This window comes from Pseudoalteromonas sp. UBA6610 (genome assembly GCF_002433295.1).
Taxonomy (GTDB): Bacteria; Pseudomonadota; Gammaproteobacteria; order Enterobacterales; family Alteromonadaceae; genus Pseudoalteromonas; species Pseudoalteromonas atlantica.
Genome location: NZ_DJHW01000066.1, coordinates 54,103 through 151,958 on the forward strand (window position 1 = coordinate 54,103; position 97,856 = coordinate 151,958).

The 97,856-nt window shown below is 44.3% G+C and carries 87 protein-coding genes and 1 pseudogene; 46 read left to right on the forward strand and 42 right to left on the reverse strand.

The genetic code is table 11. The annotated features are described in order from the left end of the window. A pseudogene (locus tag B4F91_RS09065) lies at nt 1-180 on the forward strand (erythrose-4-phosphate dehydrogenase); the annotation flags it as partial. Between the two features lie 69 nt (nt 181-249). On the opposite strand, the gene B4F91_RS09070 reads toward B4F91_RS09065, so the two are convergent. The 3 genes from B4F91_RS09070 to B4F91_RS09080 all read right to left on the reverse strand — a co-directional run bounded on the left by B4F91_RS09070 (nt 250) and on the right by B4F91_RS09080 (nt 4,208). Beyond that, nucleotides 250-1,545 carry a leucine-rich repeat-containing protein kinase family protein gene (locus B4F91_RS09070; RefSeq protein WP_286939185.1) on the reverse strand — a complete coding sequence of 432 codons (1,296 nt, stop codon included), beginning with the start codon at nt 1,543-1,545 and terminating at the stop codon, nt 250-252. Between the two features lie 73 nt (nt 1,546-1,618). Beyond that, on the reverse strand, nt 1,619-2,332 hold the full coding sequence (locus B4F91_RS09075) for a YebC/PmpR family DNA-binding transcriptional regulator (protein WP_004587809.1): 714 nt from the start codon (nt 2,330-2,332) through the stop codon (nt 1,619-1,621). Nucleotides 2,333-2,426: 94 nt separating this feature from the next. After that, on the reverse strand, nt 2,427-4,208 hold the full coding sequence (locus B4F91_RS09080) for an ABCB family ABC transporter ATP-binding protein/permease (RefSeq protein ID WP_286939188.1): 1,782 nt from the start codon (nt 4,206-4,208) through the stop codon (nt 2,427-2,429). 98 nt (nt 4,209-4,306) lie between these two features. Between B4F91_RS09080 and B4F91_RS09085 the strand changes: the two genes are divergently transcribed. The 6 genes from B4F91_RS09085 to B4F91_RS09110 all read left to right on the forward strand — a co-directional run bounded on the left by B4F91_RS09085 (nt 4,307) and on the right by B4F91_RS09110 (nt 9,352). Then, nucleotides 4,307-4,768, forward strand: a complete 462-nt coding sequence (locus B4F91_RS09085) for a hypothetical protein (RefSeq protein WP_286939189.1) — start codon at nt 4,307-4,309, stop codon at nt 4,766-4,768. A gap of 105 nt (nt 4,769-4,873) precedes the next feature. Further along, on the forward strand, nt 4,874-6,712 hold the full coding sequence (secD, locus tag B4F91_RS09090) for a protein translocase subunit SecD (RefSeq protein WP_288635589.1): 1,839 nt from the start codon (nt 4,874-4,876) through the stop codon (nt 6,710-6,712). Continuing rightward, on the forward strand, nt 6,705-7,637 hold the full coding sequence (gene secF / locus B4F91_RS09095; protein ID WP_286936473.1) for a protein translocase subunit SecF: 933 nt from the start codon (nt 6,705-6,707) through the stop codon (nt 7,635-7,637). Before secD ends, secF begins: the two co-directional genes overlap by 8 nt. Nucleotides 7,638-7,754: 117 nt before the next feature. Then, nucleotides 7,755-8,231, forward strand: coding sequence for a GreA/GreB family elongation factor (locus B4F91_RS09100; protein ID WP_286936475.1), 477 nt, complete (start codon nt 7,755-7,757; stop codon nt 8,229-8,231). 148 nt (nt 8,232-8,379) lie between these two features. Then, nucleotides 8,380-8,826: a hypothetical protein gene (locus B4F91_RS09105; protein ID WP_006794571.1), complete on the forward strand. Its 447-nt coding sequence runs from the start codon at nt 8,380-8,382 to the stop codon at nt 8,824-8,826. Nucleotides 8,827-8,980: 154 nt separating this feature from the next. Then, nucleotides 8,981-9,352 carry a hypothetical protein gene (locus tag B4F91_RS09110; protein ID WP_286936479.1) on the forward strand — a complete coding sequence of 124 codons (372 nt, stop codon included), beginning with the start codon at nt 8,981-8,983 and terminating at the stop codon, nt 9,350-9,352. 60 nt (nt 9,353-9,412) lie between these two features. Here B4F91_RS09110 and B4F91_RS09115 read toward each other — a convergent pair whose 3' ends face one another. After that, complete coding sequence (locus B4F91_RS09115) at nt 9,413-9,754, reverse strand: zinc ribbon domain-containing protein YjdM (protein ID WP_286936476.1); 342 nt, start codon at nt 9,752-9,754, stop codon at nt 9,413-9,415. A 305-nt stretch (nt 9,755-10,059) separates the two neighbouring features. Here B4F91_RS09115 and B4F91_RS09120 point away from each other — a divergent pair, with 305 nt between their 5' ends. Genes B4F91_RS09120 through B4F91_RS09130 form a run of 3 tightly spaced genes read left to right on the forward strand, consistent with a single transcriptional unit; the run spans nt 10,060 to nt 13,098 of the window. Next, on the forward strand, nt 10,060-11,454 hold the full coding sequence (locus B4F91_RS09120; RefSeq protein ID WP_288635592.1) for a RimK family protein: 1,395 nt from the start codon (nt 10,060-10,062) through the stop codon (nt 11,452-11,454). Between the two features lie 4 nt (nt 11,455-11,458). Then, nucleotides 11,459-12,568, forward strand: coding sequence for a GNAT family N-acetyltransferase/peptidase C39 family protein (locus B4F91_RS09125; protein ID WP_288635594.1), 1,110 nt, complete (start codon nt 11,459-11,461; stop codon nt 12,566-12,568). 17 nt (nt 12,569-12,585) lie between these two features. Next, nucleotides 12,586-13,098, forward strand: coding sequence for an MgtC/SapB family protein (locus B4F91_RS09130; protein ID WP_024034059.1), 513 nt, complete (start codon nt 12,586-12,588; stop codon nt 13,096-13,098). 44 nt (nt 13,099-13,142) lie between these two features. Here the strand turns inward: B4F91_RS09130 and B4F91_RS09135 are convergent, their stop codons facing one another. Together B4F91_RS09135 and B4F91_RS09140 are read right to left on the reverse strand one after the other, a co-directional pair. After that, a complete protein-coding gene (locus B4F91_RS09135; RefSeq protein WP_288635596.1) occupies nt 13,143-14,369 on the reverse strand; it encodes a sensor domain-containing phosphodiesterase in 1,227 nt (408 codons plus the stop codon). A gap of 75 nt (nt 14,370-14,444) precedes the next feature. After that, nucleotides 14,445-15,455, reverse strand: a complete 1,011-nt coding sequence (locus tag B4F91_RS09140; RefSeq protein WP_288635598.1) for a GlxA family transcriptional regulator — start codon at nt 15,453-15,455, stop codon at nt 14,445-14,447. A gap of 124 nt (nt 15,456-15,579) precedes the next feature. Between B4F91_RS09140 and B4F91_RS09145 the strand changes: the two genes are divergently transcribed. Both B4F91_RS09145 and B4F91_RS09150 read left to right on the forward strand, forming a co-directional pair. Beyond that, nucleotides 15,580-17,487: a beta-ketoacyl synthase gene (locus B4F91_RS09145; RefSeq protein WP_288635600.1), complete on the forward strand. Its 1,908-nt coding sequence runs from the start codon at nt 15,580-15,582 to the stop codon at nt 17,485-17,487. Nucleotides 17,488-17,790: 303 nt separating this feature from the next. Then, on the forward strand, nt 17,791-18,225 hold the full coding sequence (locus B4F91_RS09150; RefSeq protein ID WP_288635606.1) for a thermonuclease family protein: 435 nt from the start codon (nt 17,791-17,793) through the stop codon (nt 18,223-18,225). Nucleotides 18,226-18,329: 104 nt separating this feature from the next. Here the strand turns inward: B4F91_RS09150 and B4F91_RS09155 are convergent, their stop codons facing one another. Beyond that, complete coding sequence (locus B4F91_RS09155) at nt 18,330-20,846, reverse strand: putative bifunctional diguanylate cyclase/phosphodiesterase (protein WP_288635608.1); 2,517 nt, start codon at nt 20,844-20,846, stop codon at nt 18,330-18,332. A 213-nt stretch (nt 20,847-21,059) separates the two neighbouring features. Here B4F91_RS09155 and B4F91_RS09160 point away from each other — a divergent pair, with 213 nt between their 5' ends. Both B4F91_RS09160 and B4F91_RS09165 read left to right on the forward strand, forming a co-directional pair. Further along, nucleotides 21,060-22,682, forward strand: a complete 1,623-nt coding sequence (locus tag B4F91_RS09160) for a methyl-accepting chemotaxis protein (RefSeq protein WP_288635609.1) — start codon at nt 21,060-21,062, stop codon at nt 22,680-22,682. A 155-nt stretch (nt 22,683-22,837) separates the two neighbouring features. Then, complete coding sequence (locus B4F91_RS09165; RefSeq protein WP_288635610.1) at nt 22,838-23,203, forward strand: LexA family protein; 366 nt, start codon at nt 22,838-22,840, stop codon at nt 23,201-23,203. Between the two features lie 116 nt (nt 23,204-23,319). Here the strand turns inward: B4F91_RS09165 and B4F91_RS09170 are convergent, their stop codons facing one another. The 28 genes from B4F91_RS09170 to B4F91_RS09305 all read right to left on the reverse strand — a co-directional run bounded on the left by B4F91_RS09170 (nt 23,320) and on the right by B4F91_RS09305 (nt 48,680). Continuing rightward, entirely contained in the window at nt 23,320-24,612 is a 1,293-nt protein-coding gene (locus tag B4F91_RS09170) for an HNH endonuclease (RefSeq protein ID WP_288635611.1), read from the reverse strand. A 74-nt stretch (nt 24,613-24,686) separates the two neighbouring features. Next, nucleotides 24,687-25,613 (reverse strand): DNA cytosine methyltransferase, encoded by a 927-nt coding sequence (locus B4F91_RS09175; RefSeq protein ID WP_288635612.1) that lies wholly within the window; start codon nt 25,611-25,613, stop codon nt 24,687-24,689. Nucleotides 25,614-25,616: 3 nt separating this feature from the next. Then, nucleotides 25,617-26,594: a DNA cytosine methyltransferase gene (locus tag B4F91_RS09180; RefSeq protein ID WP_288635613.1), complete on the reverse strand. Its 978-nt coding sequence runs from the start codon at nt 26,592-26,594 to the stop codon at nt 25,617-25,619. Between the two features lie 143 nt (nt 26,595-26,737). Further along, entirely contained in the window at nt 26,738-27,616 is an 879-nt protein-coding gene (locus B4F91_RS09185) for an FAD-dependent thymidylate synthase (protein WP_288635614.1), read from the reverse strand. 11 nt (nt 27,617-27,627) lie between these two features. Next, a complete protein-coding gene (locus B4F91_RS09190; protein WP_055253325.1) occupies nt 27,628-27,810 on the reverse strand; it encodes a hypothetical protein in 183 nt (60 codons plus the stop codon). 1 nt (nt 27,811) lies between these two features. Then, nucleotides 27,812-28,222, reverse strand: a complete 411-nt coding sequence (locus B4F91_RS09195; RefSeq protein WP_055253327.1) for a DUF3310 domain-containing protein — start codon at nt 28,220-28,222, stop codon at nt 27,812-27,814. A 28-nt stretch (nt 28,223-28,250) separates the two neighbouring features. Beyond that, complete coding sequence (locus tag B4F91_RS09200; protein ID WP_055253329.1) at nt 28,251-28,853, reverse strand: helix-turn-helix domain-containing protein; 603 nt, start codon at nt 28,851-28,853, stop codon at nt 28,251-28,253. Nucleotides 28,854-28,987: 134 nt separating this feature from the next. Next, nucleotides 28,988-29,443: a hypothetical protein gene (locus tag B4F91_RS09205; RefSeq protein ID WP_282337478.1), complete on the reverse strand. Its 456-nt coding sequence runs from the start codon at nt 29,441-29,443 to the stop codon at nt 28,988-28,990. After that, complete coding sequence (locus B4F91_RS09210) at nt 29,443-29,991, reverse strand: 3'-5' exonuclease (protein WP_288635616.1); 549 nt, start codon at nt 29,989-29,991, stop codon at nt 29,443-29,445. The genes B4F91_RS09205 and B4F91_RS09210 overlap by 1 nt, the downstream gene beginning before the upstream one ends. Nucleotides 29,992-30,230: 239 nt before the next feature. Continuing rightward, the gene (locus B4F91_RS09215; protein WP_055253336.1) at nt 30,231-30,935 is read right to left on the reverse strand and encodes a hypothetical protein; all 705 of its coding nucleotides are present in this window, start codon (nt 30,933-30,935) and stop codon (nt 30,231-30,233) included. 190 nt (nt 30,936-31,125) lie between these two features. Beyond that, nucleotides 31,126-31,554 (reverse strand): hypothetical protein, encoded by a 429-nt coding sequence (locus B4F91_RS09220; protein ID WP_288635619.1) that lies wholly within the window; start codon nt 31,552-31,554, stop codon nt 31,126-31,128. 1 nt (nt 31,555) lies between these two features. Further along, nucleotides 31,556-31,927 carry a hypothetical protein gene (locus tag B4F91_RS09225; protein ID WP_055253339.1) on the reverse strand — a complete coding sequence of 124 codons (372 nt, stop codon included), beginning with the start codon at nt 31,925-31,927 and terminating at the stop codon, nt 31,556-31,558. Between the two features lie 31 nt (nt 31,928-31,958). Continuing rightward, the gene (locus tag B4F91_RS09230) at nt 31,959-33,344 is read right to left on the reverse strand and encodes a DEAD/DEAH box helicase (RefSeq protein ID WP_288635621.1); all 1,386 of its coding nucleotides are present in this window, start codon (nt 33,342-33,344) and stop codon (nt 31,959-31,961) included. Continuing rightward, nucleotides 33,334-34,368, reverse strand: a complete 1,035-nt coding sequence (locus B4F91_RS09235; RefSeq protein ID WP_288635622.1) for a PD-(D/E)XK nuclease family protein — start codon at nt 34,366-34,368, stop codon at nt 33,334-33,336. The genes B4F91_RS09230 and B4F91_RS09235 overlap by 11 nt, the downstream gene beginning before the upstream one ends. A gap of 217 nt (nt 34,369-34,585) precedes the next feature. After that, a complete protein-coding gene (locus B4F91_RS09240; RefSeq protein ID WP_055253347.1) occupies nt 34,586-37,243 on the reverse strand; it encodes a primase-helicase family protein in 2,658 nt (885 codons plus the stop codon). 333 nt (nt 37,244-37,576) lie between these two features. Next, nucleotides 37,577-37,966, reverse strand: a complete 390-nt coding sequence (locus tag B4F91_RS09245; protein WP_288635624.1) for a hypothetical protein — start codon at nt 37,964-37,966, stop codon at nt 37,577-37,579. 2 nt (nt 37,967-37,968) lie between these two features. Beyond that, entirely contained in the window at nt 37,969-38,328 is a 360-nt protein-coding gene (locus B4F91_RS09250; protein WP_282337485.1) for a hypothetical protein, read from the reverse strand. Nucleotides 38,329-38,330: 2 nt separating this feature from the next. Then, nucleotides 38,331-39,059: a hypothetical protein gene (locus B4F91_RS09255; protein WP_288635625.1), complete on the reverse strand. Its 729-nt coding sequence runs from the start codon at nt 39,057-39,059 to the stop codon at nt 38,331-38,333. A gap of 81 nt (nt 39,060-39,140) precedes the next feature. Then, complete coding sequence (locus B4F91_RS09260; RefSeq protein WP_288635627.1) at nt 39,141-41,192, reverse strand: DNA polymerase; 2,052 nt, start codon at nt 41,190-41,192, stop codon at nt 39,141-39,143. After that, complete coding sequence (locus tag B4F91_RS09265) at nt 41,189-41,767, reverse strand: hypothetical protein (RefSeq protein ID WP_055253354.1); 579 nt, start codon at nt 41,765-41,767, stop codon at nt 41,189-41,191. Before B4F91_RS09265 ends, B4F91_RS09260 begins: the two co-directional genes overlap by 4 nt. A 74-nt stretch (nt 41,768-41,841) precedes the next feature. Then, nucleotides 41,842-42,315 (reverse strand): hypothetical protein, encoded by a 474-nt coding sequence (locus B4F91_RS09270; RefSeq protein ID WP_288635630.1) that lies wholly within the window; start codon nt 42,313-42,315, stop codon nt 41,842-41,844. Then, complete coding sequence (locus B4F91_RS09275; RefSeq protein WP_288635632.1) at nt 42,315-42,698, reverse strand: hypothetical protein; 384 nt, start codon at nt 42,696-42,698, stop codon at nt 42,315-42,317. The genes B4F91_RS09270 and B4F91_RS09275 overlap by 1 nt, the downstream gene beginning before the upstream one ends. Before the next feature lie 65 nt (nt 42,699-42,763). Next, entirely contained in the window at nt 42,764-43,045 is a 282-nt protein-coding gene (locus B4F91_RS09280; protein ID WP_055253361.1) for a hypothetical protein, read from the reverse strand. 24 nt (nt 43,046-43,069) lie between these two features. Next, nucleotides 43,070-43,573: a hypothetical protein gene (locus B4F91_RS09285; RefSeq protein ID WP_288635635.1), complete on the reverse strand. Its 504-nt coding sequence runs from the start codon at nt 43,571-43,573 to the stop codon at nt 43,070-43,072. A gap of 241 nt (nt 43,574-43,814) precedes the next feature. Further along, nucleotides 43,815-44,216, reverse strand: a complete 402-nt coding sequence (locus tag B4F91_RS09290; RefSeq protein ID WP_288635636.1) for a hypothetical protein — start codon at nt 44,214-44,216, stop codon at nt 43,815-43,817. Beyond that, nucleotides 44,213-44,788, reverse strand: coding sequence for a pentapeptide repeat-containing protein (locus B4F91_RS09295; protein WP_345774510.1), 576 nt, complete (start codon nt 44,786-44,788; stop codon nt 44,213-44,215). The genes B4F91_RS09290 and B4F91_RS09295 overlap by 4 nt, the downstream gene beginning before the upstream one ends. Nucleotides 44,789-46,688: 1,900 nt before the next feature. Continuing rightward, nucleotides 46,689-47,126, reverse strand: a complete 438-nt coding sequence (locus B4F91_RS09300; RefSeq protein WP_055253376.1) for a hypothetical protein — start codon at nt 47,124-47,126, stop codon at nt 46,689-46,691. 78 nt (nt 47,127-47,204) lie between these two features. Then, a complete protein-coding gene (locus tag B4F91_RS09305; protein ID WP_288635638.1) occupies nt 47,205-48,680 on the reverse strand; it encodes a hypothetical protein in 1,476 nt (491 codons plus the stop codon). 268 nt (nt 48,681-48,948) lie between these two features. Between B4F91_RS09305 and B4F91_RS09310 the strand changes: the two genes are divergently transcribed. The 5 genes from B4F91_RS09310 (at nt 48,949) to B4F91_RS09330 (ending at nt 54,976) form a co-directional block, all read left to right on the forward strand. Beyond that, a complete protein-coding gene (locus tag B4F91_RS09310) occupies nt 48,949-49,287 on the forward strand; it encodes a hypothetical protein (RefSeq protein WP_288635640.1) in 339 nt (112 codons plus the stop codon). Next, on the forward strand, nt 49,288-49,794 hold the full coding sequence (locus B4F91_RS09315; protein ID WP_288635642.1) for a hypothetical protein: 507 nt from the start codon (nt 49,288-49,290) through the stop codon (nt 49,792-49,794). 115 nt (nt 49,795-49,909) lie between these two features. Further along, nucleotides 49,910-51,508, forward strand: a complete 1,599-nt coding sequence (terL, locus tag B4F91_RS09320) for a phage terminase large subunit (protein WP_157686030.1) — start codon at nt 49,910-49,912, stop codon at nt 51,506-51,508. Nucleotides 51,509-51,803: 295 nt separating this feature from the next. Further along, nucleotides 51,804-53,933, forward strand: a complete 2,130-nt coding sequence (locus tag B4F91_RS09325; RefSeq protein WP_288635648.1) for a hypothetical protein — start codon at nt 51,804-51,806, stop codon at nt 53,931-53,933. Nucleotides 53,934-53,935: 2 nt separating this feature from the next. Continuing rightward, nucleotides 53,936-54,976, forward strand: a complete 1,041-nt coding sequence (locus B4F91_RS09330; protein WP_288635649.1) for a hypothetical protein — start codon at nt 53,936-53,938, stop codon at nt 54,974-54,976. Between the two features lie 698 nt (nt 54,977-55,674). Here B4F91_RS09330 and B4F91_RS09335 read toward each other — a convergent pair. Beyond that, nucleotides 55,675-56,085: a hypothetical protein gene (locus tag B4F91_RS09335; protein WP_288635650.1), complete on the reverse strand. Its 411-nt coding sequence runs from the start codon at nt 56,083-56,085 to the stop codon at nt 55,675-55,677. Nucleotides 56,086-56,391: 306 nt separating this feature from the next. On the opposite strand from B4F91_RS09335, the gene B4F91_RS09340 reads away from it, so the two are divergent. The 19 genes from B4F91_RS09340 (at nt 56,392) to B4F91_RS09430 (ending at nt 83,231) form a co-directional block, all read left to right on the forward strand. After that, a complete protein-coding gene (locus B4F91_RS09340) occupies nt 56,392-57,531 on the forward strand; it encodes a N4-gp56 family major capsid protein (RefSeq protein WP_288635651.1) in 1,140 nt (379 codons plus the stop codon). Between the two features lie 54 nt (nt 57,532-57,585). After that, nucleotides 57,586-57,933 (forward strand): hypothetical protein, encoded by a 348-nt coding sequence (locus tag B4F91_RS09345; protein ID WP_288635652.1) that lies wholly within the window; start codon nt 57,586-57,588, stop codon nt 57,931-57,933. Between the two features lie 15 nt (nt 57,934-57,948). Next, nucleotides 57,949-58,611, forward strand: a complete 663-nt coding sequence (locus B4F91_RS09350) for a DUF6682 family protein (RefSeq protein ID WP_055253395.1) — start codon at nt 57,949-57,951, stop codon at nt 58,609-58,611. Between the two features lies 1 nt (nt 58,612). Beyond that, on the forward strand, nt 58,613-59,227 hold the full coding sequence (locus B4F91_RS09355) for a hypothetical protein (RefSeq protein WP_055253397.1): 615 nt from the start codon (nt 58,613-58,615) through the stop codon (nt 59,225-59,227). Then, entirely contained in the window at nt 59,221-59,610 is a 390-nt protein-coding gene (locus B4F91_RS09360; protein ID WP_282337509.1) for a hypothetical protein, read from the forward strand. Before B4F91_RS09355 ends, B4F91_RS09360 begins: the two co-directional genes overlap by 7 nt. Beyond that, nucleotides 59,610-60,173, forward strand: a complete 564-nt coding sequence (locus B4F91_RS09365) for a hypothetical protein (protein WP_288635654.1) — start codon at nt 59,610-59,612, stop codon at nt 60,171-60,173. Before B4F91_RS09360 ends, B4F91_RS09365 begins: the two co-directional genes overlap by 1 nt. Then, on the forward strand, nt 60,173-60,871 hold the full coding sequence (locus B4F91_RS09370) for a hypothetical protein (protein WP_288635655.1): 699 nt from the start codon (nt 60,173-60,175) through the stop codon (nt 60,869-60,871). Before B4F91_RS09365 ends, B4F91_RS09370 begins: the two co-directional genes overlap by 1 nt. Nucleotide 60,872: 1 nt before the next feature. Beyond that, nucleotides 60,873-62,666 (forward strand): hypothetical protein, encoded by a 1,794-nt coding sequence (locus B4F91_RS09375; RefSeq protein ID WP_288635656.1) that lies wholly within the window; start codon nt 60,873-60,875, stop codon nt 62,664-62,666. A gap of 77 nt (nt 62,667-62,743) precedes the next feature. Then, a complete protein-coding gene (locus B4F91_RS09380; RefSeq protein WP_288635658.1) occupies nt 62,744-69,127 on the forward strand; it encodes a hypothetical protein in 6,384 nt (2,127 codons plus the stop codon). A 57-nt stretch (nt 69,128-69,184) separates the two neighbouring features. Beyond that, nucleotides 69,185-69,559, forward strand: a complete 375-nt coding sequence (locus tag B4F91_RS09385; RefSeq protein WP_282337514.1) for a D-Ala-D-Ala carboxypeptidase family metallohydrolase — start codon at nt 69,185-69,187, stop codon at nt 69,557-69,559. Further along, nucleotides 69,559-71,349, forward strand: coding sequence for a hypothetical protein (locus B4F91_RS09390; protein WP_288635659.1), 1,791 nt, complete (start codon nt 69,559-69,561; stop codon nt 71,347-71,349). The genes B4F91_RS09385 and B4F91_RS09390 overlap by 1 nt, the downstream gene beginning before the upstream one ends. Continuing rightward, the gene (locus B4F91_RS09395; protein ID WP_288635661.1) at nt 71,346-73,277 is read left to right on the forward strand and encodes a phage tail tip fiber protein; all 1,932 of its coding nucleotides are present in this window, start codon (nt 71,346-71,348) and stop codon (nt 73,275-73,277) included. Before B4F91_RS09390 ends, B4F91_RS09395 begins: the two co-directional genes overlap by 4 nt. Nucleotides 73,278-73,289: 12 nt before the next feature. Continuing rightward, a complete protein-coding gene (locus B4F91_RS09400; protein WP_288635662.1) occupies nt 73,290-73,667 on the forward strand; it encodes a hypothetical protein in 378 nt (125 codons plus the stop codon). A 12-nt stretch (nt 73,668-73,679) separates the two neighbouring features. Then, a complete protein-coding gene (locus tag B4F91_RS09405; protein ID WP_288635663.1) occupies nt 73,680-78,506 on the forward strand; it encodes a tail fiber domain-containing protein in 4,827 nt (1,608 codons plus the stop codon). Between the two features lie 746 nt (nt 78,507-79,252). Beyond that, nucleotides 79,253-79,738, forward strand: coding sequence for a hypothetical protein (locus B4F91_RS09410; protein ID WP_288635664.1), 486 nt, complete (start codon nt 79,253-79,255; stop codon nt 79,736-79,738). A 138-nt stretch (nt 79,739-79,876) separates the two neighbouring features. Next, the gene (locus tag B4F91_RS09415; RefSeq protein ID WP_288635666.1) at nt 79,877-80,179 is read left to right on the forward strand and encodes a hypothetical protein; all 303 of its coding nucleotides are present in this window, start codon (nt 79,877-79,879) and stop codon (nt 80,177-80,179) included. Beyond that, entirely contained in the window at nt 80,179-80,379 is a 201-nt protein-coding gene (locus tag B4F91_RS09420; RefSeq protein WP_288635667.1) for a hypothetical protein, read from the forward strand. The genes B4F91_RS09415 and B4F91_RS09420 overlap by 1 nt, the downstream gene beginning before the upstream one ends. Nucleotides 80,380-80,661: 282 nt before the next feature. Beyond that, nucleotides 80,662-81,843 (forward strand): Arm DNA-binding domain-containing protein, encoded by a 1,182-nt coding sequence (locus tag B4F91_RS09425; RefSeq protein WP_288635668.1) that lies wholly within the window; start codon nt 80,662-80,664, stop codon nt 81,841-81,843. Between the two features lie 362 nt (nt 81,844-82,205). Continuing rightward, the gene (locus B4F91_RS09430) at nt 82,206-83,231 is read left to right on the forward strand and encodes an energy transducer TonB (protein WP_288635670.1); all 1,026 of its coding nucleotides are present in this window, start codon (nt 82,206-82,208) and stop codon (nt 83,229-83,231) included. Nucleotides 83,232-83,292: 61 nt separating this feature from the next. Here the strand turns inward: B4F91_RS09430 and B4F91_RS09435 are convergent, their stop codons facing one another. Beyond that, nucleotides 83,293-84,477, reverse strand: a complete 1,185-nt coding sequence (locus tag B4F91_RS09435) for a DUF1624 domain-containing protein (protein WP_288635677.1) — start codon at nt 84,475-84,477, stop codon at nt 83,293-83,295. A gap of 169 nt (nt 84,478-84,646) precedes the next feature. Further along, entirely contained in the window at nt 84,647-85,063 is a 417-nt protein-coding gene (locus B4F91_RS09440; RefSeq protein WP_004587826.1) for an MgtC/SapB family protein, read from the reverse strand. Nucleotides 85,064-85,291: 228 nt separating this feature from the next. Between B4F91_RS09440 and B4F91_RS09445 the strand changes: the two genes are divergently transcribed. Next, a complete protein-coding gene (locus B4F91_RS09445; RefSeq protein ID WP_288635671.1) occupies nt 85,292-86,785 on the forward strand; it encodes a BCCT family transporter in 1,494 nt (497 codons plus the stop codon). A gap of 158 nt (nt 86,786-86,943) precedes the next feature. Next, the gene (locus B4F91_RS09450) at nt 86,944-87,318 is read left to right on the forward strand and encodes a hypothetical protein (protein ID WP_288635672.1); all 375 of its coding nucleotides are present in this window, start codon (nt 86,944-86,946) and stop codon (nt 87,316-87,318) included. Here B4F91_RS09450 and fghA read toward each other — a convergent pair. After that, entirely contained in the window at nt 87,272-88,114 is an 843-nt protein-coding gene (gene fghA, locus B4F91_RS09455; RefSeq protein ID WP_055253436.1) for an S-formylglutathione hydrolase, read from the reverse strand. The two genes, B4F91_RS09450 and fghA, sit on opposite strands and share 47 nt — an antisense overlap. A 68-nt stretch (nt 88,115-88,182) precedes the next feature. Beyond that, nucleotides 88,183-89,304 carry an S-(hydroxymethyl)glutathione dehydrogenase/class III alcohol dehydrogenase gene (locus B4F91_RS09460; RefSeq protein WP_004587830.1) on the reverse strand — a complete coding sequence of 374 codons (1,122 nt, stop codon included), beginning with the start codon at nt 89,302-89,304 and terminating at the stop codon, nt 88,183-88,185. 131 nt (nt 89,305-89,435) lie between these two features. Between B4F91_RS09460 and B4F91_RS09465 the strand changes: the two genes are divergently transcribed. From B4F91_RS09465 to B4F91_RS09485, 5 genes are all read left to right on the forward strand, one after another. Then, complete coding sequence (locus B4F91_RS09465) at nt 89,436-90,305, forward strand: LysR family transcriptional regulator (protein WP_029774426.1); 870 nt, start codon at nt 89,436-89,438, stop codon at nt 90,303-90,305. A 125-nt stretch (nt 90,306-90,430) separates the two neighbouring features. Then, the gene (locus tag B4F91_RS09470) at nt 90,431-91,648 is read left to right on the forward strand and encodes a lipoprotein-releasing ABC transporter permease subunit (protein ID WP_286936250.1); all 1,218 of its coding nucleotides are present in this window, start codon (nt 90,431-90,433) and stop codon (nt 91,646-91,648) included. Further along, on the forward strand, nt 91,641-92,339 hold the full coding sequence (lolD, locus tag B4F91_RS09475) for a lipoprotein-releasing ABC transporter ATP-binding protein LolD (protein ID WP_286936252.1): 699 nt from the start codon (nt 91,641-91,643) through the stop codon (nt 92,337-92,339). The genes B4F91_RS09470 and lolD overlap by 8 nt, the downstream gene beginning before the upstream one ends. Beyond that, nucleotides 92,329-93,573 carry a lipoprotein-releasing ABC transporter permease subunit gene (locus B4F91_RS09480; RefSeq protein WP_286936255.1) on the forward strand — a complete coding sequence of 415 codons (1,245 nt, stop codon included), beginning with the start codon at nt 92,329-92,331 and terminating at the stop codon, nt 93,571-93,573. The genes lolD and B4F91_RS09480 overlap by 11 nt, the downstream gene beginning before the upstream one ends. Before the next feature lie 113 nt (nt 93,574-93,686). Continuing rightward, complete coding sequence (locus tag B4F91_RS09485; RefSeq protein WP_055253445.1) at nt 93,687-94,151, forward strand: DUF1456 family protein; 465 nt, start codon at nt 93,687-93,689, stop codon at nt 94,149-94,151. 62 nt (nt 94,152-94,213) lie between these two features. Here the strand turns inward: B4F91_RS09485 and B4F91_RS09490 are convergent, their stop codons facing one another. Both B4F91_RS09490 and B4F91_RS09495 read right to left on the reverse strand, forming a co-directional pair. Then, nucleotides 94,214-95,947: an AMP-binding protein gene (locus B4F91_RS09490; RefSeq protein WP_286936257.1), complete on the reverse strand. Its 1,734-nt coding sequence runs from the start codon at nt 95,945-95,947 to the stop codon at nt 94,214-94,216. 305 nt (nt 95,948-96,252) lie between these two features. Beyond that, the gene (locus B4F91_RS09495; RefSeq protein WP_004587837.1) at nt 96,253-96,699 is read right to left on the reverse strand and encodes a DUF3010 family protein; all 447 of its coding nucleotides are present in this window, start codon (nt 96,697-96,699) and stop codon (nt 96,253-96,255) included. 383 nt (nt 96,700-97,082) lie between these two features. Between B4F91_RS09495 and B4F91_RS09500 the strand changes: the two genes are divergently transcribed. Continuing rightward, the coding region (locus B4F91_RS09500; RefSeq protein WP_288635675.1) for a threonine--tRNA ligase at nt 97,083-97,856 on the forward strand (774 nt) is incomplete at its 3' end.

Here is a 97,856-nt window from a genome sequence, read left to right on the forward strand (position 1 = left end):
TACAACGAGCTTCCGCTTGTTTCTATTGATTTTAATCACAACCCTGCGTCATCAATTTTTGATGCAACGCAAACTAAAGCTGATGGCAAACTAGTTAAAGTAATGGCTTGGTACGACAACGAGTGGGGTTTCTCAAACCGCATGTTAGACCAAGTTAAAGCATTAGGTCAGTACTTATAATTGACCGCGTAAAAGTTTAGCTTTATCCAACCAAGCCTGCATTATGCAGGCTTTTTTATTTTGATTGATTTATACCCGCTCGTTTAATAAAGCGCTTAGCTCTTTAAATCTAGGCCGCGATGCAATATCAGTATTTATAGCACGCGCTGCTATTTCGGACATTTTATTAAACAGTTCGCTTTGCTTATCTGCAGTGCTAACAGTGCTTAGCAAGTCCTCAATTAAGCAACCAAAAGCGCGGACTTCTATTAACTGTATTTGCTGTTGCTGATATTCGCTAAGCATGGCTAAATTTGTTGCTGCACCAAAATCACCAAATAAAACGTCATATTGTTCATTTATCATGGTGTTATGGGCGTAAATATCGCCATGACTTACGTTGTTAGCATGTAAGTGGGCAAGGGTGCTTATCATTTGCTGGGCAACTTTATAAATTGCTTCAGGCGAATAGTGACAGTATGTATTAAAGGTATCGCGCGTACAGGTTTCTAAACTTGGCGGCAAACCTAAATTAGTAAAGCGTGTATCTATTAGCTCCATCACTAAACCAAGCTGTGTGCTTTGCTCTATGTAGCTTAATACGTTAATTAAGTTTTTATGATAGCCTGCTTGTAAACAGCAGTTTACTTCATCAAGTGGGTAGCCATCGCTTGTTATTGCACCTTTAAATAATTTTACCGCCACATCGTGCTGCGCTGTTTTAGCTAAATGAATAACGCCCGATGCACCTTGGCCAATTACTTTTTTAAGCTCAAAATTTTCAAGTGGCGTGTTTTGTAAACGACTGTTAGTTAAGCACTGAGCTTTATTAAATGCATTACCCGCAAAGGCAAGCCAAGCAAGTTTGGGGAGTTCTAATAGCCAATTATCAAGTTTTGTTAGGTTATTAGCAGAGAGTCTAACTAGCTCTAAATTAGTACAAGAGGCCATACTCGCGGGTAGTTGTTTTAGGTTATTTCCTGCAAGGGCGAGCTTTTTAAGCTGTGTGTAATTACCAAAGTCACTTGGCAATGCGCTTAATTTGTTATCGGTCAGTATTAACCATTCAATATTTTTAGGTAAGCTGTTTAGTGCAAACTCTGTTATTTGATTACCTTTAAATGCAACCATAATTAAAGCAGGGCACTTAGCGAGTACTTCAGGTATATGTTTAAATTGGTTAAACGATAAAAACACCCGCTTAAGCTTTGTTAAGCATGCAAACTCATCTGGCAGTGTAGTGAGATTATTGTTTGATAAATCGAGTACTTCTAAGGTATCTGCAAGGGTTAAAATTTCTAAAGGAAACTGTGTTAAGCCTTCTACGAGTTGTAAGCGAGTAACACCATTCAACCTACCAGACTTAAGCTCTGCAAGGGTATTCATAAATTTTCACAAGCCTTTTAAAATAAAAAAGCCAACATTGCTGTTGGCTTAAAATAAATACGTTTAGTAAAGTTTAAAATTGCGCGTTATGGTAAACGTTTTGCACGTCGTCACAATCTTCAAGCATGGCTAAAAAGCGCTCCATTACTTCTACGTCTTCACCTTCAATAGGGGCTTCAACTTGTGGTACAAACGAAATTAAATCTACGTCAAAATCTGTAATACCCATTTCTTCAAGCGCTGTACGGGTGTTGTTGTATTCTGTATGTGGTGCAAAAACCGTCACTTTACCGTTTTCTACTTCTACATCTGTTACATCAACATCGGCCATCATAAGGGCTTCTAGTACAGCTTCATCGTCATCGCCATCAAAAACAAAAATAGCGAGGTGATCAAATAAATGTGATACCGAATTTTGTGCGCCTATTTTAGCGTTTGCTTTGGTAAAACAAATACGTACATCAGCAAACGTACGTTTGTTGTTGTCGGTTAAACAGTCAACAATAATCATACAGTTACCAGGGCCGTAACCCTCATAACGTGTAGCTGCGTAATCCTCTCCGCCGCCGCCTTTGGCTTTGTCTATTGCGCGCTCAATAACGTGTGCGGGTACCTGGTCTTTTTTAGCGCGCTCGATTAAACGACGCAGCGCAAGGTTACCATCTGGATCTACGCCACCATTTTTAGCGCAAATGTATATTTCTTTACCGTACTTAGAATAAACTTTAGTTTTAGCACCCGCAGTTTTAGCCATTGAATCTTTTTTGTTTTGGTAAGCTCTTCCCATCTGCGTTTCGCCTTAATATATGTAAATTATTGAATAAAATTGCAAGCCCGTATTCTAAAGGTAAAGCCGCAGTATCGCCAGTAAATGGCGTTAATTAATCATCTTGCTGTTGTAATTGCCACATTTGAGCGTATTGACCATTTTGTAATAAAAGCGCTGAATGTCTGCCTTGCTCAACCAGTTCGCCCTTTTTAAATACTAATATGTTATCGGCATCAACTATAGTTGATAGCCGGTGTGCAATCACAATACTGGTGTGGTTTTGAGTTACATCGCGCATTGCCTTTAAAATGGCTTGCTCCGCGTGCGAGTCGAGCGCCGAGGTTGCCTCATCAAAAATTAAAATAGGAGATTGCTTTAAAATTGCACGTGCAATTGCAATACGTTGTTTTTCGCCGCCAGATACTTTTAAACCGCGTTCGCCCACTAACGTTTTATCGCCTTGCGCTAAAGTTGAAATAAAGTCTTTTAAATGGGCCATTTCTATTGCTTTATCTATTTCACTATCGCTTGCTGTGGGTCTGCCATAGGCAATGTTTTCGCGTATGCTGGTGTTAAATAGCACGGTGTCTTGTGGCACTATAGCAATGGCTTTACGCAGGCTATCGAGGGTGACGGAGTCTATAGCTTGGTTATCTATGGTTATACTGCCCGCGCTAATATCGTAAAAGCGATAAAGTAACCGCGCCAACGAGCTTTTACCTGCACCACTTGCACCTACAACGGCAACCTTACTGCCTGCTTTAACTTTAAAGCTAATATTACTAAGAATAGGGCGGTTGGCATCGTAACTAAAACTGACATTATTAAAGGCTATATTGCCTTTGCTAACACAAAGGTGTTGAGCATGGGGTCGCTGCGTTACCTGTGGTTTTTTATTAAGTAAGCCCAGCATGTTTTCTAAATCGGTTAGGGCGCGTCTTATTTCTCGATAAACAAATCCTAAAAAGTTAAGCGGTAAAAATAATTGGATCATGTAGGCGTTTATCATTACAAGTTCGCCAATTGTTAGAGCGCCCGTTACCACTTCTTTGGCACCTAACCACATTAGCGCTGTAATAGCGCTTGCAATTATTAACGCTTGGCCTGAATTAAGCGCAAGCAATGACATTCTATTTTTTAAACGGGCGGTTTCCCAATTTGCTAAAAAAGAGTCGTATGTTTTGGCTTCAAATTCTTCGTTATTAAAATATTTTACAGTTTCGTAGTTAAGCAGGCTGTCTATGGCGCGCGTATTACTAAGGTTATCGGCGGCGTTTGCCTCACGTATAAAACGGTTTCGCCACTGCGTTACTGTTACAGTAAAGGTAATATAAATAGCAACCGCTAATAAAGTTATTAACGCAAACCAAATAGAAAATAGCGAGCCAAAAATAATAGCAACGGTCAGTATTTCAAAAAGGGTGGGGACAATATTAAACATTAAAAAACGCATTAAAAAGCTCAGCCCACTAGTACCACGCTCTATATCACGGCTTATTCCACCTGTTTGCCTATCGAGATGAAAAGCAAGCTCTAGCGAGTGTAAATGTTTAAATACTTTTAACCCAATATCACGCATCGCGTGCTCTGTCACACGAGAGAACACCGCATCTCTTACTTCGCCTAAAAACACGCTGGCAAACCTAAGCCCACCATACAAAAGCAATAGTAATGCAGGGATAACTAAAACTGGATTGATTGATTTATCAACCGAGTCGATAATTTCTTTTAATGCCCAAGGCATTAAAAGAGTTGCGCCTTTAGCTCCTATAAGGGCTAAAAGTGCAATAAATACGCGCCCTTTAAATTTAGTAATGTATGGCCACAGCGTTTTAATGCTTTGTTTTAAGGTCATTGCATCGGTGCGTTTTATAGTACTGTGTTTAGAGCGCATTACGGATCTCAGTCAAATAAATACTTAATTAATATGCATTGTATTTTAAATACTTGCCCATATATACTACGCATCCCTTATTTTAGTTTGACGCAACCATGTTTAACGTTCGTGTGTTTATAACTGCTTTTTTACTGTTTTGTGCGCTTTTTAGTGTTCAAAGTAGTGCGCAGTGCGTTACACATAAATTAAACACTGTAACCACCTCATTGAGTGTGTTTGCTGATAGCGTTGAATTAGCTAAAACGCTGCCTATATCAAAATCAGTAAAGGGAAGTGAGCACAAAAAAACACATCAAACTGGGTTTGACGCTCATCAACCTAGGTTAACGGCTAGTAATTCTTCGCTATTTTTACATGTCGCGCAAAGTGAGCCTGAATACGATGTTGTATTTGAGTTTTTTGCACACACCCATTTTAGAGAAATATACCTAAGCCCTAACGCGTTTATTGCCCAACAGCCATGGTATACACTTGTAACGCATAGCAAAAAGTCGCGACTCAGCGGCTGGAAAGACGCTAATTTACTTTATACCGCCGTAAGTACCTACCACGCTTAATTTTCTTATTTAATTTTTATTAGGTTTTAACGTTTTACGTTTAAGCCTTGAGATTAATTGTGCTTTTAAAAAGTACGTTACCGGTTCTGGTAATAAGGAAACACCATGTTAAGTGTAAAAAAAGATCACAAGCCGTTTATGGCTAAATTTAAATTAAGCTATATAGCCATGCTTATTGTGCTGGTTTTATTAGCCATTAGCGCATTACCCAACTTATACCCTAATAAATCGTGGTTACATGTAAGCAATGCACCTCATATCGAAACACAAGCTGTGCCAAGCACTAATGCATTAGTAACTTTTTTAAATAACCAAGGTTTAAAAGTTGAGCAAGGGCTAAATAATCAAACATCTATAAATATTTTGTTAAACGAGCCAACTAAAAGCGCACAAGCGCAAGCGGCTATAAAGGCGCAGTACCCACACACGCAAGTTAAAATTGTAGAACATGCAACGAGCCCACTTTGGCTGCAAGAGTTTGGTTTATCGCCAATAAAATTGGGACTAGATTTAAACGGCGGTGTGTTATTTGTACTCGACGTAGATTTAGATAAAGCAATTGATGAGCAATTAGTCAGTGCGTATCAACAAGCAAAATCAATTATTATTAAGCAAAAAGCGTACGGCCTTAAAGTGCTGCAAACAGGGCACGGCTTTGAAATAAATGCACACCCAAATGGAGCGAAAAAGCTTACCCCGGTAATCAATGAGCTACAAAGTCGATTTGCTAATTTAGCAGTTTCAACAACCAGTAATGGTGATATTAAAAATGCAAAATTCACCTATTCAGAGCAAGGGCGAAGCAACTTTGATAAAGAAGTAATGAGTCAAACGCTCACAACGCTTCGCTCACGCATAGAAGAATTAGGCATTACCGAAGCCGTCACTCAGCGCCAAGGTAAAAACCGTATACGCATAGAGCTACCTGGCGTGCAAGACCCAACAGAGGCAAAGCGCATTATAGGCGCAACTGCATCACTTGGGTTTTATCAGTTAAAAGAAATCGGTGGGCAAACATTTGATATGCAATCAGGCGGGACCATCAAACTTGACCCAGTGCCAATTTTTACCGGTGATCATATTAATAACGCCACCATAGGGCGTGATGACTGGGGTAAACCCCTTGTGCAACTTAGCCTTGATGGGCAAGGCGGCGATGCCATGTCAGCGTTTTCAAAAGCAAATATTGGTAAGCCTATGGCCACGGTTTACTCTGAGTACTCTCAAAACGCTAAAGGTGAAACGGTTAAAAAAAGCGAAGTTATAAATGTAGCGAATATTGCGCAGCATTTAAGTTCACGTTTTAGTATTACTAATATGAAAAGCCAACAAGCAGCGGCCGATTTAGCACTATTATTACGCGCAGGCTCGCTAACTGCACCGGTTACTATTGTGCACGAGCAAACAATTGGCCCAAGCCTAGGTCAAGAAAATATAACTAACGGCTTGGCCGCATTGATGCTGGGCATGGGTATTACACTTGCCTTTATGGCAATGTGGTATCGCCGTTTAGGGCTTATTGCAAACGTAGCGCTGTTATTAAATTTAACGTCGCTTGTGGGGCTAATGTCGTTATTACCAGGGGTTGTGTTAACACTTCCGGGCATTGCCGGGCTGGTACTCACCATTGGTATGGCGGTAGATACCAACGTTATTATATTTGAGCGAATAAAAGAAGAGCGTAGAAAAGGCCGCTCTGCTTATCAAGCTATTCAAGAAGGTTACAAGCAAGCCGCTAACACCATATTTGATGCCAATATAACCACCATGATCACCGCGCTTATATTATATGGAATAGGTTACGGCCCGGTTAAAGGCTTTGCCATAACATTGGCACTTGGCTTAATAACCTCGGTATTTACTGGCGTGTACGTATCAAAAGTACTAAGCCAAACGGTATATTTAAAAATGGCTAAAAAAGCAGGAGTAAATGCACATGCTTAACATTTTTTTAAAGGGCGAGGCGGGTACACGTATGCGTTTTTCGGGCATGCTTTTAAGCGCCATACTTGTACTGCTATCGGTATTTACGCTTAGTCAAAAAGGGCTTAATTTTGGACTCGATTTTACCGGTGGTTACCTAACAGAATTTACCAGCAGCCAAGATGTTGAGCTAAAACAACTTGAGCAATTTATTACTAAAAATCACAATGGCGAGTTTGAACTAACCGCACAAGGGAATAATCACTTTCAACTACGCGAAGCGCCCAGCGGTTCAACAGCAAATAGTAGTGATTGGCAAAGCGCCATTACACAAAATGCAGACATTAACGCCGAGGTTTTATCATCAGCGTATATTGGCTCGCAAGTGGGTGATGAACTGTTTGAACAAGGTTGTTTAGCGCTATTTTCAGCCATGGTTGCAGTAATGCTTTATTTAGCAGTGCGGTTTGAATGGCGTTTAGCCGTAGGCTCTGTGGTTGCACTAGTGCATGATTTATTACTGGTACTGGGGCTATTTTCGCTATTAAGTATTGAGTTTAATTTAACCGTACTTGCCAGTTTGCTGGCCATTATAGGTTACTCACTTAACGACTCTATAATAGTGGGTGATAGAGTACGCGAGCTTTTACGTGTTAAATCTAATAATGCGCTTAGCCCCGCAAGTATTATTAACAACGCCATAAAAAGTACCTTAACGCGCACACTTATTACATCGGGTACCACACTTGCTACAGTTGCAAGTGTTTGGCTCCTCGCGGGTGCGCCATTACAAGGCTTTGCCATCGCGCTATTTACCGGCATTGTAGTAGGTACGTTCTCATCTATTTGTATTGCCGCCACGTTACCCGAACTATTAGGGTTAAGTGCTAAAAATTACGAAGAAAAACAAGATGCAGAAACGCAAGCGTTGCTCGATATGCCCTAGCAATAAATGCTTTTAAAAATCTGCATTAAAACACAGGCGCTTAAAATAATGGTTTTAAGCGCTTTATAACGGTAAAATTAATCACATAGTTTACCGTATTGGTTATTAGCGCCTTACATGAATAAATCCCACGTAATAGAACACCTTAAATTTGCACTCGAAGCACAATTAAACAGTGCAAAACAAGCAGCAAAAGCCGCGCACGACGCCGCCACTCACGAAGAAAGCGTTGCAGAAACGCAGTACGATACCCTAGGGCTCGAAGCCGCTTATTTAGCACAAGGCCAAGCCGAGCGTGTAAACGATTGCTACAAAAGCATTAAACAGTTTGAAGCCATTTTTAAAGAGCCCACTCACAAAAAAGTGATTATAAGCTCACTCGTTTGCTTAGAAGATGAAAGCGCCTTACAAAAATGGTTTTATTTAGGCCCAGCCGCAGGCGGCTTAACGGTTGAAGTTAAAGGGCTAAATATTCAAGTTGTTACACCAGAAGCACCGCTAGGTAAACAACTTTTAGGCAAACAGCTTGATGATGAAGTAATCCTAACCATTGCAGGCAAAAACCATGAATATGAAGTGGTAGAAATTTTATAAAACATTGGTTTTTATGTAGGTCGGATAAGCGAAGCGCCATCCGACAAAGGTAACTTGTTCTACAACATTATTAACAGTCGTTTTGGTGTGTCATAAGCCTTCAAAGTGGTGTTTAATAAGTTTCTATATTTTCATTATAGGATAATTTATGCAGCGAATACCTGATATACGTATTTGGAGAACAGCAAATGAGTATCAAGAATCTTCAGTGATCTTATTAGAAGCTGGGAAAGGCTGGTCTGCCTCAATTTTGGCTGCACTTGCAATTGAGATTTATTTGAAATCTTTCCTTTCAACAGAGGTTAAAATTGAACTTGATGAAGATATTTACCAAAGTTTCAAGAAAACAAAGCGTGGGCATAGCTTAACTGAGCTTTTCTATCGTATCCCTAAAAAATACCAAGACGAGCTAGTTTCTGGGTATGAAAAAACAGTCTGCGAACGTACTCTCATACAGCGCTTGGAAAGGTATAATAACCTTTTTTTTGATGCTCGCTATATTCATGAGCAAAATCCAACAGTGTATGTGGACAATTTAATAGTGAGGCTTGCTGAAGATATAAGAAATGTAGTTGCTAACATTTCGACTCAATGAGTACTGTAAAAATATAAGGCGCATAAATGGAACATACCAGTGGGTTTTACTCGTAGGTAGCTAATTTAAAAAACTATTTTATTGCCTCTGTTTTGGGGGGGGCCTAGGTAAACAAGGAAGTATTTTGATTCATAGAGTTTTATCAATATCCGCAATGCTCTTTTTATTATCAGCTTGCACAACAGGAAAACTTTACTACACGAAGGCTTCTGGCGAACGCGTTTTAGGGTGTGATGTGGAGTTTGTTGGCTTACCAAGTGTAGACAAGTTTGCGGTTGAGTATGCATTTAGCCTTTGCGCAAAAAGCTCTGTGAAAAAAGGGCATTCAATAGATAAAGAAATGGAATACCTAATTACCCTAAACCTTCAAATTCCAGAGTCAAAATGCGGTGAATCATGGAACCATAAGTCAGCAAAAGAGCAGTACAAAACTGGCAAACTGTCAAAGAAGGAATATGGCTATATTGTCGCTCACATAGAATTGGGTTTAGCGGTTGTTAACGAATGTTCACCAATAACTAAATAAAAATCAATCATTTCGATCGTTTTGGCGAGGCATGCAGGATGCCTTCGCCCTTTATCCGACCTACGAGTTAGCCTTTTTCACAAACTTTGCTGTTACCATCATTTCGCCAATACCATCTACTTTGCAATCTAGCTCGTGATCTTTTTTATCAAGCACACGTCTAACGACCGCTTTGGTGCCAATTTTAATAACTTGTGAGCTGCCTTTTATTTTTAAATCTTTGGCTACGGTTACTTTATCGCCATCAGTAAGTAAAGTGCCGTTGGCATCTTTAACTAAAATTGCGTCTTCATCACTTGTACTATTTGGATTCCATTCATAGGCGCATTCAGGGCAAATAAGCAGTTGTTGGTCTTCGTAAACATATTCAGATTGGCATTGTGGGCAGGTAGGATGTGACATTTATAACGCTCATAAAATAGTAATTTTGCGTATTTTAATCTGCATTAATAGGAAAATATAGTTAATCAATATTTTTTATCTTCACGCTAAAAATATCTCGTTTGTGTGGTTTTTAAAAAGGGCATATAAAGCAGATGTCGCTTAAGCAATTTAAGCGCTAACACTTACAGTAGGTATTTGTTAAAGCACCCATCGTATTAAGTGATACGCGCAATGCCCACTTAGTACGCTGGGTGTTTCTATTTATAGTGCTGAGTATTTTATTAGGCATGCTTTTTATATTTTTGACTTAACTAGGAAAAGTCGTGTTTAAAACCTTAATAGTGGTTGATAACAACGAGCAAACACTTGCTCAATCGTTCGAAAATGTAATTACGTTTAATAGTTACTTACGTGATTACCCAAAACATAATGAACCTAAAACCCGCATTATTAATTTATGCGACTCAAGCCAATACTTGAGTAAAGGTTACTATTGCTCATTACTTGCAGAGGCCCGTAAACACCAAGTATTACCCAGCGTTAAAACAATAAACGCGCTTCGAAGCGGTCAAGCTCCTATGTTAAATATTGGCTCTATTGATGGCGAAATTTACTTTGGTAATGCCTTAAACGAATTACAAAGCAAAGCGGCTAAATCTGTATTTAAGCAATACCCAGCGCCTATTTTATATGTAGATGAGCAAGGCTTGTTACAGCAAGGTTCGCTTAGCACTTTAAACGATGAACAATTCAGCAATTTTGTAGCAAAACTAAATACGTTTACTCAAACCCAGTGGCGCATTGGTACTGTGCAGCGCCGTTTTAGATGGGACATGGCAATCCTTGTTGATCATAACGAAAAAGTACCACCGAGCGATAAAGACGCCATAGCCCGCTTTATAAAAGCAGCGGCTAAGCATGGTATTAATGCTCAAGCATTAAGCTTTGAAGAAATAGACAACATTGCCCAGTTTGATGCGTTATTTATTCGCCAAACTACAGCAATTGACCACCCAACGTATCGCCTTGCTAGTAAAGCGCAAAGCCTTGGTTTAGTGGTTATTGACGACGCTGAGTCTATTTTACGCTGTTGTAATAAAGTGTATTTACACGATGCGTTTAATTATCAAAAAGTGCCCAGTTTAAAAACGGTGGTAGTGGCTGATCAATCAGCGCAAACGCTTGAGCAATTAGAAGAGGCGTTTACCTATCCGCTGGTTTTAAAAATGCCTGAAGGGTCGTTTTCTAAAGGGGTGTTTAAAGTTGCAAACCGCAGTGAGCTTGAAGCTAAACTAACCGAGCTGTTTGAATATAGCGCATTGGTACTTGCACAAGAATACATGTACACAGAATACGATTGGCGAGTAGGGGTATTAAATGGCCGCGCTATTTATGCGTGCCGCTACTTAATGGCTCGTAATCATTGGCAAATTTATAATCATGATGCTAAACGGTTTTTCTCGGGTGGCTTTGAAACGCTACCTACCTTTGAGTTACCAAAAGCCGTGTTAGATGCCGCTTTAAAAGCATGTAAAACTGTGGGCAAAGGCTTATATGGCGTAGATGTTAAAGAGCATCAAGGTAAAGCATATGTGCTTGAAGTAAATGATAACCCAAGTATTGATCATAAAGTAGAAGATGGCTATTTAGGCGATGAGCTATACATGATTATTATGGACGAATTTAAACAACGTTTAGAAGCGCGAGGCCGTGGGTAATAACATGCGTAACCTTGTTATTCGACAGGCACTTAGCAGTGATTTAAACGCATTGATTGACGTTGAAAATACGTGCTTTAATAACGATAAATTGAGCCCGCGTAGCTTAAAACGCTGGTTAAATGCTAAGCACGGTATTTTGCTCGTTGCCGATAATGGCGAGCAAGTATGCGGCTATGGGCTGGTGTGGTGCCATAAAGGCACGCGTTTAGCGCGTTTATATTCGCTTGCTGTAATACCCACAATGCAAGGTAAAGGCATTGCCAAAATGTTATTAGCTGCGCTTGAAAAACAAACCAGCGAGCGTGGCCGGCTTTACTTACGTTTAGAAGTGGCGGTAAATAACGAAAGTGCGATAGGGCTCTACAAAAGCTTGGGTTACAGAGTGTTTGGTCAATATAGTGATTATTATGACGATCATAGTGATGCACTGCGAATGCAAAAAAATATTCGCCAAACGCGTGAGCTAAAAGTAGAGCGGTTAACGCCGTGGTATCAGCAAACTACCGAGTTTACCTGTGGGCCTGCTGCGTTATTAATGGCAATGGGGGCACTTAAGCCAAAAACTGAGCTTAGCCAATCACATGAGCTGGCACTTTGGCGCGAAGGCACCACCATTTTTATGACATCGGGCCATGGTGGTTGCCATCCGTTTGGTTTAGCGTTGGCGGCTAATAAACGCGGCTTTAAAAGCGAGGTAATGGTAAATACCACAGAGCCTTTGTTTTTAGATGGCGTACGCAATGAAAATAAAAAAGTGGTGCTTGCTACTGTGCATAAGCAATTTGTTGATGGTATTGCACACGCAAATATACCACTTAGCTATAAAGATGTAGAGCTTGAGCATATTGAACAGTGGTTAAGCCAAGGCTTTAGTGTGCTGTTACTAATTAGCACATACCGGTTTGATGGTAAAAAATCACCTCATTGGGTGTGCGTTACCCACCTTGATGAGCACTGCGTGTATGTTCATGACCCATTTTGCGAACCAGGCAGCGATAAACAACTCGCTATTGATTGCCAGTATGTGCCTATAGCGCGCAGTGATTTTAGTAAAATGTCAGCATTTGGTAGCCAACGTTTAAGAACCGCAGTGGCCATTGCTAATAATTAATAGGTTTTAAGTAAAGAGTGACTTTTTTAGATTTAATTGATGTAGCGCCTTATTCGTGGGCAGCCATTGGCACCGCCGCTTTTTGCGGTGCCATAATTGGCTTAGAACGGCAATTGCGCGGTAAACCTGTGGGTATTCGTACCTCTGCGCTCATAACGCTGGGCACGTATTTGTTTTTATCAACCGCGTTTAACTTACAAGGGGATGTAATTGATCATTCGCGTGTAGTGGGGCAAATAATTACAGGCATTGGCTTTTTAGGTGCAGGGGTCATGCTTGCAAAAGACGGCGCTGTAGTAGGGGTGACATCTGCTGCAACCATTTGGGTGCTTGCCTCAATTGGCGTAATGATAGCCACCGACAATTTAGGTGCTGCCATTAAACTTTCGGTGCTGGTGGTTGGTATTTTATACGGTGTAGATGTACTGGAGGCAAAATTTAAAAGCCTAAGCAAAGGCGTACACACTAAAGTAAAAAATTATCAAAAACGTTACTACCGAAAAGACTTTAACGACACAGAACGCCACTGATTTAACGCCACTAATTTAGTGGCGTTTTTATATGAGTGTATTAACTAAAGCGTGACTGCTTGGTACTCTATTGCCTCGTTAATAGGCGCAGGGCGACCAATAAAGTAGCCTTGGACGTTATCTACTTTTAGCTGCCTCAATGTGAGAAGCTCTTCTTTATTTTCGATACCTTCAGCTACAATCGTACAATTAATTGCTTTTGCAAAACCACATAATGCTTTTGCGAGTAAAAACTTTCTTTGGTCGTTATTTATATTTTCAGTCAGGCTTATATCAAGTTTTATAATATCGGCTTCTAACTCCAATATGTGCTGAAAAGACGAAAACCCAGCGCCTACATCGTCAATTGCTAGTTTTACGCCTTTATTTCTCAATGGCTCAAGTGCCGCGCGCATAGCTTGGTAATCTAAAATAGGCGAGTGCTCTGTGACTTCTAATATAATGCGGGTGCAATCAACATTTTGTAATACATTATTAATTGAGCCCGATAATATATGTGCAGGAGATGTATTTATAGTCACGTAGGCATGTGGGGCAAGTTCATCCATACAATGTAGGGTGTTTTGTATAGCAAGAATTTCCAGTGCTTCACCTAGCCCTAAGTTGTCGGCATCTTTAAACCATACATCGGGGGTTTTGTAAGGTTGAGTAAAAAAGCGTGAAAGCGATTCATAACCCGATAGCCGATTCGTCGCTAGGTTAAAAATGGGCTGAAAATAAATAGTGATGGCATTTGTTTTTATAATATTTTCAATCAGTATTTTTGTCTCATTACTTATGATCTCTGATTGTGATCTTTGTTCAATGAGCTCGGTAGCAAGCTCTGAAATTAGTTTTAAAAAAGCCAGATCTCTATCATTTAAGTCGTCATCAAATGTGGTTTTATAACAGCAAAAGGTACCATACGTTTTGCCTGATGCTAAAACAATCGGTACACCTATGTAAGCGCCTATATTTAATTTTTTGGTGACCGGCATAGCCTTAGTAATAGGGTGTTTATGTGTGTTAGGAATTATTGGTTCAAGGTCGTTGTCTGAAATTTTTTTACAGTAAGTCTCACAAATAGGATCTGAATTACCTACTGATACGCAGTGGTTATCGGTATGATTATCAACCACCTTAAAAACCCGATCTGTTTGTGTAAATTCTGATATAAACGCCACATCCATTTTAAGATGTTTGCGAACAAGCGAAAGTAACCTTAATAACTTTTCGTCCACTGAGCCATTATTTTGATGTTCAAAAAGGTGCTGTTTTATTTCATCTCTCATACAATAACCTAGCTAGGATTTTAGCTAATAGTGTAATTTATATAAGGAAAAAAGCCACTTAATTGCAGCTTTGTATTAGCCAAATAGTTTTCTTCGTACTACTTTTCTGTACTCGCTTGGCGTTTGGCTAAGCACTTTTTTAAATACCCGGGTTAAATGGCCTTGGTCGTTATAGCCGACCTCAAGTGCCACTTCTTGAATCGTTAAATTAGATGAAGCTAATAACTCTTTAGCGCCTTCTACCCGTAATTGTTGCCAATACTCTATAGGGCTTTGATTAGTCGCAAGCTTAAAGCGGCGGGTAAATGTACGATAACTCAAACTAAATTGGGCGGCTACTTCTTGTAAGTTTAACTCGCTGGCTAAATTAGTTTTAAGCCAAAACTGAATTTGCGCAATGAGTTCATCTGGATGGCGGTCAACCGCGCCTTCAAGGTAGCGCTGATCTTCGTATGGTTTACGTACTTCGTGCGAAAAGTTACGCTCTACATGTTGCGCAGCTGCTTTGCCATAGTATTGGCTAATAATATGAACGATCACATCGGCAAGGGCATTTAAGCTTGCCACCGTATACATGCGCTCAGATTGGGTGATAAAAAAGTCGGGCTTTAGGCGCACTAACGGGTAGTCGTTGCTAAATTGTTTGGCGTAATGCCAATGGGTTGTTGCAGGGTGCCCATCCAGTAAGCCCGCCTCTGCAACTAGGCAATTACCCGTGCCTACACCAATTATATGACTGCCGGTTTCAAAGCTTTCTTGTAGCCATTCAACCACTTCTTTATTAGTACGTACTACAGGGCGAGGGTTTCGCCAAATCCCAGGCACAATAATTAAGTCGTTGTAGGGCGCGTTATGTGTGCTGCAGTCAGGAACTATGGCAAGCCCAGTACGGTTTTGTATTGGCTCATTATTTTTAGCAATTAAATTTATACTAAGCGGTCTAAAGTCCGTGTGGCTTAAATGGCCTTTTGCATAAGCCTCACCGGCTCTTAGCATTTCAATAGGCAGTGTTAAACTGGTAATAAGTAAATGCGGGTACACTGCTATGGCAATATTTAACGCTGGGTTTACTGATTTTTTATGCATGTGAATGCTCCGACCAGTACTTTTTGGCCTTTAATGCTGAATATTTGGCTATTTAAGCACAAAGTGTTGTGGTTAATCCAATTAAACTGTTGGCTTCTCCTATAACACGTTTTAAAGGTTAATTATGACAGCATTACCCGTAATAGTAGGCATGGGTGGTATTAACGCCGCTGGCCGTACTTCTTTTCATCAAGGTTACCGCCGTATCGTGTTAGACGCATTAAACGCACAAGCTCGTAGTGAAACATTTTTAGGCCTCGCCACATTAATGAACTTAGTACGCGTTGTTGATGGTCAATTACAAGACACAAACGGTAATAATGTTGAGCAAAGCGACATAGAAGCACGCTTTGGTGAGCAAATTATTGCTGGCACACTTATTCGTAAAATTGAAAAAGAACATTTTGACGCAGATGCCACGCCTTGGCAGCAAAAGATGACGTTAAAGTCCTCTGATGAAAACGCAATTGTGTTTGAAACGCGCGCACGCGATTTACCAACCCCAGTGCCTGCCAGTTGGAAAGTTCAAGAGCTTGAAGGCAAAAAAGTAAAAGTGACTATAGCGGCAGAGCTAGATGTAAAATTAGATTCTACCCGTGATAACCCAATTAAATCGGCAGGACAGTTTCCTACCGGGTTTGATCCATCAATAATGTATAACAGCCGTTACCAGCCACGTGGTTTGCAAGCCACTATATTTGCAGCAAACGATGCTATTAAGTCAACTGGTCTTGATTGGCAACGCATAATGAATAGCGTAGAGCCAGATAAAATTGGTACTTATTCAGCCTCGGTTATTGGCCAAATGGACGACAAAGGATTAGGCGGTTTAGTTAAAGCACGCCAGCAGGGCGATCGTGTTAGTACAAAGCAATTAGCACTTGGCTTAAACACGATGTCGACTGATTTTATAAACGCCTACGTTACAGGTAATGTAGGTACTACGTTTTCTACCTCGGGTGCATGTGCCACATTTTTATATAACTTACGCGCTGCAGTAAACGATATTCAAGCAGGGCGCACACGTGTTGCGGTGGTAGCAAGTGTTGAATGCGCTATTACGCCTGAAGTAGTAGAAGGCTTTGGTAATATGAGCGCCCTTGCTAATGTTGAAGGTCTGCGCCGTTTAGATAATTTAAGCAGTGAACAAGAGCCAAATTACCGTAAAAGCAGCCGTCCATTTGGCGAAAACTGTGGCTTTACATTAGGTGAAGGCGCACAAGTGGCCATTTTAATGGACGATGCGTTAGCACTTGAACTAGGTGCAGACATTATGGGCTCAGTGCCTGATGTATTTGTAAATGCCGATGGTATAAAAAAATCAATCACCTCACCGGGCCCTGGTAACTACATTACAATGGCCAAATCTGCAGCGCTTGCAACAAGTTTATTAGGTAAAGAGGCGTTACAAAAGCGCAGCTTTATTTTAGCGCATGGTTCTAGCACGCCGCAAAATAGAGTAACAGAGTCACTTATTTATCATAAAGTGGCACAAACGTTTGCCATTGATAGCTGGAAAGTGACGGCGCCAAAAGCTTATGTAGGGCATACAATTGCCCCCGCCAGTGGCGATCAGCTCGCTATTGCGCTGGGTGTATTTAGTCATAATATTATGCCGGGTATTACTACCATAGATAAAGTTGCCGACGATGTTTATGCAGAACACTTAGATATACGTAACAGTCATTACGATTGTGGCGACATGGACATAGCTTTTATAAACTCAAAAGGTTTTGGCGGTAATAACGCCACAGCGACTGTACTTAGCGCTAAAGTAACACTACAAATGCTTGCTAAGCGCCATGGCGAAAAAGCGATGAGTGATTACGCTGATAAAAACACATCCGTTGTTGCTGCGCAAAACACCTATAAAGCGCAAGCTGACCTTGGTAAGTACGAATTAGTATATCGTTTTGGTGATGGCGCCATTGACGATAACGACATTGTAATTGGCGAGGACGGCATAGAGCTTCCTGGTTTTGATAAAGCAATTTCGTTTAATACAACCAACTCCTATCAAGATATGTTTTAGAAGATGAGTTTTACATAGGTTAGCATAATTTAATACCCCCCCGTTTTTTCTGGGCTGTAGCGTAGGCATAAGTTATCAAAGCTTATAATCGGTACAGACCCAGCACGGACCCATCCCCAAAAATAGACCCGAAATGGACCCACAGTGGACCCACTTTTTCTACCTTCGAAACTCTAAAAACGCCGAGCTTTTAACATTTGATCTTAAGTATTTGTAATGATCACCACACGACAAAAGTTGCAAGTTTTAAGCTCTTAACTTAAATTAATACAAAATACTAAGTTAATATCATTAAGAGGTCGCGTGAGATTATTCGCTTTATTATTTTTGCTGTCCTTCACAGCTAACGCTGAAAGTATAAGAAACAAGAATCATGGCACTTTGATAGTCTCAGAAGTAACCTCAATCTATGACGGAGATACCTTCAGAGCTAATATTAAAGGACTTCACTCTTTGATAGGGGAGCGAATCGGTATTCGAGTTGCGGGTGTCGATACGCCAGAGATGCGAGGCAAGTGTAAGCAAGAAAAAGATCTTGCTCGCCAAGCAAAGCAAGTAACCGTTAAAGCATTGCGTTCGGCGAAGGTTATTGAACTTAGGAATACGAAACGAGGTAAGTATTTTAGAATTGTAGCCGACGTATACGTGGATAACAAAAGCCTGACTGACATTCTAATCAAGTCAGGCTTGGGAGTTGCTTACGATGGTGGCACTAAAGCTCGTAGCTGGTGCGTTTAAGCAACGAGCCTGTTGGTTGCTTCGGCCCAAAAATAGGTGATAAAAGCTCCTGTTCCATGGTATTAGGGGTATGAATACATTGAGTTATTTTCATACTTGATAAACTACTCGGATATTGTGGCCCTAATATATTCAGCAACCTGATCAACTGGGAGCGGTTTTGAAAAAAAGTATCCTTGGATTCTAATATCTTTGTACCTAGATAAATGGTTAATTAGCTTTTCATCCTCAACCCCTTCAACCACTACTTTCTTGCCTAAGTCGTAACAAATAGTGATTATAGTATCTAAAAGCTTTTGTTCTTTAGTATTTTTATCGGCTCCTAAAGTGAACTCCCTGTCTATTTTAATAATGTTTGCTGGCTGGTTAGCTAGGTAAGATAAGCTTGAAAAACCAGTTCCAAAGTCGTCGATAGCAACATTAAGGCCCGAGGCGATTAGTTGAGTCAATGTTTTTTCTATCGTGGTTTTCTCTTGAAAGGCAGACTCAGTAACCTCTATTGTAAATTTACGGTAATCGATATTGTTTTGTGTAAGCTGGTATTGTAAATCAATAGCAAAATTTTCTTTAATGAGTTGTTTGGTTGAAAAGTTAACAGCCACGCTTATTTTTTGTAACTCAGGGTAATGACCGATGTCACGAATAACTTGATTTAAAACGTATTTACCTACTTGTACTATTTGACCTGTAGTTTCAGCTATGGGTATAAACTTCGCTGGGGAAATCCATCCATCTTGGTGGGGCCACCTAACTAGCGCTTCAACCGCTACAACTTGTTTCCCACTTAAGTTATGTATAGGTTGATAAAATACTTGTAATTCGTTGTTCTTGAGCGCTGAATCTAGCTTATTACGGATGGTAGTCTTTTCATTAAATTTATCATCCATAGATTGTTTATAAATTTGTATTTGATTACCTCCAAGTTCCATAGACCTTTCAAGTGCGATGTTGGCTTGTTGTAAGTTTAGTTTAAAATTAAATGATTTAGGGCTGTCGTAATAAACAACTCCAGCGCTTGATGTTAGATTGAGCTCAAATTTGTCAATGCAATAAAATTTCGATAATTCAAGTAGTATAGCTTCAACTTTGTGTATAAGAAAAACTTCTGAAGTATTGATATAATATAAAACAAAACTATCATTAAATCCTTTTGATATGAGCACTTGATTGCCACTATTAGCCTTTATTTTTTCAGCAGTTTGTTTTGTTATTTGATCACTAATTTCATAGCCTAAAGAGTTTTGTATCTCATCAAAAAAGTCTATTTTGATTATAACTACTGCAAAATTATTGCATTTCTTTATTGAACAATACTCTGAAAACTTATCTTTTAAAGTTTTTAATCTTAAAAAACCAGTTAATTCATCATGTTTTGCATTAAACTCTAAGATTCTTGAAGAGTCAGCAACTAGTGTAAAGATAAATGCGAATAGGAAAGTGAGCCATAGTATTGATTGGTCGATTATTGTGCTTATGTGTATTGCTTTATAATCACTTAGAAAGTTATAAACTTTATGTACTAAATCCATTACGTTTATCTTTTCCATAATAAAGTTATTATAACGACTAGTTAGCTCGCTCAATTCAACTTGAGTTTTATTTTTATAATCGACTGAAAAGTAAGTGCCTGGTGTTAATTCTAAAAATGCATCAAATTGACCAAGATATTTTAAATAATTTTTCTCTATCAGTAAGTTCATATCTAATAAATTTAATACATAGTAACGATTTTGATCAGCGAGTGTAACGCGAGCCAGAAACATTAAAATTGGTGTATCCGAGTCCAAGCTGAGAGAGTTGGCTGCGAATCGAACTTCCTCTGAATCGCCTTTTATCCATGATCTTATCGTAGGTTTATTAATCATTCCTTCTGTGAAAAAATTTGTGGAGAAACTATCAGTTGCGATATGTTGGAGCTCATCATCAAGTACTAGAACCCCTTTAATTACATCATAATCCGCTTTATAGTTAATTGCATCTATGCTAATTAGACGTCTGAAATCTTCGAAATTAACTTTTTCTACCCTGTTTTTTAGTCTAGCTAGAGCTTTTTTCTGTGTGAGTAAAGAGTTGTTCAACATAGATTCGACTAGGTGCACTTTTTCTCTTGCACTGGCATCTTGAGATTTGACTAGTTTTAAAGATACCTGATGCCACACTACTGAACCAGTTAATATAATTATTAATATGATGAAATTTAAGTTGTTGTTTTTTATTGCTTTTACATTTCCGTGAAAAGCTTTGATAGTAAATGCAGAAAGTATAGTGAACGTAAAAATAGCTGATAACGATAATGTAAATGGGCTATCATCGATGCCCCATAGGTCATAGTTAATCTGCATGTGAAATAAAAAAGAAAATTGTACAAATAGAAGGCACAATGCACTTGCAGAAGCTATAGCGGCGCAAAACTTCTTAGTACTTAGGTCAATTTTCTTCATTATTGATAGTACGGCCGCAATTATTAATGAGTTTACCGCCACTGTTGGGCTAATTACCTCCATTAACTCATACCCAAGAAAAGTAGACTCAGCCATTCCCAAGGCAAAAACAATACAGTGGAAATACAGAATTGCACTATACAGTATGCTAGACGCACTTTTTGAAACATTAAATCTCATAAATATCCATTAAATTCATTAGCATGCTCCACTTAGTTTAGAAGGCATATATCCACAATTCAATTAAACATAAAGTAAAAATAATAATTAAAGTCACTATGTTAATAGGTACTTAATGTGTATTATGTACTACTTAATGGTTGTTGTATTTATATTGTATAGGAATAAATTATTACATGGAAACTATTAAAAATACTATTAATAGGAATTGTAATGATTAGAAATTTACGAATAGGCTTTAGAACTCTATCCACTTTCGCCGTAACAGCAATAATTACCGTGCTTGTCGCCGCAGGTGCTTTTGCACAGCTATCGAAACTTAACCAAACTACCGAAGTGATAGCCTCCCATAGGTTGCCCGCTATAATTACTCTAAGTGAGCTTCGAAGAGACGTACTTCTGATGCAGGTTATAATCAATGAATTATCTGATGTCAGCACAACAGAAAAAATCTCATATCTTAAAAATAGAATGAGGAAAATCAATCTGCATTACACCGAGTATGAAGAAGAGATGTCTCATTACTCAAAAACACCTGAATCAAATATAATATTAAAAAAAGTAAAGGCTTTACATAATGAGATGTTATCTCAGCTCCCAGATCTATATTCACTAGTAGACAACAAAAAAATAGAAAATTTTGTATCACTTCGGGAAGAGTCATTCATGCCTATAGCGAGAGAGTTGCGCCTTGCTTTAGATGAATTTTCAGATTTTCAAAGAGCTAGAGCAAATGAAAACGGTCTAGAGGCAAAAAGTACTTTTGTCTCATCCAAAAGACTTGTCGTCTTCAGTCTATTTTTGTCAGTTTTGGCTACGTTGGTTTTGGCATACATTTATACAAAAAGTTTAGTTCTACCCCTTCGTAGGGCCGTTGCCATAGCTGAAAAAATTGCAAGTGGTGATTTGACCCAGGAAATTATCGATCCTGCTAGGGACGAGGCCGCTGACTTAGTAAGAGCTCTTGCTGAAATGCAAAATAAGCTTAGAGATGCTCTATCGCGCATCGGAACTTCTTCGGAGCAATTAGCATCTACCTCTGAAGAGCTAAACGTTGTAACTGCTCACTCCTCAGATACAGTTGATAAGCAAAGCGACCAAATAAATATGGCTGCTAGTGCTGTTAGTCAACTTAGATCTGCAATTGAAGAGGTAGCTAAAACTGCATCATATACTAGTAACAGTGTCGAAGTAGCAAACAAGAAAACTGTAGCTGGAAAAGAAAAGATATTAGATACAATAAACTCAATTAAATTATTGCGGTCTGACATCAAAATATCTGGGCAAAGTGTACGCCAGTTAGTCAATAACATAAAAGATATATCAACCGTTTTAGAAGTAATACGTAGCATAGCTGAACAGACTAATTTATTGGCATTAAATGCAGCTATTGAGGCAGCAAGAGCTGGTGAAAATGGGCGTGGTTTCGCCGTGGTAGCTGATGAAGTCCGTGCACTTGCTTATAGAACCCAAGAGTCAACAAAAGACATAGAAAAGATGCTTAAGTCAGTGGATGAGGTTACAGTTAAAACTGAGAGCAGCATGAATAAAAGCAGCGAACTTAGCACGTCTAGCCTTAGAGTCGCGGAAGATGCCGGGGCTGCTTTTGAAGAGATTTTATTACTCGTAAATGACATTAATAGTCAAAGTGCAACGATTGCAAGTGCTGCGGAAGAGCAAGCCACTGTCGCTAAAGAAGTAGACACAAACTTAAATCTCATTAAAGTATTATCTTCGGAAACTTCAGAGGGCGCGGACCAGACATCTGCATCGAGTACTGAACTTGCAAAATTGGCGGATCGTTTAAACGAGCTTATACTCAGGTTTAAGCTTTAGAGGCTTATTATTGTTTGAGTACTGTATTTACTTTTAGCTCGTAAGTTAAGAACCTACATTTATATTAAAATGCTAAAATTATGAAATGAAGTACCAAAAGAATGGTTATACATTCATACTGTGTATATATACAGTATAAATTTAGTGCTTAGACAATGCTAATAGAAAACGCCAAAGTTGGCCCCCAAATCACAGACTTAGAAAATACGCTTGATTCTACTTTCATCAAAGACTCCACGTTCATTGGCCGCGCCTGTGGTCGAAGTATGGAGGGTGTAGGAATATATGACGGTGATATATTAATTATCGATAGGTCTCAGGACGTTAAGCATTATGATGTAATTGTTGCGTGCTACAATGGTCTATTTATATGTAAGATCGCAGATATGAAAAATAATCAGCTTGTGTCCGCTAGCCCAGATTATGAGCCAGTTAAAATAAAGGCAACCGACGAGTATTGTGTTGAAGGAGTTGTAACACAGTCGATAAGGATGCACAGGGGGAGTTCTAGGTTGGAGTGACGTACTTAAAACTGTATAACTACCTTAGCCATTAATGCAGGTTTACTTAATGTTTTTGAAGTACATAATAAGGGGAGCCACTCTAAGACTCCACTTTAAGTGCTTTAATAAATTACTTACATCCTATACTCATTTCTAAGCCTTATTGCTTCAAGGCTAATATAGTCAGGGATTAAAATCTTTGTAGGTAAATTTTTGCTATAATAAGGATCTTTTTGTAAGTATTCAGAGATTAAGACGAAGCCATCTTCATAAATTTTAATATCGCCTTTATCATATAGTGTATGTAAGTCGGCTCTTAGTAATATACCATTTGATTTTTCATCTGAACCATTATTCTTAACTGGAATTATATGACAGGCTTGTATTGCCTCAACTATTTCTACTCCGGAAAGTAGACACTTATATTCACCTCCTGATAAAACGTCTTTCCTAAATTTTGCCTGGTTTGGCCTCGCTAAAATTTCTATTTGTTTTCTTTCTCTGGCTACATCAGAAAAAGTAGTAACGCTTAGTTTTTTAGCGAGAGTAGGAATGTCTCGAGTGTTATTAATGGAAGTTGTTAATTCGGATGAGTCTAATTCTAGGAGTGCTTTAATTGCCTCTAATTGTTCAGCTATTAAGTAGAACTCTTGTTTATGATTGCTCGTATTCCCAACGTCCGAAGTAGAATCCCTAATTAGTAAAAAATCGTAATAATACAAAAATAATAAGAATTCTCTTGCTATTCTGTCGTCATTATCTCCATCGTTCGCAGTCCAAGTTTTACTAAATAAGCTGCTATTATGTCTGTAGTCAATTATTCCTTGAACTATCTCTATTAATGTACACTGGTTTCCAGATAAGGGGATGACAACATTAATTAGCTCTTCAGATGTAATGAACCCAAAAGTAGGATCATGCTCGAAGAGCAGTACAACGATAGATAAAATAAGTTCTAGCGGACGAATAGTTAGCTTTTTAGATTCCCACTTTCGCACATGTTCCACACTGTCAGTGTGTACATTGGGTAAGCTTAAGGTTTTTACGGTAAATGATGCAAATTCACTTTTCGTAATTTCCCCTGAGGCGTATTGCTTACCGAGCTCTGATAATTCAATTGAGGGTGTTGTATTTATAAGTAAGCCGGATAATTTCCAATATTGACTTGAATTTCTGAATAGATTCCTCTTTTTACCTCTTGCTAGTCGAAGTGGTCTTGAGGAATTTATGAGGCCCTTCAGGTCTAGCTCAACTTTAAGAAGCGCGTCTTCAACTTCTTGAGAGTTTGTTCTTTCGCCCTGATGCTCATAAAGAACCTTTAGACAGCCTAGATATACTTCAGGTATGTTTAAACTTTCAGTTAACGTTAAAGGCCCCCATTTCCAACGATACTCTGGGAATGGCTTTTGAAATCCACTATAGTCCATTTGTACTCCTCGTAATCTTCTAATTACGAGGATAGTACCAACCAGAATCAGATTTGTATATTAGTCAAATGCCGTCAGGTGCTTTTAGCATTTAGTAGCATTAAACCTAAAGCTTTACCTAGAAGAGGAGGGACTGCGTTTGCAATTTGGCGATATCCAGATGTTTTTGTTCCTAAAAACTCAAAGTCATCTGGGAATGATTGAACTGCGGCCGTTTCTCTTACAGTCATCCGACGGTGATTATTCGGGTGGTGCAGTACAACTACTCCACCTTTTTCATCACCTCTTCCAGTTATTGTAGGTGATGGTTTATTTGCGTCTATTTTCCTATGGCCTAAATGCCCATTAAATCGCAACTTATATTCGGAACAAACATGATTTAAGAGATTATTTTCTTCATCTGGCTCAGGATAATGGCTCAATGCTTCACCAATAGTAATCCATTTAGGTAATGTTTTCCCAACTTTGTCATGTGTTGGTTTCGGTGGGAACTCTACTTCAATGTTTAAATCACTTCTGACACCTAAAATGATTACCCTCATTCTTGTCTGGGGCACTCCATAATCAGCACAATTAAACAGTTTGTATTCTACTTTATAACCAATATCCTCAAAGTCTTTAGAAATTTGCTCTATGACTCGCCCTTTGTCTAAAGACAGAATCCCTTTTACATTTTCAGCTAAAAAAAACTTTGGTTTTTTATCTCTAATCACCCTAACCATTTCTAAATAAAGTTTATTCCTTGGATCAGATGAATTTCTCGACATATTTGCAACAGAAAAACCTTGGCAAGGAAACCCTCCAATAACTAAGTCAGCATCCGGAATTTCATTCGATGGGATATTACAAATATCATCTAATACTATATGATCTCCTAAGTTTTTTTTGTATGTATGAACTGCATCTTTATAAAGATCGTTGGCCCAAATTACTTCTAATCCGGCTAAAGTCAGGCCTAAATCTAGACCTCCAGCTCCTGAAAAAAGAGAAACTACTTTCATGTTTTACTTATAATCTTTTAGTTGATTTGCTATTAAATATGCGAATTTTGCTGGTACAGCATTGCCTACTTGCCTATAACAGGAAGTCATGCTCCCATAAAATTCGTGATGTAAAGGGAATGATTGTATAATTGCGGACTCCCTGATAGACATTCTTCTGTGATTTTTCGGATGCTGAATAGCACACACACCGCCTTTTCCATTACCTCTTGCAAGTATAGTAGGTGATGGTTTATCAGGGTCGGTTTGTCGGTGTCCTGTAAAGTTCCTATTAGTGACTTTATACTGGGAATAGATATGATTTACCAAATTATGCTCTTCGTCTGGCTCAGGGATTTTAGAAAGTGCTTCACCGATTGTTACCCACTTCTCTAGGCCGTTTTTTTCTGCTTTTTTTGGAGAAGAGTGAGATTCATCAGGGTATTGATAGTCAAAGGCTATATCATTGCGAGTACCGACTAGAATAACGCGCCATCGAGCTTGCGGAACTCCATAATCCGCAGTATTGAATAGTTTTTTTTGCATCTTATAGCCAGCTGAAGCAAAATCCTTCTCAATTTTATCGATAGCTTCTCCGCCTCCTAGACTTAGAATGCCTCTAACATTTTCTGCAAAGAAAAACTTAGGTTGTTTATCTCGCACTACTCGAAGAAACTCTAGATAAAGTTTGTTTCTATCATCATCCTCGAATCTTAACCTGTTTGCTTGAGAAAAACCTTGGCAAGGAAAACCGCCAATTACAACATCGCAATCGGGTATACTACTAGTGGGAATATCTTCGATTTTCCCATAAACAATGTGATCACCAATATTATTTTGGTAAGTTTTGACAGCATCTTTGTCAAAGTCATTAGCCCATACAATATTAAATCCTGCGTCAATAAAGCCTAGATCGAGCCCACCGGCCCCGGAAAATAGAGAAACAACATCCATAAAATTTAAAATTCTCAAAGCACTGTATATATAGACATATGCTAACATAAATATCCAAGATTATAACTTCTTTATTAGTGTATTAGAATTGCGTTTTACTAACTCACCTCTATCAGAAGGACAACAGTATCCATTAATATTTAATGGATATATTATAAGGCCACAGCTTTTAAATGAGCTATGGCCATTATTTAAGTCTTATGTAAGTTTACCACCGCGTGCCCCTTAATCAGCTGCCTATGCTGAATCCAACCACGGAAGTTACCTGACCAACGACCACCATCTACGTCAAAGTGTGTAACGCCAATACGTTTAGCTTTGGCCTTCGTTAGCTTATGGTAATTAGGAATAGGTGTAGCTTGATGCTCGAAAGGGGAGGCATGAACACGGTCGCCTGATGTTAATGACTCAAAGATACGCAATGCCTTCTCGAATGACATGTCGAGCGTACGGTAGCTAACCTGCGCGCAGCACGAGACAGAAAGAATTAGTAGCTCTTGTAGCTCGTAGCACTCACGCATGTCGTCAGTTATGTAAGGTAAGTGCCACTCCTTATAGCCTAGTTCATTAGGAACACTGTTATTTAAGGCCGTGCTTATTTGACGTGCGAGTTCACGTATCTCTGGTTGTGCGTCTTCGTGGTTGCGTAACCATAAGAAATTCGCCCACTCCGTCGATGTAACCACTACCTTCATTGTTTGGAAGGTTTCTAATATACGATTCGAGACTTGCTTGTGTAGCTTTACCTTTTCCATCCCCCAATGAAACATGCATGCCGCTTTCGATGCAACTTTCCACAAAGCGCGCGCTAAGGAGGACGGGAGGGTCTTTAAAGTCGTCTGGGCTTGCATACCACTCTGGTTCGCGCCCCAGTGTATTGGCAACTCTGGCGTATTCCATACTTGTTGTCTCATTTTCTTTGTTGGTATAGCGCGCGAGCTTGCACTGTTACGTGAAAAGACACGATGAGTCATAAGCTCCGCGTGAATGAATCTAGGGTACTCTAGTTCTGCTGTTGTAATACGTACGCCATTGGCGATTGAATCTGCAATAATTTTTACTGTTATCATATTTATTAGTGTTACTGCTTAAGCCAGTCGTTAAAATTTTCTACATGTATGAGTAAACGCCCGTCCTGCGCTCTGCGCCAGTGCTTTTCCTCAAATAATTGTCCACGCTTAATTTTGCTACGTAGGGCGGCAACGGTGTAACCCGTTGCCTTAGCCATAGCGTTAAGCGTTACCCACTCAACGTTAAAAGCCATATTAACCCCCGTTAAGCAGTAAGTGTTCTGCGGCGATAGGGAACAGCTCAAGCTGCCTAGCACGCGCGATTAACATTTCGTAGTCACCCATAGAGGCAGATATAAGGGCAACTAAAAGCTCGAATTGTTCTCTTTCAAATTCTTCAGCCATTGCTGATAACATGCGAATCATGCAGTGACCAACGTCCTCAGATACAAAGTTGGGTCTGTATATAAGGGCGTTCTTAATGTAGTAATTTCTCTTTCCGCGTTCCAAGTCGGTTGTGTCTTTCAGGCCGTAGCGCCAAATATATTTAAACGCATTACCTGTCGCAAAATCCATATGCCTAATAAAGTGAATAGCCTCCACCGAACGGGTATTGTAGTGGGGCGATTTTTCTATTATGTCGTGTTGTTGTGCTGAGTCAGGCATTTAAATTCCTTTAGTACACACTCGTACTCTATCTAAATTTTCTCCCCCTAGCTTGCGGATTATATACAGACACGACTCTAAAAACGTCGTCTTTAGGGTCAACTAAATAGCGTCTTCCACCTTGCCAGAGTTGTTCCAAGATCTCCCAGCCTTCTTCGGTTTCTGATAGCTCACCAAACACAATTGGTTGTCCCTTCTTACGAAGGTAAACCACTCTGTCGCCATCCCGTACGTTACCCTTTGGGTTAACGAGCAGCATTGACCCTTTTCTTAGGCCGAAGTCGTCGTAATCCACTTCTATGAAATACGACTCGTCGCATTCGAGTATGGTTTGTACAAGCACTGACGGGTTCGTTGGTTTGCGACCCGACAGTGTTGCTAATACTCGTAACGGCTTCTCGGGAACAGTGTCCGAGGAAGCACCGAAGTCAGATAGTTCTAGCCCTGTAAAAGCAGTGAACTTAGTCAAAAAGTCAGTGTTAAGCGGAATCGTCCCTCTCAGATATTGACTGAAAGCCGACTGGTTCATGCCCATAGCCTTTGCTGCTCTGGCCTGACTTAGCGCCGTAGCATCTTTATGGGATGACCATGCAAGCTGTACTTTCTTTAGTACATCATTACTGTATTCCATCTTAAAAATCCCCGTTGTGGTTGTGTTGCTTATACATAATTTAACAGTAGCACTGTTACATGTCAACGCATATGTTAACGTTTGCTAAGACATGAACACCACATTCGGAGTGGCCTCCAGCCGATCTAGCCTCCTTATAATCGATGGTCTGAAAGCCCCCCCTCTAATGTAGTTTCCTCAATAAATGCTGCTATAGCTGTGTAGTTTAATTTTTCTGCACGATTGGCAAATTCTTCGGCGGTTATGCCGTTAACCCATTCGCTAGGGTCAGTTAGGACAACACCACAAACTTGTCGTTGATGTTTTATGGCTTCGCAGCCGATGATCACTACTGCAAGCTCATTGGCCTCTACAGCTTCATTAAGCCACAATAGCTGCTGTGCAGATAAGTCGGGCTTAACGACCGTCGTAGGCCGCTTGGGTAGTGTCTTTATGAATTTGTACTCAGCCCATAACGGGCGTTTTCCATTGCGGTGCCGATAAAATGCGTCAGGTACGCCACCCGCGAAATTATCGTTGATTTTCCACGTACGCATTATGTCAGAACTCAGCTTTTTGCCGACGTTCGCTGTGTACTGTGACTCAATCATTACAGGCCTAACGCCTCTAGTCGTTTGAATAGAGTATGCGCTTGTGCCTTCGCATCGAATAATGCGTGATGGGCAACAGTTGGCTCAACTCGTTCAATTTGCGGGGTTAGGTTCTTAATAGTGCGGTAACACATATCGCCTCTGTATGACCAAGGGCGGGGGAGGCCACAAATCTTGAAAGCTTCGGCTATCAGAGCATTGTCCATTGCTACACCATCACCCCATAGACGTATCTCATCTGCTGGTACACCTTTCGATTGTTCAGCGATAAACTCGCTTAGCTCGATTAGTGCGTCTTTAACTGGCTTATGTGCGTAGTTACCCTTGAACTCGTCACGCGCTGCTTGCTCTTGCTGTAGCCACCATAGGACGGTACTCGCGTCGATGTTGAAACCCGCTTTTTGGCTATCTTCGAGGCTAATACGAGTGTAGTAGCCTTTGTGTATCTTTTTGTTTTTTAAATCCATTGGAACAATGCCGATTGACAGAATCGCGTCACCTGCGTTCGCGCCCATAGACTCGATGTCCACCATGTAATCGCTGACCATTATATTCTCCTGTTACCATTGGCCACCAAAAATTTAAGGCGCTAATGTAAAGTATTGTAAAGGTGTTTTGAAGTGTTAATTTTATGAAATTTAATAAAAAATTAATTGTTAACTAAAGATTCAAAAAATAGTAAATTTTTATGATCAAACTTTAAACATTCATTCATTTTGCTTTAATATTTTACACAAAAAAGCCGACCCAAAAACGAGTCGGCCAATGCCCTAAAGTGGTAGGGCTATTATGCTGCTTCGGTCTTTGAAGCAAATAAAGCGCTATACATTTCAACAGCTTGATCGTATAACTCGTCAGGAGCATGAGCTACAAGTGATACGTCGTAGTTGAAGAAATTACCTGAGCTATTAGACTCAGACACAACGCCTAATTGCCACACACAACCAAAGCGAGGGTTGCCTTGTTTTTCTTCGTCATTAATCAGGGTATTCCAGATTCGTGACTTTTTGACTTTAACCCCCGGCATATCAAGTAGTGCAACAGATTTCGGATTACCTTCGTCGTCTAGCAGTAATACTAGGTGAGTAGGGTTCTCAGAAATATCATGGTCTTTAACCGCTAGACCTTGTTCTTCTAGTGCGTCTAGGGCTTCTTGTTCTGTGTCGTATGAACCAACCATACCGCCGCCTAATTTACGCTTACGCCATACAACGATTTTCTTTGTAAAGCTTAAGTTGATTAGGAAAAGCGATGTGTACAGTTCTTCTGTAACGCTGTTCATGATCATACCAGCTTGCGCACCTTCAACTTGTTTAGGGTTGCCAGGCTCTACTTCTGGGTTGATCATTTGTAACAATTTCAAGCGAGGAATGGCTAAATCGTCTGTGGTTACATTCTCTGAGCCACGGCCAACGTAATCGCCACGTTCTTCGATAGTTGCTACACCGCCGAATTTTTCCGCTTGAACAGCTACGTTAGTGTTATTCGCCATGATGGTATTCCTTATGTTCGTTATTCGTTAATCGTTAATGAGTCATTGGATCAAATAGTTTGATCGAAAAACCCCCAACAACTGACTAGGAAGTAGGGGGTTAGCAAGCAACCACAACAAGTACATAGAGAGAACCAGTTGAGGCTGCAATATTAGTATCACTGTTAATGCAAGTCAACAGTGTTACTAATTAATTTTTACGCACCGATAGTTTTCGCACTTGAACAGGTTTTACACCTGCTAGTGAGTCACCCATCGAAATAAGCTCTCTGAACGGCGCTGCATTGACTTTACGTTGTAGAAGGTAAAATGCATCATTGTCTTTAATGTGCTCGTACAATGCGTCCCAATCAGTAACAGAGGGCTGTGTTTCTTCACTCATAGATACAGCGCCTATGCCAACGTAAGCCACTTTTTCGCCTACTTCTAAGGTTGCCTTTAAGTAGTTCTCAAGCTCGGTTTTACGCTCTTTCAGGGCTTTTAATTGCTCAGCTTCTATTAGAGCTATCTCGCGACGTACGCGAAATAACTCGGTAACTACAGCCTTACGGTCTGGTAGCTCGCTAGCGGGGATATCTGATATGTCAAATTCTTCTTTTAACTTCTCTGCTGCTGACATTTTATGCTGCCTCTTGTTCTGTGTTTTCAGCTAATTCCTTTGGGACACGGCAACCAGCCTCGAAGAAAGCGTGTAACTTGTCCATCGCTTCGTCGAATGCTTGCACTTTGGTTACTGGCGTAGTTTGCAACTTGGCTTTTAGTCGTTTGCACTCGGCGGTTAGCTTCGTTATCTCGTCAAGGTTCAAGTCGGCCATAGCGCTTTTTAAACCTTCTTCAGCTTCAACTAACTTCTCGCGTGTTTCTTCGAAGTCGCTACCGAACTCAACAACTTGCTTGCGCGTGTGGCGAACGTCTTTTACGGCCTCGTTGAACGCTTCAAGGTCAAAGTCTGCTGCTGTGATTTGGAATTTGTTTAAAGGTAAGTTGCTCATAATGGTTCTCTCTATAATGTAAAAGTTGTGGTTAGGCTGCTTGCGACAGTCCTGCGATAGTGTTTAGTAAGTCAATCATGTTCATCTGCTTGTTGAGCATCTTCTGGTAGACTTCTTCTTCTACCGTTTCCTCAGCCGCAATATGAATAATCTCGGTCTTACGTTTTTGGCCTGTTCGTACGATACGGTGGTTAAACTGCTCGTATAGGTCGGCACGATAAGTAGGGCTTGCCCAAATAACACGATTCGCCATAGTCAATGTCAAACCGTGCCCCGCTGATTGTGGGTGAGCGAAAATCACTTGAATGTTGCCCTGCTGAAATTGATGAACGATTCGGTTACGCTCCAATGATGGCGTGTCACCATCTATTACCGCGTAAGTAATCTTTCGTTTTTTGGCCTCGGCTATTAGGCCGTCACGTTGATGTGTCCAGTTGAACGCAACAAGCGTGTGGTCTGTCTCTTCAACCAAATCAAGCACCAGCTCATAACGTTCTTTGTGTACGTTAATGACTGATCCATCTTCGTTGTACACGCCACCCGACAGCGTTTGCAGTAGCTTCTGCATACGTGAACCCGCGTGGACGGCATTCAGCATTTCGCCGCTCTCCAACGCTAAAACTGACTCGCGTTTTAGGAACTCGTAGTCACGGCGTATCTTCTTAGGTAGCTCAACTGTTACCTCTCGGTAAATGGTCTCTGGTAACTCTTGAACGTCATCAAGCGCAACACGGGAAGTAATGTCAGATAGCATCAGTGTCACATGGTCTGCTGCACCGACTTTATCAACCCATTTCGTTGCCCCAATTGGCGCACCCGCAATGACTTGTGGATCACATACTTGTTGACGAAAGCCAAAGAAGTTTTTGCCAAGGCGCTCACCTCGGTCTATGAGGAACGCTAAGTGCCAAATGTCGAGAATGGTGTTAGGGGAGGGTGTACCCGTCATAAGTGCCATTTTCTTAATGTCACCTGCTATACGGTTAATTGACTTGGAACGCATGGACGTTCTGTTTCGGAAGGCGTCACCCTCGTCAACAATGAGGACATCGAATTTAGGCGCGTAGCCCTCGTTGTCTATCATCTTAACCGTGTCGTGGTTCGTGATTACCCATTGGGCATTACCTTCGAAGGCTTTACGTTTTTTGGAGGCAGTACCCGCAGCGATAGCATAGGTCGCTTCGGGCCAGCCGAAACGCAGGTCTTTAGCCCACGCTGGTGTTAAAATGGATAGTGGCGCGAGTACAAGAACACGCGCGTCAGGCCAGTACGTTTTCACTGCATGAATGCAGGCGAGCGTTTTGCCCGTCCCGCATCCATCGAAGTTCAACACGCGCTCTTTATGACCCCACAGGTTAGCAAATGCCTCTTGGTGGGCGAACGGCTTAAATGTCGGTTTCTCTTTTTTATGCAACATCTAAACCTCGATAGTGGTCAAAACCACATGCGCCGTTGCCGTATGCTTTACCATCACGGTTAGTGTTGCAGCCGTACTCACAGAAACGACAGGTATGCGCGTTAGCTTTAGGTATGAAGTCTTTGGTCGTTGTTAGTTTCTTGGCACGGTTATGGTAGCGAAGTAATAACATGCCCAGTTGACGACGGTTGAACGTGCGAACCATCTTAGTGCCATCATCTAAGTACCAAAACTCGACCTTAAACACGTCAATCTCAGGGAATCGGTGCATCGTGTGCAGCGCGTAGCTTAGCCCTTGGTCAGCGTGTTTCATTTCGTTGCCAAACTTCTGACCTGTTTTATAGTCAATGATGCGGCAAGAGTTTTCATTCTCACGGATAAACACGTCAAGTTTCGCACGGCCCCATAGCTCGTCGTCATCCCAATCGCACGGCGACCAATCTTTGCGGATACCCCAATTTTCTTCCATCGTGATTTTACCTTCACGGTAGTCCTCACGCAGACTAGAGAAGTCCGCTGAGAATTGGTCGAACTTGGTGCGGTTGTCCGCTGGCAATTCTTCTACGTCACCACGAACCCATGCCTCGCAGCCGTCGTGAATGACTGTTCCGCGTTGTGCGGCCTCACCAGACTCAACAGGTATTTTATCTACTTTGCCTAGTTTGACTGCCCATTGACAGTTTTCGAACTTCTTGAGCGTTGAGAATGACCAGGCTTTGACAGCTGCTGTTGGGAAGTCGACGACCATAGCGCCGCGTTCATCTTCTCGCGTTTGCTTCGCTTGTTTAAGTGCATCCGATAGAGCATTCAAATCTCCCGCTTTTTTAATCTTGTTGTTCTTTGGTGCTTGCGTGATAACCACTTTTTGTTTTGTTTCTTTAGCACGAGCGCCTAGCATTGCTGCTAGACCCTCCTTGCTATCAGCTTTCACAGCGTCCGAAGGCTTGGGCGTACTGCTTTTGCCTTGAATTGTTTGTTGACCAGACTCAGCGGCCTTGGCCTTAAGTTTGGCAGCAAAGTCCATTACGCGGCCTCCTTCCCAAAGCGGCGAATGAACGCCGCACAATCGTCTATCCCTATGTAAATCTCACCATTATGCTCAATCGCTGGCGCTGAGCGGAGGCCATGTGGGTTACTTTCCGAGAGGCGAACAACATCAAGTTCTACGCCAGCTAGTTCAGCGTATGATTTAACGTCAGGGCAGAATTTACATCCTCGGGCGGTGTATAAGATTGGCTTTTTCATAGGTCGTATCCATTATTTGAGTATATTTCGGGTTCAACGGATTTTTCTAGCTCAGCTCTGGCCTCAGCCATAGCTCGCTCGAAGTCCTCGCTGGTTCTTTTTTCGGGGTCGATTGATGAAACGTTGCTTGGCAGGGTGCTGTTGGCATCTTTAATAGCCTCAAGCACTTCCTCGTCGTTGTAGTTCCAGAACACTTCAACACATCGCGGACGCGACGGTAGGGGCGCTCTAGCACCTACAGGGCGAGACTTACGTTTCTTCTCAACATCGTGCGTAGATAGCATTCGCGATAGGGCGTTTTCAGATATTTCCTTGCCCGCCAGATAGCTATAAAGCATGCGTAAATCGTCAGGCAGCAAGTAACATGCTTTACCTGTATTCACGTGCTCTAAGTTGGCCGTCAGGAATGTCTTAACACGCGTCAACTGTGCAAACTCTTTAGGCTCAAGGTTCGCTGTCGACTTATCAAGAATACCTATGAACGCACCAAAATCACCGTCACGTAGCGCGGTAAAGAAGCTATCAGATGCGCTCATACCTGCTTTCTGCGTGTCGATTCGTGCTTGGTTCATGATGATTGAACCAGATTGGTGAGTGTCTACCTTGAATGAGCGAAGGTAAGTGGCAAAGGCGTGTAGCTCGCCCTTAATTAACTCGTCCGTATGCTCACGGTGCGATTTGATATACTCAAGTCGCGCCTCAAGGTTTCTCTGCTGCCTCGGTGCAATGTTGTAGCGTCGTTTATCGGTTACAGGCATTGCGTCCAAGTCGTTTGTCGCGAAGATGAAGTTCAGACGTTGAACAACTTCTCGCTGTTGTTGCTGCATCTTACGAAGCATCATGGTTGGCTCGGTGATACGCGTTTTTAACAGTGACGCTGCTTTTGTTAAGCTCGCCGCCCCGCGCATGTTGAACTCGTCAACCATCAACAACATTAAATCTTCCATCCAGCCGTTAAACTGGTCGTCGGCTATCCCTTGCAGCGTGTTCTGTGCCACGTACTGCTGGCCGATTAATGGGCGTAAAACTGACTTAAACAGTAAGCCTTTACCCGTACCCTCTGTACCATGGACAAGCCAAGCGGTCTGTGTCTTGTCTCGTTTCTGCATGATGAACGCGAGCCAGTTAATGAAATGCTCGAAGCAGTCCATATCATCACCCAACATATTTAAGATGATTTCACTAATGACAGGGCAGTCGTAGTGCAGCATCCAAGCGTTGCCATATGTTAGGGTCTCAGGGTAGTCATGCGTTGTTTTGTCACGCATGTAAACAGATGGCTTGAAACGGTTTATGTAGTCCTTGTCACCTATCGCGTAACGTGTCTCACCTCGGTTCGGGTCCAAGGTCACATGAATAGCAGGAACAGGGTCAGGAACAAGTTGGCCGTAATGCTTTAGCCACTCCGCAGCAATTTGCGCGTTCTTACGCTCTTTGAGTTCAACTACTTCGTCGTTCTCTTTGTCGTACTCCATCGTCATATACATGTCAGATGTTTGGTCAATAAACATCGAGCGTTGAACCTTGCGAACGATACCTTCGTCGTCCTTCACTTCCTCGTACGCTTCACCATATCTCTCAATATGTTTGGCGTATGCCTCCGCGTCGGCGCTTTTAAACAAGAAAGCGGGCTCATCAGGTATGAAACAACGCACCACCTCTGGGTTAGAGCGAGCAACCCAATATGCATTGTTCTTACTACCGCCTACGTTATAGCGAACAAACTCGTCGTCCTCGTACGCAAACTCCATACGAACAGTCGGCGGGTTAGCCATAACATTCATCGGACGGCCATCGACATTTATGCGCGTAAACTTCGGCTTGTGTCGTACGATCCCCGCTTCTTGTTGCAACTCCTTAATCTTGGTATCACGTATCTGGTTGATCGCATCCATCTTGTCGTGAACGGCCTCAAGTAAAGGGTCAAGATTAAGCAACTCTTTACCTTTTTTAACCAGCACAAAACGCTCGTCATCGTTGATAAACGGATTAGTGCGCTTAGGACCAAAACTAGGTGGGGCGATATAAATTAGACGGGCAGGCTCCGCTAGACAGGGGTCGATAACACTCTTTAAACGTGTCTTTGTCTTTGTCAGCTTCAACCTGTTATAAATGTCAGACTGTGAGTAGTTCAGCGACGTTAGCCACTCTTTTAACGCACGGGGCGACACTGAATTTTCAAGTAAAAAGTGTATGTGAACCGACACTTCATCTTGGTTCAGGCCAAATGAGCTTGAAGCCATAGCTACGTAAGAAACGTCATGCAGCGCGGTAGGCAACATTTCTATCACCGACTCGGCAACCTGCTTAACATCTGACGAGCGGTAGCGGTCTTTCAGTTCACCTTCTAACTTCAAACCGTCAACGTCCAGCACCATAAACTCGGTGCGAGCGTCTTGGTCGGTCATGTTCCGACGCGATTCATGTGCTAAAGGGCGAATGAACAAACCTTTGTATAGCGCACGACCGTATCGGGCGTTCTCTAATAGCAACTCTCGGTAGCCTGCTAAGCCTTCTTCCTCTACGTTCAACTCTGCTTCGTACGACGTTAATTTTGCAGCAAGTGGGTACGAGCGTGAGCTACCATCAGCTAGGCCAATCGTTTTACGCATCGGACCTATCTTGCTGTGCGCGGAAACAAAGTGTAGTTTCATCGTCTTTATGCCTCCCTTGGGTATTTTTCGAAATCGTCTGCACAATCTTTGTCACAGAACAACCTGCCTGGCTCATGCACTAGGGGTTCATCACAGTTGTAGCAGGCTTCTTTAGGTGTTAGGCGAGGGGTCTTAACCTTCGCATTTGCGAGCTGAACAGCAAGCATTAACTCCTGCTGCTCAACTGATTTGTCTATGTAATCGGGCATCTCGTTAAATTAAATTATTAGTAAACAGGTTCTGCATTTTAACAGTGTTACTAATTAAATTCAGCGGTATAAAACTGATTTTAGTAGTATCACTGTTAAAATTCGCTCTGCTACAGTTTGAGATTTAATCCAGTCGGGTCGTAATCCATTTTCCTTCGTCTTGAACGGCAACTAATGCATATGGGTAGACAAAGGCTCGCTGCTGTGTGCGGGGGTTAAGTATCATTAGAATAGGTGCTAGAGGCTCATCTTCTGGGTAGTGATACATACCCTCATCGTCGATTGTTGCTCGGTCTCCCCATCTGTGCCCATAAACGTAGTTGTTGTCCACGTTCTGCTTAAACGTATTACCCTCGTCACCGTTGCATAGTATCTGTGGGATAAAGCCAGCGTACTCAACAAGGTCGGATGGCGTTTGCTTTGGGTCAAAGCCCTCGTAAAGCGTCGGGTTCGTCACGCCAATGAATGACAGGCCATCCGCAGTTACGCTCGTAAACTCTTGATGGTTGTTCATAGCTACTCACCTAAGTCGCATTTCGGGCAATCTAGCTCTGTAACGGCCAGCTCTGAACCGTCAGGCATTATCGATTTAGTTTGGCGGTAGCTAGGGCGTAGAAACTCGTTGCACTTTAAGCAGCGGCGGTTGTTCGTTTCCTCGCGGTCGCCAGCGCCCATTACAGGCTTTTCGTTGGCATACTCAATGAAAGGGTGGAACTCAGGCTCTACCTTGTTCGCTACGTGCTTCTGCGCTTTACGTAGGTTAGGGAATACCATGACTTCGTTGTTGTCATCTTTGAGCACTTTAGGCTCGTCGTCCGGTAGCACAAGTAGCACTACCGTAGGTTTAGTTGTCGCAAAGTTATTTGGTTTAGCCATCGTTATGCCGCCTTCTTAATTTCTTTTATGAACTTCGTCGCCACTTTGTTGCGTTTGCAGTAATCCAAAATGTGGTCTTTCGCTATTTGTGAATCTATCTCGGTAGGTGATGAGTTTTGAGCCATTGCCCAATTGATTTCACCTGTTTTCAACAGTACGCCTTGCCGTGTAATCCCACGCGCTTTATGATGGAACTCAAGAACAGGGGTATCAGGCACACCGTTGTATTCGTTGTCCTTGCTTACGTACATGTGTGGAATCACGCGGATGCTATTTCCCGTTTCAGGGTCTTGGTAGAACGGTGTAAAGCCCTCAGCTTTCATCGTACGCGCTAGGTCTGTGGCTTTCTTCATTGCCTCAACCTTCTGCTTTCTAGCCGCTTCAACGTCCGCTTTAAGCTCTGCAATTTTCGCCTTCTGAGTCTTGTTAACCTTCTCAAGACGCTTAGGGTCAAGGCGTTGCAATAGCTTAAGCTCAGCACGTAATTGTTGTATCTCAGCTCGGTCCTTCTCTTTGTGCTCGATAGCTTTGTCGATCACTTCACTCTGCTTGTTAAGCAGTCGATTCTTTTCGTTAATGACAGCCTGCATGTCGTCTACCTGTGCCTGTAGAGCTTCAATGTGGTCAACCGCTTCGTTAAATTCGTCCACAGTTTTGTTGTGTGCTTCTGCAACAGCTACGATGTCCTCAAGTATCTTAGTTGCGCTGTCTGCTATGGCTTGTACTGTCATTTTCTGTCTCTCTGTTATCTGTTTGTGAAAAAAGGGGACAGGAAAATATCAAAACCCGTCCCCTTTGCTTTTGAACGTTCGTTACTTAGAATATTCTTTGGCGTAACCGCCTTCATTCGCTAGCGGTAGCCCGATAGCCCATTCAGGGGCTTTTGACATGTTGCGCTCCATGATTGAAAACGCTTCGTCCTCGTTGCCTTCCTTCAAAGCGGCAAGTAGCTCATCGTGAACGCTACCCATCACCCAGCCCAGATACTTCTCATCTAGCTCTCGGTCTACGTTCACAAGCTGCTCGGCCAGAATGTCACGTGCTGTCGCCTGTGCTATGTTCTCGATAAGCAGGCCGTGCCATAAGTATTTAGGAACAGGCTTGCCCCAGCGGTCGTACTTGTCAGAGTCAAACACCACCTTCATCGAAACACCTGACTGCGTTTCTTCGCCCTTATAACGTGCGTTGCTATACTGTAGAACGCGACCAGACGGCAGAACCACTTGGTCTTTACGTGCAATGTATAAGTCGTTTGGCCCAAAGCGAAGCTCACCACCGTTCACAATCACCGGCATGACCGTGTTCGCCAAGAAGTGCCACATCGCCTTAATCGCGTAGTGCTTAACGTCATACGCATTCTTTACGTTGCGACAAAACTCATCGTCTTTGAACATCGGTTCCATGCCAAGCGGACCACTTGCAAGGTACTGCTGGAAACCAAACCAACCCATTGAGAAGCCAAGGCCAAGTGCCGCAGCCTTACCCATTTGACGCTCGTCAGGGTGCGTTTTCTTCGTCACCTTGTAGCTGAATATGTCCGTCGCAATGTCACTGTATAGGTCGAAGTTCGGGTCATTACGGAAGTTTTCTAGCAAGTCCTCTTGGCCGCAGAACCACAAGTTCACACGTAACTCAATGTTCGATAAGTCACACACACCAATCTGGTAGCCATCAGGCGCTAGCATCGACAAGCGGTGCTTACCACCACGAGTGTTATTCTGCTGGTTTAGCTTCTGCCCGCCCGACCAACGGCCTGTCTGTCCCGCCCCGTAGTAATTAAGGAAAAACGGCATACATGCGTCAGTGAACCCATGCTTGCGGAAGGTGGACGACACGCTAATCATTCGCTCTGCACGGCTCTTGGCGATAGTCGACTTCATACGCTCACGTGCTTTGTACAGCACCGCATACTCAGGGTTATCTATCTGTAGGCGAATGTACTCAGGGTCGCCTTTACCAAGGGCAGGGGTTAGCAGGCCTGTCGTCTTAGAAATCTTCTTAGGAACACGAAGTTCAAGACCCGCAAGCAATGTCGCGTACTGCTGATTTGAGCTGAAAGTTTTCGGTGTAATATCATCAAACCCTTGCTCGTAACAGTATTCAATAGCCTCAACAACCGCCTCACCATCTTTGATGTTTTCTTCCTCGATAACTTCCTCAAGCAAGTCGTGGCGAATATCAAACTGCGGTTCAATGTTCCCGCGTAAGGTGATGTGCATGGCGCGTAGCTCTGTGCTGTTCGCCAGACCGATACGCGGTATGTAAGCCAAGAACAAACGGCGCATTAGGTTAACGTCTTGGCGACAATACTTAGCCAGTGACGCGTGCTGTTCCTCACTAATGTACTCGTACTTGATACCGTCAACGTCCGCTAGGTCGTTACCTTTACGAAGGGCAGGGTCGTCAGGCCATTCGTCCTTCGCACACGCATTTAGACTGCTCGGTCTATGCGCCGCTAGGTACTTACGCATCAGCATTGTGTCGAAGTAAAAGTCGAACTCTAACCCATGGCGCCAGTTACAGATTGCACCGTCGAATACCGTGTTATGAGCCACTAGGCCGATACGTAGGCCATCCGCACGAGCGTCTTTCAACTTCTGCATCTGCATGTTGTAGAACTTACCGCCGTGGCCGTACTCAATGTGTTCGTCTAGGTCGATAACCAGCCCTAGGCCAGTTTCATGAAAGCGCGGGTCATAGATGTACTCAGGGTACGTCATCGACTTTAAGCTAAATGACTTAGAGCCATTGTTCGCACGTGACTTGTAGAACGTCTCCCAATCAAGGAATACAATTATGTCTAGCTCGAACGCCTTTTTAATTACGTCCAGCGCTAGTTTGTCGTCTTGAGTGAAGCAGCTCATGCCACTTCACCTTGTAGGATGCTGTCTAATGACTTACCTTCTTTTTGCTCTTCGCAGTATTCTTCAGGAATAATGTCAGCGAGCCCTGGCGTTTCTTCAACAGCCGTTCGTAACGTTTTGTGGGTCTCAAGGTATTTGATCATCTTAAGCTCAATCTCCTCCGCTTGCTGTTTAACAAGGGCACTCTTAGGGAATAAGCCCATGATGCGCTCTTCGAACATCGGCAAGTCGTTAAACAGTGTTTCGTTCACGTTGCCAATTTGGTAGCAGTAAGGGATAGGCTTCTCACCACCAAAGTCCAAGTTCATAATGTCGGCCTTGTCAGCGCTTGTAACAGTGATGTGAGGTGCAACGGGTAGTGTGCCGTCCATAATGGTTGATACGTCCTCACCGTCAGCACACAAGTTACCTATGCCGTACATATCGAATAGGGCGGCGTACACGTCACGGCCTAGTTCAGCCAGCTCTCGGTTAAGGCTCTCTATGCGTCCGCCAATCTGTGCGTTAACAACAGCAAGGGCTATCTTGCGACGGTTATAGGCATTAAGGCGTAAGCCCAGTTTTAGTTTTTTCATGGTCAAATACCTGTATTGGTTAGAGGGTGAGTAGCGCAAAGCACTACTCGCTAAATTATTAGTGTTACTGTTAATTAAAGTGATTCTAAAACAGCGATAGCCGATTGTATGGCCTTTAGCCTGTCATGTGCTTTTAGTCGCTCGGCGTGTGTAGAGCCTTCTGAGTCGCGCACATTCGCTAGTTCTTTGGTTATCATTTCAAGCCCCATCGTAAGCCCGTCAATTTGTGCCTTACGGTTGGCTTGGCGCTGCTGCTCTGTCTCGTCATCATCGCCAGTGATGCAGTTTGACAGGGTGTTTACAAAGCGCCGAGCAACGTGTGCTTGAGTGCGCTCGTTAAACATGATGTAAAGGTTTTGGTTGCCTATATGACGCTCGATGAAGTCGATAGCGTACTCCATTTGGTTGTCGTCGCTCACATCGCGTAAGATTTCGCTAATGTCGTCACCATCTTCCACCGCATCTTCAACAATGCTCGAAAGGTCGATTGCCAGCTCTAGGCGCTCTACGTCGTGTGGCTCTAATGTGTAATTTGAAAAACGTGACATTAAAATGCTCCCATGTGTTGCTTTAATACTTGGTAGTCGTCGTAACTCATTTTTTTTCCATAGCCCCATTTATCTTCCCATTCACTCTTACAGGGGGAGGCATCGTGCTCAAGAACGTAGGCTGCACGCCTTTTCGCTGCTTGTAGACTATCAGGCCAATTCATGCTGAATAGGAAGTCCCACTCTTCGCTCATGAGACTGTGCCCACACAGTTCTGTCGAGTATCCTGTAAAGTTAAAGTGATCTTCGCACCAGTACTCATCGGGGAAACCGTCTATGTGTGCTAAGCGTCCCGCTATGCAAAATGTCGTCCCACATTCGTTGGCTCTGTGTCTTAAATCTTCTAGGCTTGAGTGGTTAGAGATATTTGAGAAGCAAACCATATCCACATCAAAAGGCTCAAGTTCAAGTATCCGATTCGCTGTATGCTGATATTTGCTTAACTGTGTCATGCTGCTTGCGCCATACGATGTTTTGTAACGAACAGTGACTTAGGACGTGTGCCACTGGCTATGTCTTTGTGGATTTGCATGTAATCCCACATACGGCCGCCTTTCTCAAAGCTGTGTGAACGCATACCGGTGTAGTGCTCAATGTTCGCCGTGCGTAGATTGGCTTGGTCGATACGATTGTGTGCCTTGTTGGTGTTACGTGCTAAAGCTCGCACTTGGCCTTGTAATTCGGTGATTGCTTCTTCTAATTTGGTTAATTGGTCTTTGTTTCCAAACATGACTGGTACTCCGTGTTTTGTACTCTAATGCAGAGGGCGAACAGCGTCTGTATCGCGCTTTGCTTTTTCAATTTCTGTTGCTAGTTGCTTGAATAGGGCGTGTAATGGGTGGTTCGCGTCAACCTTCTCGACGGTCACGCCTTCATCATCTTCTGGCTCGTCGCCAATGTCCTTGTAGTCGTTCTCATAGTTGCGCAGCACAATCGCTTTGAAGCTTTCGTCATCTCCAATACGGTCTCTTAGCTGGCTGATAATGTTGATTGCTTCGTCAAATGCGCCCGAAATAGCCTCTTTTACATGCTCTGGCTTGAAGTCTTTGTAGGCGGGTGCGCTCTCTGAGACAAAGCTCGTGACGGTCGCTGCTAACACTTTCGCTCGGCGGTCCATTGTGTGCGCATCGTCCATCAGTATTGAGGTGATTGGTACATAAAGCGGCATCTTCTCAAGCGCTTTAGGGTCGCTCTCGTGCTTCTCCATCGCGTTCTTGATTTTCGCTATAGCTACAAGGTTCTCTATCATGTGTTTCATTGGTTTGTCCTTTTATTTTGCTCGTGTTTAAAGGGTGGTTATTAGTATTTAGTAGCAAATGCTAACGCGCTGGTTAACAGTAACACTACTATCGCGGCGCACGACAAAACGGTGCGCGTAAGTCGTTGCTCGACGCGACGGTGGTACCTTGATTTCATAGTGTCTCCGCTTAAAAAAGTGGCCGCATAATATAAACACTGCTAACGTATGTCAACAGTGTTGCTGTTAAAAATAAAGTGGTCTAAGCTGCCTGTAACTCGTTGGTAAACAAGGGAACAGCTTTGTCCGGCGGTAAGAAGTTGGGCAGCGGCTCTAAGCCCGATTTCGTAAACTCTACTAATACCGTACGCCCGACAAGCTCACCTAAATCAGACAGGTCTCGAATGCCTAAAGCCCCAAGAAGCATGTCCAATTTTCTCTCCCACAAGGCTCTCGACTTAGGGGTGGTTGCTGCGCTAAGGTGAAAGTTACGGTAGTAGTACACGCCAACCCGACGGCCATCGAAGGACTCTACGACTTGCATGTTAATCGCTGGGTCGCCTGCGCCATTCAATGACGCGCCTTTGATTTGGAACTTGTATTGACCAACATCAAAGTAGGGCTGCTGGTACTGTCTTGTTCGACGAAAGGCCGTTGCACTCATGCTGCCTCCTCAAGCGCTACAGGCTCTGCGACAGAAGGTGCGCGTAATGTACGTGCGAAGGTCAACAGGGCTTTCACTTCCTTGCGATAGCTCTCGTCAGGGTGCTCGTCAACCAGCTCCTCCCATACGCTGTGTACTGCAATTTCTTCGTTCACTCGCAGTGCGGTCGGTGTCAACAGGGCAGTGATTGGGTCGCCATTTGGCAGCGCACGGTCTAGCACATAGTAGTTGGCAGGCAGTCTCGCTGCACGTAGGTCAACAGACTTCACATCGCTTGGGTCAAACGTTGATGACTCAAGGTTCGCGCTGTACATACAGGCGGCGTAAACGTTAACACCTGTCAGGTCTGAGTGACGGAAGGTGGCCGACTGCACTGAGGCAAAGGATAAGTCAGCCCCCTTAAAGTTACAGTTGATGAATGATGAGTCCTTCAAGTTGGCGAACGACAAGTCCATGCCCTCAAAGTTACAGTCGATGAACACCGCTTTCGAATAGTCGTTGTCCGCTGTCTTTAGTGTCGTGAAGTCTACGCCGTGCTCTACGCGTTGCATGTTAGTTTGTGCTTGTTCCATATCAGTCTCCTAAAGTTATGGTTTTATGGTGTTTGCCCGTCAGTGGGCGTTAAAGAATAGAATTTAGTAGTTACTGGTCATTTGTTGAGCGCTGGTATGACCTGTGTTCATGTTTTGTACAAAGTGTCCAGCTTTAGAAAAGTGGTGTCCAAGTTTGAAAATAAAGGTGGACACTTATTTTTAATTTTGAGTGAGTGCTCATTAACCCCCGCACCCCGTTAGGACGCATGTGTGAGAATATAGCATCGTCGCCCGACAGGGGGCTGTCCACCTTGTCCATGTTGTCCAACATTTGGATACCTAGCATTGAGAAAAAGTTTTTTGTTATTACTCTTTAATAAGTATTAATTAATAATAAATATATAATAAGAGGTATGGACAAAGTTGGACAACATGGACACTTTGGCCTGAAGCCTTTGCTGGTGCTGCTTTCGGGCGTCCAACCCCCTTGGACAGTGCTGAAAAAAGGTGGACAGGTGGCCTAAAAAGGTGGACACTTTTGCCAATCCCCAACCTCTGTCCTCCATCCCCCAACAACCGCCAAAGAATGCCCATCCGTAGGCCATTCATTTGTCGTTAAAGGCTCACAATTATAAGTTTTGTGTCTTAAGTCACTGATAAATAAGCGCTATATGTCACTCGCTTTCCAGCTTTCGCCATCGCCTACCAATATACAGCACCCGACCGCGCCATCAGCTGTCTGCACTCCCTCGCAAAACGCACAGCCTGCTCCGCGTGATGCCTAGCCCTCGCCGGTAATCCCTCGTTCATCGCCCGTTGCCATGCCGCCCGTTGTTGCTCCGCCGCTAGCCTCGCCGTACCCGCTCGCTGTCTCATGTCCTGTGTACTCATGCCCATCAGTCTGTTTCCTATGCCGCGCGTTGTAAGTTAATCTGCATGTGACGCTCAATCTCTTTCAATTGATACGTGATGTTCAATACCTGCTGCTTTAATCGCGCCGCAAGTCGTAGGTCTCCCAACTCACGCGCTAGGTCGGTCGCTAACTCATAGTCGCCAATCGCATGCCAGCTCAGCGCTATCCCGTCCAGTATTGAATAGCCACTCGCTAGCAGTCGTCTGTGTAAAGCGTTTATCGGTTGCATCGTGTTCTCCCGTCTGTAATGGTTGCTCTGTGTTATGTGCCAACCGCTCACCAGCAGTCGGTCTCTGTTAAGTGATGTGTGTCGGTCGGTGGTCGGTGAGTGTTGAGTGTTGAGCAGTGACCGTCGAGTAGTGCGCGCCCCCCGTTGAATGGCCTCTGTCGTTCGGATACCTCTTAATTTCTGTCGTCTAAGACCCCCGTAAAAATAAATTCAGCATCAGAACCCGACTCCGGCTTATGTGCAGGATTAAGGGTGATTGCTTGGACTTTCGTGTCAGTCGTGGAATCTACCTTGACGCAGGACGCAGGACATGCGGAGCGAGGAACGAGCGTAGGAGCGTAGCGGGCTGTACTAGCGTACTAAGCGTTGAGGTTAAGTGGAACGTCTGTAAGCGAAATCTAAGCTCCCTTAATCCCAACATCAGCCCATTCTCCAAGCAGAATGCAATTCAATCCTGTCCACATTGCGCTATCGAACTCTCCAAACCTTCTTATCCGTGGAATCTGATTGATGACCAACATCTGCTATTCGTCCTCTGCCATCCGACACTCGCCCTTTTTCCTTTGACGATCCTCACGTCCTCACTTCTCACGTCCTCACTGCTCACGTCCTCACACAAAAGGTCTAATCTCTTCACCTTCCTCACTTCTCACTATGTAGGGGATAACAGAACAACATACTTTGGGGCCATGTGGCGCGGGTGGTGAGTGTTAGCAGGGCAGGTCACTCGGTAGGGGGTTAGAGGGAAAGGCTAGGCTTTAGAGGCTAAAGACCAGGGCTCACTGTCACACTAGCTATTAGTGTAAGTAGTCAGTGTGGCTTGTGCTCATCGCTAGACCTTTAGCACGGCGTGCTGCGTATGCACGGCTACGCGCTTCGTCAATAGCCGTCACTTTACCTTTACCAGCACACTTGGCGCATGGAATGTCTTTGTTGTGCTTGTGGATACGGTACAGACCTGTTCCGTTACATGCTTTACAGTGAGTACCAGCTACAGACTCAACTATCGCCTCCACAGCATTTATCTCAGGGCTTTTCTCGGGTGTAGGTATACGTTTGCCTATCCATTGGTAATACTCCTCGCTGTAGGCGCGTATACGGATTTTTTCTATTTCCTCCTCCTCTGTTTCCACAGGTGCATCTAGGGCGTTAAGTGTTGCTTCATAGGCAGCAGCGCTACCGAATAAGTCGTCAGTGTCGAATAATGAATCAAGTGATAATGTGTTGGTTGACATAGATATTTACCTCTTTTATATTTCAGAAATGAGCAGGGTGTTCCCGCACCCTGCTCGTAGTTTCTTAGCTAAGTTATCTTAGAAAAGAAATTTGTTTGTGATAGCCTCTAGCTCTAACGGGCTAGTAGGCTTTTTATTGCGCATTGCTGTTGATTTCGTTAGCTTCTCAAGCTTCGCAGCTCTTGCAGCCAACTCGTCTTGGCGGTATTGGATTGCGCGTACTTTGCTTATTTCTTTAGCAGCCTCGGCCAGCTTCTTCTCGCTACCTTGTGTGAAATGAACACCCCAGAACTCAACACCGTCGTCAGTTGTGAATGACTCGATTGTTGTTGGGTTGCCCAGCAGTCGGTATGCGTCAGCTTGGAACTCAGCTTGCTTGCGTGGACTAACGCGTGTTCCTGTGTAGCCAGCCTTCTTAACCATCTGCGCCACTAGGAACTCGATAGGGTCGAAGGTCATGTATGATGAGTAGACGCGAACTGGCGTGTCTAGCTCTACAAGGTCTAGCAACTTGCGGAACTCTGCTGCGTAGTGCTCTAGGTAGGCGTGTACGATACGTGTCTCACGTAGTAGCTTATCAACCTCTGTAACTTCGTCGTCGCGAACTGCGTTAGACATTGCAGCGATTGTTAGCTCCTCGCTTGTGTTATCCATTTTGTGTATTTGGTCGAGTACGTATTGCTTTCTACCCTCAAGGCGTTCGATTTTGTTTGAGAAGTCGATGGCCTTGCGCATGCACTTGGTAGCGAATGGTATGCTCTTTTCTGGTATATCACCGATGTGTTCAACCACAAGCCCGTAGTTTTTATCCGCAATGGCTCTACCACGTAGTTGCTTCATGATTGCCCAAGCACCGTATTGAGCGCCTTGTGTCCACTCGTCAGGTGTTCTGTGTAGGCGGTCATCAATCCACTCCTCTTTGCTCACGTCCTCGTACACAACCTTGCGTTCGCTATCCATCGCTTGTGTTACGTTGACCTTTTGCTTGTGTAGGTCGTGTTGCTGCATATCATGTACTAGCTCATTCTCTGCCAGCCATTCTGCGGCCTCATCGTCCTCCTCGTAGAAGCCAAGGTCTGCAAGGTCGTTAAGCTCTCCATCTTCTAAGAAGCCATCATCAAGGTCGTTGTTAACCTCGAACGTAGCCTCGATAGCGCGTTGGAATGGATGAAGCTCGAACACGTAGTCACCAAGCGTACTAAGCACTTGAGCATGTCCTTGATACTGTTTGAACAGCTCCTCAGCCCAATCAGCCACGCTGGTCACTGCGCTGCTCATCTTGCGTATTCTCTCGCTGTCTGCGTCCTTGATTGCCAGTGCCATTGACGTTGCGATAGTGTTGTCCGCTTGGCGCACCATCTTGTTTAGCTCTGACTTGATAGCCCATGCGATACCACGTACCACATAGTTCGTACGGTGGCCGTATACCGTTGATAGCTCATCTATTGCTAGCACTGCTTGTTTCGTTAGCTCTGAGGTTGACATGCTTAGTGCTGCTTGGCCGTTAGCTGTGAAACCTTTAGTGTCTGCGTTAGAGATAAGTACGTTTTTCATAATGTTTACCTTTTATGTTGTTGGGACTCCTAAGTAGGTTCAACGTCCCGATTTATGAATGACTCGAATCAAACTCGATCCGAACCGACCGCGCCTTCTGAGAGAAAGCACATACATATGAACAACCAACCACAGACACAGAAAACGCGGCAAGCGATTCAGGACAAAAAACGAACAGGGTGGGGGTATCACAGGGCGATTTGCTATATATTTTTTTCTAAATTTTTTGCGGTGAATCCTAACAGTGTTACTATTATAAAAAATAACAGTGAGGCTAATAATAATGAAAACAAACGCCCTTGTTGAATCGTTGCGTAACACCGCTGTAGAGCTTATGAACACTGCTAGCGAGCTTGAGACAAAGTACGTGGTTACGCCACGAAGCAACCCCCAAGAATTTAAACTCATTATCCCGCTAGGTATGTTTGCTGGAACGGCGGTGGACACGCTAAATCTTAAGAAACCGCCTAACGTTGTGTACGTCGGCGAGTGCCGCATGGGTGGCGTTGACTACGGCTCAGTACGTATCCTCGTACGTGAACCATTCGATATTGATATTGCTCAGTGGGAACTTGTTGGTGACAACACGTTAGTTTGGAGTGAGTAAATGTCGGGGGAATATTCACTATCAACGCTTAGCGGGAGTTATGCGTCGCTTGGCATTGCCCGCCTAACAGCACAAGAAGAAACCTACGTTCAACGCCGCACTCAGGGGGTTAATCCTTCTGCGGCGGCTCGTGCGGCTGGCTATAAGTACCCAGCAAGGGCGGTGGCTGAGCTATCTGAACGTGAGGACATAAACCTAGCAATCTCTTACATGCGCGAAATGCAAAGGCAAGTTGCAGTCCAAGCGGGGGCTATTGAGTTCACCAAGGACGACGCAACAGCCCTTTATCTTGAGGCGCATGCCAAGTCAGCGACAGCGATGGAAGAAATACGTGCGGTGGATTCGCTCGTTAAGCTGCATGGCCTAGCAACACCTGAAAAAGTCGAAGTTAACATCACTAACCGTAGCCAGATGGAAACTATGGACGATGAGCAACTACTCAAAATGGCTGGACAAGATATTCAATTGTCGCCTGATGAGTATAAGGTGGCGCACGATGAGGACTGAGCATTGCCATGAATGTTTGCGCACTGTTCCTCACTTTGAAATGTATGACCAAAAACACTGCCTAAGTTGCGCAAAGCAGCTGGGAACGTTTGTGAGGCCATCTAACAAAGAGTCAGTGCAACGAATCGAACATGAGTTCAAACGCGTCAGAGAGGAAGAAATAGAGGCGTTTAACGTAGAGCTTGAGGCTAGGAAAGAGCTTGCTGAACGTGAGCTGGTTCGTCGTCGTCTTTTACCCTTCATTAAGCGGCATAATGACGCTTACATGCCAGGCTGGGTTCATGCCGATATTTGTATGCGGCTTGAGAAATTCGCGCAGGACATTGAGAACGGCCTATCGCCACGGCTGATGATTACGATGCCACCGCGACACGGTAAGTCGGAAATAGGCTCTAAAACATTCCCTAGCTGGTACTTAGGCCGTAACCCTACGCATGAGGTTATCACCTGTTCGTACTCGGGCGACTTAGCAGAGGACTTTAGCCGTAAGTGTCGTGACCTACTGGACACCGACAAGTTCAAGGCAGCATTCAAAACACGTCTATCGCCAGACACCAAGAGCGTTAAAAAGTGGATGACTACAGAAGGTGGTGGCTTCACTGCGGCTGGTGTTGGTGGTCCGATAACGGGTCGTGGTGCGCACTTAGGTATCATTGACGATCCCGTAAAAAACCGTGAAGAAGCTGAGTCGGAAGTTACCCGCCAAAAGGTAAAAGATTGGTACTCATCGGCATTCTACACGCGTCTTGCACCAGGGGGCGGTGTGCTGATAATTCAGACTCGCTGGCACGATGATGACCTTGCGGGTTGGCTATTAAACGTATTTGAGGAAGCGAAAAAGGAGGCTGAGGAGAAGGGCGAACCTATCCCAGAGGACGTAGACCAATGGGATTTGGTTGAGTACCCAGCTATCGCGACACAGGACGAAAAGTACCGTAAGAAGGGCGAGGCGCTACACGAGGAACGCTATCCGTTACCCGCGCTACGTCGTATAAAACGTGCCATGATACCGCGAGATTGGGAGGCGCTTTACCAGCAAAGGCCAGTGTCTGAGGACGGTGACTTCTTCACGCGTGATATGTTCCGCTACTACAAGATTGGCGAGCTACCACCGTTGGAGGACATGCGTCTGTATGCAGCGGCTGATTTGGCTATCTCTACAAAGCAAACGGCGGACTACAGTGTGTTTGTGGTAGTCGGTATCGACCGTAAGCAGAATATTTGGATTGTTGACCTGATACGTGGCCGATGGAACTCGTTGGGTATCATTGACCGTATGTTTGAGATTCAGACGAAGTATAACCCTGAGCTGTTTGGTATCGAGACAGGCCAGATTGAGCTAACGCTAGAGCCGTTCATTCAAAAGGCCGAGCAGGAACGTGGTATCTCACTTCGCTACGAGAAGCTTAGAACACGCGGCGCAGACAAAGGTACACGTGCTAGGCCGATACAGGGTCGTATGGAACAGGGCAAGGTTATTTTCCCTACCATAGAGTCGACACCGTGGATGAGTTCGCTACAGAACGAGCTACTTAAGTTCCCGTTAGGCGCTAATGATGACCAAGTGGATGCGTTGGCTTGGATTGGTCAAATGCTCATGCTATTTGGTATTCGTAACGAGAAGAAGCCCAAACCTAAAAAGTCGTTTAAGGACAAATTGCGTAAGTTTGGCGGTGGCACTAGAGGCCGTCATAAAAGTGGTATGGCTGCTTAGCGTTTATTGAGAATTAACAGTGCTACTGTTATTATTGGCTAACAGTAAATAATAATAACAACAACAGGTCGTGAAACTTGGACGCTGAAACTATAAAACAGATAATCGCGTTAGGCTCGCTTTTTGTGGCCGTGATTGGCTTGTGGCATAAGCTAGTCATACTACCCATCAAAGAGGAGCTGAAACTCAACGCGACAAGTATCCGCACACTCGAAATTGACAGTGCGAAGCTGGATACAACGCTCACAGCGCTTACTAACGCAATTGACCGACTAACCGATAGGTTGGACCGTGAATGAGTAGAAATAAGAAAAGAGACCCGAGGGTTGTTGCTCGTGATAATCAGACCCGATTTGAGGAAGCGAACAACACCAAGCATAAGGACTTTATCAAACGCGCTGTGCGTAACAACAACTTTTACGCAGGTGATCAGTGGAACAAAGAGGATAAAGCCCGCCTAGACCGTGAAGGCCGACCAGCCTTGACGCTAAATATGATCTTATCAACGGTGAACGCCATAATAGGTGAGCAGCTTGAGCGTAAGGTTGAAGTTGTCTACCGACCGCGTGACTACGGCGATGAGGGCACTGCGTTCGCGCTTAATGCCATCACCCGCAGTATTCTTGCGGTAACGCACTTCGACGATACCGAAGAAGATGTGTTTGCTGATGGCCTAATCACAGGCCGTGGGTACTATGACGTTCGCATGAGTTTCGAGAAGAACCTGCAAGGTGAGGTTGTTATCACGTCTGAGGACCCTATTGACGTTATCCCTGATAGTGAGGCTAAAAGCGCAGACCCGTCTTCATGGAACGAGGTGTTTATCTCACGTTGGCTAACGCTTGACGAGATTGGTGCTTCATATGGCTGGGAGAAGGTCGAGGGCTTAGAGCGCCTAGTTGATACTAGCAGCTATAACACGGACGATAACTTCGAATACTTTGAAGGCACGTTTGGTGGCACAAGCCGCACGACAACGATGGACGAGAAGGACAGCCGTCAGCTAAGGCGTGTTCGTGTTATTGAGCGCCAGCACTTTGAGGTAGATGAGCAGTACCACTTTGTCGATATGACTACGGGTAACATGAGACCTGTACCGTTTGGCACTGATAAAGAAGAAATGGAGGCGTTCGCAGAGCAGTATGGCCTTGAGCTAATTAAGCGTAAAGGTCGCCGAGTGCGAATGACTGTTACAGCGGATGACATTCTGCTGCATGATGATTGGTCTATCTACCGCTCATTTACTATCGTGCCTTTCTTCCCGTACTTCCGCCGAGGTAATCCGTTTGGCCCTGTAGATAATCTAATCGACCCACAGAACCTACTGAACAAGACCAGCTCGCAAGAGTTGCACATTGTTAACACGACGGCTAACAGTGGCTGGGTGGTGCAGGAGGACTCACTGGTCGATATGGACGCTGAGGACTTAGAGGAACGCGGTGCTGAAACTGGCCTAGTGCTACAGTACAAACGTGGGTATGAGAAGCCGGAAAAGATTCAGCCGAACCAGATACCAACGGGCATCGACCGTATCTCACAGAAGGCCGCTGCAACTATCCGTGAGATATCATCGGTTAATGCGTCAATGCTTGGTACGGCACGTGCTGACCAGTCAGGCCGTGCGCAGGAGGCCGCTGTAAGTCGTGGTCAGATTCAGGTGTCGGTAATCGTGAGTAACCTTAAACGTGCCCGCCGTATGGTTGGCCGTAAGGTGCTTGAGCTGGTTCAAGACTTCTACAGTGAGACTCGCTACTTTAAAGTGACGGGTAGCAGTATCCTTCAGGGCGAGGAGCGCACGGAGGAGGTCGGCATTAATGTGCCAGATGAGGACGGGAACATAATCAATGATGTGACCATTGGCGATTATGACGTTGAGGTAAGCTTTAGACCTTCGGGCGGTACAATGGCCGACCAAGAGTTTGAGGAAGCGTTGCGCTTGCGTGAAATGGGCGTTGCTATCCCAGACCATGTTATTGTCCAGCACTCGAACCTTACTAAACGTGGTGAAATTGCCGAGTTCCTTAAAGAAAGCCAGGGCTTCGGTGAGCCGAGCGAAGAACAAGCAGCGCTTGAACAGATGCAGATACAGCACCAAATCAACATGCTGCGTAAAGAGCTTGAAAAAGTTGATGCAGATATTGATGTGGCACTGGCGACGGCTAAAGAGAAAATGGCTAAGGCTGACTCGCTAAGTGGCTTCAACCAAGCGCAAATGGAGCTACGACGACTCGAACAAGAACGTGTGGCCAAAGAGCAGGAGCTATCACTTCGCATTGCTCTGGCGGCTAGAGGCCATCAGAATCAGAATGCTATAAACGATAAGCGTATTTCTAGCCAAATCGCTATGAAATCTATGGATATGGCGTATAATGCGTCGAATAAAGATAACAGTAACACTAATAAAAATAATAACAGAGGTGACTAATAATGGCTGCAAACCGTAACCTTGATGGACTTAACGCAACATCGGCAATTCTTGATGATTACACGCCACCTACGCCAGAGGAGCGTGGCGACTTCGTTGAGGACGATGAAGCCCCTGCGGACGACGTTGTTGATGAGCTTGAGGACGATGACGAAGAATCAAGCGAGCTTGAAGAAGAATCGGATGAAGATGAAGAAGAATCGGACGGAGATGAAGATGAGTCTGAGTCAGAGGGCGAGGGTGATGTGGATGGTGCTGAAGGCGAGGAGGAAGAGCCTGCTGAAAAGCCTTCTAAGGGCGCTAAAGGCCGACGTGTACCACTCGAACGACTAAACAAGGAGATTGAGAAACGTCGCAATCTTGAGTCTGTAGTACAAAGCCTCCGTACAGAGATCGACGCGTTGAAGGGCGCTGGTAGCCAAGAATCGCAAGGCGAACAGCAAGCTGATCCTGTTGGTTTCACCCGCGAGGAGTTTGAGGGTATGCAGGAGGCTATGCTTGACGGCGAGACTGATAAGGCTTTCGAGTTATTCGGCAAAATGATGGCTAGCCAAACTCAAGCGATACAGGCCAAAGCTGAGCAAGAAGTATCAGAACGCGTACGAAATGAGCTTAACCAAGACCGTGCAATGTCTGAGTTGCAACAAACGGCGCAGGCGTTAGCTGAAAAGTACCCAGAGCTTGATAGCGCTGGTGACGAGGCGGACGAAGGTCTGATTGAAGAAGTGGTGGAAATGCGTGACCTGTACGTTGATCGTGGTCTATCGCCAGCCGAAGCGCTTAAGAAGTCAGTTCGCTTAGTTGCCCTTGAAAATGATTTAGTTGACCGTACAGCTAAACCTAAAGCAGATATGGCTAAGCCTACGAAGAAAACTAACACTAAGGCCAAGCTAGCTGCGGCCAAGAAAGAGCGTGGCAAGCTGTCGGGCACAGGTGGTGGCAATAGTCGCCCTGATATTGATATTTCACGCATGTCAGACGACGAGTTTGCGGGTCTTAGTGCAGAGGCCAAAGCGCGTGCAAGGGGTGACTACGTGGTTTAACAGGCCTGTTTTTATTTACAATTATCTTTAAAGAGGCCGACACAAATGTCGGCTTTTATGTGACTTGTCACTAGGAGGCAGCGGGTCACGAGTAAGAATAATTTATTTTAATAAATTTTTTTAAAGCGTTTATGAATAGTGGATCGGCCTGTATAGTGGCCATTATGAAGAGATTTAGAGACCTAGTTCACATTTTTTAAAAGTTAAAAATCCTTTTCTGAAAAATGTGATATTATAAATATGTGTCTGAATTTCGGAAACGAAGAAAGGCTCGCAATTACTGGGTAACTGCAAGCTTCGAACGGATAAAACCTCGGCAAAAGGTTTCATCTTTAGTGACGTATGCGTCAATACACAATCGCATATTAGTACACGTGAAGTGCGAATACAACAAAAAAAGATAGATTTTTGTTGAGTTGTAGTCGCTGGCAGGCCTTTATTTTAAACGTTTATTTTAAGGATTTAGTATGAAAAGGTTTGTTGGTACTTTTATGCCCGCATTAGTGCAGAGTATTGATTTTGTTAATATCGGCATTTTCGGCTTATTAACGGTAAGTGTGCTGTGTATGACTTGTGTACTTATTATTTCTATGATTATTTCCCACGAAAAAGGAAAATAGCTTAGTCTGAGTCATTATAATTGGCTTTAGTTTATATTATAGAGCCGGCTTAAACGCCGGCTCTATATAATGAATTACTTATTGCTCTTCTTTGAACCAAGAGGAGGGTACACCAGATTTTGATATCCCCATTACTTTAAGTTTATTAGAACTAGTGATGAAAACTCTTGCAGCAACATTATTCGACCACTTTGTCGCGTAAGGTTCATAGTGTGAATATGAGCCGAACAGTGGAGTACTAACTTTAATAACTTCACATTTTGAGTGGTATATTGATTTTTTCTTATCGGCGGGCAACCTATCCTTAATTACGCTTCTAGCCGTTTTACATACAGACGCAGCGTCCCATTTGGAAGATATAGAAACCCCAGTAAACTTACCTTTTTCATTTTCCTGAATCGAGCTATATTTCTCAACAATGCTAATCAAAAAAATAATTGCGAACAATATCCCTAAAGCAATAAAAACCTTATCTACAACTTTTGCCATGTAATAGTACCTCCTTAACATTAATCTATATATTATATAGGCTTAACATAAAAATTAATACTTTTTAATTACCGTGCTTGGTTATTAGTGTTGCTGTTGAAATTTCAATAAGTAAAATTTATAATTACTGTTATCCAAGGTGATGCCTTGTCAATCAATCCTGCCCCACAGCTCAGTTATGCCGTGCATTCATTTCGATAGACCCACGTTACGGGACGGCTCAAAACATTTGGATTTAATAAGTCCACTGTTAGTCGTTTCGCGACAAAGCCAACGGCTCAGGGACTAACGAAGGGTATGCTTTAAATGGCAAAGACTAATTTCTCAGCGTTAGACGACGACGCTAAAAAAGTATGGTCACGTGATACGTGGCATCAGGCACGTGAAAAAATGTTCGTGTCGAAGTTCATGGGTTCAGGCCAGAACGCAATGATTCAACGCATTACCGAGCTAACTAAGTCAGAGCGCGGTACAGAAGCGATTGTGACATTAGTACCAGATATGCACGGTGACGGTATCGTTGGTGACAACGAATTAACCGGAAACGAGGCAACGCTAACAGCTCACCAAGATAAGGTTGAGGTTGACCAACTTCGTAACGCGGTTAAAAACACCGGTAAATTAAACGACCAAAAAACGGTTGTTAACTTCCGTGAACAAGCTCGTGACCAGCTAGCTTACTGGCTATCAGACCGTATGGACCAAATGACGTTCCTACAATTAGCGGGCTTAGACTTCGCACAAACTAACGATGGCCGAGTACGTCCTGGTCAGGGTGCGAATGACGACAACCTTTCAGACTTAGCGTTCAACACGGCAGGTGGTTTAGCACCAACTTCTGAGCGCCACCTAATGTGTCTTAAAGGCGGCAAGGTAGTTGATGCAGATACTACTGCAATCACTGCTGACGACAAGCTGGGCTATGACCACATCGTACGTTTACAAGCGATTGCTAAGACTCGCTATATTCGTGGTATCCGTGGTAACGGCGGCTCAGAGGTGTACCACTTATTCTTACACCCAATGGCATTAGCGACGTTGAAGCTAGACCCAGACTTCAAAGAGAACGCACGTCATGCAGGTGTTCGCGGTGATAGCAATACGCTATTTGCGGGCGGTGAGTCTTACATTGTTGACGGCCTACACATCCACGAGTTCCGCCATGTACCAACTACTTTAGGTGCAGATAGTGGCTCTAAATGGGGTGCTGACGGTACTGTTGACGGCTGTATGGGTCTGTTATGTGGCGCTCAGGCGCTAGGTTTCATTGACCTAGATACTGCGTCTTGGGATGAACGTGATCACTTCGACTACGGTAACAACTACGGTATTGCTTACGGCAAAATCTTCGGTATGAAGAAAATGCAGTTTAAGGACGCTAAGAAATCAGCGGACCGCAATGTTAAGCAAGACTACGGTGTTTTACGTATCGACTTCGCTATCTAAGTTGGGTTAAGGGAGTGAGTCGACCGCTCCCTTACATATGCAAGAGAATTACAAATGAAAGTTAAAAATTTTACACGCCAAACAATCCGAGTAACAGCCCCGATTGGCGGCCACGTGCTACTTGTTAAATCGGCTCAAACTCGTGATGTTCCAGCGCACCTTGAAGATGCAGCTATCCGTGCCGGCTTAGTTCCGTTGGAAGATATTGAGCTGCAAGCAGAGCGCGAGGCAGCGATCCTAGCGGAAGAAAAAGCCAAAGCTGAGGCAAAGGCCAAAGAAGAAGCGAAAGCGGCTGAGGAGCAAGCAGCGGCGCTAGAAGAAGCGGCTCGCAAGGCAAAAGCAAGTGAAGCTGCAAAGAAAGCGGCTGCGACACGCGCGGCAAACAAAGCGGCTGGTAAGTAATAGAGGCATATTGTCATGTTAACCGTAGGAACAATACTAACAAATCGCGTCCGTGTCCTTCTACGAGACATTGACGAAGGCGGCGTACAGTGGCGTGACCCAGAGTTGATCCAATGGTTCAACGAGGCATGTGCTGAGGTCGCGAGAGTTCGCCCAGAAGCGTGTAGCACTACAGGCTCGTTTCAGCTCCAAGCTGGCTCAAAACAGAGTGTGGCAACGCTAGGTGCGTCACGTGTGCTTGAGGTTATCTGCAACATGAAGAACGGCGAAGAAGGCCGTGCGGTTCGCCACGTCGAGCGCTCTACGTTGGATAATGAGGACCCTAATTGGATGGCGGGCAGCAAGACTGACACCGTATTTCGATACAGTGTTAGCCTGACAGACCCACGCTCATTCTACGTGTACCCACCTGCTGACGGCACAGGTAGCTTGTTGATGGTTACTGGCACAACGCCAAATGAGGTGGAATCGCTAACCGACCCATTCCCGCTACCGTCAATGTATGCGGCGTGTGTGGCTAACTACATTCTTCACCGTGCGTTCGCTAAGTTCACTGAGTCGGAGTCTATGCAGGCTCGGGCACAAAACTACTACAACGTGTTTGTGTCTCAGATTGGTGACACTCAAGCAAGCATGGAGAATGACAACGCCAAGACCCGTGACCCAATAGGGGCGTAACATGGCGTACGTTCAAGAATGGGTTGATAGCATCAGAATGGACGTACCCGAGCCGCTGGATTCTACAGTGGCTCGTCAAGTTAGGTACGCCATTCAAGAGTTCTTCCGAGCTTCGGAGGCATGGCTGCATACAGAGCGTATAGCGCTTGTTGATGACAACGCGCCTCTTGAGGGCATGCCTGATGAAACGTACGTCGCTGCTACGAAGTACGCTTATTTCGAACCAGCTGACCGAGAAGGGCGCTATAAGCTCGTAAGTGAGCTACCCCATAGGTTAATGCCCGCAAGGCGCATAGGTTGCTTTGCGCACAGTGGCAACAGAATCCTGTTAGACGCATTCGAGGAAGGTACGCTTGAGGTGTCGGTTGTCGTGCAGCCCAACCGTAATATCGACAGCGTACCTGACTCACTAGGCGACAAATGGTTTGATGTAATCCGTCGTGGTGCGATTGCCCGTCTGCTTTCTATGCCTGAAAAAGAGTGGTCGAACCCGCGTGCTGCTGCGACGTATGAAGCGCATTTCCGCGAAGGTATAGCTAAGGCCAAACGTGAGGCGAGAGACGACCGAAGCAGGCCAAAGCGTTCGGTGAGATTTAATAAGAGTTTCGCATGGTAACTGACCCTTTTGCAGTTGACGATATTGAATTGGTGTTCCCTACGATAGAGCCGTATATCGAACGGCTCTATCGTTGTTTCGGCGGATACCCAGTGGAGGAGGTTAAGCGCCTCCTTAAGATCCGAGCTGCAACACTCCACCTAGTAGGTGAGGACTCGTTTTTTATAGCCCAATGGGAAGAGGGCAAAGCGCATGTGTTGTGCGCCGCAGCAATGAGCGGCCATGTTAGTGATTGGTCGGAGATAATGACAAGTGTATCGGCTTACCTAAAAGAGCTGGGATGCAAGAAGTTCACGTTCACAAGCCCGCGTAAGGGCTGGTCGAAGGTGGCGGAGCAGGTCGGTTTTAGTGTTGAGTCTGTAACGTATGTGAAGGAGCTTTAATGTCTAGCCCTGATAAGCCTAAAACATCAGAAGGTGAAAAATTACAGGTCGAGCTAGCGTCAAGAATGTTTGACGAGGGTTCAAAAGTTAAAGAGGCTACACGAGATTCGTTCATGGCCTCAAATAGACGTGACAACCGCTCGCAGCTTATGGCTCGTGTGGGTGCAGAGTCTGCTAAAGTCAGCAAGGAACGTCTACAGCAGAGCCGTCGACAGGGTTCATACAAGACTGTAGATGGCGGTGTTGATGTTAAGTCTGCGGGTATCGCAGCGACGGGCAAAGGTGGGCGTTCTTATGATGTAGAGGGCGATATTGTCCGCCGTGATACGTCAAGCACAGAGCGTGTTGCCCGTAGCATGGGGGCGGAAGGCCATCAGCGTTCAATGAGTGACTTCGTTGAGGACAACAAGAAAAAACAAGCAGTCTTTGATTTGATTGGCGCAGGCGCGCAGGTTTACATGTACGGCACGGATTCCGAAAAGAGTGGTAAAAGCGATAAAGGCAAAACGTCGGGAAATGACGCTAACGCAAGTGTCGCGGATATTTTAGGAGCGTTAGAATAATGGCTACAACTACTAGCGACGCCAGCTCGAACAATACCCAATATTCTGGTTTACCTTGGAGCATGAGCAGCATATCGCAGTCGTCTACAGCTTCGGTGGTCAATAACATGATCAACAAGGCGAAAACGGCGTCTGCTTCGGAGCTTGATTATGAGGCTGAGCTTGAGCGTATGTATCAGAACCAAATCACGGATTATGAGCAAAACACGCTACCTATCATTAACGACTTACTAGCCGAGAGTGAGAGTACATCGATTGTTGATAGGTCAAGGTCACTCAGCGAGAACTTAAATGCTAAAACAACTGAGGTAGCGAATAGACAATTGGGCTACAGCATGGGGGGTCAGCTTGCTTCGCAGCGTAATGCGATCAATCGAGGTCAAAACCGTACTGTTGCGGCTTCACGTTCGGCCACCATGACGCAGGCGTATGAGGACCAGCGCGTTAAGCAGCAGGCGGCTCGTACGCAACTTATGTCTATCAGTGAGCAGTTACAGTCATCTGGTACGGCTTCAATGTCGCAAGCATACCAAGCTAAAGAGCAGCGCGATGCGGCCTACAAAGCGGCTAAAGGTGGCTTCATGTCACAAGTTGGTGCCGTGGCCGGTGGTGTAATTGGCGGGGTATTTGGTGGCCCAGCGGGTGCGGCTGCGGGTGCGTCAATTGGTAGCGCAGCAGGCGGGATGATAGGAGGTTAAAATGGCAGGTTATGGAATGCGTGATGGCTCGGCTATTATTAATGCGATAGGCCAGTACGCTCAATATGCGGAAAGACGCGAAGAACGTGAGTACCAGCGTGAGCGACAAGAACGCTTAGACGCAGAGAACATGCGACGCCAGCGACTAGCTGATGAGCGCAGTAGTGCCTTGTTTGAGCGCCAGATGAGCGAGTACGACCACAAAGAGGCTGAGCGTCAAAGAATAGCTGATGAGCGCCAGCGATTAAGGGACGCACGACAAGGCTATGTTGATGATGTTACTGCTTCAATTGACGAGCAGGAACGGGCGGAGCTAAACAGGTTTAATCGTGCGTTAACGCGCGATGGCGGCGACATAGAAGTAGCCAGCAATGGTGATGGTACGGTGTCGTTTGGTGTGCTTAAGTCTAACGGCGAACGAGCGCCATTAACCGTAAACCCAAACGACAACACGAGTACGCCTTTGCGAGCCAAGGAGGAAGATCTAAGTCGCCTACAGGCTCACGCTGCTAAAAGCATTGAGGTCGCGGAACAAAACGGCATAGCCCCTGAGCACCATGCAGCTTATGTACGTGCGAGTTTTACTGCGGACGAGAACGGTGTTGTGCGCGAGGCTTCACGCGATGAGTTCAAGGAAAACCTCAAGCAGCAAGGTTTGCTAAATGTTGCGCGGGATAAGCAGGTTTCACCGGATGAGGATGTTCCTACTGAAGAAAACCTCAATCGTTCAGCTGCGAGGCAAGAGGCCGCGAATGAGGCTAAGCGAGAGGGCACTCGTCGTTTAGCTGGTGTTAGTGGCCGTGTTGCTGCGCTGGAAAAAGCTTTCGGTAAAAAGGCGCACGGTGACTCTGCAAGGGTGTCGTTTAAGGGTGATGTTGCAAAAGTTACGCCCAGCAATAAGGTTAGCACTCCCGAGGGAGCTGAGGACTTAGCCAAGACTAAGGAAGCGATTGACCAATCGGGTGAAGCACCACCAAAGGTGAACCGTGCCCTTGAGCCAATTGCACAAGTTGAGGACGTTGAGCAGAAGATGCAGGCCATTAAGGACAAGTATGCGGCTAAGCGCAAGCGCGCAGCTGTTGTCGGCGAGCTGTATCTAACGGGTAATATCAACGAAAAGCAAATGCGCAACTACATGGATACGGGCGATATGCGTTTCAGTACGCATGATATTGAGAAGCACAGAGCCGATATTTATGAGGTGCAGGCGAACGCTAACGCTAAGGTAATTAAGGCGCGTAAAGAGCTGCTTAACGCTCAAGTGGCGGCGGCAAAAGCTACAACCACCAATGTAGAGTCACAGCAAAAAGCGCTAAAAGACACACGTAAGTACCTCGGTGATGTTGGCGCGTCGGTCGCTGGTTATATTGGTAGCATTCGAGGCTACAAACCTGCGCAAATCAAAGGGCTTGAGTCACAAATTAATATCCTTGCTGACCGCTTTATGGCTAATGGCCGCTACAGTGTTGAGGCTATGAGTACGCCAGAATTTGCCGCAATGTGGTCGCATGGTATTGAGTCTTATCTTCGTGCTGAGCCAAATGCTGAGTTAACGGTGATGAGTGTTACACCTTACATAACAGCGGTTGAGGCTAAGTATAAGCCCGAAACGGCTAATACAATCAAAGCTGTTAGCGCGTACTCAGGACTTGGCGTTAGTGAAGTCAGAGACGTTTATAACGACAGGTACAACGAGGATCGTGCAGAGTTCGAGCGAAAGGGTGGTCAGTGGAATGAAGCAGCCCAACGCGATTTCGACGAGCTATTCAAGGAAACGTACCTTTATAAAAATTAGTAACACTACTAAAAAACATAGTAGTAATAATGTTAAAATCCCTATCACTTAATTGTATTAGGGATTTTTTTATAAGTATGAGTGATTTCATAGATGAGTTGATCCGAAGGGGCGAGCGTAGAGGAGACTTTGCCAAGAACAAACCAGAGGACGCGATTGATGATGTTGAGCTACGGGATGGCGATAGTGGCGGTATTGGTGAGCCAAAAGATGCGCGTTTCGAGGGCTTTAACACTGTGGAAAAGCCGCATGATTGGCGTAATGACGACCACCCAAACGCAAGTGACGCGCAGGCCGTAACGCAGGGTGTGCTTGATGAAGGTGGCTACGTTGTAAAAGGCAATGAACGAGGTCGGTACAAGCGCCCACTGTCACGTATGTATGATAAGAATGGCAATGACATTGCGTCGCGTATGGTTGAGTCGGGTGCGGCTGCACCAGATAGAAGTGTCGACGCTACGCAAGCTGAAATGCTCGGCATTGCCCGTCGAGCGTTGGGCTATGCTCCGTCAAGTGACGAGAAGATGAACGCAGTAGGCCAGAAAATTCGTGAGAGCAACGATGAGTTCAGGCCGTGGGAAAATGCGGTTTTAGAGTCTAAAGTGTACGACCGACGCTCAACGTTTGAACGTGCATTTGACCGTGGTACTGATGAAACAAAAGCGGCGCTAGGTGGCGCGCTTAACTATATCGGTGAAATGGTCGGCAATGAGGAATGGGCTGCCGAGGGTCGGGAGATTGCGCGTAGGCACGGTGTTGATGCGGCTCTTAATAAGCGTAAATTCGAGTCTGTAGACAAGGTTGAGGGCTTTAGTGATGCTTTAGACTATGTGGTCGAAACTCTAGGCGAGGCCGCCCCTGGTCTTATAGTCGATGCGTTAGCTACTGCGGGCACTGTGGCAGTCGGTGCAGTGTCAGGTGGTGCAGGTGCTGCTGCGGGTGTCGGGCTAATGGGGGCTATGCGAGCTACCGCTGGTCGAGCGCTCATGAAAGGTGCGAAAGCTGGCCTATACGCTGGCCCCGCGTTATCTGGGTTCGTACAGTCTGCGGGTGCTATGGAGAACCGTTTGGACAGCACAGGTGAGGGTGAGCACACAGAGGCCGCGACGCTATCGGGTGCTGCTGGCGCTGCGCTAAATGCACTGCCTTTCGTTGCTGTGCTTGGTAAATCGCTCAAAGCTACTGGCCTGTCTGATGAGGCTGCAAAACCAGTGATGGATGCGCTATCGAAGCCGTCTGTTACCAAGCGTTTAAAAGATGTTTTAGGCACTACGGCAATCGGTGCTGCGGCGGAGGGCATTACTGAAACGGCGCAAGTTATAACTGATGAGATTATCGCCACAGAGGTAGGTGATGATGAGTGGAGACTAGAAACGCGCGACGCTGTTGAAGCGGGTATCCGAGCTGTTATCGGCGGTGGTGCTATGGGTGGTATCGCATCTACAGCGGGTAATGCTGTTGGCTTTATGCGCGAGTACAACCAAGCTCGTCAGGGAGCAGATGCAGAGGGCGAACAAATAAATGCTGATGGCTGGAGGGCTGACACTGTTGAGGAAGTAGAGGACGACGGTGTTCCATTTTCGAGTGACGACTCGCTTGAGCAGAGTGTTGAGCGAGCAGCTAAAAAGCGCCCTAAAAGCAAACCGAACGCCAAGGTAGAAACAGATGATACGGGAGTCGTAGGCCAAGGCCAATTTGATTCGCTAACTACCCGTGATGTGCCAAACCTAAGCAGTGACCGCTACGATGAGCTACGCGAAATACTTGAGCCAAAAGGTAAGCCGCTTAATGAGTCTCAGGTAGGAGCGCTTATTGATAACGGCACACTAACAAATGAGGAATTAGCGCGCTACGCCGCTGATAGTCACTATGGCGCAAGCACTCCGCTAAGTGGCGGGTATGACAAGGCTCGTGGTGATGAGGCACTTGCCCGTGTCTTTAAGCAAGTAGTTCGTCTGTCTCGTGATGGTAAACTCAAGCTGACTGAGCAAGAACGCAACCGTTTAACAGAGGCTGAGGAAGAAAGCACGGATACCGCGTTAAGAGCGGCGTTAGGGTCTATCAACCCAGAATTCAATAACATTGTGTATCGCAATGCTAACCAATTCGATGGTCGCGCTATGTTTCGTGACTACAGCAAAATCAAACGCGACCGAATAAAGAACCGTGAACGTATCAAGAAAGAAGCGCAAGTCGAGAAGTCAATTGAGAACGCGCCGACTGTTAAGATTCCAGAAGGTGAAGCGCCTAAAGAAAAGCCAAAAGGTGTCGTAAAAAGCGCCCCAGATTGGATCAAAGAAGGCCGCAAGCCAAGCAAAGAAGAAATCGACGAAGCAATGGCTATGCTGGATAACGCGAAGGACAAGCTTAAAGTCCGCATCAGAAATGTTATTCAGGGCAAAGGCAAGAATACACAGGCCGCTAGAGATATATTCGCTGTCGAGGTGGCTAAGAATGCAAAACAACTAGCCGAGGTAGGCCAACACTATGACTTCGAGTCATCAGGTTCGCTTGAGGCCGACAAGCTTACTCTACTGAACAAGATTGTTGATAGCAGCATTGAAGGTACTAAGCCAGATAAACCCAAGGCGAAGGAGAAAGCGCAGAAGCCGACCACCACTGAGGGCAAGGTTGAGTATCTTAAGCAAGAGCTTGGAACACGTACGGCCAGTGATGGTGATATGGGTAAATTGCTGGAATCGCATGACCAGTACCGTAAGTTCGTTAAAGATGGTGACGCGGTTGATCCGTCTAAATTGTCCGATACTGCGCGTAACACATTAAAACAGCGCGCTAAGTTCGCTGATAATAAAGATATAGTTAAGCAAATCGATGAGCTACAGGCGCGTGTTGATAAGTTCGAGTTCATTCAGTCGTTCCGCAAGGCGGTGGATTCTATGTACGAGGAGACCGCAGCAACGAAGTCTCAACGTGAAATGGGTGAGCGTACAGACCAGCAAGTCGCGTACAGTGAGCGTGATGAGAACGGTGATGAGCGAAACGTTGGTGATGTTCAGAGTGTTGTGGACACCGGCGATAATGACCTAGAGGTTGCGGCCAACTACACCCGCAGAACGCAAATGGCCGAGCGTGTCTATAAAGAGCTAAAGAAAATCAAGGGTATGAATAACGCGGCTCTTGTTAAGTTCATGCGCGAAACTGTAAAACCTACAGAGCGCGAAGCAGCCCTCGGAGACCGCCTGCCTAAGCGAACCCGCAAGCGCAAGGCTATTGATAACCAGAAAACGACCAAGGACAACCAGTTTGACCAGTTCGATACGAACAAACCATTGTTCACCTATGGCGACCAAGAAAAACGCCCAGATACTCGCCACTTGTCGAAAGGCACGGTTAACCGACTCAAAGAGCACTTGGAGAACGATGATTTAGAAGCGTTTGGCAAGCTGTTAGAAAAGACAGGGATTATGCCCAAAGAGGCGACAATTGGTGAAGTGAAAATGACACCTAGTGAGCGCCTAGCTTCGGCGGCGCGTAATTCGTTCGCGAACAACAAGCTATACAGGTCAGCTCGCGCACGTTCAGGTGAGAAGCGAAGTGATCGCGGCCTTATGGTACGTGACAATGAATCGGGTAAACCACTTAATGTTGACTTGGACGCTGTTACTCGATGGGCATTGCGTGAGGACAAAATTGACCTTAATGACGGCGACATAAATCTCAACGAAGAGCTTGCTACTGCGGTGCTAAGTGGTATTTCAGCGTTGGCCGACCTGCGCCTTGATGATGGCCGCCCAATGTTTAGCTTTAACCTAGATACTATTCGTGATAGCGCTGTAGTGTACCGTGTTGATGGCGATAAACTGGCATCTGTGACTATGGGGTCTATCCGCAACGGCCTCAACTACAAAGGCAAAAAGCGCAGTACGAAAGTTGATGTTGTCCAGCCTAAGCATGTGGACAGAGATAAGCGCTCTCTGCTGCGTAGAATAGGCATTAAGCTGTCAGATAAGCCAGACTTCAATACGATCATTGCAGTGGCTGAGAACGCCGTAGCGGTGGGTGATTTACTGCCTAAAGAGCTGGTTTCTCTTACTTCGTCGATTGAGCACAACTTGAGGTCTAGCCGAACGCTGTCGGACTTAATGCCAGAAGATATAGGCAACGTGTACCGTGATGAAGTGTCCTATGACGATATTGCTTCATTGGTCTCAAAGGCTGTGAACGAGGGTAAAATCACTGAGGAACGCGGTGATGAGATACTACTCGATGCCAAAAATAGGGTGTTTGATAAGGACTTTGAGCAAGCGGCCAAAGAAGGTGGGGAGCTAACTATCGACACGGCGCGTGTTGATGATGAGATAGCGAACCGCGATGAAGTCTCTACGGCGAACAATACGCGAGGCGTGTTACGTAAGACCAAGCGCAAGGACAAAAGTGGTGGCGGAGCGCAAACGGCTATTAGAAGGTCACTTGAACAAAGTGTAGAGTCGGCAAAAGCAGATTACCAACTTGCCGTAAGGAGACCTGATAGAGTTTCAGCAGACGGTGTTGATGTTAAGGCGAAACTAGTAGCGGAGGCCAAACGTAAATTAGAGGTGGCTGAGTTAGCGCTTAAAAGCTACAAGGATACAGAAGTTGGAGAAGGCACGGACTTGAGCAAAGGCCGCAAAATTCAGCTAAACCGCAAGCTAAAGAAAGTGGTTAAGCGCAATCGTGGCCTGGCTAGAAAGTCTATGTTCCGTTTCTTTGAAATGACGCGCACACGTCTAGCTCGCATTCACCCAGATGCTGCGGCGAGGGCGGACAGGTTCACTGCACTACAACGAAATGCTACGGAGTATTTCGCGTCACGTATTGGCAAGGAGGTAGGAGACAATAAGGCGATTCAGAAGGGCTACGAGGACTCTATTAACAAGGTTAAAAGTCCCGAGCGTGAGAAGTACGAGGCTTTCATAGCACAGCTAAATGCGTACGTTAGAAAGCATGATAAAAACTTCAAGCCTGTAGCATCTAAGGTCCACCTAGACTTGCATGCTGTTGAACGAAACAGAGGAGGTTTCTTGTCCATACTTCGTGAGGCGGGAGTTAAGAACCCAGAGGCCACGCTTGACTCAATACTGGACGGTCGAGGATACCCAGAGTACGCAATTAGACCGGAGCTTAGCAATCAACCAAGGTCGGGGCGTAGGGTGCTAGAGCCACTTTACGAGAAGCTAAAGGAAGGTGGCTACGTGGATACAGACGCACCGAGACACTTACTCCGCCTTGTTAACTCGTCAACTAGCTGGGCTGCATGGAATGAGACGCATGGCGGCGTTAAAAACGGTAAGTGGGATTCTAATGCAGAGTTCAATCGCATACAGAGCGAGGTGCATACGGGCAATCGTCAGGAGTTCGCTAAGTTGTATCAGGGCGTTACGGGGCGTTTAGGCATGAACATGTCGCCTATACTACGTAACCTTAACTCTGCTGCTTTAGCTTTTCAGTCGGCTACGGTGCTGTGGTTCACTGGCCTAGCGAGTGTGCCGGAGGTAGCGGCAACATACTCTCGTATGCGCGGCGATACTAAAGGAATGCTGGACGACGCCAAGAGCGTTTTAACAGGGGTAGGGCGAGAGAAAATGTTTAAGGTCGCTCGCGATTTTGACATTATCACCGATGACGCTATCGAGCACTCGCTACAAGAAATGTACAACATGAACGACTTAACTATGGGTCGTATCTCACAAGGTATCCAAGCCTTTGTGTTCAAGTACAACGGCCAAAACTATGTGACCAAAATGACACGTGCAATAGCGACTAAGGCGGCTGAACGCTACCTTGTTCGTGCCGTGGAAGATGGGGCTGATGGGGAGAAGCGCTTAAAAGAGCTAGGCGTAACTGCGGCAGACGTTAAAGCATTCGCATCGGACGCAGACTTAACAAGCCCAGCTGGTAAACGTTATCGTGATGCGGTTCACCAGTTCGTTAATGAGGCCGTGACTAACCCACGTTCTACGCAGCTACCGCTTGTGGCAAATGATCCGCGTTTCTTACTCGTGACTACCCTTAAAAAGTTCTTCTACGGGTTCTATGACAACGTACACAAGTCGTTGGCTAAAGGGTTTAAGGACAGAAGTTCAAGTGTCGATCCTTGGAAAGCAGTAGCTGTTACAGCGGCGGTTGCCCTCCCATTGGCACTAATTGCGGAGCTTATACGCGAGCAGATTAGATACCCGTTTGGCCGCCCTAAGTGGCAGGGTGAGCGTGACTTGGTGGATTGGGGCGGCAGTGTTCTCGCGGCTACTGGTCTACTCGGACCCGCAACGATGGCCGAATCTATCTACGCTGGTACAACCTATGGTAATCACCCTGTCGTGGCCGCTATGGGACCGACCGCTCAGTTTGCTGTTGATGTGGCGACACTTGAAATGCAGCCGAGCCGTGTTGTGCCGCTGGCTAACCAGATACCTTGGATGGCTAAGCCTATCAACGAGTCGGTCAAGAATTTAATTAAATAAAACAGTAATGCTGTTATAATGCCCCATAAGTAACACTAATATTTATGGGGCTTTTTCATGGCAGAACCAAGAACAAAAAACTTCAAGCCTTCGGAGCTACGCTGTAAATGTGACTTCTGCAAAGGTGAAGTGGAGAACGAATGTGATCCATATGCGCTGCGGATGCTTCAAAAAATTCGTGATGAGGTTGGTCCTCTTGCGTTAACGAGCGCCTACCGCTGTGCTAGACACCCCGAAGAGGCGGAAAAAGAACAACCAGGTCAACACTTCAAAGGTGTCGCTTTTGATATTTATGTGCCGTGGGGCGTAAAACGAATGCAGATTGTTGAGCTTGCGTTAAAGCTGGGCGCAAAGGGCTTCGGCTTTGCTAACTCGTTCCTGCATATCGACTGGCGTGTGTCGAGTGAACCTGTTAGTTGGACGTATCATTAATGAAAATTCTGTTTAATGCTTTCCTAGGCACTGCGCCTAAGTTCGACGATGAGCAATTGCCAGATGGCTACGCTACGTTGTCGAACAACACTAAGTCAGAGCGGGGAATCTTAGAACCGTGGGCACTCCCTACGTCATTGGGCAGCTTTGGTCGTAGTGATACTAAGTCTATGCACAAGTACCGTGACCAATGGTTTACATGGCCTGAGATTACGTACGCTGTTAATGCGCCACTCAAGAATGACGCTTACGACTACGCACTGTTTGCTTCGGCCAATAGTGAACCACGGGTCGTGTATAACCTAAATGCAGAGGAGGGCAGTGGTCCTTATCCTGCGGTTACGTACCCTTTGAATGTACCAGTTCCTGACAAAATCGACTCTGTTATCACTGGTGATGCTGAGCATTGGTACTACGAACCCCAAGAGGAGGGCGTAGACTCAACGGGTGACACTGATGGCGACGGCATCGTCGGCTTGAAGCCTTACCAAGACCCAGAGGACAGTGAGTATGACTACTCAGAAGTTGCATACTCTTACTGCTATGTTGACGCTTGGGGGCGTTTGAGCGCGTTGGCAGACCCTACGGATATAGTAAAAATCCGAGAATGGGAGTACGTAAATACAACGGCGGTTACGCTCACTTTCCCTACGCCGCCAGATAGTCTTTTGCTTACTGACCCATTGCGCGGAACAAACGCAAAAATTCGCATATTCAGAACGAACCTAGCGAGTTCAGGTACGGCTGTCTACCAGTTCGTTGCTGAAATTCCAGCGACACAGAACACTTATACAGACACAACGTACAGCGGTGACTTATTGGACTCGCCTATCAACGAAGATTGGGTGGGCGCGCCAGACTTGAACACGGAGCTTTACCCGAATGGACCAATGCAAAAGGTCGTTGTTATGGGTTCAGATATTCTTGTGGGGCACAATAAACGTATCTTGTGCTTCGCTGAGCCAGACGCTTTCTACGCGTGGCCTGTCAGGTATTACAAGGTATTCCAAGAGGACATTGTGACAATCGAGACTTCGGGTTCAAACCTTGTTGTGCTAACGACGGGTGTGCCTTATGTGGTGCAGGGTGTACACCCTGAGTCGATGGACGCGGCACGTCTTGCAGACCCCGTTCCTTGCTCAAGCCCACAAGGTTCGACTGAGGTCGCGGGCGCTGTCTACTTTACTAGTGAAACGGGGCTGCACCGTATTGAGGGCTACGCGATTGCTAACGTGAGTACAGGTTTTATAGACAATGACTCGTGGCGCAAGCTTGACCCAAGCACAATGATACTTGGTAACTACGACAACAAGGTTTTTGTTCGCTGCCCGACGGTTGATAAAACGCTCGTGTTTGACGCGTTAGACCCAAATGCGGGTATTAGAACGGTAGACCTAAGAGCTGAGTCCTTCGTTGAGCTAGAGGAGACAAATGACCTAGCCTACGTTGATAGTGATACCCGTGAGTTGATGCTTTTTGATTCGTCAGAAGATGGGTTCATGGAATTAGGCTGGGAGTCAAAAACATACCTGTTCAATGACCCTGTTTGCTTCAATATCGCGAAGGTACGAGCCAACACGTATCCCGTGAAAGTGCGTGTAGAGTATGACCATGCCACAACGGGTGATACCGTGGTCTATACGAAGCTTGTTGAAAGCCCATCGTTTTTCTATCTGCCGTTTAACAGTCGTGCCTTTAGATGGCGAACGGCTGTCGAACCAATAAGCCAAGCGGCTAAGTTAGAGGTTCGTGACATTCAGCTTGCGCAATCACCGGAGGAGCTTGTATGAGTCGAGCTTTACCGCCTGTTCCTAAAGACGTATCTCGCTCTGTTTCGCAGTTCCTTAACTCGTTACGTGAAACTGTCCAAATACAGGCGGGTATGGGGCGTGGTAACACGCTAGATCGAGCTGTAACGTTCAGAGATTTAAAGAAAGCGATAGGTACTGATGATTTATCGTCTGTCGCTACAAAATCCGCTACAGGTGTTGTTACGGCGTTTAATGACCCTATGCCGACGAAGCCAACTAACTTTGCGGCATTCGGTATGTTCAACATGGTAGGTCTTGAGTGGGATAGGCCAAAGGCCGATTGGTACGCGGCCACAGAGATTTATCGCGTTGATGTGACTGATGACCTAACGGCTACGCCAGTGTTCAGCGAGGCTGAATACGTTGGTACGTCGGCAACGGGTTTCTTCTCTGACTTGGTTGAGCCAGCTAGAACTTTTGTTTATTGGGCTAGGCACTTAAACCGTGATTACCAAGCGGGTGATATAAGCTCGCCAGAGGGTACACGCGCTAGTACGTCTGAAAGCCCAGAGCAAGTGCTGGTTAAGTTCAGCGAGGAAGTCGCGGGCAGCAACAACTTTAAGTGGCTGCGCAGTGACCTAAGCATAATGGACACCATAAACCGAACGCTCCAAGGCAGCGGTTTAGGTGACTCAGGGCTTGCTGATTTGATCAACGGAAGCGCTACGCTCAGCGATATGCTGGCCGAGCAAGCTATGAGCGAGGCATTGTCAAAGCACACGCAGACAGAGAGCATTCAGCAGCAATTCGCTAAAAACTATGCTCGCCTGTCGGGGGGCATACATGCGGCGGTCAACGCGGACGAAGCTTATGTGCTGCGTATCCAAGAGCTTGAATCCAAGTGGGAGAATGACCTTGGTAACATAGTTGACGCTAAAATAACCGAGTTCGATACGGTGCTTAGTAGTGCGGAAGGGGCTATCGCACAGGCTATTAGAAACTTCACTGTTGATTACGACGGCACAAACGTAAGCCTTCAGCAATTGGCTAGCACTACCGCATCACAAGGCGGAGTCTATGAAGCGCAATGGGGTGTAAAAACAAGTGTCGCTGGCCTCCAAGGTGGCGTGGGTTTCCTAAACGACGGCACTCAAACGAGCTTTGTTGTCGACGCGCAGACCTTCGCGGTAACGGGGGGCAATGAAAATGTGTTCCCGTTCATCATCAAAGACGGCAAAACGGTTATAGACAAAGCGTTTATCCAAGATGCAGAGATATACAACTTGCTGGCCGCTAACATCGTAGCGGAGCGCGTTAAAGTGGGTCTTTCATTCTCATCACCTAGCATTACTGGTGGTTCGATTGACGGTGCTACGTTGACAATTGGCGACAGGTTCTCAGTTAGCCAAGATGGGATCATGCGAACCCGTGACGGCTTCTTCGAGGGTAACGTAGCGGCAAAGAGTGGATACCTTGAAAATGTGCGGATTGATGAGTCCTGCACGATAGAGGGTACGTTATACGCGCAGAATATTGAGGGTGACATTGTTGACCGTACGGTGATCGTTGTTGACCGTGAGATTGAGGTTGGTCCTAGAGAGGTTTACATCCTGATCCAAGGAACAATCAGCCCTGGTCTTTTGGGTGCGACCGAAGAACGCGTACTAGTTGTTAGCGGCATAGCGCTAGACCACCAAGGCGGTGGTGGCTCTACGAGTAACTTTGACGTTTATCTACGGCTCGATGGGTCAGTTGTTCAGAAGTTCCATTCACACAATGTTGAGGAGGAGGGTTCTGTAACGGTTCAACTAGGTTGCCATATTCCTAAAGGCACTGCTGAACATACGTTTGCCGTGGAGCTTAGGCCAGATGTAAACGATAACATTCTAGTGCAGCAATCAGCGATTGTTGCAGACGTATTTAAGACGGGCAGCACGTTTAAGAACGTGTCCGGCCTTCACTACTAGAGGTAAAATTTTATGAGTAAATGGTACAGAACGGGTGTTGTTAACCTAACTAAAGATAGCGATATTATTGAGGGCATCGGCACGTATTGGGCATCGGCAGCGAACAAGCCTGCGGAGGGCGATATGTTCGTCCTAGATACACGCGTTTACGAGGTACTTGAGGTCATTGATGATTCGACAATTCGCATCGATAAACCATACAACTTAACTACAAAAAACAATGTGTTATATGGTATTATGCGCAGCGTGTCAGCAACCACAAACACACGACTTGCAGCGCAGGTCAGTGATACATTAGAGAAGCTAGGTAATCGCGTTACTGTCTCAACCACAGCCCCAAGCGCGGGGCAGGGTAAAGACGGTGACATTTGGATTGTCGCAGCCCCCTAATGGAAAACCGCAATGTCGGCTATAAAAATAAACGGGACTTGGCAACGAGTCTCGTCAATAAAGATAAAACAAAACGGGGTGTGGAACGACCACACCGCGTTGTATGCGAGGTTAGACGGTGCTTGGCACCTGATAGACCTAGCTGCCGAGGCTCAAGGCCCAGCTTACCATATTTGGAAGGCATACGCTGATGATGCGTTCGGCAATGGTATTAGTCTTTCCCCAGAAGGCAAAGAATACATAGGCTTCGCTGTAGGCCAACGAGTTGAAGAACCCGACCTATCAGACCCGTCGCTTTACGATTGGTCTCTAATCAAAGGTGCAGACGGTAAAGACGTAGACCCCGAAGTCTTAGCAGAAATACTAGAGAAACAGGACGGGTACAATAGTTCGTTATATGATGTTAATGATGGCCTGTATTCAGTCGAGCAAGCTTTGGCGGACGCTGATTCTCGCTTAAAAGCTGCTGATGTGGCGCTCAGCCAAGCCCTCCAAAGCGCACAAGTAGACTTCTCAAGCTCAGTGGATTCGTTAAATGAGTCTATTAGCGAGGTCGAGAATGACCTGCTAAATCTAGTTAGCCTAAGTGGTGAGCAAGGTTCGTCTATCACGCAGCTTAAAAATACTACTGATGAACAAGCGCAAAAAATCGCTGTGCTTGAAACTAACGATGGCAGCACTCGCTCACGTGTAGCTTCGTTAGAGTCAACGTCGGAAGAACAGGCTACACGCTTGTCTAGTCTTGGCGTTTGGGATGGTGAGGCGTTCGCCACTATCAAAACGCTGGAAGAAACTGATTCAGAGAATGCTAGCTTGATCCGAACGCTTGAAGCACGAGGCGAAGAAGCGGATTCAAAGATAGCAACGCTTGAGTATACGTCGTCAAGCCATGCTTCAAGGTTATCTATAGTAGAAACGAGGTCTACCAGCACCCAGAACCGTACTTCGGCGCTTGAGGAGACAACGGAAACGCACGCTACTCGACTTACGAACGTTGAAACGAAAGCAGACGATACTGAGTCTAAGGTCTCTACGTTAGAGCAAACAAGCGAAGGTCATGCAACGCGCTTAACGAACGTCGAAACCAAAGCCGCGTCAGCGGTAACTAAGGCCAATAACTCGCAAGACTCAGCCGATACGGCTAACTCTAAGGTGATAGCGGTAACAAACCGTGTTTCATCGCTGGAAAGCACAAGTTCAAGCCATGCTTATAGGTTATCAACGGTTGAAACTAAGGCGGATAGCAATGCCAGTAAGGTAAGCACGTTAGAGAGCGCTACATCTACAAATGCGAGTCGTATTGAAACTGTTAATACTACACAGAGTAATGCTATTGCTTCAGCACTCGATACGGCCAAAGCATACACTGATAATGAAACAGGTCAGCTAAAAGCTGAACGTGTAATCAAAGCAGACGCCAACGGTAAAGTATCAGGTGTGCACCTGCTAGCTAATGGCAGTGGCGCAGAGGCGGGAGGCAAGCTGTACTTCCAAGCCGATGAAATTGCGATTGTACCGCCAAACTGGAATGGTAGCTCAGAGCTGGACAAGTCTAAGTTCCCTTTCTACTTCTCGGAAGATAGAAACTATATGTACTTGGACGAAGCGACTATCCAACGCTTGTCGGCTGAAACGATTGACAGTGGTAGCTTAGCAGTTGATGGCTTAACGCTTCTATCGGATAACCTGTCATTACCAGCGGGTTCGGTTCGCGAACACATGCTCGACCCAGCGTTCAAAGACGGTATTGTTCGTATCAACCCCGATGCTGAAATCTTGGGTGGTACTAAGTCGGTGTCGTCAACTGGCATAGGCCAAGGCAAGAAAATTACCGTTCCTGCGTTGAAGTCCGGTGGTAGCGCGCAGAAGATGACTATTAGCGTAGTGGGGCCGAATGAAGTAAACCGCAAAGACGTGCAGTTCGACCTAGAAATGAAGATAAATGGCGCGCCGCATAATTTCAGCAGCGGGCAATCAAAAATCCGTTTAAGTTCGACGATTAAATACTCAACAGAGGACGGCGGTGTACGCCTATACCGTTCGTCGTTCAACTTCGAAGATACAGTAACCCTCCCAGCACCAACAAAGGGTAACACGTACGAGTATGAGTTCGTTATCACCAACATGTCGTTCAGTCCTGCGAATACGAGTACGTATAACTTTGCGGATAAACTAAAGTTCTCAATCTCTGTTTCAGAGCCTACGGTGTCTAGTGGTGGTTTCATTACGGACGTTCGCTGGTCAGAGGTTAAGGAGCAGCCTAGTTTTGTAGGGCTAGACATGCAGGGACACCCGACAGTCCCGCGGTTTACCTTAACAAACAACCCTGGTACTGACCCAAAATGGCTCCGTGCGATTGCTGAGGTTGGGGGTTTCCTTCCTTACAAAAATGGCACTAGTAGCTTAGGGACAATTTCATGGAGGTTCAAAGAGGTTCACGGTGTAACTCTTTACGAGAATGGCACTGCGCTATCGTCAAAGTATCTAGGTAAAACCGCTACAGCAACGAATGCAAGTAAACTAGGTGGCCGTGGTTACTCTGAAGGAACAGGCGCAAACTCTATCGCCAGCCGTAACTCAAATGGTGATATTTATGCACGATTGTTTAGGTCTACCTACAGTAACCAGTCAGATATTAGCGGTGCCATAGCGTTTAGAAGAAGCACAAGCGACAATTATATCCGTTTCTGTTCTGATATGGGCGCTGTGCGTAACTTCGTTGGTGTTTACTCCAAGAATGAAGTCTACACAAGGACTGAGAGTAATAGCCGTTTTATGCCGAGCTCAGGCGATGCTTTTACTTCAGGTAATGTGGTGGGGAGCCTGAACGGTAAGACCTCACTAGCCACTAATGATGGTTACGGTAATTCGAACGTAACTTTCAATCATACTAGAGGTGTTCCTGTACAGAATGGTAACTCTGCTCGTATTGAGGTGAACACGGACAGCCCGAGTAATCCTAGTTTTAACTTTGAGCTAGGCGCGGGGGTGACAGCAGGTCAGGCGGTGCAGTTGACGACGACCCTAAACATAAACCTTACTGATGTTCGATACAAAGGTAACGTCCTGTGGCATGCGGGCAATATAGGTCTAGCATCAAACTCTTGGGGCGGTGTTACTTCAAAGAACGTTCATGGATACATAGATATTGGCCCCGCAAATACCAGCTACGCGCACATCTTCACTGACCGCCCAGCCTTCTACTTCAATAAAGATTTGGAGGTGAACGGCAAACGTGTGTGGCACAACGGTAACACTGGAGATATCCCTAAGAAATCTGTTAAGAACACCTTCACGACAGATCAAGTTATAACAGGTACAGGCACAATAGGTGCTAACTACAGTAACGCTAGTAACGGTTGGCTGTTCATAGGTACTGGCTCTAGCGGATTAGGTTTAGACAATAACGAGATAGCTTGTACGCAGGAGCTGGTTATGTCTGCTCCTTCTATTAGGACTGGGGCAGCCATTGATGCAGAGTCAACGTTGAAGGTTCATGATGTTGCCACGTTCCAAGCCGCAACCGTTCATCACGGCACGATATACGCTAGGGGAATCACTAGGTTTGCTGCCCCTAACGATGCGAAGCAACGTGTGGACGTTCGTGATGAAGATGATCAGGGGCGCGCTCATTGGTATGGCGAGAGTTCAAGTGGTGGGACAAGGGCTTTCAAACATGCTTGGTATGATGGTTCTGCTTATGTGAACGTAGACGTTAGCGGACAGACTGTTAAGTTTTCAGGCTCTGTAAAAGCGGAGGGGGCATTATATGCTGATGGTACTGCGTTAGGGACTAATCAAGTGGTTGCAGTGTTTAGCCACCCAACACAGAACACGAACGTAGCCATCGTAGGTAAGAACTCAGCCAACGGCGGGTTCCGACTTGAATCTCACGCTGACTCAGCCGAGATGCGTGTGCAGACAAGTACAACGAGTGGCGGGTACTCAATATCCAATGGCGACAGAGGTACTATCGCTGCGTTTAGACGTAACGGCGACGTAGTTATCAACGGGGCCACCCATGTGCAAGGAGGTCTAAAACAGGACGGTCATATCATTCTTAATGGCTCTGATACTTGGCTACGGACTAAGGGCGACCAAGGTATCTACTTCAGTTCATATGGCGGTGGCTGGCGTATGACGGACACCACTTGGATCCGCGCGTATGGTAATAAAATGCTCTACATCACCAATGGTAGTACGTCTTCTATTCGTACCACAGGTGGGGTCCATGCTAACCAAGGTTTCCGTAGGGATAATACGGGGAGCAGCTGGATAAGCCAGCGTGATAGCACCTCGGTTGCTGTCTACAACGGGAGTAATGTTGGTAATAACTCATACGCTGCGATGATAAGGCAACGCCACTCTAGTTACACATGGACAGTTGGCGGTCTAGGTAATCAGTATTTTGGCATGTTTGCGTATACTAATAGTAGGACAGTCAACGGCACTGACGGCTATTTCCGCATGGACTATAGGGGTAACTGCACTGCAAGCGGCCAAATGTATGCCCCTGACTTCATAGCGACTTCTGATAGACGTGTTAAGGATAATATTAAGGTTATCCCCGATGCCTTGGATAAAGTCTGTAAGCTAACGGGCAACACTTACACGCGTAATGATTTGGACAACAAGGAATCGGCGGGTGTTATCGCGCAAGAAGTACAGGAAGTGCTACCAGAGGCAGTAACAGAGGCAGAGGGCAGATTACAGGTCGCGCACAATGGTGTTATCGGCCTGCTAGTCGAAGCTGTCAAAGAGCTAAAAGAGATCGTCAACACGCAAGCGGAAAGTATCCGTAAACTACAGGAGGTGCAATGTCAGACACCATCGAGATAGAGATTGATAGGGGGCGTCTCAACGATGTTCCTTATGAAATTAACGTTCAGCGTGACACCCTTGTCAGGTTCGCCAACATTAGCGCCTTAACGGCGTTACATGTGCGGGGATTCTCTAGCAGCTACTGGACTAGCACGTCTACTGCGGTAGTTGAGAACGGTGCACCAAAAGCATACCGTATCAAGAGTTCAGCGCCTTACAGCACGGACCAATTAGAGGTGTACGACCCCAGCAACGGCTCCACTCGAAGTTTTGTTATTAGGGTTGTTTCCTCTATAACCAACCCGAATCCGTTTTACTTGTCACCGAGTAGTATTGATACATCTTACTCAGGCCTCAATGCTAATGAATTTGTGATTAGCCAAACGTACAGACTATCGACACGTGAGAGAACAGTTGTCCACCTTCGCAGCGATAACCCCGAAGTTCGTTTCAGGCTTATAGATGGTGATTTTGAGGGGAATTGGGTTACTGACTTATTCATGAATTCAGTCTATCGCCGAGATTTCCAAATAGCATACAGAGCTCCTACGGAAGCTCTGGCGAGCAAGACAGTAACGGTTCGCATAGGCAGTCGTGTGTACAGTGTTAGCCTTAGCACGAGTAGCGAGCTTGTTCCATCAAGCCATCACGTTATTAGTATGGGCCGCACGTCGGGCAACATATCGCTGCTTAATATTAAAAACTTCTTCGGGGGCGGCAGCAATCTTAGGGACTATTTCAGGAAGGGGCGTAATGTCCCTGATATGGCGGCTAATTCTGGCATACCTACATCGGGAACCTTGAGAATCACAGACTTTAGGGGCTCGGCTACAGCGTTTTTTATTGCTTTCCACCCATCCGATAAACCTTTCCGTCAGCTGAGCACTTCTTATGGCACAAGAAGTGTGGGCGTAGGCTGGAACATATGGAGCGGTGAAGTTGACGATTGGGACTTAGGGTATAGTAAGTTCATCAAAGACAACGCGGAGTTTCGGTACACACTGAGCTATCAGTTCGGCAGTGGCTATGGAACGACTAACCCCGCTGTAAAACCCAAGTTATCGTCAAATACTGGCAGCCCAGGCACTTGGTCATCATCGAATAAGTCGGTGAGTGTCACGGTTACAGCGCAAAAACGTGAAGAATTTAGGGTGACTTGCACAGTGAGAATGTACGCTAGGCACAAGGACTACCCAGATAAGACACTAAGCACTACGGCCAGTGTTACGGTACGCGCAGTAGGCACGTAGCTATATTTTATTTTAACAGTAATACTACTTTTTTAATGAGTAGTAGCGCGTTATAATCGGGACTCACTAATAATAAGAGGCTTAAAAATGTTTACAGCAGCATTTACAGACCCACAGGGTACTGAGTTCGAGGCAGCCGTGTTTCAGGTTCTTCGCTCAGATTTTACGGCAAATACAAGCGAAGCTTATGTATATGACATTCGTGAGGGCAGTGGTGAGATTGAGTCAGAAACGGCCAGCTTCTCGCTTAACTACCGCATTGGCTACTGGCCGTCGCAGACAGCAAAGGACAATGGCGCAGCACCTTATATCCTTATCGATACCGAAACGTACAACGCAGATTTTGCCAGCTACGCGTTACCCGCAGAGCAGTACAGCGGACTTAGCGCAGAAGAGGCGGCAGAGCTTCATTGTAAGACTGAAGTAATCGGGGTCGAATAATGGGTGAGGACAAGGTAAACGAACTACAGGCTCAGGTCATTCGCCTAAAAGCCCGTGTACTCGATGCCCAAGATGAAAGTAAGGGGCTTAGCGAAGTATTAGGCCAGATTGCGCAGCGTGTTGGCTTCAAAGGCCAAAGCCTAGCTGAACTCGTAGAAGCTGTGCCAGTAGTAGATAAAAAGGAAGAAGCTGATGCTTAGAAAACTACTTTCGTTCTTAGCTACTAAGCTTTTTACGACAAAGTTTTTTATAAAGTTTGTACTTTTTGTCTCAGGTAAACTCGTCAAGAGCACAAAGCCAAAGTGGGATGATGAGTTGCATGCGATGATCAAAGAGGCGTTAGAGGGCTAGTAGCCCATAACCGAAAAACCCCGCCTAGTAGCATTCTAGGCGGGGCTTTTTTATGTCAAAAACGTAGACACACAGATCCCCGTACTTTAATCTAAATAGCGGGGGGTAATCACTGTCAGGAGTATAGACATATGAGTGATTTAGAATTACCCAAGGGTATTACAATACACAGAGACAAGCTGCGTATTGCATTTCGCCCACCGAATGAAAAGAATCAGTGGAAACGATCATTAGGAATACCACCGACTAAAGCAAATATCAAGGCCGCAGAGCAAATGTTGAATGCTATAAGGCGGGATATTAGCTTAGGCCAGTTTGATTTAGCGCAGTATTTCCCAAACGATCCAAGTTTGAAAAAAGACGAGCGAACGCTGGGTGCTGTTATCCAAGAGCACTTCATCAAAGCTAAAAAAGGTAGGGTTAAAGGCTCAACCCATAATACCTATACAATACGCGCGGAATGGGTCATAGAGAATTACGGCCATATAGACGCGGCGAACGTTACACCAAAACAGGCTATGGAACTTAGGGAGGGTATTATTAGTAAGTCGCCCTCACCAGAGTTGGCATCTTTTAGACTTTGGCTTATACGTTTTGCTGTGACTCGCGCCGTTAGAGCACTTGTTCTTGAGGAGGACAGATTTGGTCCTATGCTAGATTCCGTGGAGTCGAAGTCAAAAGCGCTAACACTCGAAGGTCTACATAAAGGTATAGAGTCCAATGAGGTGTTCACGATTGACGAAGCAGAGCGAATTGTAAAAGCTTGTACCAGTGAGAGCCGTAAACGTTTAGTTACATTTCTTTTCTGGTCTGGTTTAAGACCAGGGGAGGCAGCAGCATTAAGGAGAGAGGACGTATGTCTACCCTATATAATTGTGAAACGCACTTTAACCCAGTACGGAGAAGAACAATCGCCGAAGAGTGGCCGAGCGAGAAAGATATACCTTCCGTCCTCCGCGAGATTGGCCTTAGAACAAGAATTGCTGACTCACGATTCAGACAGGGCTTGGGTAACGAGCATGGGGAAACCTTACACGTCGTCAAGGCTGTTCACGACCAAACATTGGAAGGGAATACTTAACAAGGCAGGCTTAGCCTACCTAGCGCCTTACACTACTCGACATAGTTTCGCCAGTTGGATGCTAAAAGCTGGTGAACCGGAGTCGACAGTTGCAGCCCATTTAGGGCATACTGATACCGCAATGATTCGTAAGGTGTATGGGAAATTCATTCCAGATGCTAAACCGGTTTGGACCCTTGATGACCCCACAAAAATTGAAATCGTTAAAAATTCAATGATTTCAGTTATCTAGCGAATCTTCTCCTAAAAAGATATGTTTTAAGCACACATACTTGAATCCAAAGGCGCTGTTTAAGGCGCCTTTTTTTATGCCTGTGTCTTTTATAAAACCCATAATAATACCAATCCGTAATACTGAATCATTTTGTGCGGCTAAACATGTCGCTACCTGCGTTAAAATTCTCAATTAGAATAATTAAATAGCCAACTTTTTTACCTAGCTACAAACACGTTTTCCAGCCTCAAAATAGCTCACTTAATTAAGCGGATTGGTATAAAGTTGATTAAAAAATGACGTGTTTTTTATGGATTAACTTGCATTTATGGAGTACCTTTGTTTTTATAATAGAAACATAATCTAGGATGGATATATCGATGAAAAAACTTTTACTAGCACTTTCTCTCGCTTCAACCTTTACTCACCTATCAGTATCAGCAGATGATTTTGTAGCTGCTGAAATTATTAATAAAAATTACGACCAACTTACTAATACCTCGCCGCGTGCATCAAGGTTAGAAGGGATTAATTTAAGTAGCTACGTGGTTGATGAAAACGGCCAGGTGAGTGATATCGAAATTGTGGCTTCGCTTGGTCAAAAAAAATATCAACGAGAAGTTCTCGATTATGTTTCTAAGCTTAATTATAAAAGTGCACAGATAAATGGCAGTGCCGTGCCTACGGCGAAAACTATTACGGTAAGCTCGCAAAATGTACATGCTAGTTTTTCTAACAATCAGGCATCCCCGGCGTTTTTTGACGATTATGAGAAAGCCAGCCAGCTTATTGATGATAAAAAGTACGATGAAGCTAAAACGCATATAACTGAGCTTGAAAACGAACACACTAAAAACACAGTCGAAATAGTTTTACTGGCTTGGCTTAAAAGCCAACATAGCTACTTTGTGCAAGATTGGAAAAGCTTTGATAAGTCTATTTATGAAGCCTTTTTGTTTAGAGATAACTTACCGGATCAAATAAAAAAGCGTGTTATTAAAAATGCCTTACAGTGGTTTATTTCAAAACAAGACTACGTACGTGCTTACGATGCAATTGATGCATTAGGCGATATTGAATCAATAACGTTTAGCGAGGAAAATAGAGCGCAATTACTTGCACAAGTGAATGACATTTATAAAAACTCTGGCGCTATAAATCAGCAAATAACGCTTGAGTCTGAAAAAGCGGTTTTACCTTTACTTTCTAAAGGTACGGTTGAACTTAGCGCGAGTAAACCGTTATCTAAAGTACAACTTCGCTGTGAAAACAAAGTCGTTAATTATAATACCAACGAGATTGATAAAATATTAATTTCAAAAAATGATATTCGTTGTGGGCTATTAATTAAAAGTGCACAGGCGCAAACGGTTACTTTAAAACAAACTGGTGAAAGCTTTTTATAAAGTATTTTATTGGTAATAAACACTTAAATAAAAACCCCACAATATTATTGTGGGGTTTTTGTTATATATATTTGGCAATTAGAGTGTGCTTATTATTGCGCTTCCAGCCTAAATAGCGTTTTGCAAGCAAAGTGGTTAAGCCTATAACCACAGCTATAAATAACAAAGTTGCGCCATAACTCATACCGTACCCCGGTGGAAGGCCTACTAATGTGTCACCGTATGTCATATCGCTAAAACTAAGTCCTAAAACAGGGATAAGCAACCAAGCGACAGCGTGCAATAAATACAAATGTGCAAGGTATGAGAACATACTGGTTTTACCAAGCACTTGTAAAAAGTTACGAGAAAAGTCGGCTTTAACATGGCTTAAAAGTTTAAGCGCAATTAGCCCAAGGCCTACGGTTAGCAACATAAATTGTAATGACAGTGGGTATTTAGTCGGGTTTAAAAACGACATAACAGTATTAATAGTATTGGTATGAATAGTAAATACTGAAGTGTCGCCGTATAAATTAAAACCGCGCAGCACAGTGTATAAAGCAAGGCAGCTTGCACCTAATATAGCTGCATAATTCATCACCTGAGCTTTGTACTGGTGTTTTTTATAATATACTCCCGCGCAGTAAGCTAAAGCCATTAAACCTACAATGGGCGCAACTGGGTAAGTTGTTCTCATTTTTATGCCCAAAGGTAGTTCAAGTACATTTTTTTGATGTGCAATAGACCAAAGTGTATGTGCGAACGTATTTGGCTCAAAGCTTACGCCATCAAATAGATTATGGCCAAACACCAACAATAAAGCACTTATTAGCACTGCATAAGTGCCTAATAAACGTAATAAGCCTAATATGACAAATCCCCAGCCTATTGCCCAAATGACCTGTGCGTACAACATTGGAAAAGCGGGGTTAAAGCTCCATGACCACGAAACAATGGTAAATTCAAAAATGATTAGCACCAATCCACGGACAATTAAATTGTAAGAAAATGCCTTAGTTGAAGCGTATTTATGCTCAGTAACAGCTGCTGAAAGGCCTGCTAAAAAAACAAATAAAGGGGCGCAAAAGTGCGAAATAAAGCGGGTGAAAAAAGTAACAGGGCTGGTACCCGGAACCGTCATAGGATCGGTTACTGAGTAATTAAGACAATAATACATACCATGGTCAATCACCATAAATATAATGATAATGCCACGCAATAAATCAATATGATGTAACCGAGGGGCTGTAGAGTGAGACGACATCATTAAGCTCAAATACGTTGTATAAATTTGCCGATATTATATGTTATATAGTATCGTCATGCGAGCTTGAGCGCTTTTAAGCGCCTTGATTTATTACATTAATTTAGGTTGCAGTAGTTACTCACAATTTATCTTCTTTTTAGTAATTTCATAATGGTACACCTTAGCATTACTTAAACTTTTTAATGTACCTCAGTGTTATAAAATTAATGATAGCTAATAAAATAGCAATTTCGTAACGGCTGTAGGCAACCGCTATACCAATTAAACCCATATTCCATATGCTTGCTGCTGTTGCGGTACCCGATGTAGATTTATTATTTTTTAAAATTGCACCACCGCCAATAAAGCCTATGCCGGTAATAATCCCTTGTAGCATTTTAGATTGCGCTTCTGCACCTTCTAGCACTGACATAGCAATTACCGCATAGCCGCATGAGGCAACTGCCACAAGTGGAAAAGTCCTTAACCCTGCGCCATGGTGGCTTCGCTCCCTGTCGTAAGCCATAGGCAGTGCGAGTATGTAGGCAATGCCAAGGTGTACTAAATTATCGATGATTTCGTTCCACTGTAAATCAATTTCCATAATGTTCTCTATTAGTTAAGGGTGTAAACTAATAGCAACCTACAGGCCAGCTTATTTTATTGCTTAAAATCAATGTGTTAAATTTAAATGTGAGAGGCGTTAATTGATTAATTGGTAACATTTACATAGTTAATTTACGCTTTTACAGATAAACCCTGCCTATGCGTTTAATTAATTATGCAAAGTGCGTATTATTTTATTATTAAACATTAATAAACAGTATTTCACTTGCCTTTACATACAACCAAGCTTGAAAAAACAGCGTTATTACTTTGCCTTACTCTTTGTGCTATTGCATTTTTGGCGCCTCAATTACTCACCAATCATTTGCAACCGCTTATAAATAACGCTTTAAGTTTTTTAGGGGCGCCGTTTTTTTTATTAGTAAATTTTTTATTAGTTGCAGTTATCGTTATTGCCATAAGCCCGCTTGGTAGGCGAAAAGTAGGCGGTGACAATGCCCATATTGAATTTGGCTTATTTGGTTGGCTTTCTATGCTTTTTGCCGCAGGGATGGGATCGGGTTTAATTTTTTGGGGAGTTGCAGAGCCTGCGTTGAATGTAGTTAACTCTCCTTTAAAACATACACTTTACCCTGACAAAGTAAGTAGTGCTTTTGCGCTGACGTTGGTTAACTGGGGGGCGCATGCGTGGGCTCTTTATGCTGTATTTGGGCTTGTGTTAGGTGGCTTAACAAAAAACAGTCATTGCAGTGGTGATATTAGCGCACCGGTAATCAGTGCGTTAAAAGGCGCTATAAATATAAAATACCAAAACAGGCTTACCTTTATTGTTAAATTAGTGGCCGTGCTTGCCATTTTTTTTGGTGTGGTTGGGACAATTGCAAACTCTACGTTATTGCTACGCAAGGGAATTGAAATAAACTTAGGGGTAGAGTCCGCGCTTGTATCTGGTTTTATCATAATCAGCTTAATTGTATTGCTGTATACAATATCAGCCAAGCTTGGGCTTAAAAAAGGTATTCAAACGCTGAGTAAGTTTAATGTTTGGTTAGCTTTTTTACTTTTATTGTGGTTGCTTTTGTTAATGCCCATACAGCCTATAATGGCTATTGCCATTGAAGGCACAAGGGATTACCTACGGCTTATTTTTACAGGGGCATGGCAATTACAAAGCCAACTTAATAACCCCGGGTGGGCAAATGGCTGGACCTACAATTATTATTTTTGGTGGTTAGCGTGGGGACCTTTTGTTGGCGTGTTTTTAGCTAAAATTAGCCAAGGCCGGCCAGTGTGGCAATATATATTGGGCGTAGTTTTGCTACCTACGCTTGTGACTATTGTGTGGTTTAGTGTGTTTTCAGGCTCGGCTATCGCATGGGATAAAACCTACCATGCCGGTATTTTAGATGCCATTAAAGCCGACTATACTCAAGGGCTATTTATATTTTTTCAGCAGTTAGGCTGGCAAGGCGCCGTACTTATTTGGTCAAGCTTGTTACTGTTACTTATTTTTGTGGTTACCTCAGCCGATTCGGCCATATTAGTAATACGTGATTTAACAAATAGCAAAAAGGCAAAAGCATGGAGTATTTATGGTTGGTCACTCGCGCTTGGGCTTTGTGCCTTTATATTACTGGTACAAAATAATGAGCCACTAAACAGAACCATTGCTATTATTGGCGCTTTACCGTTTTTAGTTATTTTTATTTTGCAGCTGGTGGGCTTTATAAAAGAGTGTATAAGTGAATTTAAGTATTAGGGCTTAAACCCATTTTATTAATAAAAGGATGACGCACTGTATTAAATTGTACGCTTAGGGCGTTCAAAATTAAGTATATAGAACAGGTATACATATTTTTACAATACTATTTTTAAAGATGTTTATAATTTAGGTAATATTTTTGATAAGGATGAGTCATGAGAGCGCTAACTTTATGTTTATGTGTTATTTACCTAAGTGGCTGCACAGTCGCTGGTGTTATAATTGATGGGCAGGCACAGTCAAATGCACGCGCCAATAAATATAGTAATAGCCCTGCTCGTTCAGATCTTTATAAAAATCCACTCGAACCTCTACCGAAAGACAAAAATGGGTTTAGTTTTACAGATATAGGGTTAAAAATAGATTCATTGCTGATCAATTTAGTAAAAGGTGAGGGCAATACGGTACAAGTGTGTAGGCAAGTGAGTAAAGTATTGAAAGAGTGTGTAGAAGTAGATAAATCTGATCTACACACTAATGAGATTACGCAGTTAAAAACTGACTATGAAATGATAAGTGTTGGTCAATAAAGCTGCTTATAAAAAAGTAACTATGATCGTAGCCAGCTTGCATTTCAATGCTAAGCGGGTAACCTTTATTTTTAGCAACAGCCGCTAAATTTTGTGGCTTAAGTTGCTCCTCTAAAAACCCATCGGCTTCGCCCTGCGTAACAAGCATAGGGAGAAAATCAGCCTGCTGCGCTTTTTTCATCAATTCGCACGAATCGTATTGAGCCCAGAGCTCTTTGTCAGTGCCTAAGTAACCCGTAAATGCTTTCACGCCCCATGGGCAGTCAATTGGATTAACAATAGGGCTAAAGGCCGAAGCGCTAACAAACGCTTTAGGGTTTTTAAGTGCCACCATTAAAGCGCCGTGCCCGCCCATAGAGTGACCACTAATTGCTTTAGTACTGGTTACTGGGAAGTGTTGCTCAATAAGCATAGGTAGTTCATCAACTACATAGTCATACATATTAAAATGTGTATTGAACGGTGCTTGTGTTGCGTTTACGTAAAAGCCTGCGCCTTGGCCAAAGTCGTAGTTATCGTCATCAGGGACATTATCACCACGTGGGCTTGTATCAGGCGCTACAATTGCAATACCCAGCTCAGCCGCTTTTTTAAATGCGCCGGCTTTTTGCATAAAGTTTTCGTCTGTACAGGTTAAACCCGATAGCCAATAAAGTACCGGCACTTTATTTGTTTCGCTTGCGCCTGGGGGTAAAAATACCGCAAAACGCATTGTGCAATGGGTACTTGTTGCAGTGTGGGTATATTGTTTGTGCCAACCACCTGCTACTTTTGTACTTGAGATATTTTCTAACATAAAAATCCTTAAAAGCCGCAAACAATTAAGTATTACGGCTTTTTAATACATAGGTTACCAATAGCGTATTAGTAGTGAATTACTGTACGAATACTTTTACCTTCGTGCATTAAATCAAACGCATCGTTAATTTCTTCAAGGCTCATGGTATGCGTAATAAAGTCGTTAAGAGCAAATTCGCCTGCCATGTAACGCTCAACTATTTCAGGTAACTGTGAACGGCCTTTAACGCCACCAAATGCGCTACCACGCCATACACGACCTGTTACTAGTTGGAAAGGACGGGTTGAAATTTCTTGGCCAGCACCGGCTACACCAATAATTACCGACTCTCCCCAACCTTTATGACAACACTCAAGTGCTGAGCGCATTACATCAACGTTACCAATACACTCAAACGAGTAATCAACACCGCCATCGGTCATATCAACAATCACTTCTTGAATTGGCTTGTCGAAATCTTTAGGGTTTACTAAATCTGTTGCGCCAAGTTTTGTTGCAAGGTCAAATTTGCTGGTATTAATATCAACACCAATAATGCGACCCGCACCTGCCATTTTTGCACCAATAATGGCCGATAAACCAATGCCACCTAAGCCAAAAATAGCCACGGTATCGCCAGGTTTTACGTTTGCAGTGTTTGTTACCGCGCCCATACCTGTGGTTACGCCACAGCCTAATAAACAAATTTCTTCAAGCGACGCTTCTTTGTTTACTTTTGCGAGTGAAATTTCTGGAAGTACTGTGTACTCAGAAAAAGTAGACGTCCCCATGTAGTGATAAATTGGTTGGCCGTCTTTAAAAAAGCGTGTAGTGCCATCTGGCATTAGGCCTTTACCTTGTGTTTCGCGCACTGCTGAACACAGGTTAGTTTTGCCTGAAGTACACATTTTACATACGCCACATTCAGCGGTGTAAAGTGGAATAACGTGATCGCCTACTTCAACACTGGTTACGCCTTCGCCCACTGCATACACAACACCTGCACCTTCGTGGCCTAAAATTGCTGGGAAAATACCTTCAGGATCTTCACCTGATAAAGTAAATGCATCAGTGTGACAAACACCAGTAGCAGTAATTTTTACCATTACTTCGCCTTTTTTAGGCATCATTACATCAACTTCTTCAACGCTTAACGGTTGGTTTGGACCCCACGCAATAGCTGCTTTTGATTTTATAAATTCAGACATGTGTTTATCCTTTGTAGTGGTTTTAAATAACAATTGTAGACCCAATTTGTTTGGGTGATGACGCTATTGTATTTGTTTCTCAAATAATGATAATCTCCGATTTATTAAAACACTTTTACAGTATGGTAATAATGGCGCGTTGGGATGGCATAGACGAATTTATAGCAGTGGGTGAAGAGGGTAGTTTTACAGCAGCGGCTAATGTACTGGGGTTGTCAGTTGCTCATATAAGTCGCCATGTAACGGCGCTGGAGCAGCGTTTAAACACCCAGTTACTCACCCGTACCACCCGCAAAGTTGTATTAACTAAAGAAGGTGAAGCCTTTTTACATCAAACTAAGCAATTACAACATGCTATGGACGATGCCACGCAAAGCTTAGCAACGCAGCAAACAACGCCTAAAGGTAAAATTAAATTAACAGCACCAGTTATGTATGGTGAAACTTTTATTATGCCCATTGTGCACAATTTTATGCACGCTCATCCTGAGGTCGAAGTAATTGCTACGCTTTCTAACGAGCAAGAAAATTTACTCGAAGGCGGGTTTGATTTAGCCATTCGGTTAGGGCATTTAAAAGATTCAAGCCACAGAGCACGGCGTTTAAGTGCTAGGCGCTTTATAATGTGTGCCTCCCCAGATTATTTATCCCGAGTAGGTGAGCCTCATACCCTAGGCGAGCTAAACCAACATCAATGTTTAATTGGTAATAGCAGTTACTGGCGAGTAAACGAAAACGGCCGCGATAAACACATTAAAATTGCAGGACGCTTGCGCTGTAATAGTGGTTGGGCATTGGTTGATGGTGCAAAAAAAGGCTTAGGAATAGTGCAGCTGCCAAATTATTACATTGAAAATGAGCTAAGAACGGGCGAGCTTGTGCCAGTATTAACTTCTTATCAGCCGGATCAAGAAGGCGTGTGGGGAATTTACCCACCGCGTCAGTTTGTTGCCACTAATGTAAGAGTATTACTCGATTATTTAGTGGCTGGGCTTGAATAAAGCGCGCTTAAAATATAGCCAAGTATAAGATTTATAAATTATTTCTTACATTTATGGTCATATTCAATTCATCTTAGTTCGTGCTACTATAGCCGCACACTTTTAGCATAAATGTTTTAAATAATATGTTTCAACCGGTTAGCTTATTTATAGGGCTCAGATATAGCCGCTCCTCCAAAGGAAATGCGTTTATATCGTTTATCTCGTTTTTTTCTATTGCCGGAATAGCCATAGGGCTAATGGCCTTGTTCACTGTAAGCAGTGTAATGAATGGCTTTGAAAACAGTTTAAAAACAAATATGTTAGGGCTCATTCCTCACGTAGAAGTACAAGCCAATAAACACACCAGCGAACAAATGACAGCGTTAAAAGCCGATTTAGAGCGCTCAGATTATGTAGATCACGTAAGCCTTTACCGCCACGGTGAAGCCATTTTGCAAACCAATAAAGATTTACACGGCGTATTACTGCAAGGCTTGTATGGCAATAACGGATCGCTATATAAAATTACTGATAAAGTTGTGCAGGGCAATTGGCAGAACGTTTTAAATAATAGCTACAACATAGCTATTAGCCGTTACTTAAGCCGAAAACTTGGCGTAGGTATGGGAGAAAAGCTGCGCGTAATTATGCCTAATGCCTCAACTTACACGCCACTTGGGCGCGTACCTAGTCAGCGTTTATTTAAAATAGCCGCAATATACGAAACCGGCTCAGAGATAGATATGAGCCTTGCATTTACCAGCGGTGCATCTTTACAGCGGGTATTAAAGCTTAACAAAAATACCGCGCCTAACTTAAGTGTGTCGTTACATGAACCCTTTGAATTAGCGCAATTTACAAAGGACAGCCAGCACATTTTACGCGATTACCAAGTAAGTGACTGGCGCAGTAGCCAAGGTACTTTATTTGCCGCGGTTGCCATGGAAAAACGTATTATGTCTATGTTGTTAGGGCTGATTGTATTAGTGGCTGTATTTAATATTGTTTCGGCACTGACTATGATGGTGAGTGAAAAACAAGGCGAAGTGGCGATATTACAAACCTTAGGTTTAACGCCTTCACAAGTACAAAAAGTGTTTATGGTGCAAGGCTTGTATAACGGGGTGATTGGCACCGCGATAGGGGCACTTTTAGGTGTATTGTTTAGCTTATATATTAATGAACTACTCGCTGCTGTAGGGCTAAACCTACTAGCAGGTGTAGAGCTTCCGGTAAAATTTGATGTGCTAAGCCTCGTTATTATTGCGCTTAGCAGTATTGCAATGAGCTTTTTAGCCACTTTATATCCTGCGCGCAAAGCCGCAAAAGTAAAACCAGCAGAGGTATTGCGTTATGAATGATTTAGTTATTAGCTGTCAAAACTTAAGTAAAGTTTATCAAGATGGCCAAAACCAAGTAGAAGTATTAAAAGGGGTGGACTTATCTCTTAACCAAGGGGATATGCTGGCTATAGTAGGCAGCTCAGGCTCAGGAAAAAGTACCTTATTGCATATTTTAGGAACCCTTGATACGGCTACATCGGGTAGCACTAAAATAAAAAATCAAAACGTTGCTAAATTATCGCGAACAGAGCAGGCGGCGTTTAGAAATAAAAACTTGGGCTTTATTTATCAGTTTCACCATTTATTAATGGAATTTAGTGCGGTTGAAAACGTGGCTATGCCGCTACTAATTAAAGGGCTCAACGCAAAAGAGGCGAAAGAGCAAGCCTTGCAAATGCTAGATAAAGTAGGCCTAGCGCATCGCAGTGAGCATAAACCTTCGGCACTGTCTGGTGGAGAGCGCCAGCGTGTTGCTATTGCTCGTGCTTTAGTGACTAAACCCGCATTAGTGTTAGCCGACGAACCTACCGGTAACCTTGATAAGCAAAACGCGATTAAAATTTACGATTTAATTAATGAGCTAAATAAAAGCTTAAATACTAGTTTTGTGGTGGTTACTCACGACTTAGAGCTTGCAGACAAACTAGGTAAAATTGCGTATTTAGATGATGGGAAACTTGCTATAAAAGAGCCGCACCATGTTGCTTAGTTTATTTTTAAGTGAACGCTTTAGAGCGTATTCTGGCCATAAAGACGAAAAAAACGCATTTGTAAGCTTTATTGCCAAAGCCTCTACTGTTGGTATTTTATTAGGGGTGGCGGTGTTAATTGTCGCGCTTTCTGTTATTAATGGCTTTGAGCAGCAATTAGTGCATCGTTTATTAAGTGTGGTACCGCAAGTTGAATACGTAGCGCCTAGCCGACCGATTGCTGATTGGCCTAACAAAGTAGAAAAACTTAAAGCAGAGTCTCATGTTACAGGTGCTGCGCCATTTATAGCAGTAAATGGTATGGCGCAATTTAAAAGCCAGCTTAAAGCGGTAGAAATACGCGGCGTTGAACCTAGCTATGAAGGGAATGTGTCGGCCATAAATCAATTTACCAAAGGCACATTGGTTAGTCAGCTGCGCACGGATGACGTTATTTTAGGCAAGCAAATTGTAAAGCGATTAGGCGCTAATATAGGCGATAATATTACTTTACTCATTCCTAAAATTAGCGAGCAAGGCAAGTCTCTATTAGCCCCTAAACGCGTAACGTTAACACTTGCGGGCATTATAGAAATGGGTGGGCCAATTGACAGTAGCGCTGCATTTATTCACTTAAATAAAGCACAGTCAGTTTTAGGTTACGACGCCAGCCAAGTAACAGGTTTACGTTTGAGCGTAGATGATGTGTTTGCTGCGCATCAAATTGCACTGCGAGTAGGGCAAACTATTAGTGATTATGTGTATGTTTCTAGCTGGTTTAGAACGCAAGGTAGCCTGTATCAAGATATTCAAATGGTACGCACAATTGTGTACATTGTGGTGTTTTTAATTATAGCGGTAGCTAGTTTTAACATTGTATCGTCGCTTGTAATGGAAGTGCGCGAAAAACAAGGCAACATAGCTATTTTAAAAACCATGGGCGCTAAAGACAGTACTATTTTAGCTACCTTTGTCATGCAAGGTTTAACGCAAGCCTTTGTTGGCGTGTTACTTGGCACACTAGTTGGGGTTATATTAGCGCTTAACATTAGTGAGCTGTTTACATGGGTTAGCCAGTTATTTGCAGCTAATCCGCTTGAAGGTGTTTATTTTATTGAGTTTTTACCCAGTAAATTAGTACTCAGTGATATTGGAATAACAGTTATTGTTACCTTTGTTTTAGCTGTACTTGCTACTATTTACCCGGCGTGGCAAGCAACTCGAGTCGACCCTGCCAAGGTGCTGGGTAATTAACAACTCTTAATAGTGTAAATATCAATAGGGCAGCGTGCCTTAAGCTGCTAAACTGCGCGCTCATTTAACGTGGGCGCTCTAATTTAGCCTCGCTCTCTACTCAGGAAATTACTTTGACAAATAACGATATTTTACGCCGTGTTCGCTATACCTTTAATTTAACCGATACTGCCATGGTCGGTATTTTTGCCGCCGCAGAGGCTACAGTTACCACTGAGCAAGTCGTTGCATGGTTAACAAAAGAGGGTGAGCAAGGGTTTGTTAAAATGTCAGACACTGAGTTTGCTACGTTTTTAAATGGCTTTATAAATACAAAGCGTGGCAAGCGCGAAGGCCCACAGCCTGTACCAGAGGCTAAGTTAAATAATAATATTATTTTTATGAAGCTACGTATTGCTTTAAACATGAAAGCAGAAGATGTAATAGCAACACTTGCAAAAGTTGACTTTGAATTAAGTAAACATGAGCTCAGTGCGTTTTCTCGCAAAGTAGAAAATAAACATTACCGTGTGTGTAACGACCAGGTTTTGCGTTTGTTTTTAACAGGTGTTCAGCAGCAGTATCGCCCTGCAGAGTAAATAAATTATTTAACGCTAAAAGCTCAGCAATTGCTGAGCTTTTTTGTAGTTAATGTTTGCGGTTAAGAAAAGGCCTTATCAGTAAGAGATTGCTGCATTTGCTCTCGCATTTTAAACTTTTGCAGTTTGCCTGTTACTGTCATTGGGTAACTCTCTACAAAGCGAATATAACGAGGCATTTTAAAATAGGCGAGTTTGTCTTTTAAAAATGCACGTATTGCTTGATCATCAAGTACTGCATCTTCTTTTGGCTGGATCCACGCACACACTTCTTCGCCGTACTTCTCATCACTAATACCAAATATAGCGGCATCTTGAATACCTGGGTAAGTGTAAAGAACCTCTTCAATTTCGCGTGGGTAAATGTTTTCGCCACCTCGAATGATCATGTCTTTAATGCGGCCAACAATACTCACAAACCCTTCGCTGTCCATTACCCCTAAATCACCAGAGTGTAACCAGCCTTCGTCATCTATAGTGGCTTTTGTTTTTTCTTCGTCATTCCAATAGCAGCGCATTATACCGGCGCCCTTACTGCAGACCTCACCAGGTACACCTATTTTTTGAATGTTACCCAGTTCGTCAATAATTTTAACTTCAGTGTGAGCAAGGGCACGGCCAACGGTTGTTACTTGGCGCTCTATTGATGAGTCGGTTTCGGTTATATTGTTGATTGGGCTGCACTCAGTTTGCCCATACGCAATTAATACTTGATGCATGTTCATTTGTGTTTGTACTTTACGCATGACTTGCTCAGGGCACGTTGAGCCCGCCATTACACCAGTGCGTAAAGTGCTGAGGTTATAATTGGTAAAATTAGGCAGCTCTAGTTGGCTAATAAACATAGTAGGCACACCATGCAGCGCGGTACAGCCCTCTTGCTGGACAACATTAAGCGTGGTTTTTGCATCAAACGCATCGCTTGGGTATATAGCTGCGGCACCTTTACTTACACATAGCAGGCTGCCAAGCACCATCGCAAAACAATGATACAAAGGCACAGGTATGCACAGTTTATCTTGCGCTGTAAAATGCATAGCCTCTGCAACAAATAGCGCATTATTAAGTATGTTCTTATGGGTGAGTGTAGCGCCTTTAGGGTTGCCCGTTGTGCCAGAGGTAAACTGTATATTTATGTCTTGATCCGCGTTTAAATTTGCTGCAATCGCATTTAATTCAAGCTTGTGGGCTGGGGTGGCAAAATTCATCACATCAGCAAACGTAAACATACCAGGGCTTTTTTCATTGCCAATGCGTATTACATTTTTAAGGCTAGGTAGGGCATGTGCATTTAGCTCACCGGGTTCACATTGGGTAAGCTCTGGCGCTAAGCTGTTAAGCATGTCTATATAATTGCTGCCTTTAAAATGTGACGCGGTAATTAATGTGCTGCATTCTACCGAGTTCAAAGCATAGGCTAACTCGTTTGGCCTGTAGGCAGGGTTAATGCAGACCATAATGGCACCTATTTTGGCGCTCGCAAATTGGGTTAAACACCACTCAATGTTATTGGGTGACCATATTCCTACTCTATCTCCTGGTTTAACGCCGATTGCTAGTAGCCCCATAGCGAGTTGATTAACTTCATTTTGAAATGCTTTATACGTTAAGCGTACATTTTGATGGCTAACAACGACAGCGAGCGAATCAGGGTGTTTGTCGACAATAAAATCAAAGTACTCGCCAATTGTTTTATCCGTTAGCGGCGTGCTTTGCGCACCTTTAAAATAGCTTTTTGTGAGCGGTAATGTGTTTATTTGTTCTACTTCTTTTACCGAGCGCGATGGTGTGTGCATGTGCTTCTCCGTATTAATGTGTGTCAGTTACTTATATCAATCCGTGCTGATAAGTCAGTATTCATTTGCTTAGCCACGAATAGCTGTGTAGCAAAATAAAAAATAGTTAAGCGAATTGTTATAGGCTGTAGTTAAAATAAACACAAATTGTCGACAAAGAAAGGGTGGTTAGACTAATGTACTAAGCATAAAGAAAAGTTAAATGGAACGTTTTACAGAGGGGCAATAAAAACTAACTTTTATAAAGGCATAAAAAAAACGCCACTAAATGGCGTTTTTATAGTTTGTTTTAATCGCTTTGTGACTTATAGCTCGTCACTGCGGTAGGTTTTTTTCATAATGTATACATAGGCATTAACAAAAGCGTTTTCTTGGTACTTTTTAAGGCCTGTGTCTTCAAACGCAATAGGTATAGGGTTGCGTTTAAGCTGCTCTTTAATTTCGGTCGTTGAGAACACGCGAACGTCTAACTCTTCAATTAATTGAATCGCTGTTTCCATTTTAAAGCCCTTTGCACTGCCTGCAAATTTACCTTTAGGTTGGCGCTCACGAATGGCAACAGAATCAATTTGGTAATCTTGCATTAGTTTTGCAAAATCAAATTGAAATTTACGCATTATTTCAGTGTCGTTACCGTTACCTAAGGTAAAGCGTGTTTGGCGCACATCGCGAATATCAAATACGTCGTTATCTTTACTTAAAATACAAAGTAGTACATCACTACCGGTAATTTCTACACCACATGTTCTCATTGCTGTTCTCTAATATAACTTAATTGCTTGGTATTATACCCAACATCTAATAAATTGCGAGAGCAAGGCGGCGCAGGTGCATTTTAATAATCAATAAACTCAAGTTGTCACATGCTTAATTTAAATTAGCGAGCGAAAAACAAAAAAATGACAATTTTAGGTAAAATTTCAAGTAATGAACGCGCTTTAAACTTGTAATTGATACTCTATCACGCGACAATATCTTTTTTGTAGTTGAGCAGACTCAGCATCTACATTAGTCATTTATGGCGAAAAATAGTCAATGCTTATTCGTAAAAGCGTTGTCGAGTCATTCTCATTTAATTTATTTAAAAATACACGTGATACATTGTAGGTGTCACCACTGTATGTAAGGATTTATAATGCCAGTTATTACTCTTCCTGACGGCAGTCAGCGTAGTTTTGAAAACCCTGTAAGTACTCTTGATGTAGCTAACGACATTGGCCCTGGTCTTGCTAAAGCAACCATTGCTGGTCGCGTTAATGGCGAGCGTGTTGATGCGTGCGATATGATCAACGAAGATTCGCGCCTTGAGATCATCACCGCAAAAGATGACGACGGCCTAGAGATTATTCGTCACTCGTGTGCTCACTTAATCGGTCACGCAGTTAAGCAGCTTTTCCCAGACGCTAAAATGGCTATTGGTCCAACTATTGATAACGGTTTTTACTACGATATTGATATGGAACATTCTTTGTCTCAAGAAGACTTAGACGCAATTGAAAAGCGTATGTTGCAACTTGCAAAAACAAACTACGACGTAGTGAAAAAAAATGTCAGCTGGCAAGAAGCACGCGATACGTTTGAAGCGCGTGGCGAAACATACAAAATGGAAATTTTGGACGAAAACATCGCAAAAGATGATCGCCCAGGATTATACCACCACGAAGAATACGTAGACATGTGTCGTGGTCCGCACGTACCAAACATGAAATTCTGCCAAAACTTCAAAATAATGAAAGTAGCTGGTGCTTACTGGCGTGGCGACTCTGAAAACAAAATGCTACAGCGTATTTACGGCACAGCGTGGGGCGATAAAAAGCAACTTAAAGCGTACCTTAAACGCTTAGAAGAGGCTGAAAAACGCGATCACCGCCGTATTGGTAAAGCGCTTGATTTATGGCACTGGCAAGAA

Coding starts and splice junctions, on each gene's coding strand:
- B4F91_RS09070 (WP_286939185.1), bottom strand. CDS start 1,545: ATGAATACCCTTGCAGAGCTTAAGTCTGGTAGGTTGAATGGTGTTACT.
- B4F91_RS09075 (WP_004587809.1), bottom strand. CDS start 2,332: ATGGGAAGAGCTTACCAAAACAAAAAAGATTCAATGGCTAAAACTGCG.
- B4F91_RS09080 (WP_286939188.1), bottom strand. CDS start 4,208: ATGCGCTCTAAACACAGTACTATAAAACGCACCGATGCAATGACCTTA.
- B4F91_RS09085 (WP_286939189.1), top strand. CDS start 4,307: ATGTTTAACGTTCGTGTGTTTATAACTGCTTTTTTACTGTTTTGTGCG.
- secD (WP_288635589.1), top strand. CDS start 4,874: ATGTTAAGTGTAAAAAAAGATCACAAGCCGTTTATGGCTAAATTTAAA.
- secF (WP_286936473.1), top strand. CDS start 6,705: ATGCTTAACATTTTTTTAAAGGGCGAGGCGGGTACACGTATGCGTTTT.
- B4F91_RS09100 (WP_286936475.1), top strand. CDS start 7,755: ATGAATAAATCCCACGTAATAGAACACCTTAAATTTGCACTCGAAGCA.
- B4F91_RS09105 (WP_006794571.1), top strand. CDS start 8,380: ATGCAGCGAATACCTGATATACGTATTTGGAGAACAGCAAATGAGTAT.
- B4F91_RS09110 (WP_286936479.1), top strand. CDS start 8,981: ATGCTCTTTTTATTATCAGCTTGCACAACAGGAAAACTTTACTACACG.
- B4F91_RS09115 (WP_286936476.1), bottom strand. CDS start 9,754: ATGTCACATCCTACCTGCCCACAATGCCAATCTGAATATGTTTACGAA.
- B4F91_RS09125 (WP_288635594.1), top strand. CDS start 11,459: ATGCGTAACCTTGTTATTCGACAGGCACTTAGCAGTGATTTAAACGCA.
- B4F91_RS09135 (WP_288635596.1), bottom strand. CDS start 14,369: ATGAGAGATGAAATAAAACAGCACCTTTTTGAACATCAAAATAATGGC.
- B4F91_RS09140 (WP_288635598.1), bottom strand. CDS start 15,455: ATGCATAAAAAATCAGTAAACCCAGCGTTAAATATTGCCATAGCAGTG.
- B4F91_RS09145 (WP_288635600.1), top strand. CDS start 15,580: ATGACAGCATTACCCGTAATAGTAGGCATGGGTGGTATTAACGCCGCT.
- B4F91_RS09155 (WP_288635608.1), bottom strand. CDS start 20,846: ATGAGATTTAATGTTTCAAAAAGTGCGTCTAGCATACTGTATAGTGCA.
- B4F91_RS09160 (WP_288635609.1), top strand. CDS start 21,060: ATGATTAGAAATTTACGAATAGGCTTTAGAACTCTATCCACTTTCGCC.
- B4F91_RS09165 (WP_288635610.1), top strand. CDS start 22,838: ATGCTAATAGAAAACGCCAAAGTTGGCCCCCAAATCACAGACTTAGAA.
- B4F91_RS09170 (WP_288635611.1), bottom strand. CDS start 24,612: ATGGACTATAGTGGATTTCAAAAGCCATTCCCAGAGTATCGTTGGAAA.
- B4F91_RS09175 (WP_288635612.1), bottom strand. CDS start 25,613: ATGAAAGTAGTTTCTCTTTTTTCAGGAGCTGGAGGTCTAGATTTAGGC.
- B4F91_RS09180 (WP_288635613.1), bottom strand. CDS start 26,594: ATGTTAGCATATGTCTATATATACAGTGCTTTGAGAATTTTAAATTTT.
- B4F91_RS09185 (WP_288635614.1), bottom strand. CDS start 27,616: ATGATAACAGTAAAAATTATTGCAGATTCAATCGCCAATGGCGTACGT.
- B4F91_RS09190 (WP_055253325.1), bottom strand. CDS start 27,810: ATGGCTTTTAACGTTGAGTGGGTAACGCTTAACGCTATGGCTAAGGCA.
- B4F91_RS09195 (WP_055253327.1), bottom strand. CDS start 28,222: ATGCCTGACTCAGCACAACAACACGACATAATAGAAAAATCGCCCCAC.
- B4F91_RS09200 (WP_055253329.1), bottom strand. CDS start 28,853: ATGGAATACAGTAATGATGTACTAAAGAAAGTACAGCTTGCATGGTCA.
- B4F91_RS09205 (WP_282337478.1), bottom strand. CDS start 29,443: ATGATTGAGTCACAGTACACAGCGAACGTCGGCAAAAAGCTGAGTTCT.
- B4F91_RS09210 (WP_288635616.1), bottom strand. CDS start 29,991: ATGGTCAGCGATTACATGGTGGACATCGAGTCTATGGGCGCGAACGCA.
- B4F91_RS09215 (WP_055253336.1), bottom strand. CDS start 30,935: ATGGCGAATAACACTAACGTAGCTGTTCAAGCGGAAAAATTCGGCGGT.
- B4F91_RS09220 (WP_288635619.1), bottom strand. CDS start 31,554: ATGTCAGCAGCAGAGAAGTTAAAAGAAGAATTTGACATATCAGATATC.
- B4F91_RS09225 (WP_055253339.1), bottom strand. CDS start 31,927: ATGAGCAACTTACCTTTAAACAAATTCCAAATCACAGCAGCAGACTTT.
- B4F91_RS09230 (WP_288635621.1), bottom strand. CDS start 33,344: ATGTTGCATAAAAAAGAGAAACCGACATTTAAGCCGTTCGCCCACCAA.
- B4F91_RS09235 (WP_288635622.1), bottom strand. CDS start 34,368: ATGGACTTTGCTGCCAAACTTAAGGCCAAGGCCGCTGAGTCTGGTCAA.
- B4F91_RS09240 (WP_055253347.1), bottom strand. CDS start 37,243: ATGAAACTACACTTTGTTTCCGCGCACAGCAAGATAGGTCCGATGCGT.
- B4F91_RS09245 (WP_288635624.1), bottom strand. CDS start 37,966: ATGAACAACCATCAAGAGTTTACGAGCGTAACTGCGGATGGCCTGTCA.
- B4F91_RS09250 (WP_282337485.1), bottom strand. CDS start 38,328: ATGGCTAAACCAAATAACTTTGCGACAACTAAACCTACGGTAGTGCTA.
- B4F91_RS09255 (WP_288635625.1), bottom strand. CDS start 39,059: ATGACAGTACAAGCCATAGCAGACAGCGCAACTAAGATACTTGAGGAC.
- B4F91_RS09260 (WP_288635627.1), bottom strand. CDS start 41,192: ATGAGCTGCTTCACTCAAGACGACAAACTAGCGCTGGACGTAATTAAA.
- B4F91_RS09265 (WP_055253354.1), bottom strand. CDS start 41,767: ATGAAAAAACTAAAACTGGGCTTACGCCTTAATGCCTATAACCGTCGC.
- B4F91_RS09270 (WP_288635630.1), bottom strand. CDS start 42,315: ATGTCACGTTTTTCAAATTACACATTAGAGCCACACGACGTAGAGCGC.
- B4F91_RS09275 (WP_288635632.1), bottom strand. CDS start 42,698: ATGGTTTGCTTCTCAAATATCTCTAACCACTCAAGCCTAGAAGATTTA.
- B4F91_RS09280 (WP_055253361.1), bottom strand. CDS start 43,045: ATGTTTGGAAACAAAGACCAATTAACCAAATTAGAAGAAGCAATCACC.
- B4F91_RS09285 (WP_288635635.1), bottom strand. CDS start 43,573: ATGAAACACATGATAGAGAACCTTGTAGCTATAGCGAAAATCAAGAAC.
- B4F91_RS09290 (WP_288635636.1), bottom strand. CDS start 44,216: ATGAGTGCAACGGCCTTTCGTCGAACAAGACAGTACCAGCAGCCCTAC.
- B4F91_RS09295 (WP_345774510.1), bottom strand. CDS start 44,788: ATGGAACAAGCACAAACTAACATGCAACGCGTAGAGCACGGCGTAGAC.
- B4F91_RS09300 (WP_055253376.1), bottom strand. CDS start 47,126: ATGTCAACCAACACATTATCACTTGATTCATTATTCGACACTGACGAC.
- B4F91_RS09305 (WP_288635638.1), bottom strand. CDS start 48,680: ATGAAAAACGTACTTATCTCTAACGCAGACACTAAAGGTTTCACAGCT.
- B4F91_RS09315 (WP_288635642.1), top strand. CDS start 49,288: ATGTCGGGGGAATATTCACTATCAACGCTTAGCGGGAGTTATGCGTCG.
- B4F91_RS09325 (WP_288635648.1), top strand. CDS start 51,804: ATGAGTAGAAATAAGAAAAGAGACCCGAGGGTTGTTGCTCGTGATAAT.
- B4F91_RS09330 (WP_288635649.1), top strand. CDS start 53,936: ATGGCTGCAAACCGTAACCTTGATGGACTTAACGCAACATCGGCAATT.
- B4F91_RS09335 (WP_288635650.1), bottom strand. CDS start 56,085: ATGGCAAAAGTTGTAGATAAGGTTTTTATTGCTTTAGGGATATTGTTC.
- B4F91_RS09340 (WP_288635651.1), top strand. CDS start 56,392: ATGGCAAAGACTAATTTCTCAGCGTTAGACGACGACGCTAAAAAAGTA.
- B4F91_RS09345 (WP_288635652.1), top strand. CDS start 57,586: ATGAAAGTTAAAAATTTTACACGCCAAACAATCCGAGTAACAGCCCCG.
- B4F91_RS09350 (WP_055253395.1), top strand. CDS start 57,949: ATGTTAACCGTAGGAACAATACTAACAAATCGCGTCCGTGTCCTTCTA.
- B4F91_RS09355 (WP_055253397.1), top strand. CDS start 58,613: ATGGCGTACGTTCAAGAATGGGTTGATAGCATCAGAATGGACGTACCC.
- B4F91_RS09360 (WP_282337509.1), top strand. CDS start 59,221: ATGGTAACTGACCCTTTTGCAGTTGACGATATTGAATTGGTGTTCCCT.
- B4F91_RS09365 (WP_288635654.1), top strand. CDS start 59,610: ATGTCTAGCCCTGATAAGCCTAAAACATCAGAAGGTGAAAAATTACAG.
- B4F91_RS09370 (WP_288635655.1), top strand. CDS start 60,173: ATGGCTACAACTACTAGCGACGCCAGCTCGAACAATACCCAATATTCT.
- B4F91_RS09375 (WP_288635656.1), top strand. CDS start 60,873: ATGGCAGGTTATGGAATGCGTGATGGCTCGGCTATTATTAATGCGATA.
- B4F91_RS09380 (WP_288635658.1), top strand. CDS start 62,744: ATGAGTGATTTCATAGATGAGTTGATCCGAAGGGGCGAGCGTAGAGGA.
- B4F91_RS09385 (WP_282337514.1), top strand. CDS start 69,185: ATGGCAGAACCAAGAACAAAAAACTTCAAGCCTTCGGAGCTACGCTGT.
- B4F91_RS09390 (WP_288635659.1), top strand. CDS start 69,559: ATGAAAATTCTGTTTAATGCTTTCCTAGGCACTGCGCCTAAGTTCGAC.
- B4F91_RS09395 (WP_288635661.1), top strand. CDS start 71,346: ATGAGTCGAGCTTTACCGCCTGTTCCTAAAGACGTATCTCGCTCTGTT.
- B4F91_RS09400 (WP_288635662.1), top strand. CDS start 73,290: ATGAGTAAATGGTACAGAACGGGTGTTGTTAACCTAACTAAAGATAGC.
- B4F91_RS09405 (WP_288635663.1), top strand. CDS start 73,680: ATGTCGGCTATAAAAATAAACGGGACTTGGCAACGAGTCTCGTCAATA.
- B4F91_RS09410 (WP_288635664.1), top strand. CDS start 79,253: ATGGCGGCTAATTCTGGCATACCTACATCGGGAACCTTGAGAATCACA.
- B4F91_RS09420 (WP_288635667.1), top strand. CDS start 80,179: ATGGGTGAGGACAAGGTAAACGAACTACAGGCTCAGGTCATTCGCCTA.
- B4F91_RS09425 (WP_288635668.1), top strand. CDS start 80,662: ATGAGTGATTTAGAATTACCCAAGGGTATTACAATACACAGAGACAAG.
- B4F91_RS09430 (WP_288635670.1), top strand. CDS start 82,206: ATGAAAAAACTTTTACTAGCACTTTCTCTCGCTTCAACCTTTACTCAC.
- B4F91_RS09435 (WP_288635677.1), bottom strand. CDS start 84,477: ATGTCGTCTCACTCTACAGCCCCTCGGTTACATCATATTGATTTATTG.
- B4F91_RS09440 (WP_004587826.1), bottom strand. CDS start 85,063: ATGGAAATTGATTTACAGTGGAACGAAATCATCGATAATTTAGTACAC.
- B4F91_RS09450 (WP_288635672.1), top strand. CDS start 86,944: ATGAGAGCGCTAACTTTATGTTTATGTGTTATTTACCTAAGTGGCTGC.
- fghA (WP_055253436.1), bottom strand. CDS start 88,114: ATGTTAGAAAATATCTCAAGTACAAAAGTAGCAGGTGGTTGGCACAAA.
- B4F91_RS09460 (WP_004587830.1), bottom strand. CDS start 89,304: ATGTCTGAATTTATAAAATCAAAAGCAGCTATTGCGTGGGGTCCAAAC.
- B4F91_RS09465 (WP_029774426.1), top strand. CDS start 89,436: ATGGCGCGTTGGGATGGCATAGACGAATTTATAGCAGTGGGTGAAGAG.
- B4F91_RS09470 (WP_286936250.1), top strand. CDS start 90,431: ATGTTTCAACCGGTTAGCTTATTTATAGGGCTCAGATATAGCCGCTCC.
- lolD (WP_286936252.1), top strand. CDS start 91,641: ATGAATGATTTAGTTATTAGCTGTCAAAACTTAAGTAAAGTTTATCAA.
- B4F91_RS09480 (WP_286936255.1), top strand. CDS start 92,329: ATGTTGCTTAGTTTATTTTTAAGTGAACGCTTTAGAGCGTATTCTGGC.
- B4F91_RS09490 (WP_286936257.1), bottom strand. CDS start 95,947: ATGCACACACCATCGCGCTCGGTAAAAGAAGTAGAACAAATAAACACA.
- B4F91_RS09495 (WP_004587837.1), bottom strand. CDS start 96,699: ATGAGAACATGTGGTGTAGAAATTACCGGTAGTGATGTACTACTTTGT.